This is a genomic window from Ralstonia sp. A12, assembly GCF_000801955.1.
GTDB lineage: Bacteria > Pseudomonadota > Gammaproteobacteria > Burkholderiales > Burkholderiaceae > Ralstonia.
Window position 1 is genome coordinate 1 of record NZ_JSZO01000038.1, and the last position, 98,785, is coordinate 98,785.

Below are 98,785 nucleotides of genomic sequence, written 5' to 3' on the forward strand. Positions count from 1 at the left end.
CCCGGCAGGGGACGAAACGGAAGCAAACCACCAACACACATATAGATCGACAACGACAAGGAGACAAACCCATGCAACAAACCCGCCGCAACGTCCTCCGTCTAACCATGGCCGCCACGCTGGCAGCATCGCTCTTCGGTGGCGCCATCAGCACTGCCCACGCAGAAGCCAGCGAAGTCCGCATCTCCCACGGCTACGGCATCCTGTATCTGCCCATCATGGTGATGGCCAGCGAGCACCTGCTCGAGAAGCAGGCCAAGGCCGCCGGCCTGGGCGACGTCAAGGTCAGCTACCGCATCCTGGACGGCGGCAACGTCATCAACGACGCCATGCTCTCGGGCGCGCTCGACATCGCCTCGCTGGGCGTACCAGGCTTCCTCACGCTGTGGGACAAGACCCGCGGCAGCGCCATGGAAGTGCGCGGCCTGTCGTCGCTCAGCTCGTCGTCGATGTACCTGATGACGCGCAACCCAAACGTGAAGACGCTGGCGGATTTCTCGGAGAAGGACCGCATTGCCGTCCCCGGCATCAAGACCTCCCTCCCCGCCGTGGTGCTGCAAATGGCCGCTGCCAAAACCTTCGGCGACAAGCAATTCAACAAGCTCGACCCGATCACCGTGCCGCTGCCGCACCCCGACGCCACCGCCGTCATGCTGGCCGGCGGCAGCCAGATCAACAGCCACATGGCCTCGCCGCCGTTCTCGTACACTGAGGCCGCGGCGCCCGGCCTGCACCGCGTGTTCAACACGGTGGACGTACTCGGCAACATCACGCTGGACATGACCTACACCAGCAAGAAGTTCTACGACGCCAACCCGAAGCTGTCGGCGGCGTTCGTGGCCGCGCTGGATGAAGCCAACGCGCTCATCGCCAAGGACAAGACCAAGGCCGCGCAGATCTACATTGCGCAATCGAAGGTGAAAAGCTCGCCGGACGAGGTGAAGAAGATCCTCGACGATCCGGATTCGCGCTTCACGACCACCCCGGTGGGCGTGGCACACTACGCCGAGTTCATGCAGCGCGTGGGCACGCTCAAGAACAAGCCGGCATCGTGGAAGGATCTGTTCTTCCCGACGGTGCAAAGCCGGCAAGGTTCGTAAGCCCAACGCGGCATCCGCACGGAGACATCTCATGGCACTACGTATCGTCCGCCTCGGCGAGCCGCGCTCTCCCGATGAAGGCCTGCGCATCGGCACCGTGCGGCGCCCGCCGCGCGGCGTGCCGAAAGAAGAGTTCGCCAGCCGCGATTTCTACGACGTGTGGATGCCGCTGCTCTCCCCCACGCCCGAGCTCGTCAAGCAGGCCCAGGCCGCACAAGCCGCGCACGATGACAAGGGCTGGCAAACCTTCGTGCGTCACTTCCGCGCCGAGATGCGCGATGGCGATGCCGCGCGTCTGCTCGACATGCTGGCCGCGCTATCGCACCAGACCAACCTGTCCGTCGGCTGCTATTGCGAAGACGAAGCGCACTGCCATCGGTCTGTGCTGCGCGAGCTGCTGACGGAACGCGGGGCGAAGGTGGCTCCATAGCGCATGACACATGCCCTGCACTTGCACAAGGACGACCTATGCCCAACCTGCCTCGCACGTTCCGACGCCCCATCGCAGCCGGGTTCTTGCTCGCACTGGCATTGATTGCCGCGCAAACGGCCATTGCGCAGACCGCCCCCGCCGCGCTCCAGCCTGCCGATGCTCACCACACCATCGCCACGCTATCGGCAACGGGTGTCCAGATCTACGTCTGCAAGCGCGACGGCAACAAACCGCTGGCGTGGGTCTTCAAAGCGCCGCAGGCCGATCTCTACGATGCCGCCGGAAAACTCGTCGTCAAGCACGGTGCAGGCCCGACTTGGGAAGCCGCTGACGGCAGCAAGATCACGGGCAAGGCTGTGCAGCAGGTGGCCAACAGCGCTGAGGCCGGTGCCATTCCGATGCTGCTGTTGCAGGCAACCAGTGCGGGCAGCGTGGGGCTGTTGAGCAGCGCACGCTATGTACAGCGGCTGCAGACCCATGGCGGCATCGCACCCGCGCAGCCCTGCACCGAAGAGGGCCAGGAGGGCCGCAGCCCCTACCTGGCGCAATACGTCTTCCTCGACTGATCGATTGGCACTGCGCTACAGAAGGCAGCGGCCCTACCCCATGCGGGGGACGATGTACAACCCTGGGCGAACCTATAACAAAGGTACGCGCGACCGGCATCACACGCCGCGCGCCATCGTCATTTCAGGAGTACCGCCATGGGCCGCCGCTACATCGATTGCCGTGCCTTCCCCAGCGAGAACAACTGCTCGGTCGCCATCAGCGCCGACAGTGACGCTGAGTTGCTGGAGGCGGCGGTGCAGCATGCTGTGTCCGTGCACAAGCACACGGACTCGCCCGAGCTGCGCGCGCAACTGCAAACCCTATTCAAGGACGGCACACCCACCACCGAACGGCCGCCAATGGCAACCGCATGACGGTGGCGTAGGCCGTTCCAGATGCGTGGAAAACGCGCAGCGATCCATTGCGCAGCCGCGCAAACGTCTGCCTAACGGCGCGCCGACGACGCCAGCATCAACCGCACCACATCGCACTGGCTATGCGTATTGGTCTTGCGATAGACGTGCTTGAGGTGCGTGCGCACCGTGTCGAGCGAGATACCCAGCGTGCGCGCAATGCATGCTGGGTCCGCACCGCGCGCGAGCAGATCGGCCACATCGGCCTCACGCGGGGTCAGGCGGAACACGTCAGTGATCCACAGACTGGGGGATTGCGGCGGCGCAATGCCGGCGCGGGCGGCAACGCGCTGCCAGCAAAGCGGCAGGGCTTGCGCAAGATGCGGCAGCAGATCCCGCGGCGCTGACCGCTTGGCCAACAGCGGCACACCACGCACGCGGTAGTCCAGCCACACCGCGCCACGGACTTCCGCATCGGCCATCGGCCAGGCATCCACACCATCGCAGCGCGCCGCGTGCATCAGCAGATCCACCGTATGCGCGCCGTGCGAGGCGGCCCAATGCAAGCGGCCATCCACCCGCCAGCGGACCATTGCCGCAGCATGATCCGCGCTGCAGGCATCGCGCAGCACGTTCATGATGCCCACGGCATCACCCGCGCACGCCGCTTCATAACACCGGCGCAGCGCGGTTGCCGAGGCATGGGAGGGCACGGCGGCAAAACGCGGCATGGATGAAATACGGGCACGACAGGCGCCAGGACTCACAGCCGATGCGCCTTGATACCCCCATCGCGGAAAAGGATTTCATTATAGAAAGCGCGCCTGCCAGCGCGCTGCGTCGTTTGCCCTAGGCCAGAATCTCAGGCCAGCGCGCGACGCGCCATCCAGCGTGCGCGCAGGTGGTCGTACGCAAGGTTGAAGAAGAACGTGTACGGCAGGAAGAACAGCATGATGCCGATGTCGATCACAAAGGCTTCCCACAGGCTCACGTTCAGCCACCACGCGCCCAGCGGCACCAGCATCACGACCAGGCCGCCCTCGAACAGGCAGGCGTGCACCACGCGCACGGCCAAGGTGCGCGAGAGCTTGTAGCGATGCTCCACGCGCTCGAAGAGCGCGTTGAAGATCATGTTCCAGACCATCGCCACGGCGGCAAACATGAGCGTGAGCGCGCCCATGTGCGCGAGCGACACGCCCATGATCCAGCTGAACAGCGGCGCGCAGATGATGGTGGCGAGGAGTTCGAAGGACAGCGCATGGAACACACGCTCGACGGGGGTTTTGGCTGGGACTTGCATGAAAGACTCCGATGAATAGGCGTGATTTTCATCGGCGGAAGCGAGTTTATCCAGTTCGATAACATCGGTTTTTCCGATATATTGAACAGATACCGCCATCTGGAGCCACCCATGCGTCACTCCCCTGAAGCCCTGCTGGCCTTTGCGGAGGCCGCCACGCTCGGTTCGTTCTCGGCGGCGGCGCGCAAGCTGGGCAAGCGGCAATCCACCGTGAGCGAGGCGATCGGCAATCTGGAGATCGACCTGGGCCTGACGCTGTTCGACCGCAGCACGCGCCAGCCGACGCTTACCGAAGCGGGCCGCGCCATGCTCACGCAGGTGCGCCGCGTGCTCGAAGCCAGCGAACAGATGGACCGCCTGGCCGCGCAGATGGCCGGCGGCCTGGAAGCGCGCCTGACGCTGGTGGTGTCGGACACGTACCAGTCCGACCGCTACGAGCAGACACTGGCCGCGCTTGAACAGCGCTTTCCTGACCTGGAACTCGAATGCCTGATTGCCGAGTACGAAGACGTGCTCGACATCATCCAGCAGGGCCGCGCACAACTTGGGCTGGTGGCGACGCAGCCGGCCTATCCGCCCGACATTGGCGCGGCCACCATCGCCGAGCAATCGGAGATCGGCCTGTTCGTCGGGCGGCAGCATCCGTTCGCGCAATATGGCGACAAGGAAGTGCCGCATGCGGTGCTGCGCGAGGCGCGCGAGCTGCGCCTGAATACCTTTGTCGATCCGGTCGGGCCCCGCGCTGAAACCACGCCCGTGCGCAGCCTGCGCCGGTGGTCGGCGCCGAGCTATCTGATGCTGCTGGAAATGGCGATGCTGGGCTTCGGTTGGACAGAGCTGCCGCGCTGGTTGGTCGACCACTTTGCCGCCGACCGCCTGCATGAAGTGCATGCGCGCGGGTGGCCCCGCCATGTGCCGGTCGATGTGGTGTGGTCACGCAAGCGCACGCTCGGCCAGGCCGGCGCGTGGCTGCTGGAGACGATGCTGGCGGAAACGGCGTAGGCGGGGCTTATTCGTCCAGCCGCTCGATGATCAGGCGCGAGAGCTGCGCCGTCTGCTCTTTCGAGAGCGAGAACTCCACGCCAAACGAGGGGAAGCCCGCCGGACCATCCTGCACAGGCGCGGTACCGGCCACGTGGCCGGCGATGGAGAAATCTTCCTGCTGCCCATCGACATAGGCGCTAAAACTCAGCGCGAGCTGCTCGCCAGGCGTGAACGCGGCGCCGGCACTTTGCACGAGGGCACCGTTCAGGCAGATATCGCGCAGCACAGCCACCCGGTCAGCGGGCGAGGCCGCCTGCCCCTCTGCGCGCAGCGTCGCGCCAATACGCACCTGCACGCGCTTGGCGCTGCGCAACGGCATCTTGTGCACCTTGGCCGGCATGGAGAGCACCAGATACGGCGAGGGAAACTGCCCCGCTGCCACCACGCTGCACATCATGCTCACCACCTCGCGGCCTGAGAAGCCGCGCAGCAGCAGCACGTCACGCACCTCGGGGCGCAGCGTGCGTTTGCTATCGGCGGGTTGCGTGATGAAGATGGCCTCGCCCTCGATGTAGCCGATCAGGCGGCATGGCAGCGGACCGCGCAACGGTGCCGCTTTCTCCTGCACTTGCAGAACGGTGCCGATCGACAGACCTGTCGCAGCCAAGCGCGGCTTGCCTTCTGTGGACTCAACCGGCGGCGCCACGGCAGGTGCGTCCACCGCAGGCGCGGCCGCCATCACCGCGCCGTGCAGAAACAGCAACCGCACGGCCTCCGCATCGGGCACAACCACACCTGCAGGCAGCAGCAACCGGCTGGCGCTATCCACGAGAGCAAAGGGCAGTGGCTGGCCGACCGGTACATCTTCTGGCGCAAGCTGCCGCGTGGTTTGGGTCATGGGAGATTGTCCGTCGCGTTCAAGGTTGAGCCGGGCCGCGCGTGCCCAGGCAGGCATGGCTGACATTTTGCAACATTGGATGGCGAACGGACGGAGGTCAACCTCCACACGTGATGTGCATCAACCCGCCAGTGCAGTTGCCTCGATCTCGACGGCCAGGCCGTAGTGCAGCGTCGGCACCGGCACCACGGCACGCGCCGGGCGCAGCTCCCCGATCCACGCGCGATAGAGCGCGTCGAACGCGGGCCAGTGCGTTTCCATGTCGGTCACGTACACGCGCACCTGCACCAGGCGCGAACGGTCTGTGCCCGCAGCGGCAAGCACCGCATCCAGGTTGGACAGGACCTGCAGCACCTGCGTCTCAAACGGTGCATCGACGAGCTTTTCGCCAGTGGGCGTAACGGGAATCTGCCCCGCTACAAACACAAAGCCGTTCGCGCAGACGGCGTGCGAGTAGTGCCCCGCAGGCGGGCGCAAATCCGGCGCGTTCAGATAGCGCGCGTCGCTCATGCGATCTCCAGTACCAGCTTGGCAAAGTGCTGCAAATCCACATTGCCGCCCGACAGAATCACGCCGACGCGCTTGCCGCGCACGTCCACCTTGCCGGTCAGTGCGGCAGCCGCAGCCAGGCAACCGGTCGGCTCAACCACGGCCTTCATGCGGCTGGCGAAGAACTGCATCGTGCTCACCAGTTCCGCATCATTCACGGTGACGATGTCGTCGACCAGCTCGCGGATCACGGCAAACGTGTAGTTACCCAGGTGCTGCGTCTGCGCGCCGTCGGCCAGCGTCTTGGGCGTGTCGATATGGACGATCTCGCCCTTGCGGAAGCTCTGCTGGCCGTCGTTGCCGGCCTCGGGTTCCACGCCGATGATCTTGCACGCGGGGTTCAGCGCGCGCACTGCCGTGGCGGTACCCGAGAGCAGTCCGCCACCACCCAGCGGTGCGAGCACCACGTCGAACGGGCCGGCCTCTTCGATCAGCTCCTTGGCCGCCGTGCCCTGCCCAGCCATCACGTGCGGATGGTCGTACGGCGGGATTAGCGTCAAGCCGTGCTCTTCTGCCAGCTTGCGGCCGATGGCTTCGCGGTCTTCGGTGTAGCGGTCGAAGAACACCACCTCACCGCCGTAGCCGCGGGTGGCCTCCACCTTCACGACCGGTGCGTCCTTGGGCATGACGATGACGGCGCGCATGCCGAGCAACCGCGCCGACAGCGCAATCGCCTGCGCGTGGTTGCCCGACGAAAACGTGATCACACCCGCCTTGCGCTGCTCCGGCGTGAACTGCGACAGCGCGTTGTACGCCCCACGAAACTTGAACGCGCCCATGCGCTGGAAGTTCTCAGCCTTGAAGAACAGCTCGGCGCCGGTCATGGCGTTGGCGGTGCTCGACGTCAGCACCGGCGTCTTGTGGGCGACGCCCTGCAGGCGGGCGTGGGCGGCAACAACGTCGTCGTAAGAGATGGGCAGGCTCATGGCGGGCTCAGGTTGGAGAGTTCTCGGGAAGGTAGGTGTAGACGGTGGAGCGCGCCACGCCCAGCGTTTGCGCGACTTCGGTCAGCGCGCGGCGCAGGTTCAGCAGGCCGCTGGCGGCCAGTTCGCGCATGGCTTCACGGCGCTGGTCGAGCGACATGGCCATGGGTGTGGTGTTGCGCGCGGCGGCAAAGCGTTCGAGTGCGGCGCGCACGTCTTCCACGCGGCGCGAACCCAATGATTCAGGCACCGGCGGCGCGGCCACGTCAACGCGCATCAGTTGCGTGAGGCCGGTCGTCACCGCGCTCAGCATGGACACATCCATGTTCAGGCAGATGGCGGCTACGTATTCGCCACGGCTGTTCTTCAGGCCGATGGATGTGCTCTTGGCGGGGCGTCCATCGGGAAACCGGTTGGCGTAGTTCTCGATGACCTCGGGGAAGTCCGGATCAGCCAGGCGCGCCAGACCCAGCTCGGTAACGGCGTCGCCTACCTGGCGGCCCGAGAGGTTGTTGGCAATGGCGACGACGGAATGATCGGGGTCGGTCAGGTCGTGCAGCACGACCTCCACCAGTGGCGCGAGTGTCTTACCCAGCGCTTCGACGATCTTGCGGCCTTCGCGCAACAGAAGGCCGTTTTCTTCGGCAGATTTCATGGCATTGACGATACGTCAATTACTGACATTTCGTCAATATCGCGATGCCCAGTGGTCACCGCCCAGGCAACATCACGCCATCAGCATGGTCTTGGGTTCCAGATAGGCGTTCATCCCCCATTTGCCCATCTCCCGGCCCAGCCCGGAATATTTGAAGCCGCCAAACGGTGCGCGAGGTTCATGGGCCAAGGTGTTGATAAGCACTCGGCCCGCATCGATCTGGCGCGCCACGCGCTCGCAACGTGCCACATCCTGGCCCAGCACCATGGCGCTCAAACCGTAGCGCGTATCGTTGGCAATGGTGATGGCGTCAGCCTCGTTTTCGTAGGCAATGATGGTGAGCACCGGGCCAAAGATCTCTTCTTGCGCAATGCGCATCTGGTTGGTGGCACGGGTAAAAATCGTGGGCTTGACGAACCACCCGGCACGCAGGCCATCGGGCCGCCCCTCACCGCCTGCAAGCAGGGTCGCGCCCTCTTCCTGACCAATGCGGATGTAGTTCTGTACCCGCTCCCACTGTTTGGCGCTGACCATTGGGCCGATGTCGGTCGCGGCATCGCGCGGATCGCCAGATCGGATATGCGAAACCGCTTCCTTTGCGATGTCCTCAAACTCCGCAAGCCTGTTGCGCGGCACCAGAATGCGGGTGCCTGCAATGCACGCCTGGCCACTGTTCATGAAGCCGGCGTGGAGCACGAGCGGCATGATGTCCCGGAAGTTCGCGTCATCAAGCACCACGGTGGGCGACTTGCCCCCCAGCTCCAACGTCATGCGCTTCATCGTGGCGGCACCAGTGCTCACCAGATGCTGCCCCACCGCGGACGAACCCGTGAACGAAATCTTGGCAATGTCTGGATGGCGCGCGATTTCTTCACCGACCACATCGCCACGGCCATTGACGATGTTGAACACGCCCGGAGGCAAGCCAGCCTCATGCAGAGCCTGTGCGATGACCTGCGTCTGCATTGCGCTCATCTCGCTCGGTTTGATGACGGCGGTACAACCTGCCGCCAATGCGGTCGCGAGCTTGTTGCAGATGAATCCGGCATTGCTGTTCCAGGGGGTAATGAGACCGGCAACGCCGACGGGCGTCAGGATCACCCGAGCCGCTCCGGCCTGTTCCTCGAACGCGAAAGACTCCAGTGCATCAATCGCCTGGGCAATGACATCCGCTGGATAGGTCGCCATCCAACGGCCACGTTCCACAGGGGCGCCGTACTCCACCACGATGGCCTCCAGCAGATCAGCCTCACGCGCGGCCACCGCCTTATGCATGCGCCGCAGAGCAGCGATGCGTTCTTCGCGTGTGGTACGCGCCCAGGCAGGAAGCGCCGTCTTGGCCGCCGCAATCGCGCGTTGCGCGTCTTGCGCATCGCCAAGGCGCACCTGGCCGATCACCTCTTCGGTGCTCGGGTTATGGAGGTCAAACCATTCCTGGCCGTGCGGCAGGACAAACTGGCCGTTGATATAGATGTGTTCAATGCGTTGCATCGTGCGTCCTTTTCACAAATTGAGCTGCGATGCACGCAGTCTAGAAGCGCATTACCATTCCGATAAGATGCCCTATCGATGATGTTTCATCCTGAAATTCAGGACAATGCGCCCATGCATCGCACAGGAATGACTGAACTTGAAGTGGTTCTGGCCGTGGCACGCCGCAACAGCTTTCGCGGCGCTGCGCAAGAGCTGGGCATGTCAACCACGGCTGTAAGCAGCGCGGTCGCTGGGCTGGAAGCGCGGTTGAAAGTGCGCCTGTTCAACCGCTCGACGCGCAGCGTGGCGCTGACCGATGCGGGCAGGCGCTATGTCGAACGCATTGCCCCCGCACTTGCTGAGATTCAGAGCGCCGGCGAGGAAGCCAGCACCGGCCCGAACATACCGAGCGGCACGTTACGCATCAATGCGCCGCATGGCGCAGCGTTTCTATTGCTGGAGCCGCTGTTCTACCAATACGCGCAACGCCATCCGCAGGTGCGCATCGACATCGTGACCGAGTCGCGCATGATCGATATCGTGGCCGACGGCTTCGACGCAGGTATCCGCCTGGCTGAATCCGTGCCGCAGGACATGATTGCCGTGCCGCTGTCCCGCGACATCCGCATGCTCGTTGTGGCGACACCCGATTACCTGAAGCGCAACGGAAGCCCCGAGCATCCGCGTGATCTGCTTGGCCATCAAAGCATTGGCATGCGCATGTCGCACGGTGGCATCTACCAATGGGAACTGGAGCACAACGGTCAGAAACTCCAGATGGATTTACCCGTGCGCATGGTGCTGAATGAACTGGCAGCCATCAAGCAGGCGGTACTGCTTGGGCTCGGTATCGGCTTCATCTCGGAATGGTTCATCGAAGAGGAACTGAAGTCCGGCGCACTGGTTCCCGTGCTTGAGCCATGGTGTCCGCCATTTGGCGGGTTACGGCTCTACTACTCCGGCCATCGGTTCGTACCAGCACGCTTGCGGGCGCTCATCGATCTGATTCACGCGTTGCGTCTGGCCGCCCCGTGAGGCCCATCCAGCCGCTTCACCACCCGCGCGGAAACGTCGATGCACGGATGACGCCGCCTACCAAGGCGGCGTCACCTGTGTCCGCTGAGATTACTGAGCGGGTGTATTGATGAAGCGCACCAGCTCCGTCATCGTCGGCTCGGGCGCCTCTTCCATCAGCCAGTGGCCGGAACCCTTGACGGTGATGCCGTTCACGTTGGTGGCCACCAGCTTGGCCTGCTCGATCAGGAACGCGCCGGAGGCCCTCTCGCCGGCCAGCACGAGCATCGGCATCTTGAGCGGTGTTTTGGCGAAGCCGGCAAAGTCTTCCGCGTCCTGCGGGAAGGTGTGGAAGTACTCGAACCCGGCGGCCATGCGGCCCGGCTGTGCATACGTGCGGGCGTAGAGCTGCCGGCTTGCCTCGGGCACCGAGTGCTTCGGATCGGCGGCAAAGTCGTTCCAGAAGTGCTCGAAGTAGATACGTTCACGGCCCTGCACCAGCTTGAGCGGCGTGTCGCCGTAGAAGTGGAAGTGCCACAGGTCGCGCAGCAGCCAGACCTTCTGCCAGTCGCCTACGCCGGGCAGGAAGGCGTCCATGAGCGTGATGCTTTCCACCTCGTCGGGGTACTGCGCAGCGTAGGCGTACGCCACCATCAGGCCGATGTCGTGGCCGACCAGCTTGACCTTGCGGTGGCCCGTGGCCAGCACCATGGCGTGGATGTCTTGCGCCAGCGTCTTCTTGTCGAAGCCGGAGGCTGGAATCGATGAGGTGCCCGCGCCCGGCAGGTCCGGTGCCAGCACCACGCGGCGATCGGCCAGGCGTGGGATCAGCAGCAGCCACATGTGGCTGGTTTCGGCATAGCCGTGCAGCAGCACGACCGGGGTTTCGGGGCCGCTGCCAGCTTGCAGCGTGTGGATTTGCAGGCCGGCAGCATCCACGATGCGGTCTTGCACGGTGGGCGCGGCATGCGCCTGTAGCGCGGCCAGGCCGATGAGCGCGGCACCCAGGTGGCGCACCAGGTTGGGAAAAATCTTCATGATGATCTCCAGCGCGGACCGCACGCGGTGCACGGCCCGCAGAGCAAAGAGTGGGTTTAGAGCTGGCTCATGCCACCGTCGGCAATGATTTCCGTGCCGACAATGAAGGCCGATTCCGGCGCCGACAGATGCAGCACCGTCGACGCGATCTCTTCCGGCTGGCCGAAGCGGCCCAGCGGCACTTGGCTCTGAATCTGCGCGGCGGTGGCCGACAGGGTGTCGGCATCCAGGCCGAGCTTGCCGTAGATCGGTGTACTCACCGGGCCGGGGCTGACCACATTCACGCGGATACCCGAGCCGAGCAGTTCCGCCGACAGCGTCTTCGCCAGCGAGATCAGCGCCGCCTTGCTCGCCGCATAGACCGACGAATTCGGCATGCCAATGCGCGCGTTGATCGAGCCGTTCAGCACGATCGACGTGCCCTTGTTGAGGATGGGCAGCAGCGCCTGGATCTGGAAGAACGCGCCCTTCACGTTGGCGTTGAAGGTGGCGTCCCACAGGGCTTCGTCCACGTCCGTCAGTGAGGCAAACCTGGCCATGCCGGCGTTGATGAACACGGCATCCAGACGCACACCGGCCTCCTGCAGTTGGCGCGTCAGCTCGCGTGCGGCAGCCACAGTGCCGGTTTCATTGCGGATGGCGATAGCGTTGGCGCCGAGCGTTTCGCGTGCCGTTTCCAGCGCCACCGCATCCCGCCCGGTGATGACCACACGGGCGCCTTCCTGCACAAATGCCTGGGCGGCTGCCAGGCCAATACCGCTGTTGCCGCCAGTGACCAGAACGGTCTTGCCTTCGAAGCGATTCATGATGTCCTCCATGGGATAAGTTGAACTTGAACAATCGCGTGACTGCAGTGTGGACGCGGGCAAGCGGTTTGCCATACGATCCGGACGATGAACACGTTCGAAGGAATTGCACATGTTGACGGACGAAGAATTGGCCCTGCTGGAAGCCATCCGCCAGACGGGCAGCCTGTCGCGCGCGGCGGCGCAACTGGGCAAGGCGCCGTCGACCGTGTCGTATGCGGCGCGGCAACTGGAGCAGCGTTTCGACGCCCTGCTGTTTGATCGGCGCCGCTATCGGCTGCAGCTGACGCGTGCGGGGCTGCTCCTCACTGAAGAGGCCGCGCGGCTGGCGCAAGACGTATCGCGCATCACGCAGCGTGTACGGCAGGTGGCCAACGGCTGGGAAGACCGGCTGTGGATCGTGACCGACGAGTTGCTGGAGTTCGAATCGCTCATGCCTGTGATGCATGCATTCGATGCGCTGCAATCCGGCGTGGCGCTACGTGTCACGCACGAAGTGCTGGCCGGCACGTGGGAAGCGCTGCGCGATGGGCGGGCCGATCTCGTCATCGGGGCGACTAACGAGCCGCCGTCCATCCCCAACCTGGGGTGGTTTGAGTTGGGCGTGGTGGAGTGGGTGTTTGCCGTGTCGCCACGGCATCCGCTGGCGGCTATCCAGGCGCCGCTCACGCGCGAGGAGATCGCCCGGCACCGCGCCGTAGTGGTAGCCGATTCCGCACGAACCACTGCGGGCCGTGCCTACGGCATGCTCAGCGGGCAACCCACGCTGGCCGTGCCGAGCATGCACGCCAAGACGCTGGCCCAACGCGACGGCCTGGGCGTGGGCTGGCTGCCACGGCATCGCGTGGCGTCGCTACTGACGCGCGGCGATCTGGTGGAAAAACGCACCACTGACCCGCGCGAACCCAACCTGCTCTACGTCGGCTGGCGCAGCAACGCGGATGGCGAGGGCCGCGCACTCCAGTGGTGGCTTGAGCAGCTACGCCAGCCAAGGCTGGCCAAGCGCTTGGTGCAGGGCGTGGACGCGTTCACTTGAAACTTCACCGGGCCGTGTGATCTTGCCTATGCTGGGATGGCGCCGACGCCGCATGATCCGCCGGCGCACCATAGGCACCGACTATTGCAGAATGATCAACGTTGGGGCGTTTGTCCTCAGACAAACCCTCGGTTTGGTCAACGCGCACTGTCGGCCAACGTTAATCGGTCACGCACGTATCTCCGTGCCTCGTTGAGGGTCTCGTTATGAAACTGTCTGCGTTGATGTTTTCGATCGGTACGCTGGTGATGGGCTCGGCCTTTGCACAGGGCACGGCCGCGCCAGCTACGGCACCGGCGGCTGCACCTGCCGCTGTCCACGCGGTCTGCAAGGACGGCACGCCATACAGCGGCACAACGCTCAAGGGCGCCTGCCACGGCCATGGTGGCGTCGACAAGAAGGCCAGCGCTGCAGGCGCAACGGCAGCCGCTGCACCGGCTGCGGCACCTGCCACGCCGGCAGCAGCAGCCATGCCTGCTGCACCGGCAGCACCCGCCGCGGCAACGGCACCGGCCTCCAAGCCTGCCGCTGCAGCAACAGGCACTGTCGCCCCTGGCGGCGGCCCGGACAAGGTCTGGGCAAACACCACCACCAAGGTCTACCACTGCCCGGGTGACCGCTACTATGGCAAGACCAAGCAAGGCTCCTACATGACCGAGGCCGACGCCAAGGCTCAAGGCATGCACGCCAGCCACAACAAGGCCTGCACCAAGTAAGCCGCGCCTGAAGCGCAACACGCACGCCGCGGCCCGCCCCGGGTCGCGGCGTATTCCTTTTGCCTCACCGCCTCACCGTTGCACCGCATGCCCCCACGCTACGAACATCCCGCCACAGCCCTCCAGCATCCCGAGCACTACGCACCGCTGGATGCACCGCCCATGCCAGCACAGCAACGCGTGCTGCGTGACGTGATTGCCGGGTTCTCGATTGCGGGCCTGCTGTTGCCCGAAGCCGTTGCGTATGCCGGCATTGCCAGCCTGCCGCCGCAGACCGGGTTGATCGCGCTGCTGTCGGGGCTGGTGGTGTATGCGCTGGTCGGGTCGAGCCGCTTTGCGATTGTCTCGGCCACGTCCTCGTCGGCTGCCGTGCTGTTTGCGACGGTGCTCTCCGAGCCCGGCAACGCGGGCACGGCGCTCACGCTGGCGGCGGCGCTCATCATTGCCACGGGGCTGCTGTTCATCCTGGCGGGCGTGGGGCGGCTGGGTGGCATGTCGGATTTCATCGCGCGGCCGGTGCTGCGCGGCTTCACCTTCGGGCTGGCGCTGACGATTGCGATCAAGCAGTTGCCGAAGATCCTCGACGTGACCGTGCACCACAGCGACACGCCGCGCATTGCGCTCGATCTGCTCAGCAGCGCAGCCAGCGCCAACCCGTACAGCACTGCATTGGGCGCAGCAGCGTTGGCCTTGCTGTTTGGCCTGGGGCGCTGGGGGGGCCGCATTCCGGCCACGCTCGTCGTCATCGTGCTGGCCATCGGGGCCGGCTACTGGCTCGACTGGCATGCGTACGGCATTGCCGTGGTCGGCCATATCGACCTGCAGAACATCACCTTTGGTATGCCCGACCTGGGCCGTGCGGAGTGGATGCAGAGCATCGAACTCGGCTTCGCGCTCATGCTCATCCTCTACGCCGAGTCGTATGGCTCCATCCGCAACTTCGCGCTCAAGCACGGCGATACCATCAACGCCAACCGAGACCTCGTCGCGCTGGGCTGCGCCAATCTACTCTCGGGCCTGCTGCACGGCATGCCTGTGGGCGCGGGTTACTCCGCCACCTCTGCCAACGAGGCAGCCGGCGCGCAGTCACGCCTGGCCGGGCTATGCGCAGCGGTTGTCGTGGCGCTGATCGTGTGGCTGTTCCTGCCGCAACTGGCGCGTATTCCCGAGCCGGTGCTGGCGGCCATCGTGATCTTTGCGGTCAGCCATTCGCTGCATCCGAGCGTGTTCAAGCCGTACTGGTCGTGGCATCGGGATCGGCTCGTGGTGATTGCCGCGCTGCTGGCCGTGCTGGTGCTGGGCGTGCTGCACGGGCTGTTGGCAGCGATTGGCGTGAGCCTGTTGCTGACGCTGCGCAAACTCTCCGAGCCGACCGTCAGCCTGCTCGGCCGTCTGCGCGATAGCCACGATTTTGTCGACGTGTCGTTGCACCCCGATGCCAAGCCGTTGCCCGGCGTGCTGATCGTGCGGCCGGAAGTGCCGCTGTTCTTCGCCAACACCGAGCGTGTGCTGGGCAAGGTGCGCGCGCTGCTGCAAGCGCCGCAGCAACCGCCGCTGCGCTCCATCATGCTGAGTCTGGAAGAGACGCCCGACGTGGACGGCTCCGCCATTGAGGCATTGCGCATCTTTGCTGCGGAATGCGCGGCGCGCGGTTTGCAACTGATGTTCGTACGGCTCAAACCGCGTGCACTGACTGTCCTGCAACGCGCCACGGACAGCACGCTGCGGCCCGAGATGCTGCATGAGTTGAGCGTGGATGAGTGTGTGCAGTCGTTGGCGGACGGCGCGCAGCCCAAAGCCTGACGGCCAGATCAGTCCCCACCGCCACCACAACCGCCGCCGCCATCGCCACCGCTGCCAGCACAACCGCCGCCGCCACAACCACCGTCACGCTTTCTACCAAAGCCCTCAATGGTGCCGTCGATGCGGCGGCTGGCGAAATCGGCACCGCATTGCATGACATCGCCGCCGGGCAGGATGGTGGCGCAGTCCGGCACGTAGTGAAAGCCCTTGGGAATGGCGAGCTGCCGGTCAATGGCGAACAGCAGCGGCAGGCGATCGGGCTTGCGCGGGTTGATCGACTCCGCCTGGCAAGCCCACCACCAAGTGCGGCGCAGCCCCACGTTGGCGCGTTTGCGCACTGGTGAAAGCGCTGCGGATGGCAAGTGATGCAGGAACTTGCCGAACGCGCGGCTGCAGAAATCGCGGTATTCACGCGTGTACAGGATGAACTCGTGCCACAGGTCATCGACCACCCGCGAGGGCATCGAGACATAGTCGCAATCGCTGCGCAGGTGGACGATGAAGAACTGTCGCAACCCGCGCACGACCTGTTCGCGCTGGGCGGGGGTCAGGTCAGGGTGCTTCTCGGCAAAGCGTTCCAGCAAGCCGGGTGGCCACTGGTAGTTCTGGATGAACGTTTCGCGGTGCTCCTCCTTGAAGCGCCCTCGAACGGAAAATGCGGCCAGCGTGGCAATCAAGCCGACAACGATGACTCCGGTTTGGAGTGCTGCCATCCGATCCCCCCGAATCGTGTTTTTGGCTCGGCCATTATGCCGCGCCGCCTAGCAGACCACGTGATGCTCCGGTAATACTCGAATGTGCTATCGGACGGCCTCTGCCACGTCCCATGCCCCGGTCTTCACCACCTCCCGCACATAGTCCGCAAAATCCCGCGGCGCCCGGCGCAACGCACGCTGCACACCATCGGTCAAGTGCACGTTGCGGCCATCGAGCACCTCGGCAAACAGCCCACCAAGAAATTCCGCAAACTCGCGCGGCACGTAGTCAGAGAGCATGTCGACGTACGCGCCTGGTTCCATCGGCTGATAGTGGATGTCGCGGCCGAGCGCGCCGCTCAGGATCTCGGCCACTTCGGCAAAGGTCAGCGCGCGCGGGCCGGTCATCTCGTACAGCTGGCCGATGTGGCGTGCGTCGGTAAAGGCGGCGACGGCAGCATCGGCCAGATCGCCCGCGTCGACAAACGGCTCGGCGACGTTGCCGCCGGGCAGTGCAATCACGCCAGCCAGCACGGACTCCAGCAGATGACCTTCGCTGAAATTCTGGTTGAACCAGCTGGCGCGCAGCACCGTCCACGCAAGGCCGCTGCCCTGCACGATGGCTTCGCAGCGCTGCGCAGTGGGCTCGCCACGGCCAGAGAGCAGCACGAGATGGCGCACGCCCGCTGACTTGGCCGCCGCAACAAATGCGTGGATGGCAACCTCCGCCCCCGGCGCGGCCAGGTCCGGTTGATGGGTAATGTAGACCCCGTCCATGCCGGCCAGTGCTGCGGGCCAAGTTGTCTGGTCTTCCCAGTCAAAGGCCGGGTTGGCCTTGCGCGAGCCTTCGCGCACGGTCACGCCGTGGGCACGCAAACCCTGGGCAACGCGGGCGCCGGTCTTGCCGGTGGCGCCCAGGACGAGGACAGAAGACACGGGGGAAGCCTGGACGATCTGCATGGCGAAACTCCTGAAGGCGTTGTGGTGGAAGACGCCTCCAGTATGGAAAGCTGGCCCGTTCCTGATGTGATCATGCATCCGCGATTGATGCTCGATCGTCCAGATCGGCGCACAATGGCCGTGTTGTCGCTCAGGATGTCTCCATGACGTTGACGAACACCCCTCCTCCCTGGACCCACATCGACCCGCTGGGCGAGGCGCTGCACTTTCTGCGCATGAACGGCGTGTTTTATTGCCGCTCGGAGTTCTCTGCGCCATGGGGCTTGGCGCTGCCGCCCATGCCCGACTGCATGATGCTGCACGTGGTGGCCAGCGGCCGCGCTTGGTTGGAGGTAGACGGCGAACCGGCACGCCCGCTCGCTCCCGGCGATCTGGCCATCGTGCCGCGCGGCACCGGGCACCGGCTGACCAGCCAGCCGGGCGTCGCCTGTGCCGGCCTGTTCGACCTGCCGCGCGAGTTGATGAGCGAGCGCTATGAAGTGCTGCGCCACGGCGGCAGCGGCGAGCCCGCGCAAATGATCTGTGCAGCCGTGCGCTTCGGCCATCCCGCGGCGCAACGGCTGGCGGCACTGCTGCCGGCGGCGCTGTGCATCGACAGCCGGCAGTCGCCGCACGCGCAGTGGATCGACCAGACCCTGCGCTTCATGGCCGCTGAAGCACGCACGCCCCAGCCGGGCGGCGAGACCATGGTGACGCGGCTGGCGGACATTCTCGTGATCCTCGCCATCCGGGACTGGATTGAGCGCGATCCGGCCGCGCGCAGCGGTTGGGTGGGAGCGTTGCAGGATAGGCAGATCGGCCGCGCGATGGCGTTGATCCATCGCGAGCCTGCGCGGGAATGGACACTCGGCGCACTGGCCGAAGCCGCCGCGATGTCTCGCTCGGCATTTGCCGCACGCTTCACACGATTGGTGGGGGAGCCTGCCATGCAATACGTTGCACGCTGGCGCATGCAGATTGCGCTGGGCTGGCTGCAGGAAGAACGCCTGCCGCTGGCCGAAGCCGCCAGCCGGCTGGGTTACCAGTCGGAGGCAGCGTTCAGCCGGGCATTCAAGCGATTCAACGGAGTAACGCCCGGAGCCGCGCGGCGCAGCACGGCCCCGGAAGCAATGGCCTAGCGCGCAGCCGTGCCCGATGCGCGCGCACCTTCCAGGATGATGCGCGCCAGCTTGGCGTAGTCACCGTCAAAGTGATGGCCGCCCGGCAGCTTCACGAGCTGGACCTGTTTCGGGTCCAGGCCCGGGCAGTTGGTGTCCTTCTCTTCCTTGCCGTAGATGCACATGCCCAGGCCCGCCGGCAGCTTCTGCACTTCGGGCAGGATCAGCAAGCCCGAGGCGCTGCTCGACACCCAGTTGGTCATGTGGAATTCAAAGTCGGCACGCTTGCCCAGACCCATCATCACGGCCAGCGCCACATGCTCGCGCGATGCGGCCGGCAGTCGGTTGACGATGAAGGGCAGCACATCCGCGCCCTGCGAATAGCCGATCAGCAGCGCCTTGTTCTTCTTCCAGCGCGACGCGTAGAAGCGCACCAAGCGATCCATGTCGGCCGCGGCGGAGGCCGGCGTGCGCGGGCTCCAGAAGTAGCGCAGCGAGTCGATGCCGACCACCGGCACGCCTGACTTGGACAACGCGGCCGCCACTTCCTTGTCGAGCCCGGCCCAGCCACCGTCCCCCGACAGCAAGATCGCAAACAGCTCTGACGACGTACCCGGCTGCGCAGCCACTTCAATGATGGGCAGGTCCGACACGGCCGCAGGCGGCGGCGGGGGCGGCGGCTTGCGCTGCGCGTTGAGCTTGGCGAAGGCGGCCTTGAACGGCTCGCTTGCCGTCACGGGGGGCACGTTGGCGGCGCCCGGCGCAGTCGGCTGCACCGCTGTTTGCACATTCGGCAGCGCCACCGACTGCGCACCGGAAATCGTGTCGATAAAGGTTTGCGTGGCGCGTGCCTCGCACAGCGGGCCGGAGCGGCGCGCAAACGGCGTGAGCGTGCTCGATTGCAGCGCCACCCACGGCGCCGACAGCTTCGTGGCCGGCAGCAGCACGACACCCGCGTTCTCAGGCGGCTTCGTGCGCTTGGCGGTGGTGCGGCTCTCGCTCTGGCGACGGCTGAAGTGCACGCCCTCGCCCTTGCACAGCGGCTTGCGCAGCTCCAGCACCGGGCAGAATTCCATCGACATGGCCGCGGCAAAGATGTTCGGGCGCGCCTGCGCGATCATCGCGTAGGCCAGCGCACCGCCTTCGTTGTCGCCGACGAGGATGGGCGGGTAGTAGCCCGGCACCTTCTCGTAGGCCTGCAGGAAGCGGCTGAAGTTTTCCAGATCGCCATCGGGGAAGGCGCAGTCGCCCAGGTCCGCTTCAAGGCTGGCAAACAGCGCGGGCGTGGATAAGCCGGCCACCAGCGCGCCCTGCTCCGCCAGACTTTGCGCCATGCGCGAGGTGGCAGGCGTCCAGCCCTGGTCACCCGAGAGCATCAACACGACGGAACGGATCTCGCCTTTGGGTTTGTAGACCGGCACGTCACGAAAACGGCCATGCGTGACGAACTCGACAGCGCCCGGCGCAGCCGCCGGTGTGGCCGGCGCCACCACGGGCAGCGACAGCACGCCGCCGTTGGCCGCCTTGTTGGCAGTCACGGCAGCGGCGCTCATCTGCAGGCGCGGCGGCGCATCACTATTCATGCCGCCTTGCGGTGGCACTGCCGTCACGCCGCTGGCGCCGGTCATGCCCACCGTCGGCACCAGCACTGGCCCCTGCACTGGCATGGGCCTGGGTGCCGAAGCTGCCGCAGGCGCATCTGCTGCCAAGGCCGGCGATGCCGTCAGCCAGCACACCATTGCCATGGCGGCCGCAGCCAGCATGCACTGCCCGGTGTGTTGCACTCCCCTATGCCGCGCCTCTTGCGTGCGCGGTGCTTGCCAACTCATTTGGAGATCACTCCCTTCAACCCGCCGCCAATCAGCGCGGCAACATCTGTCAATGTGAATAGCGGCGCCAACCCGCCGCGTGCGAGCAGGTAGCGGGGTTCCCACACCGGCTCGAATTTGTCCTTGAAACTGCGCAGCCCACGGAAATTGTAGAAGCGCGCGCCGTGGCGGAACATCATCCGTCCGAAGCGGTGCCAGCGCGGCGCAAGCTCATGCTCAACCATGCCCGACATCGGCGCCATCCCTAGGCCAAAACGCTGATAGCCCTCGGCCTGGAAGTGCAGGATCAGCTTGCCGAAGAGGAAATCCATGGTGCCCGGCGGCACGGTGCCGCGCTGGCGCATCAGGTCGACACTCGCTTCAATGCGCAGCACGTCCGGGCACATCAGCGTGGCAAACGCGAGGATGGCGCCCTCGCGCCGCACGATGGCCACCGGTTGGCTGAGCACATAACGATCATCAAAGGCCCCCAGCGAGAAGCCCTTCTCACGCGCGTTCTGGTTGTGCAGCCATTCATCGGAAATGGCACGCAGCTCATCCAGCACAGCCGGCACGCCTTCGGCCGGCACGATCTCGAACGACAGCCCCTCACGCTCGCCGCGCGTCACGCCATGGCGCAGGTTGGCGCGTCGCGAGCCCTTGAGGCTGAACTCGGGCAGCGACACATACGCCTCTTCGCCCAGCTTGTAGGCGCGCAGGCCGGCATCGAGGTATAGCGGCAGCGTTTGCGGGCGCGTCTTGTAGAACGCCGCGCGGCCACCGTGCGCATCGGCCATCTCGATAAAGCGCCAGATCAGCTCGGGCCACTCCTGCTGCGCACCCACCGGGTCGGCCAGTGCCACCCACGAGCGCCCCTGCTTGGCATACATGATGAAAGCGTTGCCAGACGGCGAGAACAGCAGGCTCTTGTCGCCCATCAGCGCAAGCGCAGCATCTGCAGCGGGCTGCTTGCGGATGATGTCGGCGGCGCGGGTCAGCTCTTCAGTGCTCGGGCACGTGGTCTCGCCCGGTTCGCGGCGGAAGAGCTGCCACATGCCGAAGCCCAGGCCCGTTACGGCCACCGCCATCAGCGCGCGGATGGAGCGCGGCGCATCGCCGTCGAAGGTGAACTGCCACCAGAGCTGATTGGCATAAGCCACCTCACGATAGGCGAAGAAGAGAATCCACACGCAGGCGACAAACACGCACGCCATGGCAACCAGCCAGCCCGTCTCCAGCCGCTGCGAGAACAGCGACGACGGCCGATCAAACTGCCGGCGCGAGATGATCAGCAGCACCGCCAGCGTGACCAGCACCACCATCTCCGACACCGCAATGCCTTTGGGCAGCGCCAGCACGCCGGTGAGCAGCGACAGCACCAGCGCCGCCCACCACGCAGCGTCCAGCCGGTGCAGCAGACCGCGTGCGACAAACAGCATGATGAGCCCCGCCACGCTGCCGATCATGTGCGAGGCCTCCACCACGAACAGCGGCACGTGCATGCGCAGGAGGTCTTCGGCTTCATCCGTGGCAGGGGTCACGCCGGAGACGAGCAGCATCACGCCCGCCACCATCGTCAGCGCCGCCAGCAGACCGGGCGACAGCTTGACCGCCGCGCGGCCGAATGGGGCAGCAAAGGGTGCCCCCGCGCCCGAGCGCAGCTCGAACACCCCCAGCATGGCGGCAGCCACCACCAGCGGCAGCAGGAAATAGATGGCACGGTAGAAGAGCAATGCGGCCAGCACCTCGGCTGGCGGCGCCTGACCGCTGCAGCCTAGCAGGATGACCGCCTCGAACACACCCAGGCCGCCCGGGCTCTGGCTCAGCACGCCCAGCGTGACAGCCAGCGCGTAAAAGGCGACGAAGGTGGGCAGGTCAACCGCGCCCGCCGGCATCAGCACCCACAGCGCCGCTGCGGCCGCAGCCAGGTCTGCCGCTGAAATCACAAACTGGCGTGCCGCCAGCGCTGGCGGCGGCGGGCGGATCTCCCACCGGCCAAACAGTGTGACGTGGCGCTGCCGCATGCACAGCGCCAACAGCACGAACACGCCCGCCAGCACCAGCAGCGCGACGGCCTCCAGCAGCGCCGCCGGCAGGTGCGTGATGTCCGCAATGTGGGAAGCGCCCCACAGCAACCCGATCGCGCCGAACGCCGTTGTGGACACACCCAGCGCGCTCGCATCAAAGGCGACCGCCTCGGTCACGCGCGCGGCATCCAGGCCGGCTGCCGTATACAGGCGCGTGCGCACCGACCCGGCCGTCAGTGAACCCAGGCCAACCGTGTTGCCCAGCGCATAGGCGATGAAGGACGTGGTGGCGACCGTACCTGGCGCCATCTGCGCGCCGGCATAGCGCAAGCCGGAGGCATCGTAGCCGGTGAGGGCGACATAGCTCGCTGCGGTGGCCAGGATGGCCAGCCACACATGCGCGCGTGGCGTGGCCTGCATTGCGGCAACCATGTCGGCGTAATGCACGTGGTCGAGCAGCGCATACAGGCTGTCGAACACCAGCGCGCCGAGAATCAGCACGATGCCGATCACGGCCCAGCTGCCCAGGCCAAAGCCGGGGCGCGAGACAGCCGCAGATTCAGCAGGTGCGGCGCCGTTTGCGGGCGCGGGCGCCGCTTGCTTGACCGGCGATCGGTGAGGTTTGGGACTGGCGTCGTGGGACGCGGCGTCAGGCATGGTGGAAAACGAAATCCCGCTGGCGTTGGTTACGCGCCCGATCCGAACCTGGTGAACGGAATACGGGCGCCGGCGGTGTGCCATTGGCGAATCCCACAGCACGCAGACGGGAGACGGCAAGCATAGCTACGGGCAAAGCGCCCGGCTGCCGCATGTTCGGCATCGACATCATGCATTGACCCCGACTTGCCGGTGCTGGCTTGTTGTCGTCCGGGCCGGAACCGTGTCCGACCGGCGCACCGGTTGCTCCGCATTGCGCGTGTGCTGAATTCGCACGATTGTTTCTGATGCCACGTAACACGGACAAAGCCGCCGTTTCGTTGACACGTAAGCCCATATTTTACGGTGCGGGCGCGCTCCCCGGCGCTTTCGGTGTCACATCCGGCTTACCGGTGTCGATGGAAACCGGGTCGCTGGCCGGAAAAGTCTCTTCCAGCCCCTCGTCCAGCAGGGCCTCCTCATGCGAGTCGGGCACGGGCGGATGCGGGTTGGCGGGTACAGGAGCAGATGAGACGCGGTCGTCTGGCATGGCGTTCTCCAAGGATGCCTACCCAGAATAGGCAAAGTGGGCAAAGGCGACCGTGCAGGGTGGCACGGGCAGATGTCGACCTGCCGCGAGCAGTCGGGCGCGACGTGCACGATACTCAGCACATGCTCAGCAACTTGCGGGCCCGAGCAGGATGGTCATGCCTCGCCGCCCGCGGCGATACGACACGCAAACGATTGCCAAAGCAACAAACGCCTTGTGCGTATTGCGCCGCAAGGTGGAGTCCTGTACACAATCAACACTGCGGTTTCAATCTTTTCACAATTACGCGCATGCCCCTTCAGCGCACCATTGGCGCCTTTCTTCGGCACCCTCCCCTGCTGATTGCCGGCGCCTCGGTGCTGTCTCTGCTGCTGGCCGCGCTGACGGCCCTGTCGCTGTGGGAAATGCGCGTCGACGCCCTGGCGCGCGCGCGTGACGCCGCCGATAACCTCTCGCTGATCCTGCAGCGCGACATTGCCCGCAACATCGAGGTGTACGACCTGTCATTGCAGGCCGTGATCGACGGCATGCAGGACCCGACCATCGTGGCGCTGCCGCCGAACATCCGGCAACTCGTACTGTTCGACCGCTCGACCAATGCACAGGATCTGGGCTCGCTGCTGGTCGCCAATCTGGACGGCGAAGTCATCATCGATTCACGTTCGGTGCCGCCCCGGCGCATCCATGTGCGCGACCGCGACTACTTCCAGGTGCATCAGGGCGCGCCGGATGTCGGCCTATACATCAGTGAGCCGTTCAAGCCGCGCATCAATGGCATCGATGCCTCGGTCGGCCTGAGCCGCCGCTTGGCCGGACCGCATGGCGAGTTCAACGGCGTCGTGGTCGGCACGCTGCGCCTGAACTACTTCCGCCGGCTGTTCGACGGCATCAACCTTGGGCCGCACGCTGCGGTCACGCTGGTGCGCGCCGACGGCACGATGCTGATGCGCCGCCCGTACGACGAGAAGCTCATCGGCCGCAGCATCGCCAGCAGCCCCGCCTTCCAGAAACGTTTGCTGGCGCCGGACGGCTCGTATGTGGAGGTCGCCGCGGTTGACGATATCGAGCGCCTGTTCAGCTTCCGCCGCATCGGTGATCACCCGCTGATCGTGTCGGTCGGCCTGGCCACCGAAGATATCTATGCCGAATGGCGCCAGCGGGCGTGGGTGATTGGCGGCATCGTGCTGATGCTCGATGCGGTGTTCATGGCACTGTCGGTTCTGTTTGCCAGGCAGTTGCGCCAGCGGCTGGAGATGGAGCAGCAGTTGGAACGGCTGGCCAATACCGACAGCCTGACCGGCCTGGGCACACGCCGCGCGCTGGATACCGCGCTGGACGTGGAATGGCGCCGCGCCAACCGCAACCACATGCCACTGGCCGCGCTGATGATCGACGTGGACGACTTCAAGCGCTTCAACGACCACTACGGCCATGCCGCCGGCGACACCGCACTGCGCACCGTGGCGCGCTGCGTGAACGAAAGCATCAAACGCCCTGGCGACTTTGCGGGCCGCTACGGCGGCGAAGAGTTCTGCGCCCTGCTGCCCAACACTGACCTGGCCGGCGCAGTGCGCGTGGCCGAGAGCATCCGCGCCGCCGTGCTGGCTGCCGATGAACCCCACGTTGGCAGCGCGCACGGCAAGCTGACGGTGAGTATCGGCGTGGCTGTCCACCCGGGTGTCGCCACGCCCGATGAAACGCCCGACGACCTGGTGCGACTGGCTGACGGGCGCCTCTATGAGGCCAAGGCAGCCGGGCGCAACACGGTCATCCCGCGTCAAGAGCGGCGCAAGCTGGCGGTGGTGTAAGCACAGCAAAACCCACTCCCCCTCTTTGGGGGCATGCCACCGGTGTGCATCGCTTCTGCACAATGGCGGCCTAGAGGAAACCGTCGTGAGCCAACCTCCCCACTCCCACTTCGATACGAGCGCACTGCCACGCGAGCATCAATTCGCGGCGTGGCGAGAAGCCATCAACGTTGTGTTCGACACGCGTGCCGCTGCCCCGGAATCCCACGGTTTCCAGGCCAGCGTGGATGCCTACCTGTGCGGCGAGGCGGGCCTTGGCATGATCCGCGCGCAGGCGCAGCACTATGATCGTTCGCGCTCCAAGCTGGGCCGCGACGGTATGGATGTCTATATCCTCCAGTACTACCTCGAGGGCAGTTGCGGGCAGCGCGACGGTACCAGCGGCACGGCCACCCGACCGGGCGATCTCTTCATCGTCGATGCCGCGCAACCGCTGGCCACCAGCACGACCGACAGCCGCTTCCTAAGCCTGGTCGTGCCACGGCGTCTGCTGGCCCCCCTGCTGCGTTCGCCCGATGAAGTGAGCATGCGCCTGCTGCGTGGCGACGCACCCATGATCGGCCTGCTGCGTGACCACCTGTGCTCGCTCTACCAATCGGCGGGGCAACTCAGCAACGCAGAGGCGCAGGCCATCATTCCAGGCACGATGCAACTGGCTGCCGCCGCCATCAATTCGCAGGTGACGGAAGCCAACGCGCGGGCCGTGAGCGAAAGCCTGTTTGCCTCGATCTGCCGCCATGTCCAGCACAACCTGGCCGATCTCGGCCTCTCGCCCGAAGGGGTGGCCGTGTACTTCGGCATCTCGCGCGCTACGTTGTACCGGTTGTTCGAGCGCGAAGGCGGGTTCTTCAACTACCTGCGCCTGCAGCGCCTGCGGCAGTGCCACGCCATCCTGGCCGACCGCTCGCAAACCCACCGCTCGGTGGCGGAGATTGCCCTGACCTACGGCTTCTCCGATGCGTCCAACTTCACGCGGGCGTATCGCCGGGCCTCGGGCATGTCGCCGCGTGAAACGCGCATGCTGGCGCTTGAGGGTCGCGCGGCTGCCATGCCGTTCGTGCAGGCAAAGGACTGGCGTACCTGGCTCTCGCAGATGCGCTGAGGCTGCGCTCCACATCGGACACCCGCATCTCGTTCTTCTCCCGGTCCACGCATCCGGCGCCTCTTTCGTGAGACGCGCTGACGGGTTTGCGCGACGGCTGCACCGATCAGCGGCCGCAAGCGCGTTCTTCATTGAAACCTCCACAGTGTGCATGCGAGCATCCGGCCCGACCTGATGGCGCCCAAGCGCTTGCGGCGCGCACGACTATCGTGCCCTCTCTTCGTCGCCAGGTCAGAAGGCAGGCGGACACATCGTCCCCTGCACATCACACAACGACAAAACGGGGGTCTCGTGAAAATCATGACGGGAAAAACGCTGGCCTTGACGCTGCTTGCAGCCGCGGCCTTGGCCGCGTGCGGAGGCGGCGATTCTCCAAGCAGCACAGCAAGCAACGGCGGCAGTAACGGCGGCAACGGGGGCAACATACCGGTGTCAGGCTGTGCGGAGACCGGCGTGGACGCCAAGTACGCCTGCCAGACCGGCAGCACCGAACCGCTGTACGCCTACCAATGGGCGCTCAAACAAGCCACCAGCTTCTTTGCGGCATTCGGCCTGGTCGCCAACGGCACGACCGACATCAACGTGGAAGATGCGCACACCGCCGGCATCAAGGGCCAGGGCGTGAACGTGCTGGTGCTCGACGACGGCGTCGACATCCACAACGAAGACCTGTCGGCCAACGTCAATGCGTCAATGACGCACAACTTTGATGATGGTTCGGCCGATCCGACACCGGCGGACATTCCCGCCAACATCAACGACGCGCACGGCACCAATGTGGCCGGCATCATCGCTGCGGCACAAAACGGCAAAGGCGTGATGGGGATTGCCCCGCGCGCCACCCTGGGCGGTGCGCGTTTCCTGGTGGCAAACCAAGATACCCCTGCGGCCTACGGTGGCGCAGATTGGTCCAAGAACGCGCACATCATCAACGCCTCGTATGGCGCAAACCCGCCCACCCCTATGGAATACGACACAGCTGCCTCCACGCAGGCTGCTGTACGCGCCTTCCCGAACCTGCGCAACGGGCTGGGACTGGTCATGCTCAAGGCGTCTGGCAACGAATACATCAACTTTATCGAGAACGGCGTGGTGGCCCGTACTTGCCCGATGATCGGCGGGCAATCCGGCCTGCTCAGTTGCGAGAACCCCGCCAACGATACGGAGGCACTGGAGCCCGGCGTCATCGTGGTGGGCGCAGCCAATTCACTGGGCGTCAAGTCGAGCTATTCGAACGCCGGCCCCGTCAACTGGATCACCGGCCTGGGCGGCGAAGCTGCCGATGGCGGCAAGTATGGTGAAGTCGGCAGCGGCCCAAAGATCTTCTCGACCGACCTGAGCGGCTGCGGCCGTGGCTACAGCCGAGCGAACCCGGAGGACACCTACGATTTCGCCATCGCCGGCACGGCCACCAACCTCAAAGACAACGCCAACTGTAACTACTCCAGCATGAACGGCACGTCGGCGGCCACGCCCACACTGTCGGGCGTGGTGGCACTGATGCTGGCGGCCAACCCCAACCTCACCTGGCGCGACGTGCGTGAAATCCTGCGCGCCACCGCCCGCAAGATCGACGTCGACTACGGCAGCCGCGACGGCCGCAACGCCAAGATCGACCTGACCAGCAACACGGCCACGGCCGACACCAGCACTACCCTGGTCGATGGGGCCACCACTGCGCGCCTGGATTACGGCTGGCAGACCAACGGTGCCGGCTACGCATACTCCACGTGGTACGGCTTCGGGCTGGTGGACGCATCCGCCGCCGTCAAGATGGCCAAGGCCACCACCACCTACAAGCCGGCCGCACTGTCGGTGCCGGACTTTGCCGCGGCCTTTGGCAACGTCAACCAGTTGAACTACGGTTCGGTACAGAAGCTCGGCCAGTTCAATGTGTCAGGCTCCGATAAGGTGGATGCCCTGCAATTGCGCGTCTCAGGCTCGGTCTGCATCGGCAGCGTCGGCTTCTTCGTGAAGTCGCCGTCGGGCACGGTGTCGGCGTTGTCCCTGCCATACAACGGCTACTACAACGACGGGGTCAAAAGCGTCAGCAACTACGGCTTGGGCAGCTACGCCTTCTATGGCGAAAACGCTACCGGCACCTGGGAGGTCTACGCAGTGAGCGCGGTGCCCACCAATGCATGCCCGACGTACCAGCCCCAAGGTGGCACGCATACCGTGACCCTGACGACGCCGCTTACCGTTCAGTACCGCGTCATCGCCGCCAAGTAAGCCCTCCGGAGATTCCTCAACATGACCATTTCATCGACTTTCAAGACTGTTGCGCTGGGGGTGCTCGTTTCGGTTGCCATCACGGGCCAAGCCGTGGCGGCTGACCTGTCGGTCGGCCAACGGCTGTCGACGCAGCAACTGTCGCAGTACGCCAGCGCACCGTCGGTCCAGATCGAAACGCAATCGTTCAAGGTGCTCGCCACCGGCACACGCACCAAGGCTGCCGGCGCGGCATCCAGTGCCGTGACGCAAGTTGCCAACGAACGCGGCGTGGTAGGTGAGAGCCGCAACGAGGTCGTCGTCTCGCAGATCTCGGTCGACAGCGTGCGGCAAACTGCGGCAAGCCTCTCAACCGCGCCCGTATCGGCGGAGTATTACGGCCACATGAACCTCAGCACGCTGCGCTTCGCATCGTTCCAAGAGGCCGTGAACGCGCGCACGCAGCTCAAAAAGGCGCTGCCGCAGGCGCGGGTCGACGTTCCTATCCAGTACGCCAGGCCCGTGGCCCGCTGAACCAGCCCTTGCTGGCCCGAACGCCCCGCCCTTGTGCGGGGCGTTTTACTGTGTGGGCGTATCATCCGGGCCTTTCCCCAGTCTGGACATCACCATGGACAAGGCCACCGGCAGCTTTGAAGCGCTGGCCGCCCGCGAAGGCGGCCTGCAGCACCGCCTCTCTTCCGCGCAACTCACCATGATCGCCATCGGCAGCGCGATCGGCACAGGTCTGTTCCTGGGCAGCGGTGCGGCCATCCAGTTGGCCGGCCCGGGTGTCATCGCCAGCTACGCCATCGGCGCAGCCATTGCGCTGCTGCTGATGGGCTGTCTGGCCGAGATGGTCGTCGCCCACCCCACCACCGGTTCGTTCGGCGCGTATGCCGAGCACTACGTCAGCCCACTCGCCGGCTTCCTGGTGCGCTATGCGTATTGGGCGGCAGTCGTCTTCGTGATCGGCGCGGAAGTGACGGCGGTGGCGGTGTACATGGCGTACTGGTTTCCGGGCGTGCCGGCGTGGGTGTGGATCGTCGGGTTCTCGGCGGTGCTGGTGTGGATCAACGCCAGCAGCGTCGACGTGTTTGGCGTGGCCGAATACTGGTGCTCGATGATCAAGGTGGTGGCCATCGTCGCGTTTCTGGCAGTGGCGAGCTACGCGATCCATCGCGCGCCCGATGGCGGGCCGATCGGCTTTCACAACTACGTGGACGCGGGCGGCTTTCTGCCACACGGCTGGTCGGGCGTCTGGTTTGGCGCGGTGGTCAGCATCTTCAGCTTCTTCGGCATCGAGCTGATTGCCGTGGCCGCCGGTGAGGCGCGCGAGCCCGAGGCCGCCGCCACCCGTGCGTTCCGCTCCACGCTGTTCCGGCTGGTGTTCTTCTACCTCTGCACGCTGGCGCTGATGCTGGCCGTGGTGCCCTGGCAGGAGGCTGGCACCGGCAAGAGCCCGTTCGTGCGGGTGATGGAAATTCTGGGCATTGCCGGTGGCGCGGGGGTGATGAACTTTGTGGTGCTCACGGCGGCGCTGTCGTCGATGAACGCGCAGCTGTATGTGTCCACGCGCATGCTGTTCAGCCTCGCGCGCGGCGGGCAAGCGCCGGGGGCGCTGGGTGTGGTGAGCCAACGCGGCGTACCCCTGCGCGCGCTGGCGGTGTCCAGTTCCGGTGCGGCGCTGGCGGCGGTGCTGAGCGTGGTGCTGCCCGGTCACTCGTTCCTGCTGATGATGTCGCTGGCGATGTTCGGTGCGCTGTTCACGTGGCTCGTCATCTTCGTCACGCACCTGCGCTTCCGGCGTGCGGCGGAACGCGAAGGGCGCGCCCTGCGTTTCCGCATGTGGGGCTTTCCGGTGCTGACCACCCTCGGCGCCATCGCCATGGCCGTCATCATCGTCAGCACGGCATGGATGGCGGATTTCCGGATGACGCTGGTGGTGGGTGTGCCGTTTCTGGTGGTGATGGCGGTGGTGTTTCGCTGGGTGCGCGGCCGGCAGTGAGCCGGACCGCAGCCCAGGTTCAAGCCTGCGCCAACGCCTGATCCAGATCTGCCAGCAGATCGTCGATATGCTCGATGCCGATCGACAGGCGGATGGTTTCCTGCCGCGCGCCGGCCTTGGCCAGCTCGGCCTCTGAGAGCTGGCGGTGCGTGGTCGACGCCGGATGCGTGGCGAGCGACTTCGCATCGCCAATATTCACCAGCCGCGTGAACAGTTGCAGCGCATCCTGAAAACGCGCACCCGCCGCAAACCCGCCCTTCACCCCAAACGTCAGCAGCCCCGGCGCCTTGCCGCCGAGGTATTTGCGCGCCAGCGCGTAGTCGGGGTGGTCATCCAGGCTGGCGTGGTTGACCCACTCCACCTTGACATGCCCCTGCAGATGGCGTGCGATGCGCGCGGCGTTCTGCGTGATACGGTCGATGCGCAGGCCCAGCGTCTCGATGCCCTGCAGGATCAGGAACGCGTTGAACGGTGACAGCGCCGCGCCGGTATTGCGTAGCGGCACCACGCGCGCCCGGCCGATGTAGGCCGCCTCGCCCAGCGCTTCCGTATAGACCACGCCGTGGTAGCTCACGTCCGGCTCGTTCAAGCGCTTGAAACGCGCCTTGTGCTTTGCCCAGGGGAATTTGCCTGAATCGACAATCGCGCCGCCCAGGCTGGTGCCGTGCCCGCCCAGGTACTTGGTCAGTGAATGCACGACGATGTCGGCGCCATGCTCGATTGGCCGTACCAGGTACGGCGTCGGCACCGTGTTGTCGACGATGAGCGGCACGCCATGCCGGTGTGCGATCTCCGCCAGCGCGGCAATGTCGGTGATGTTGCCCAGTGGGTTGCCCACCGTCTCGGCAAAGATGGCCTTGGTGCGATCGTCGATCAGCGCCTCGAACGAGGCCGGATCGCGCGGATCCGCAAAGCGCGTGGTGATGCCCGACAGCGGCAGCGTATGCGCGAAGAGGTTGTAGGTACCGCCGTACAGTGTGCTGGCCGAGACGATGTTGTCGCCCGCTTCGGCAATGGTCTGGATTGCGTACGTCACCGCCGCTTGCCCCGACGCCAACGCCAGCGCGCCGATGCCGCCCTCCAGCGCCGCGACGCGCTTCTCCAGCACATCGTTGGTCGGGTTCATGATGCGTGAGTAGATGTTGCCCTGGACTTTGAGGTCGAACAGGTCGGCGCCGTGCTGCGTGTCGTCAAAGGCAAAGGCAACGGTCTGGTAGATCGGCACGGCCACCGCCCGCGTAGTCGGGTCGGCGCTGTAGCCGCCGTGGACGGCCAGGGTGTCGAGTTTCCAGTTGGGCGTGGTGGGCTGCGTCATCGTGGCGTCTCCGGAGGGTTGATCCGGCGAGCATAGGGGCAGCGCTTCGGCATGCGAACGACTGTTTTTGTCTTTGGTTATTCGGGGCATCCACATTTCCGGTTGATGCCCCCGTCGCATGCTGCAATACAAGCGTCGAGCGGTCGGAAGTGCGACTGCGCGGCGGGATCGAGTGGGTCGTGGCAAGACGGGCGTTTGTCAGCCCATTTCCCCTTGCGGCGAGCGGGAGCGGCTGGCCGGTAAGCTGCCAACCGCTCGCCTGCCAGCCACGGGGCGCAACACAATGTGCTTGCTCCCGCGCGAAGCGGGAGCGCTGCCCTCAGCGCCGTCGACCACAATGTGCGAACGCCCCCGGTCGGCACATCTCTCCAGCGGCGAATACTTCGCCGTCACCCGCTATTGCTTTGGCGCGTCTTTCCCCATGGAGTCCTTGCCCATGGCGTCCTTACCCATGGAATCTTTCCCCATGGCGTCCTTGCTCATGGAATCTTTCCCCATGGCGTCCTTGCTCATGCCCCCCTTCTCATGCATTTTCTTGGCGTGGCTCTTGCTCATTTTGTCCTTCGCCATATCGTCCTTCCCCATCGTGTCTTTCGCCATGCTCCCGCCCTGCCCCATCGCATCCTTTCCCATCTCGTCTTTCTTCATGGTGTCTTGTGCCAGTGCATTGCCGGCCAGCAACATTCCTGCGGAAATCAGCAAAACTAGACGCTTCTTCATGGTGTTCTCCTTGGTCAGATAAGCAGGAAACCGGCGAACTTGCCGGTCAGGTACAGGTGGATGCTCAGGAACCGCCGAACCAGTTGTACCCCTGGTCCTCCCAGTAACCGCCCGGATACGTGTTGGTGACGAAGAGCGCGACGATGTGCTTCGGGTTCTTGTACCCGAGCTTGGTAGGCATGCGCAGCTTCATTGGAAAGCCGTACTTTGGCGGCAAGCGTTCGCCGTCATAGGTGAACGTCAGCAGCGTCTGCGGATGCAAGGCGGTAGGCATGTCGATGCTGGAGTAGTAGTCATCGGCACACCGGAAACCCACATACTTTGCAGACGTATCCGCCCCAATGCGCTGGAGGAAATCAGAGAAGCGCGTACCGCCCCACTTGCCGACGGCACTCCACCCTTCCACGCAGATATGGCGCGTGACCTGGGACGTCTGCGGCAATGCGTACAACGCGTCGAGCGTCCACGGCGCCTTGCGCGAGACCAGGCCGCCGACCTCGAGCTGAAAACCGTTAGCGTCCACCTCCGGCACTTCATCAAGACCATAGAAAGCATTGAACGGGAACGGTCGTGTCAGCTCGGACTCGGCATAGGTTGGCGCCAGCCGGCGCGGGTCGAACAACCAGCCCTGCACGCGGTCATTGAAGCGCGAAACCGCCATCAGGAAGGATTCCACTGAAGGCTCGTCGGTGATGCTGCATCCGGTCAGCAGCAGCAATCCGCCGAGCGTGATGGCTTGCTTACCGAACAGCCGGCGGGACGGCATGCTCAACTCGCGGGTGGCATCGCGCAGGATCAGCTTGCGATCTAACCGGACGATCTCTTTGGGCGTGCTCACGACACTTCCCCTTAATGCAGCCTAGCGGCCGCGCAGCATGATGATGAGTGTGCGTGGTACCAGTACCGTCATCACCACATGGACGACGATGAAGAGGGCGATCGCGCTCATGCCAATGAAATGCACCCATCGCGCTGCGTCATATCCCCCCATCAGCGTGCGAAGCAGCGGAAATTGCACCGACTTCCAGATGGCAAGGCCAGACAAGACCGTGATCACGATGACGGCGACCACCCCGAGATAGAGCAGCTTCTGCGCAGCGTTGTATTCGGCCAGGTTGGCGTGCGAAAGCCTGCCTCGCAGGGCAGCAACCACATCGTGCAGCGCGGAAGGAATGGAGACCGGTATGAAGCGCCTCCAGAACCGGCCGGTCACAACATTCAGTACCAGGTAAGCCAGACCGTTGGCCACCAGCAGCCACATGGCGGCAAAGTGCCATTGCAGCGCGCCGGCAAGCCAGCCGCCGAGCGTGATGTCGTTGGGAAAACGGAAGGCAAACAGCGGTGAAGAATTGTAGATACGCCAGCCGCTGAGCATCATGATGATGACGGCGATCGCATTGAGCCAATGCGTGATGCGCAGCCAAGCTGGCTGAAGCGTGGTGGACGGGCCCGTGCGAGGCGTTGGCCTGATCGCTGCTGATTGCTGTGCAGTCTTCACGCTCCCCTCCGAAGTGGGTTGGTCAGCGGCCGCCGCCGCTTACACCACGTTCGTCGTTCCTCGCGACGCAAACTGACACCGCACCATCGAATTTTTTTTCGAACTCGGATCGTTGTGTCGCCCGTATGCCGCATACGACACACCGTCATTCTGAGAAAGGCGGGTCGACGTGGTGCAACCGTTCCAGCGCAGAAATTTTGGCGGTATGTGCCTTGACGATAGAACCAATCAACTAGAAGGCAAGGAACGGGTTACGTCGCGGTTGCAACGCTCCGGCGACGCCTCGTCTCGTGCCGTGGCAGGGAAGGCGGGCCGGCCAGTTTGCAGCCCATTGTCGCGAGGCGCGTGTAGCGCAATGCGCCTATCGATGCCGGCGCCACACTGGAGCGCAGCCCGACGAAGGGTCGCTACCCGCGCACGCTCTCAACCAGCCTGCGCAACCCCGGATCCCGGATATCCAGCACGGCAAACACGCCCAACTTCTGCAGAGCTGGCACGGCCTCCAGAAGCAACAGCTCTGCCTCGACGCGCTTGGTGGTGTCGATCTCGGGATCAAGCCACGCCTGCGCGTTGGCCAGGAAAGCGGCCACCGTGCCTTTGCGGATCGTCAGTCCGTCAAAGTCGGCGTAGCTGGCGGTGTCGGGCAAAACATCTTCGGGTCGCATGGTGTGCTCCTGGGGTGATTGACCACGCCACTGTAGAGCCAATACATTGGCCTTGCTAAGCCATATATGCCATTCAATACGCTTTTCAGGCCATGCCAACCAAACCCTTGCTTCCCTTGTCGCGCGTGCAATCGACCGAAGGCCGGTGGCTCCATGCAGTCGACCAGACCAGCCCTGCAGCGCGCGCGACGGCGCCACACAGCCATGCGCGCGGGCAACTTTTCGGGACGGATGCGGGTGTGCTTACCGTGCAAACGGGAACGGGCCGTTGCGTGGTGCCTGCCGGGCAGGCGGTGTGGATTCCGCCTGGCGTGGAACATGGCGCCGAAACCCATGGACCATTTGTGGGGTGGGCCGTCTATCTCGCGCCCGATGTGTGTGAGGGCTTACCGGAGGCGCCCTGCACGCTCTCTATGCCGGCGCTGCTGCGCGCGGCAATTTCGCGGGCGGCAACGTGGGCAGACGACGCACTCGACGCCGCTCAGCAGCGCATCGCCGTGGTGATTGCCGACGAAATCCGCGCGCTCGTGCCGGTGCCAACCGCCCTGCCGATGCCAACCGACGCGCGCCTGCGCAAAATCGCCGACGCGCTCATCGCAGACCCATCCGACACCCGGCGCCTGCAGGACTGGGCTGACTGGGCTGCTGTTGCCCCGCGCACGCTTACCCGGAGGTTCGCCAGCGAAACCGGCTACGCATTCGAAACCTGGCGCCACCGGCTGCGCATGATGTGTGCATTGGAGCGACTGGCAGCCGGTGCACCGGTCACAACGATTGCGCTTGACCTGGGCTACGACAACGTCAGCGCGTTCATTGCCCGGTTTCGCGCGACCTTCGGCATCACGCCGGGGCGGTATGCCGCCGGTGGATGCATCGGGCTCACGCTTACTTCTTCACCATCGGACAAGCCGATTCCGCCAGCGTGTTGAACGCCTGCTCACCCGGAATCGTCTGCGCGAGCTTGTAGTAGTCCCACGGGCGAGTCGATTCCGCCGGCTTCTTGACCTCGAACAGATAGATGTCGTGGATCATCATGCCGTCGGCGCGCACGTAGCCGCCCTGGGTGTACATGTCGTCGATCTTCATCGACTTGAGCTTGGCCATCACGCGGTCGGAATCATCCGTGCCGGCGGCCTGCACGGCCTTCAGATAGGTGAGCGTGGCGGAGTAGTCCGCCGCCTGCAGCGCGCTCGGCATCTTCTTGAACTTGGCATAGAAACGCTCACCGAACTTGCGTGCAGCGTCGCTGGAATTCCAGTACCACGGGTCGATCAACTGCATGCCCTGCGCGGTCTGCAGGCCGAGTGCGTGGATCTCGTCGATGGTCATGACCAGGCCGACTACGCGCATCTTCTTGTCCAGGCCAAAGTCCTTGGCGGCCTTGATGGCGTTGATGGTGTCGCCGCCCGCGTTGGCCAGCGCCACGGCCTGCGCGCCCGAGCTTTGCGCCTGCAGCAGGTACGACGAGAAATCCGGTGCGCCCAGCGGGTGCTTCGTGCCGCCCACCACCTTGCCGCCGCCTGCGGCAATCACGCGGCGCGATTCGGCATCCATGTCCTTGCCGAAGGCGTAGTCAACCGACAGCAGGTACCACGCGTTCACGCCCTGCTTGCGCAACGCGCCGATGGTGCCGCGCACGTGGGCATTGGTGTCGTACGCATAGTGCACGGTGTAGGGCGTGCATTCCTCGTTGGTCAGGCGCGGAGTTCCGCCACCGAGGTTGATGTACACACGCTTCTTCTCTGCCGCGATGCGGTTCATCGCCAGACCCGCCGCTGAGTTCGGGCCGGCGAAGAGCACGTCCACGCCATCCCGGTCGATCCACTCACGTGCCTTGGAAGCGGCCACGTCGGCCTTGTTCTGGTGGTCGGCAGAGACGATCTCGATGGGCTTGCCGAGCACCTTGCCGCCAAAGTCGGCCACCGCCATGCGGATGGCTTCCAACCCGCCAGGGCCGTCCAGGTCGGCATAGACGCCGGACATGTCGGTGATGAACCCGATCTTGACCTTGTCGTCGGAAACCTGTGCGTGGGCGAAGGATGAAGCGATGGCAAAAGCCACCGCAGCCGTGGCGCGGCGTGCGTGCATGTGTGTCTCCTGGTGCGTTCTTCTTGTGTGTGCGTGCCGGTGGCCGCACCTCTTTGGAGCACATGGTAACGATGTCATCCGCCGCGAACAGCCCTGGCGGGCGAAACACACTGTCAAGTGAGAGTCGACAGTGGAGAGCCAGTCGCGCGTATGGTGAGCGAGCAGTTCGGAACCCGGTATTGCCGAGTTCCGAACCCGCAGCTTCCTAGCACATGAAGTCGACTTAGGCCGGCTCTGGCTCCGACTCCGCATCCTTTGTGAAGGGGCTCATGACTTGCTCCTCGCCCTCCTCATCAACGGCATCAAACTGACGGCCAGGAAGAATCAAGTTGAGCAGCACGGCCACAATGGCGCCCACCGTGATGCCTGACCCAAAGACCTCTTTCACGAAGGCGGGCAGCTTGTCCAGCAGCTCCGGGCGCATCGTGACCGCAAGCCCGCATCCGATCGAGACCGCGATGATCAGCGTGTTGCGCTTGGTGTGTTCGACCTTGCTGAGCATCTGGATGCCGGCGGACACGATCATCGCGAACATCATCAGCCCCGCACCGCCCAGCACAGGCTGCGGAATCGTCACCACCAACGCCCCCAGCACCGGGAACAGCCCTGCCAGGAGCAGCATGACACCGGTGAGCGTCACCACATGGCGGCTCGCCACGCCCGTCAGAGAAACCACGCCAACATTCTGCGCAAAGGTGGAGACCGGCGGGCTCGACATCAACGCGGCAAAGGCGGAACCAATACCGTCACACAGCACACCGCGCGCGAGCCTGGAGCCTGGCATGCGTGTTTGCGTGGCCGCGCCGAGCGCCATGAAGGTGCCGGTGGTCTCAACGATGGTGACCAGGAACGCCAACGACATGGCGACCATGCCCGACACCGGAAAGCTCAACCCGAAGTGCATGGGCTGCGGAAGCGCAAAGATCGGGGCACTACGCACCTGCGTAAAGTCGATCAGCCCCAGCATCAGGCAAAGCACGTAGCCGACGAGAATGCCGATGACCACGGCGGCGGCCGAGATGATGCCCTTGCCCCATTGCACCAGTGCGATAACCAGCAGCAAGACAAAGCCCGCGATCGCCAGATTGGCGGGTGCGCCGTAGTTGCTGCTGCCGAAACCACCGGCCGCCCAGTCAACGGCCACGGGCGTCAGCGACAAGCCGATCATCGCCACGACCACGCTGGTCACCGCATGCGGAAACAGCTTGCGAATGACCGGCATGAAGTAGCTGCCAACGATCATCACCAGCGACCCCACCAGCGATGACCCCAGGATGCCCGGCACACCGTGCTCCAGCCCCACACTGATGCCGGCGCCCACAAACGCGAAGCTCGTCCCCATCACGCAGGGCAACCGGATACCCACCGCACCAACGCCCCGGCACTGGATGATGGTGACCACCCCCGACCCCAGCAGCGCGGCATTGACCAGCGCAACAACCTGATCCGCCGGCAGCTTCAACGCACCACCGAACACCAACGGCACCGCGATGATGCCGCCCAACGCTGCCAGCAAGTGCTGCAACGCGAGCAGCACGGTTGTCATGAGAGGCGGACGATCTTCCACCGTGTAAAGCAGATGCTGCATGTTCTGTCTCCTCCTGCCACCCTCACCGCGCCTTGTTTTTTGCAGGCGTTTTACCGGTTTCAAGGGGGTGTATTGGGGCGCTGCCCGAGGCGTGCCCCGTTTCAATGGGTGCCCTCTGCACTGCTCGGGGCGTTATCGAATCACGCTCAACTTCCCACCACATCAAGTCATCTGTGATCTGTGGACGGTCACCTCCGTTGGTTGCTGGGCAGAATGGTTCTTAGAACCTGTTCACGATCCGTAGCGAGCGGCCCGAGGTTGGCGCGAGAAGCGCAGCCGTACATGGGTACGGCGAGCATCGCAGGGTCAAGATCGGGCCGCGCAGTAGGATCGTGAGCAGGTTCTACTGACCGCTGGCGCGCAGGACGAGTTGCTTGGCAAGGCTGCGGTGGTCAGACAGCACGCGTGGCAGGTCAGCAGTCTGCAGTTGGCCGTCACGCACAACCACGCGCCCGTTGATGACGCTCGTAGCCACGTTGCCTGGCGTGCAGAACACCAGCGATGCCACCGGGTCATGCCCACCGCCTGCATAGCCGACCGCCGACATATCGAATGCGACAAAATCTGCGGACATGCCCGGCGACAGCGCGCCAATGTCATCCCGATTGAGCACGCGCGCGCCGCCCAGGGTGGCAATCTCCAGCGCCTCGCGCGCGCTCAGGGCCGCCGGCCCGTAGCCGACGCGCTGCAGGAGCATCGCCTGGCGCGCTTCGCCCAGCATGTGAGCACCATCGTTGGAGGCGCTTCCGTCCACGCCCAGGCCAACGTTCACACCGGCATCGCGCATGGTGCGCACCGGTGCAATGCCAGACGCCAGACGCATGTTCGAACAAGGGCAATGGGCCACGCCGGTGCCGGTGCGCGCGAACAGCGCGATACCCTCGTCATCGAGCTTCACGCAGTGGGCATGCCACACGTCGTGGCCGACCCAGCCGAGGTCTTCTGCGTACTGTGCGGGGGTCAGGCCGAACTTCTCGCGGGAGTACGCAATATCGTTGTCGTTCTCTGCCAGGTGGGTGTGCAGAGAGACACCGTAGTGCCGCGCCATCTGCGCGGACTCGCGCATCAGATCGCGCGATACCGAGAACGGCGAACACGGCGCCAGCACGACGCGCAGCATCGCGTGGCGTCCACTGTCGTGATAGGTCTCGACGAGCCGCTGGCTGTCACGCAGGATCGACGCTTCCTCTTCCACCACCACATCGGGCGGCAGCCCGCCCTTGCTGCGGCCGACGCTCATGGAGCCGCGCGCAGCATGAAAGCGCATGCCCATCTCTTGCGCCGCCGCAATGGAATCGTCCAGCCGCGAGCCATTCGGATACAGGTAGAGGTGATCGCTGGTCGTCGTGCAGCCCGACAGCATCAGCTCCGCCATGGCGGTCTTGGTGGACACGCTGATCATCTCCGGCGTCAGATGCGACCAGAGCATGTAGAGGTTGGTGAGCCAGGAGAACAGCTCGGCGTCTTGCGCTGCCGGAACGGCCCGGGTCAGGCTCTGGTACATGTGGTGGTGCGTGTTGACCAGCCCCGGAATGACCACGTGGCCACGCATGTCGAGCACCTGCGCACTGCCGTCGTCCATCGCGCGGCGGTATTGCAGGGGGAGTTCCGAGGTCGGGCCGACCCATTGCACAGCAGGCCCGTCAGCCACCAGTGCACCGTCGGGAATTTCACGGCGCTGCGCATCCATGGTGACCAGGACGTCAGCGTTCAGGGCGATGAGGGTCATATCGGCAATCGTTGGTGTTGGATTGCCGGCAGTCTATGGAAATGCGTTGTGCAGGGGTAAGAGCAGAATTTTGCTCAAGCTGAACACAAAAAGTGGACACCCTAAGCGGACACCTCAGGCGGCTGCGGATGAAGCGCCGCCAGCGCCACACCAATGTTGCGCGCCATCAGGTCTGCTGCCGCGTTCTGCTGCTCCGTGTTGCGGGCCACCAGGGTGAGTGTCTGCGCCTGCAGGTTCCGGTCACGCAGCGGGATAAACACGAGCGCCTGGCGCGCCCGCTCTTCCATCACATCCAGCGGGTTGAGCAAGGCAATGCCACTGCCGAGCATGACCAGCCGTTGAATCAGTGACATGGACGTGGATTCCGCCGCCGGCGCCACTTCAATGGCGTTGCGCACGAAGGCGTCTTCCAGCATGGCGCGAATGGAAAGCGGAGCCGCCGGCAGGATCAGCGGATACCCCACACACTCACTCAGCAGCACCGAAGGCTGCGCCGCCAGAGGATGCCCCGGTGGCACCACCGCGCCGATCTGCCAGTCGCCAGTGGTCAGCACACGCAAGGACGGCGCGTCCGGCAGGTCATAGCCCAGCCCCAGGTCAACATCGCCCTGTTCAACGGCCGCGACGATGTCTGCGATTGGCATGTCCTTCACGCACACCGCGATACCGGGAAACTGCTGCCGGAAGTCGTGCACCAGAGACGGCATCAGCGAGCCCGCCAGGCCCGCCGTCACGGCAATCGACACTTGCCCGCGCCGGGCCCCCTTGAACTCTTCGATGCGCTCGCGCAAAGCCTCATGCTCGCGCAGGGTCTGGCGCACATGTGCCAGCACCATCTCGCCCAGCGGGGTCAGCCGCAAACGCTTGTTGATGCGTTCGAACAGCGGCGCGCCAAGATCGTCCTCCAGATCCAGGATCTGCCGATTGATCGCAGTCGGGGCCACATGCAGATGTTCGGCCGCCTTTCGGATCGATCCGCGGCGGACCACTTCGTCAAGGTAGCGCAGGATTCTGGCGTGCATAGGTGATGGAGGATCGGCGTTGCTCGGGGGCCCTGAACCGCATGGCGTCGGTGCGTCGCATTGTAGCGGCGAGGTTGCGGTGGAATGGATGGGGTGTCATCTGACACTGCAACCGGGCGATGTCGGCATTTCCGGCAATGGCTGCAGGATTTCACGCGATTGATCCCGGCCGTGGTTGGGTGGACGGATGGCTACACATTGCTAGAAACTGTGCCAACCCCATACCGCCTACACACACAATGCTGACGAATCGCGGGTGTTGGCAACGTGAACACAATGAGGAACGAGATGACTTTCCCGCTGCGTATGCAGGTCGTTCTGGCCGTGTTGATTGGACTCTCGCAGAGCGCCTACGCTGACGCCCTGCCTGCATCGACAATGGTCAAAGGAGACCCTGTCGTCGACGTCCGGGGTCAGGACTCCATCGTCGAAAGCATCGACATGTCTCCGCAGGCTACGGCCTTCTGGCGAAGTATCCGCAAGGTCATCAACACCATTGATTTGAATGACTACGAGAAAGTTGCATCTGAGCTCTCGCTGGAAAGCACCTATCGCCGACCCTTGCAGCACCCGATGCAATTTTCCTACCCGAGCTTGTTGCAACTGCGCGAAGCAGTACTCGTGACCACTTATCGTGTGAGGCCGACGGGGTCCGCAACGCGGTGGACGTTCTCGCCCGACCCAAGATTTCTCTGCCTGTCACGCAGAGAGGTCGAACAAAGCTTTGGCCCTGGCGAGAATGATTCTCGCGTTCCCCCGCAGGTCGTCGATGCTGGGTACGGTGGGGCGTTCGAAACGGCAACCAGTCGCTTGGGCTATTTTCACGCGATGCGTTATCAGGTCGGTGGTCTGAAACGGTACGTTGAAGTGTTGTTCTCCCCAGGCGGGTGCGCCGACGCCATTGGCCTGATGCAGATCAACACCGACGAATTCGGGTTACCTGAGCCATCGAACGTGGTGCCGATAGAGTAGTCCGCCCAGAAACGGAAACCTCACAACACCGCCGAGCGCGATTGCGGAACGAAAGAGTGAACGCCCATGAGTACTCACCGCTTCGCAGCCCGGTTCGGAATCGCATCGTTGGTCTTTTTCAGCATCCTGCTTGGCATCGTCGTCAGCAGAATGCTCCCAGGGCTTCATATCAAGCGGTAACCGAAACCAGAAAAATCATGCGGTCCGAATCCAGCAAAGACCAATCCGGCGACGACCCGGTAACACGCGCAGACAAGCGATTGGTGTCCGCCATCAGTTGCTGCCTTGCGACGGTCCTCCTGCTTTGGGGCGCTGAACGCCTGCTCTACGAGATGGTCCGCGACAACCAACTTGCACAGGCCGAGCAGACATGGCCCACCGTAGATGCCACCATCATCCAATCTCGCGTTGTGTGGTCGGAGGGTGACCCTGTGAACTGGTCGCCGGTGTGGCAGTACGACTACACGGTCAACAACGCCCGCTATATCGTGCAAAGTACGGACCTGGCTGGTGGCTTCTCCCAAGCGGTGTTTCTCACTCGGGAGCGGGCCGAGGATGCTGCAAATGACAGACCGATTGGTGAGCACGTTATGGCTTACTACGATCCCAGCGACCCCAGCCAGTCCGTACTGGATCGGCGAGATCCCGCGTGGAACTGGGGGGAGTTTGCCGCAGCTGTTCTTTGCCTGGTGTTGGCTGTGCCGATGGGCTTGGCGGGACTGCGTGAGTTCAAGCAGTATCAACGTCTGGCTGAATAGGCCTGCCACTGCGACAGGCCGCTGCTTGGCAACGTGCCCGCCATCAACAGGACCGAAGTTACGCAATCAACCAGCCATGCGCACACTCCTTTTTCTTGCCGGCTACCTCGTGGCGTCTCCATCAATTGCCTACGTCGGCTATACGTGCACCTATAACGGCGAAGCCTACCTCGTCAGTATGACCTGCGAAGAGGCAATCAAGCGCGGCATCATCCCGCCGCCCAAGGAACCACGCCCTGACGCACCGGAATGCGCAGCTCTCAAGCAACAGAGAGCCGACACACTGGCACAACTGAACACCGCAATCTCTCTACATGGCAACGCCCCGGACGACGAGATAGCAGGTTTGGCGAAAACGTTTGAAGCGCTCGGACTCAAACAGAGCCAGTTTGGCTGCAAGGATGCACCTGCCGTGCCGTAGAGGCATCCGCTCTGAACTCCTCCTTTCCCAGGGTGGGTCCAAGGGAGCGTCCGCCGTATTCGGCAGCGCCTAGTCGTCGTGGCTCTTCAAGACACGAGTTGCCCCAGAGAACAAGCTGCGGTTGATACCGATGCGACCGAAGCAACACCCTCGCCCCAGCGCATGCGGTTCTTGTGTGTAATGGTCGTTTCGCCCCGCCACATAGGTCTCGCATGAAAACCTCCCGCCTCGCCCTTGCGGCATTGCTGCTGTGCGCCGCACCACTGTCCCACGCCGCTGATGCCAATCCCAAGGTGTTATCCGCTGCCGAAGGCTACCGTGGCGACGCACTGCATCTGCTTGAACGCCTCGTCAATATCGACTCCGGCACCGGCAATGAAGCGGGGCTCAGCCAGGTCGGCACCATCGTGGCCGACGAGCTGCGCAAGACGGGCGCGCAGGTGCAAACGGTGTCTGCCGCGCCGGCCGTGGGCAACAACATTCTCGCCACGTGGAAGGGCACGGGCAAGACGCGCATCCTCTTGATGGCGCACATGGATACGGTGTTCAAGGACGGCACCGCCCGTGCCAAGCCTTTCTATATCAAGGACAAGCGCGCGTATGGCCCCGGCGTGATGGACGACAAGGGCGGCGTGGTGGCAGGCCTGTATGCGATGAAGATCCTGCAGCAGTTGGATTTCAAGCGCTACGGCCAGGTCACGCTGCTGCTCAACACGAATGAAGAGACGGGCTCCAAGGGCACGCGCGCATTGATCGAGCGCGAAGCCAAACAGCATGACGTCACGCTCAACCTGGAGCCGGGTCGCCCTGCCGACGGGCTGGTCGTGTGGCGCAAGGGCAGCGGCACCGCCGAGGTGGACGTGAAAGGCAAGGCCGCGCACGCAGGCGTGGCACCGGAGTCAGGTCGCAACGCCGCCACCGAGCTGTCGCACCAGGTGCTTCAGCTCGGCAAGCTGGGCGACAGCGCCAAGCAGACCACCGTCAACTTCACGGTGATGAAGGCAGGCGATGCCACCAACGTCATCCCCGCCCAGGCGACTGCTTACGCCGACGTGCGCGTCGCGGTGCCGGAGGAATTCGACCGCGTTGAACGCGACTTGGCACGTGTGTCGGCCGACAAGCTGATCCCGGATACGGAAGTCAAAACCAGCCTGGTGCGTGGCTTCCCGCCGATGCCGCGCAACGCCGCATCGGATCAACTCGCAGCACAGGCGCAGGCCATCTACGGTGAAATCGGGCGCAAGCTCACGCTGGAAGGCAGCGGCGGCGCGGCGGATTCCAGCCTGTCTGCCGGCGTCGGCACGCCTACGCTTGACGGCTTCGGCATTGTTGGTGGCGGCATCCATACGCCGGAGGAATACGCAGAAGTGGAAAGCGTGGTGCCCCGGCTCTATCTGCTGTCGCGCATGATCATGGAACTCTCGGCGGCCAAGTAAGCCCCGGCTCACCGAAGCGAACCATCAACAAAAAGCCCGCCCAGGCATGACGCCGGGGCGGGCTTTTCTTTGAGTCGTGCGTGAAGCGCTTACTTGCGCAAACCCCTCACACGATCGGCCGTCACATCTGCCGGTTGCCCGCCAAAGCTGGTGCGCAGGTAGTTGGCCAGCGCGGCCAGTTCTGTGTCGTCCATCTGCGCGAAGCCCGGCATCTCCTGCATGGCTTCCGTGCCCGGGAAGCGCTGCTCTTCAATGCCGTCGAGCATGGCGACGAGCAGGTTTTGCACGTCGGCATTGCGCACGGTGGAGTTGCCCAGCATCGGCACCGCAACGTGCGGCTTGCCTTCGCCATCGCGGCCATGACAGCCGGCGCAAACGGCCAGGTAGCTGGCGCGGCCGGCCTTGAGCTGGTCTGCGTTGTCGGCTGTGGCGGCCACCGGCTTGAGCGGTTGCGGCGCGGGCGGCTTGTCGCCGAGCAGGTAGGTCGACACTGCACCGATGTCCGCCTGGCTCAGGTACTGCGAGCTCAGGTGCACCACCGGGTACATCTCACCAAATGCCGAACCTTGCTGCGCAATGCCGGTGCTGAAGAACGCTTGCAGATCGGCCGGCGTCCAGCCGCGCGCGGCCAGGCCTGCGGGCGAGATATCCGGTGCGACCACGCGCCCGAGGTCCGCGCCGCCCAGCGGCTTGCTGGCACTCAACTGGCCTGCAAAACTGCGTGAGGTATGGCATTCCGCACAGTGGCCGAGCGCGTTGGACAGATAGCGCCCGCGCTGCCATGCCGCCGAGTTGCCGGTCGAGGCATCGGGCAGCGTGTCCTTCAGGAAGAACAGGTTCCAGCCCGCCATGGCCAGGCGGATGTTGTACGGGAAGCGCAGTTCGTGCTCGCGGTTGGCAACCGCCACGGGCTTGAGCTGCATCAGGTACGCGTACATCGCATCGGTATCGCCGCGCGACAGGCCGCGATACGACGTGTACGGCATCGCCGGATACAGATGCTTGTCAGGCGATACGCCATCATGGAGCGCCTTATAGAACTCGTCCGCGCTCCACTTGCCGATGCCGTGTTCCTTGTCGGGCGTGATGTTCGTGCCGTAGAACGTGCCGAACGGCGAGGCCAGCGGCACACCGCCCGCGAACGGTGCGCCGTCCTTGGCGGTGTGGCAGGCTGCGCAGTCCGCCGCGCGCACAAGGTAGCGGCCGCGTGAGATCAGATCTGCGCCCGTCAGCTTGGCGGGCGGCGGCTGATCGGCAGCGGCCGGAATGTCGGTGGAGCGGTCGCCGCAGGCTGCCAGCGTGGCAGCAGCCAGCAGCGGCAACACCGCCAGACGCGCCAGTCGAAGCAGGTTGCGATGGTTGGGTTGAGCCATGGTCATCACTTGCCGTCCTTGATGAGTCCGGGTGTGCTGAGCACGACGTCCTTCACGGCCTCGAAGTAGCGTACGTAACCGGTGCAGCGGCAGATGTGGTCGTTCAGCGCTTCAGTGATGGTCTCGTCCAGCTGCTCACGTGCGACCGGCTCGCGCTTGAGGCGCTCCACCAGCACCGTGGCGCCGTTGACGAAGCCCGGCGTGCAGTAGCCGCACTGGAAGCTGAAGTGCTCCAGAAACTTCTGCTGCACGAGCGAGAGCGAGACCACCTCGCCCTTCTCATTGCGCGTGGCGTGGCCTTCCACAGTGCGCACCTTCTTGCCCTGGAAGAAATGCGCGCCCGTGATGCAGGTGCGGACTTCTTCGCTGGTGCCGTCCGGCTTGTCGAGGATGACCGTGCACGCACGGCACACGCCCTGCCCGCAGCCCAGGCGCGAGCCCGTCAGGCCCGCGTATTCATGCAGGAAGTCGATCATCATCAGGCCCTCGGGCACTTGCACGGGGCCCAAGTCCTTGCCATTGAGGTGCAAGGTGATCGGTTGGGTGGTGATGCTCATGCCAGTACCTCCTGAATCTTTTCCGCGGTCACTGGCAGGCTGGTGAAGCGGTGTCCGATGGCATGCGCGATGCCGTTCACGATGGCGCCCACCACCGGAATCATCACCACCTCGGCGATGCCCTTGGGCGGATCCGTTTCCGACAAGGGCGGCAGCACCGTCCCGGTCTGCGTCCACACGGCCACGTCCTTGGCGCGCGGCAGGTGGTAGCGGTTGAAGTTCCAGGTGCCGTTGCCGGGGCCGTCTTCATACAGCGGCAGGGATTCATGCAGCGCGTGGCCGATACCCATCGCCAGGCCGCCCTGCAACTGCCCCGACACGAGCTGCGGCGAGAGTTGCGAGCCGCATTCCATGATCGAGTGGTGCGACAGCAAGTCCACCTTGCCGCTGGCCTCATGCACCGACAACTCGACCAGCGTGCCGACCGCGCTGTAGTACGTGACCGAAGCGTTGTTACGCTGCGTGGGCGCGATGTAGACCTTCTTGCGATCGAGCACGTGGTAGCCACCGGCCGTCGTCATCTTGGCCTTGCGCGCGGCGTCGGCGCCTTCGCCGTAGCGCACGGACAGGCCATCGATGGGCACACGCGTGGCCGTGCCATTGACGTCGAAATCCGCCTCGGTCCACTGCCAGCGGTTAAACACGTGCACCACGGCACCCGTCACCAGGCCCAGCTCGTGCGCTCGCTTGACGATCTGCTCGTAGGGCAGCGCCTCCAGGCCGCCGGCCGTGAGCTTGCCGTCCACCCAGCGCGCGTCTTCCACGCGCACAACCAGAGATGCTGCCTGGCCACCGCCAATGCCCTGGCTCCAGATCGCCATGGCTGCCGGCCACAGGCCGTGCATGAAGACGATGCGCGCCGCCTCACGCGTGCTGTGCGTGAAGTAGTACGCCGAGTTGGTCGCGCTGGCCGGCGATGCATACGCCGGAGACCAACGCGGGTTGGCCGCCGCCTTGTCCTGGTCAGCCTGGCTCATGATGTACGGGTCGCCGCTGGTGGTGACGGGCAGGTCTGCCCAGTCCGTCACCGCCACACGCACTTCCGATGCCGGACGGCCCAGCCAGCGCGCCACGGCAATCGCCTGCGACGTCGACATGCCGGTGCCGATTTCCGCCGCCACGTGGTGCAGCGCAATCTGCCCATCGGGGCGGATCTCCACCTTGGCGAACGATGCCTCAGCGCCCGTGCCGAAATCCTTCTGCACACACGCAAAGCCCACGCCGTAGCGCTTGCCCGGGTGGGCGGCTTCAAACTCGGCTTTCTTCTTCGCGCGGTTCACCCACAGCGGGTGCACCTTGGCAGCCTGCAGCACTTCATCCACGCGGATGGCGCCGGCAGGAATCGCGCCCTGCGTGTTCTTCATGCCGGAGCGCAGCGCGTTCTTCAGGCGGAACTCGATCGGGTCGAGCTTCAGTTGCTCGGCAAACTCGTCGACCATCACTTCGGTGGCGGCCATGCTCTGCAGCGTGCCGTAACCACGCGCGGAGCCTGCGTCAATGGCGCGCGAGGCGATTGCCACAGCGGTCAGGTCGTTCTTCGGGAAGTAGTAGATCGACTGCGCGGCCGTTGCCCCCACCATCGCCACCGAAGGCGAGAAGTTGGCACGCCCACCGCCGTTGGCTTCGAAGTGGCCCTGGAACGATTGGAACAGCCCCGTCTTCTTGTCCACGGCGATGCGGTAGCGCATCTTGAACGCGTGGCGCTTGATGGAGGTCTGGAACTGCTCGTAGCGGTCGTTGGCCAGCCGCACCGGCTTGCCGTCGGCATACAGCGCCGTCACCAGGCCGTAGAACGGGAAGTTGTAGTGGTCTTTCGAACCGTAGCCGACCGTGTAGCACGGGTGCACGATCACCTGCTTCACAGGGAAGGCACCGCGGGCCTTGGCCAGCATCTCGGCCGTGCTCTGGCCCACTTCCACCGGGCTTTGCGTTGGCACGACCATGTGCAGCGTCTGCGTGCTGCTGTCGTACCAGCAGTTGGCGTTGTCGTTTTCCATCGCCGCAGTGTCGATGGATTGCGTGTTGTACTCGCGGTCGAGCACCAGCCAGTCCTCGGGCGGCTTATCCAGCTCCGCGGCGATCTGGTTGGCGTAGAAGATGCCCTGCTCGCCCAGCTTGCCGTGGTCCACACCGTCGGGCCACACGGGCTCGTGCTTGCGCATCATGCTCGGGAAGATCGGCGCGTTCTTCAGGCTGGAGAACACGTCGTCGTCAAACGGCCCCGCGCCGCCCACACGGACGAAGCGGAAGGTGCCCCACGGGTCGCGCTCCAGCGGGCCGGTCACGGCGCCGTAGCGGATGATCTTGTCCTGGAACTTGAGCTTGTCCTTCGCAAAGCGGAAGCGCGCGAAGTCGTGATAGATCAGGATGGCGACAGCGTGGCCGTGATACGCGGGCGTCTTGCCCGTCGGCAGCAGCATGTCGTCGCCATAGAAAGCGGGGAACGCCACGCCGTCGCGCACCAGGTCTTCCGCAGTGACGACGCGATCGGGCTTGAGCTCATCGCCCAACAGGCTCAGGTCAAAGCCTTCGTACGTGCGGTCGGCCAGCGTGGTGCGCAGGATGAACGCGTGCGATTGCTGCTGCGGCCAGTGCGGCATGTCGCGCGAGCGGATGTCGCGTGCGAACACCTTGTCGCCCGTGACCTTGGCAATGCCATCGATGCGGAATTTGGGGGTACCGGTCTTTGGGTCCCACTGGACCGGGGTGAGGATCTTTTCTTCAAACAGGGCCGCAAATGCGCGGCCGCCCAGCGGTGCGATATACACCGAGACGCCGGCCACGACAGTCGCTTTCAGGAAAGCGCGGCGCGACGGATGGGTAAGCGGCATGAACTTCTTCCTCGAAGGAATGCAACGGCGCACCCGAGTTCAGCGGGTGGCGTGGGGAGGGATGGGGAGTCTGGGTGCAGGTGACTGCAAAGCGGCTCCGCCTCTTTCGATTTTGGTATCCGCCTTGATCCAAGACAAGGCGCGATGCCGAATATCGTCTATTCGGCGGACGTTATCTGCCTTGGCACCGTTTTGTGCATGTGCAGCACCAGTGGGCTGCCATGCCGGCTGCGTTTAGCGCCAGTCCGTGGCCTGCAGGCTCACGCGCGAGCGCACAAAATCGATCAGCGCGCGCATGGCGGGCGACGCATAGCGATTGGGCAACGTGAGGATGAACAGGTGTGCCCCAAGCCCGCCCACCTCGTAGTCGGGCAGTACACGCTCGAAGGGCGTAGCTGCCGATGCAGCAACGGCATGCGTCACGTAGTTGGGCAGCAAACCGATGGCCATGCCGCGCGCCACCGCATCGGCCAGGAACGGAAAGTCCTCTGACTGCATGCGCGGCTCCACCGTCACGCTGTGCTGCGTGGTCTTGCCGCGCGCGGTGCGCGAAAGCGCCAGCGTCAAGCGCCGGCCCGGCATGGGCGGGCAGACGATGGCTTGCGCGGCCAACGCCTCGGGCGTTGCCACCGGCCCGTGCGCCTTCAGATAGGCCTTGGTGGCGAAGAGGCTCCAGCCGATCGGGCATACCTCGCGCGCAATGGTGTCCTGCGGCGGCGCCGAGGTGATCTTGAATGCCACGTCAATCTCCGAGGCAATCAGGTCATTGACGCGGTTGTTGAACGTCACGCGCAGCGTCACGTTCGGGTGCTCGCGCGCAAATTCGAGCAGCATGTCGCCCAGGAAGAAGCGGCCCAGGCCCGTCGGCACGCTCACCCGCACGTGGCCGCGCACGGTCTGGCCCAGGCCGTCGATGGAGGCGCGCGCGGTCTCCACCTCCTGCAGCATGCGGCGGCCGTGCTCGAAGAGGGTCTCCCCGGCCTGCGTCAACTCCAGGCTGCGTGTGGAGCGGCGCAGCAGTTGCGCGCCGGTTTCTCGCTCCAGCACCTTCAGGCGGTTGCTGAGGTTGGAGCGCGTCATGCCCAGCTTCTGCGCGGCGGCGGTAAAGCTGCGCGCTTCCACAATCTCGACAAACAGGTGGATGAGGTTGAGGTCCATGGGTGAGCGAACGAGCAGGCAGACGAGCTTTGTTGTTCAATGGCATTCACCAGTGTGCGCAATCCTAAGCGGATTGTTCAGTGCAGTTCAATCCGGCATGCTCCGTAGATCAAACAGCAGTCCAATAGAGACCTCGCCCGCAGGAGACACGCATGACCGCCAACCTCATCTTTGAAGACCGCCCCGTCGATGCCGACACCCTGCTCGCGCGCGGCGCGGCACTTGCCGGCGGCCTGCGCCGCATGGGCGTGCAGGAAGGCGATGTGATCGGTGTGCTGATGCGCAATGCGCCGGCCTACATTGACGTGATGCACGCGTGCCGCATTGCCGGCTGCCATTTCTGCCCGATCAACTGGCACTTCACGCCGGCAGAGGTGGAATTCCTGATGCGCGACTCGGGCGCCAAGGTGCTGATCGGCCATCGGGATCTGGTGGATGCGGTGGAGCCGCTGCTGCCCCACGTGCAACTGCTGCGCGTGGATGCCGAAGGCACCGACCGCGCCGACGGCTATGCCAACTGGCTCGCGCTGCAGACACCGTACGATGGACCGCTGGTCTCACCGCGCGGGCACATGGCCTACACGTCGGGCACCACGGGCCGGCCCAAGGGCGTAGTGCGCCAAGCCGTGCCGCTAGACCAGCTCGACACCCACCTGCAGCAAGCGCGTGCCGTGGTGGCGGCCACCTTCGGCATCGTGCCGGGCTGCCGCGCGCTGCTACCGGCACCGCTGTATCACAGCGCCCCCAGCCTCTTCGCCCAGCAGGCCGCACAAATGGCCGAAGTGCTCGTCCTGCACCCGCGCTTTGATCCGCTGCGCGTGCTGGAGCAGATCGAGCGCTACCGCATCGACACCGTCTACCTCGTGCCGATCATGTATGTGCGCCTGCTCAAACTGACGGAGGAAGAACGCAACCGCTACGACCTCTCTTCACTGCGCTTCGTGGCTTCCACCGGCGCCCCGTGCGCGCCCGAGATCAAGCGCCGCATGATCGACTGGCTCGGCCCCGTCATCTATGAGACGTATGCCTCCAGCGAGACCGGCATGATCACCGTGATGGACCCGCACGACGCGGCCGCGCGCCCCGGCAGCGCCGGCCGCCCGGTGTGCGATGCCGAAGTGCGCATCCTGCATGAAGACGGCACGCCCTGCGCCACCGGCGAGATCGGCCTGATCTACAGCCGCCAGCCCGCTTACCCCGACTTCACCTACCGCGGCAACAACGAGGCCCGCGCCAAGATTGAGCGCGATGGCCTAGTCACGCTCGGCGACATGGGCTACCTGGATGCAGACGGCTACCTCTACGTGTGCGATCGCGCATCGGACATGGTCATCTCGGGCGGCGTGAACATCTACCCGGCCGAGATCGAGCACGCGCTGCTGCGCCACCCTGATGTGGTGGACTGCGCCGTCTTTGGCGTGCCGTGCGATGAATACGGCGAGCGCCTCGTCGCTGTCGTCCAAACCGACCGCGAAGGGCTGCAGGCCGAGCCCGTGATCGACTGGCTGCGCGGCCAGATTGCGGGCTTCAAGATCCCGCGCCAGATTGAATTCACGACAGCGCTGCCGCGCGACGATAACGGCAAGATCGCCAAGCGCCGCCTGCGCGATGCATGGTGGGGCGACCGGCAGCGACGTGTATAACGTCGCCGCCGGTGCGCCGTGTCAGGCGACGGCGGCGGCTTGTGCCACCCCCGACTTGGCAAACAGCGTGCGCTCCGTGAACTTGATGTTCTGCGGATCGTAGTATGGGTCAGCCCACGCGCCGGTCGTCTTCAGCACCAGCGGGTTGGCGGCCGTGGCCTTCGACTCGCTCGCGCGGAAGCGGTAGTGATCGAACAGACGGATGGCTTCGATCGCATATGCCGTGACGATGGCCGGTTCGTAGATGGCGATCAGACTGTCGCCGTTCTGCTCCTCACCGCCCTTCGACAGGTTGGATGAGCCGCAGAACACCACCGGCTCGTCGCCGTTGAAATCGCACACGACAAACTTGTGGTGGATGTGCTGGCCGGTGCCGGCGTCCACCTCTTGCTTGAACGGCGCGGGCGCCTCGTCCTTCAAATACGCGAACGATACGGTCTGCGAGGGTACGTCGCGGCCCGGCGCGAAGGCATCCACACCACCCGCCTTGTCGATCACGCCCAGCGAGAGCAGCCCCGCCTTGTGCGGCACGACGTGCTCGAGCGTGTCGAGCATCTCGCCGCCGCCATCGGTGGCCATCACCGCAAACAGCACCGACGACAGCGCGCCTTTCACGCGGTCGGCCGCCTCGGAGAGCAGCGCATCGGTCTGGTGCGGCGAGAAGCCGAAGCGCGCGCGCGGCGTACTGCCCTGCGGCACAGCCTGCCAGTTGCCAGCCAGTGCATCAGCGCGGAAGGCGGTGGCCACCTTGCGGCTGCCGGCCGCATCTTCACCGTACTGGCCGATCAAGTCCCACGTGTGGTCGAACACCTGTGCATAGAGCTGCGCAACGTCCTGCTCGAACACCAGCACGCTGTTGGCCTGCACGTACAGCCCGCGCAGCGAGAAGTTGGCCGAGCCCGCCAGCACGCGCACCGGCTTGCCCGCCGCATCACGCAGCAGGATCCCCTTGTGGTGCTGGAAGCGTGCGAAATGCGTGCGGCGCACGTCCGCTCCGGCCTGCTTGAAGACCTCGGTGGCCTGCGTTTCGAAGGCGTCGTCGGTGCCATGCCCGGTTGGGTGTGCACCGGTGCCGATGTAGTTGTCCTGGATCACGCGCACCTTGCGGCCGTTCTGCGCGAGCCACGCAACCGCGCGAATGATGTCCGGCTCGTCCAGGTCATAGGCCAGCACGTCGATGCCATAGCCGTCGGACGCCTGGCACTGGTTGAGCAGATCGATGATGAGGCGGCGGCCGGTGGCGCCCAGGTAGGCGTACTTGCTCTGATACGGCTGCGTGTCATACAGCAGCGGCGATTTGGTCTGCGCGCGCTTGTCCGGTGCCAGCGCCGTGTTGCCGCCGTAGTGGTCAATGAACGCCTGCGACGACACATAGCCGCGCACCATGCCCACGGTGGCCCAGTCGCTCATCGGTTGATGCAGGGTCACGTTCACGTTGCGTGTGGCACGTGTTTCAAGCTGCACGGGGTTCGTGGACGCAAAGTAGCGCGCGTGCACAGTGTAGGTGTACTGCCCGGCCGCATGCGGCGGAAAGTGAGCCCAGTGGAACGATTGGAACGGCGCGTCGATGGAGTCGGCGTACTTGCCGGCCTGCAGGGGGGCATCCGCATGGATGGGCGCGTCGAACGTCAGCCGGTTGGGCACCCAGTACGGCGCCTGGCCCTGCGGCGTGCATTGGATGGCAAAGCCGGCCAGATCGGCGCGATCTGCATCGGCCACGTCAAACGCAAACAGCACCGCGCTGTCGCCCTGATACACCTTCACCTGGAATGAATCGACGGATGTCGCCATGGGAGTCTCCTGGGGTGGCAAAGCATCCGTTTTTTATAGCACCGCGATCGTGACAATCCTCTGACGCAAACGGCGTATTTTGCAGGCGCCATGCGGGTTTACGGGCGATGAGTTCAACGCCGCTTCAATCCGATCTGCACACACACCTGCAACTGGATGCGGTTTATGGCCCCCAACGTATGTCGTCCATACGTCGCGCTTAATAGCCTCCCCCAACCGTTATGTAACCATGTATACAACGACAACAACAAGGGAGGTTCCGATGCACCGTTTTTCGCCGTTCCGATTCAAGCTGGCCCATGCGCTGCAACTCGCACTGGTGCCGTTCCTGCTGGCCGCGTGCGGCGGCTCCGACGCTGACACGCCCCAGGTCACCACGCCCGCCACACCGCAAGCCACCCTGACGGTGGCCGGCGATGCGGCCACCGGCGGCACGCTCACCACGACCCAGCTCAAGGCCCTGCCCGCCACCACCAGCACCGATAGCTTCGGCAGCGGCAGCGGCTCGCAAACCCACACCTACACCGGCACCAGCGTATGGGGCGCGCTCAACCAGATCGGCATCAAGACCGATCCGAACATCAAGAATGACCTGCTGAACAAGATCGTCGTCGCCACCGGCACCGACGGCTACCGCGCCGTCTTCGCGCTGGGCGAGCTGAGCCCCGACTTCGGCAACCGCGCAAGCCGCGTGGTCTATGCGGAAACCATCAACGGCATAACCGGCGCGTTGCCCGCTGCGGATGGTCCGCTGCGCGTGACCGCCCCCGGCGACACCAAGGGCGGGCGCTACATCTCGAACCTCGTGCGATTGGACATCCGCAGTTCGGGTTCCACTGCGGCTGGCACGGGCGGCGGTGCGTCAACGCAGTTCAAGGTGAGCGGCGCTGTGCAGCGCCCCGGCACGTTCGACTTGACGGCCTTGCAGAACCTGCCCGTGGTCACGCGCACGGTATCGGGCGTCACCTACACGGGGGTGAGCCTGTGGGATCTGCTCAACACCTCGGTCGGCATCGTCAACAACCCGGCGGTGAAAAACGACTCGCTCGCCAAGTACGTCGTCGCCACCGGCAGCGATGGTTACAAGGCGGTGGTCTCGTTTGGTGAGATGGACCCGAACTTCGGCAACCAGCCCGACTTCATCGCCTATGCGGCCAACGGCGTGCCGCTCACCACCAACGGCTTTGCGCGGCTGGTGCTGCCGAATGACGGCAAGCAGGGGCGATTTGTGTCGAGTCTAATTGGCTTGGAGGTGATTGCGGCACCGGTGGGGCAGTAACAAGGCGTGGGTGGCGCAGTCAATGACTGCGCCACCGCGACGATGCCGAAAAAAGCGATGGGGCTGGCTTCGATCGACTCTGCCTGCATAGACGACCGTGGCTTGCTCTGAGAGTCCGACCGACCATGCACTTCGCGCGGCCGTCTCCAACGCACGTACTTGATGCCGGCATACTCACTGGCACGATTGAGGCTTGGTGACTTGAACCGTGTCACCGCTCATCGTCGACACGCTTGCAACACATGCTCCTTTTTCAAGGACTAAGCGGGCCTCATAGTCAACGTCAGCCTTCGGAACAAACGTCGCAGCGACAGAGCACTGCAGGCGACTTTCCGGCGCCGCCAGCAACACCAGGGTGTACGGCCGCTCTGCGGCAACATACAGCTCGCCCGTCGGCATCTGGCCCAGCTTCTCTGCTCCCGGCATACCGAGCGAGCGCCCGCGATAGCCACTAGCGCCGACGATTCCTCCCAACACTGTCCCTGCACCGGGCGCCCCCCAGTCAATGCAATCCTTGTTTGGCACCGCCTTGACGAGCGCGTTGCCACTCACACGAAGGCGAGCGCGCGGACCGTCCGTGGCCTCATCGGCCGTTCTGAACTACGTACCAAGCGAGCCACAAGCACTGAGCGCACTTACAGCACAGATCGCGACGATGCGTTTCTCTGCTTTCATTTCCGATTTTTCTAGGTCTTAGTTGAACTCGAAGCGCACGTCTTTGATGATCTGCACTTTGCCCCAATGGAAATTGCAGACGCGTGCAACCTCGGCGCCATCCCTGCTTTCCGGAACGCATCCGCCTGTGATTTGCATGGGGTTACCACCCTGCTTCGACAACGGAAACTCAATCGACAGCCCTTCGGGTATTTTGTGCTCCAGCCGAACAGACTCTGCGTAGTCATCCACTAGCGCGGCGATCAGCACCTTGTCGGCCTTCAACGTATAGAGGTCGTGCTGGAACGCACCACTGGGCACCAGGCACATTTCAAATGCGATGTTCTCTGCTGTCTGACGCTGACAACGTGGGGGCTCAGCGGCAATCGCGGTGGCGCAGGCAGCCGATGCCGCGAGAAGAAGGGCAGTCTTATGAATCATGATCTCGAATTCTCGATTGAAGTTGGATGGAGGCAGAGGTCTTACTCGTCTTCAGCGATCAAATCTGGGGCCAGCGGACAACTGCTCATTTCTTCTCTCAATGTGGTCTACCAACAAGCAAGCTAGTCTCGATAGGGCTTGACCGCTTGTTCGACGTAATCCGCCTTGGCATGCTCCCTACCCTTCCGGTCCATATCGAAGTAAATCGCCTCGAGCTTCTTGACCGGTGCCCCGATTTCCTCCAACGCCCCATACTGTTTAAGACAATGCACTTGTATTAGCGCCTCATCCGTATCGAACGCTTTTCTTTTATCGCCCGCCGCGGACGCCATGAAAGTGTCGTACACGACCTTGGACGCCTTGTCGTAAGAGGCGAGCCCTACCATGCGCGCCAGTTGGTCATACGCAAAAGCCTTTGCCAGCATATGGTCCTGCTCGTCCCATGCTTGTTCCGCCTTCTGCTGGCTTAGACCTCTATGTTCGCTGCCCTCCCGCGTGAAGCTGCCCGCCTTTGCAAACAACGCCCAGTTGCAAAAGATCTCCCGAGTCTGCCCATCCACTCGATTGAAGGCATCCAGATACTCGCCGGCACCGGCTTGACCTGGCACCAGACCAGCGAAGACGATGCAGCAGGCCAGCGAAAACAAGCCCGCTGTCCGAAAGCAACCGGTGTTGGTGCGCATCACTGCACAACCTTGGCGGTCTTGAGCAACCAATAGGAGTGCACGAATCAGGGAATGCGTGATTTGGCCCAAAGTAATCCCCAATCAAGTAATAACGTGGCGACCCAGTGATCTCTCACGAGGGTGAATCAGGACAAACTTAGCTGCTGGCATCGCTAGCTGCCTCTGGATTGAGACGCTTCAGGCGTGGGCCCAGAATGCTCAGAATTCTGGATGCCTCGAATACGTGGTAGGCCTTGTCCTTATCTGCAGGCTGCCGTCTGTCTACTACGGTGTTCCGTGTGTTGTAGTCAGTTCCTAATACCCAGCACGGCAATTGCGCGGTACTCGGTTCCCGCAGGTGTTTCCAGAATCAGGGTGCCCATCAGAGCGGACTCATCCATCTCTTCAAAACAATCAGCACTCAATACCAAGTTGGCCTGCAAAGTTTCACCGGGAGCAATCTGCGCGAGCTTCGATGTTCGGTATGACTGCTGCGTGATCGGCAACTCTTTCGATGTCAGGTCGGAGCACAAACCCGCGCGCAACTCCTTGCCTGCTAAGGCAACACCAATCGAGGCCTTCGATGGGTTGTGCAGCGACAGCTTCAAATACTCCCTCCCTTGAACATCTTGCCCGCCCTTCTCAACCGACACATGAATCGGCTCCAACAGGGCTGGCTTCGGCCAGTTCACGACTATCGACTCTTCGGGTGCAGCTAGCGATTGCGTGTAGGTATCGATCAATTTGCGAGCCTCTGCTTGCCATTCGCGCAGGGCATCTGAGTCGCAACCGCCGGCTGTATTGATGATCTGTTGGACATCGGCGTCCGTCCGGGCCTTCTGTTTGGGGTCACGTTCTAAAGCATTCGCGAACTGTTTCGCTGAGCCACCGCTGATCGATCGCCCAGACCAATCTAGCTTGTTCAGTCGTGCCTGTTCATCCGGAAACGCGGGGCATTCCTTGGCAACACCGTGAAGAACCGTCCAGGCAACCGCTGCAGTTCTACTGAGCCTGTCTTGCTGTGCGTTGGCCTTAGTGGAAACCGGCCCGCACCAACAGACCACTGCCACCAGTGCAGCCAATGACCGAGCCAGTACCGAGCGCCGCGCGCGCTCGTGGCGGCTGGGAGCTTCAGTACGGTTCTCTTCTTGTTGTTCAACAACGCACAGTTGCGCCGATACGGCACGTGCGTCCGGCCGGTATGGCTGGCGCATAACAGACTTTCTCCCTGATCCCGATGGACGGAGCGCTTCGCTTTGTTAAACCGGCGCCCTCGTCTGACCCGGGCCGCATGGTAGGGAGCGGCCATCATGCGGAAAACCCCTCTTCAGTGTGAAATTGGCATGATTTTTCTTAAGATCTGATGTTAGCGACGCTGAATTTGCGCCTGACAGCCGCCTTGGCAGTGCATGTTGCGTCATCCGCGCCGAGTGCTGGCAACGGTGCCATTGACGTTTTCACGACGGATTGTCTGCAGTCGTGGGCACAGGGGCTTGATTTCTGCAGCAGCCGCTGCCTATCCGGAAGAACGAGGGCGGCGCTTACCTCACGCCGACAAAAAAAACGCAGCGAAACCCGCTGCGTACGATAGGCCCGTGAGGGGAGCTCCCTCCCCCGCTAAATTCCAAGCCCCGCCAGCGGATGCGCAGTCGCCCGCCACGGCGACGACAGGAAGTGCTGCACCCGCTCCGGCCGCACGGCCGCCAGCGTGGACGGCGCCCACCCCGGGCGGTGGTCCTTGTCGACCAAATACGCACGCACGCCTTCGCAGAAGTCGCCGTCTTCAATCCCACGCGCGACGATGCCCAGCTCCATCTGGAAGCACTCGGCCAGCGACAGTTGCCGGCCGCGCAGCAGTGCCTCACGCGTGACGTACAGCATCGTCGGCGAATGCGTGGTCATCGCGTCGAGCGTGGCCTGCAGCCATTGGCGCGGTTCGCGGGCCGGCTCACGCTCCAGGCTCTCGCGCACCGTGGCGACAATGCGGTCAACCGACGAGCGTCGATCAAAGTAGCGCAGCACCCACGGCATGGCCGTCGCCAGCGCGGCATGCGGGACGATGTTGCACGGCGGCTCGAACACGCGGCGCAGGGCTTGCATCAGATCGCCGTCGTGCGGCATGCGCTGCAAGCGGTCTTCGAACGAGGCCAGCCATTCCGCCGGCACACACAGGTCTGCCAGATGGCAGTGCAGCGCATCGGCACCGGAAAGCGTCACGCCCGTCAGCCCGACATACAGCTCCAGTTCGGCCGACATCACACTCAGGAAGTGCGTCGCCCCTACGTCGGGCAGGAAGCCGATACGCGTCTCGGGCATGGCCATCTTCGTGCGCTCGGTCACCACGCGCAGGCGTGCGGCCTGCCCGAGGCCCATGCCGCCACCCATGGTGATGCCGTCCATCAACGCAACGATGGGCTTGGGGAACTGGTGCAGCGCGTAGTCGAGCCGGTATTCGTCGATGAAGAATTGCAGCCAGCCGTCGTCGCCGTCCTTGCGGTTCTGCTTGGCAAGCTGGTAGAGCGAGCGAACGTCACCGCCCGCGCAGAAGCCCTTCTGGCCTGCGCCACGCAGCACCAGCGCGACGATGCCGTCGTCATGACGGCACTGCTCCAGCAACACCGCCAACTGCTGAACCATGCCGTGCGACAACGCGTTCAACGCAGACGGCCGGTTCAGTGTGATGATGGCCACGCGGTTCACCACGCGCATCAGCACGTCGGGCTCTGCGGCGGCCTCAAACGGCGTCGCCTGCATCTGGACTGCGCTCATTGCAGCGTCTCCGATTCATGTGGGGCGTGCGCCTGCCAACGCGGCGCACGCTTCTCCAGGAAGGCGTTCACGCCTTCGCGCTGGTCGGGGTGATCGAATAGATCGACAAAGCGCTCGCGCTCCACGGCCAGCGCCGCGCCGCGCGGCACGCCGTTGCGGGCCTGGTGAATCAGTTGCTTGCTGAAGGTGACAGCCTGCGGGCTGAGTGTCGTCACCCGCAGTGCCATGGCGATGGCCGCTTCGCGTGCGGCGCCGGTTTCAACCACCTCCTCCACGAGGCCGATGCGTAGGGCAGTCTGCGCGTCGACGCGCTCGCCGGTCAGGATCATGCGCTTGGCCCAGCCTTCGCCCACCAGCCACGGCAGCGTCTGCGTGCCGCAACCGCAGCACAGCAGGCCGACGGCAGTTTCAGGCACAGCCAGCTTGGCGTGCGCCTCGGCAATGCGGATGTCGCATGCCAGCGCGCACTCCAGTCCGCCACCCATCGCAAAGCCGTTGATGGCGGCAATCACCACGGGGCGCGCATTCTGCAATGCTTCAAATGCCGCGCCGAAGCGTGCTGCGGCTTCGCGGGCCACATCGCGATCACCGTCGGCAAAGGTGTTGAGGTCGGCCCCCGCGCTGAAGAACTTCGGGCCATCGCCAGTGATGACGATGGCGCGCACGCGGGCATCGGCGTTCAGTTGTTCGACGGTGGATTGCAACTGCAGCAGGCCTTCCGGTGTGAAGGCGTTGGCCGGCGGACGCTTGAGCGTCAGCAGCGCGATGCTGTTGTCGTGGAGAAAGTCGAGTTCGATCATCACTCGGCTCCTTCCTTGCGATAGAGCTTGATGACGGCCGAGAAGTCGAGCTTGCCATCGCCCTTGCTGCTCACGGTCTGATAGAGCTGTTGCGCGAGTGCACCGAGATAGACCGGCTGGCGGACGGACTTGGCGGCGTCCCCTGCGAGGCCCAGGTCCTTGAGCATCAGGTCCGTGCCAAAGCCGCCGGTGTAGCCGCGCGACGATGGCGCGGTTTCGATCACGCCGGGGAACGGGTTGTACGTGTCCGAACTCCAGCAGCGCCCGGTGGACGTGTTGATGATGCCGCCCAGCACCTTCGGGTCGATGCCCAGCGCCTCACCCAGCGACATGGCCTCCGCCACGCCCGCCATGGTGATGCCGAGCACGAGATTGTTGCAGATCTTCGCACCCTGGCCTGCGCCGGTATCGCCGCAATGCACGAGGTTCTTGCCCATGGCGGACAGCACCGTGCGGACCTGTTCGAATGCCGCTGCGCTGCCGCCCACCATGAAGGTGAGCGTGCCCGCTGCTGCACCGCCCGTACCACCCGAAACCGGTGCATCGATGAAGGTGTTGCCGTGCTCAGCCGCCAGTGCTGCAAACGCCTTGGCGCTGGCCGGATCGATGGTGCTCGAATCGATGATGGGCACGCCCTTGCCGATGCCCGCCAACACACCATCTGCGGCCGTCAGCACATGGCGCACGTGCGCGGCGGCGGGCAGCATGGTGATGACGGTCTCAACGCCGGACACGGCTTCCTTGGGCGAAGCGGCGGCCACGGCACCGGCCTCCACCAGCGCCCCCACTGCCTGCGTGTTCAAGTCGAACACGTTGAGCGCGTGGCCTGCCTTGAGCAGGTTGCGCGCCATCGGGGCGCCCATGTTGCCCAGGCCAATGAATGCGATTTTCATGACAACGCTCCTTGGCCGCTCAGCGCAGGCTGATGGTAGTGTTCACGCCGCCGGCATCCACCGCATCGTCAAACCAGCGCGCGGTGACGGTCTTCGTCTGCGTGTAGAACTGCACGACCTGCTTACCGTACGGACCGAGGTCACCCAGCTTGGAGCCGCGCGAGCCGGTAAAGCTGAAGTACGGCACCGGCACCGGAATCGGGATGTTGATGCCGACCTGACCGACGTCGATCTCGCTCTGGAACTTGCGCGCCGACGCGCCGCTCTGCGTGAACAGGCCCACGCCGTTGCCGAACGGGTTGGCGTTGACCAGCGCAATGGCGTCGTCCAGCGTCGGCACCGTCACCACCAGCAACACCGGGCCGAAGATCTCGTTGGTGTAGATGTCCATGTCGGTCGTTACATCCGTGAAGATGGTCGGGCCGACGAAGTTGCCGTCTTCGTAACCGGGTACCTTCACATCGCGACCGTCCAGTGCCAGCGTGGCGCCCTGCTGTACGCCCGATTCGATCAGGCCGAGAATGCGTTGCTTGGCTGCACGGGAGACTACGGGGCCGACATCTGTGCCCGGCTCCACACCTGCGTTCACCTTGAGCGTTTTCGCCTTGGCGATTAGCTCCGGCACCCATTGCTGGGCGGCGCCCACCAGCACCACCACCGAAGTCGCCATGCAGCGCTGCCCAGCCGCACCGAAGCCGGCTCCGGCCAGTGCGTTGAGCGTCTGCTCGCGGTTGGCATCCGGCAGCACCACGGCGTGGTTCTTGGCGCCCATCATCGATTGCACGCGCTTGCCGTGCTCGCTGCCCAGGCGGTACACATGCGTGCCCACCGCCGTGGAGCCAACAAACGAGATCGCCTTCACGTGTTCATGCGTGCAGAGCGCATCGACAACATCCTTGCCACCGTGCACGACGTTCAGCACACCGGCCGGCACACCGGCTTCCAGCGCCAGTTCCACCAGCAGCATGGTCGACAGTGGGTCCTGCTCCGAGGGCTTCAGCACGAACGTGTTGCCGCACACGATGGCCATCGGGAACATCCACAGCGGGATCATGGCCGGGAAGTTGAACGGCGTGATGCCCGCACACACGCCAATCGGCTGACGCAGCGTGTAGGTGTCCACCGCGCCGGCCACGTTCTCCAGAAACTCGCCCTGCTGCAGCGAGCCGATCGAGCACGCATGCTCCACCACCTCCAGCCCGCGGAAGATGTCGCCTTCGGCATCGGGCAGCGTCTTGCCTTGCTCGGCCGTGAGCGTACGGGCGATGCGCGGCGAGTGCTCACGAATCAGTGCCTGGAACTTGAGCATGATGCGCATGCGGGCACCCACCGGCGTGTTCTTCCAGGTGGTGAACGCAGCGTGCGCAGACTGGATTGCCGCATCCACCTCATCTGCCGTGGCAAACGGCACGCGCGCCAGCACTTCTTGCGTGGCCGGGTTCACGATGTCGCGCCAGCACTTCGACTTGGATTCGACAAACTCGCCGCCAATCAGCAGCTTGACGGTGGGTGGGGTGTCCTCGGTGGCGGCTGGTTTTGCGGCAGGTTTGGCGGAAGCGAGAGAGGCGACGGCGCTCATGTGGGTCTCCTAGGCAAATCGATGGCGGGGTTCAGTGGGGATCGGTGGAATCCGGGATCAGGCGAAGTCTTCTTCCCAGTACTCGCCGGGCAGGCGATCGGGCTGGGGGGTGCGCTCCAGTTCAAGACGGCGCAGCTCGACGCGGCGGATCTTTCCGGAGATGGTTTTGGGCAGCTCGCTGAACTGCAGGCGGCGGATGCGCTTGTAGGGGGCGAGTTTTTCACGCGAGAAGAGGAACACGGCGCGCGCCAGTTCGGGCCCGGCCTCGTAGCCCTGGCGCACCGTCACAAAAGCCTTGGGCACCGACAGGCGCAGCGGGTCGGAACTCGGCACCACGGCGGCTTCAGCAATGGCCTCGTGCTCGATCAGCACGCTCTCCAGCTCGAAGGGGCTCAGGCGATAGTCGGACGACTTGAACACGTCATCCGTACGGCCCACGTAGACGAAGTAGCCGTCATCACGCCGCATGGCCACGTCGGACGTGTGGTAGTAACCGTTGCGCATGGCCTCGGCGGTGGCTTTGGCGTTATTGGCGTAGCCCTGCATCAAGCCCAGCGGGCGATGCGTGAGCGGCAGCACGATCTCGCCTTCGCTGGCGGGTTGGTCGTCATGGTCGACCAGTTCCACACGGTAGCCCGGCAGCGGGCGGCCCACCGAGCCCGGCACCACCGGCTGGCCCGGCGTGTTGCCGATCTGGCAGGTGGTCTCGGTCTGGCCGAAGCCATCGCGGATGGTCACGCCCCACGCAGTGCGTACCCGCTCGATGATCTCGGGGTTCAACGGCTCGCCCGCACCCACGATCTCGCGCAGCTTGACGGCGTACGACGCCAGCGGCTCCTGCACCAGCATGCGCCACACGGTGGGCGGCGCGCACAGCGTGGTGACATTGAAGCGCACCAGCACGTCCAGCGTGTCTTTGGGCACAAAGCGCGCGTAGTTGTAGACGAACACGCAGGCCTGCGCATTCCACGGCGCAAAGAAGCAGCTCCAGGCGTGCTTGGCCCAACCCGGCGAACTGATGTTCCAGTGCATGTCGCCCGGCTGCAGGCCGATCCAGTACATGGTCGACAGGTGGCCGACCGGGTAGCTCTGGTGCGTGTGCTCCACCAGCTTGGGCTTGGACGTGGTGCCCGAGGTGAAGTACAGCAGCAGCGGATCGGTCGCTTTGGTCACGCCATCGGGGATGAACTCGGCAGATGCGCTGCAGGCGCCGGCCAGATCGATCCAACCATCACGCTGCGCGCCCACGGCGATGCGCTTGACACCGGCATCCACCGCATCGAACTTGTGCAGCTCCGCCGCATCAACGACCACGCAGTTCGCGCCGCCCAATTCCACGCGGTCGCGTACGTCATCGGGCGAGAGCTGCGTGGTGGCGGGCAGCACGACCGCGCCCAGCTTCATCGCCGCCAGCATCACGTCCCACAGTTCGACGCGGTTGGGCAGCATCAGCAGCAGGCGGTCGCCACGCACGATGCCCAGGCCGCGCAGGAAATTCGCCATGCGCGACGAGCGCTCGGACATCTGCGCGAACGAGAGCTTCAACCCTTCGCTCTGCGGGTCATCAACGATCCACAGCGCCGGGTTGTCGTTGCCGCGCGCCATCACATCGAAGTAGTCGAGCGCCCAGTTGAACGCATCCAGCTTCGGCCAGGTGAACTCGCGGTACGCGCGGTCGTAGTCGGTGCGATGGCGCAGCAAGAAATCACGCGCCTCCACAAAACCCTGTGCTGCAGATACCACTTCGTTCATCGTCGTCTCCTGGTCGGCGCGTGTGCGCTCTTTCGTGTTCGGTCGATGCTGTGCAGGGCGTACTACACGTGCCGCGCAATCACCATCCGCTGGACTTCGCTGGTGCCTTCGTAGATCTGGGTGATGCGTGCGTCGCGGTAGTGGCGCTCGACGGCGTAGTCGGCCAGGTAGCCGTAGCCGCCGTGGATCTGGATGGCGTTGGAGCAGATCTCCTCGGCCAGTTCCGACGCATAGAGCTTGGCCTGCGACGCTTCAGAGAGGCAAGGCTTGTCTGCACTGCGCAGGCGCGCCGCATGATGGACAAGCAGCCGGGCTGCGTTAAGACGCGTGGCCATGTCGGCCAGCATGTTGGCAATTGTCTGGTGTTCACGCAGCGCCTTGCCGAACTGGATGCGCTCGTTCGCATAGTTGCGCGCCGCGTCGAAGGCAGCACGTGCAATGCCCACCGCCTGCGCCGCAATGCCGATGCGCCCGCCTTCAAGATTGGACAGTGCGATCTTCAAGCCCTCGCCGCGCTCGCCCAGCAGGTTTTCTCCGGGCACGGCGCAGTCTTCCAGCGTGATCGGGCAGGTGTCCGATGCGCGAATGCCGAGCTTGTGTTCCGGCCGCCCGACATGAAAGCCCGGCGTGTCCGTCGGCACGATAAAGGCGGAGATGCCGCGCTTGCCGGCCTCGGGGTCCGTCAAGGCAAACACGATGGCAATGTCCGCCCGCGCACCGTTGGTGACGAATTGCTTGTTGCCGTTGAGCACCCACTTACCGTCGCGCAGCACAGCACGTGTGCGCAGGTTGTTGGCCTCGGAGCCGGCGTGCGGCTCGGTCAGGCAGAACGCGCCAATCGCGCGGCCCGTGGCCAGATCCGGCAGATAACGCGCCTTCTGCGCCTCCGTGCCGAACTTGAGGATGGGGCCGCAGCCCACCGAGTTGTGCACGCTCATCATCGTCGCGCAGGCGGCGCAGCCGGCGGCCACCTCTTCCAGCGCGAGCGCATAGGCCACGTAATCGGTATAGGAGCCGCCCCACTCCGCCGGCACGATCATGCCCAGCAGCCCCAGTTCGCCCATCTGGCGGACCACGTCATCTGGCAGTGCACCATCGCGGTCCCATTGGGCCGCGTTGGGCGCAAGGCGCTCCGTGGCAAAGTCGCGCGCAGCGTCGTGGATCATCCGCTGCTCTTCGGTATAGAAATCGTCCATCGCTTGCTCTCTGCTTGCCGATCGCGTGACGGTGCATGTGCGGGCGCCTTACACTGTGCAACCCATGGTTGGGCCGTTCACGCGCTCATTCGATGGGGAAAAAGTGTAGGCACGCACCGGTACGGCTTCGATGCCCGTCACGCTCAACTTGCGTGAGCGGATTTGCCATGGTGGCCCTGGCGACCTCTTGCAACGACGATGAAGAACAACGAAAAAGGCACCGTCTCCGTCAGCCTCGTCAACGAGGCCGTGACCCGCGCACGCGCGCACGGCGTTGACGTACAGACCATCATGGCGACGGCAGGCATCACGCCGCAGATGCTGGCGCAGCCGCGCAGCCGTGTGTCGTCAGCGCAGTACGGCGCGCTGTGGGCCGGCATTGCGCAGGCGATGGACGACGAGTTCTTCGGGCAGGATGCGCACCCCATGCGCTGGGGCAGCTTCGTGGCGATGACGCAGGCGGCGCTCACGGCGCGCACCGGCCGGCAGGCGCTGCAACGCGCGACCGGCTTCCTGCGGCTGGTGCTGGACGATCTGTCCGTACGGATTGAAGAGGACGCGCAGCACGTGCGCTTGGTGTTCGTGCATCGGAAAGGCACGCGCGTGCCGCCGATGTTCACCTATGCCACATGGTTCATCATGGTCTATGGCCTGGTCTGCTGGCTGGTGGGGCGGCGCATTCCGCTCATCGCGGCACGCTTCCGGTGTGCGGCACCACAAGACGCGCAGGAATACCGCCTGATGTTTTGCGATGACATGGCGTTCAAGCAAGACGCGTCCTACGTCGATCTCTCGCCCGCCTTTCTGGACCTGCCGGTCATCCAGACCGCCGCTTCCATCAAGACCTTCCTGCGCGACGCACCGGGCAGCTTCATCGTCAAATACCGCAACCCCGATTCCTTTGCGGCGCGCGTGCGCAAGACCCTGCGCAACCTGCCGGTGGCAAACTGGCCCGCATCAGACGCGATGGCGCTCAAGCTGAATGTGGCTGAAGCCACCATGCGCCGGCGCCTGAAGCTGGAAGGGCACACGTATCAGTCGATCAAGGATGACCTGCGCCGCGACATCGCCATCAGCCAGTTGCAGGACACACGCCGGACCATTGCTGACATTGCCGTCACCGTCGGCTTTGCGGAACCGAGCGCCTTTCACCGCGCCTTCCGCAAATGGACGGGCATGCGGCCAACCGACTATCGGCTGGCGCAGCCGGACTGAGCTAGCCCGCGGGGAACAGCGCCTGGCGTAACACGCCGCTCGTCTCCGTTTCTTCCTGCGCGGCCAATTTCGCCACGCCTTCGAGCTGATCCAGAATTGCCACCACCTGATGGCCGCGCGCGCTCAGCCGATACACCACGGTGGGCGGAAACGCGGCAAACACCTCGCGCTCGATCAGCGCACGCCCGCCCAGTGCCTTGAGCCGCGCCGACAGCACCTTCGGCGTCACGCCCGGCAACCGGTCCAGCAGTTCGCCGTGCTGCAGCGGTTGCTGCCGCAAGTGCCACAGCACCAGGGCGTTCCAGCGGTGGCCGAGAAAGGCCAGCCAATCCTCCACCGGGCAACGCTCGGGGCGCACCGGAGACGGCACATCAATCTGCGTATGGATTTCCATTTGGATAGCGTCGCGGGGGCCTGTTTCACTCTCTTGCATCGCAACCCTTTCAGAGGACACGCATGCAACCTGTCATGCACCCCGCTGCCATGAACGGCGCCTTTGCCCAGGCACTCAACAGTGGTCAGCTCGAGAACCTGCTCGCCTTGTATGAAGACGATGCCCTGCTGTGTACGGACGATGCGTCGCGCATTATCACCGGCAAGGCTGACATTGCGCGCATGCTGACGCCGCTGTTGGACCTGCGCGGCACGATGACGTCACGCAACGTGTTCTGCCTGGCCAACGGCGACATCGCCCTGCTGCGGGCGGATTGGCATATCGAAGACGATGCCGGCCATCGAATTGCCGCCGGCAGCAGCGCGGAGGTCTGCCGCCGGCAGCCGGATGGCACCTGGCGCTACCTGATCGACCATGCGGTGGGTGCCAGCCTGCCGGGCACGCCAGTCTGATGCGTCAGTCCAGCCGCAGCGCCATGTGTTCTTCGTCGTAGAAGCGATCACCGACACGCATGGCGCGGCGCTCGACGCCGAAGGTTTCGAAACCCGCGTTGCGATACAGCTGTTGCGCACGCGGGTTTTCGGCATTCACACACAGGTGAATCTGCAGCACGCGTGCGGTGCGCGCATGCGCAATCGCGGCATCCAGCAGACGCCCCGCAATCCCGCCCCGCCGATGCGCCGGGTCGACAAACACCCCCCACAACACCGCCTTGTGCGCAACCTGCGCGAGCGGCTCACGACGCAAACCGGCAATGCCAATCAACTCGGGCCCCGCAAACGCACCGAGTACAACCTGGTGATCGGTCGTGCAAATACGGTTGCGCGTTTCCTCCAACGTGCGCCCCGATTCTTCATCGTGCGTCGGCCAGATGGCAGTGGGTGCATCCTGAATGGCCTTCAGACGCAGCGCCTTGAAGGCCTCAGCATCCTCGTCAATCAGCGGGCGGATGGCGATGGTGCACATGGCTGCTTGGCCTCGACGTTGAACGCCTCGCCCGTTGCAAAGAAAGCACCGCCCGCGAGGTAGTGCACGGTCTTGCTGCCGGCATCGGTGAAGTGCCAGCGGCCGTTGCTGAACAGCGTGGGGTCCGCCCAGGCGGCCGTGACTTCGGCGATGAAGAGGTCGTAGCGCTTCTCGTTGTGCGGCTCGGGAATGACGCGGCACTCCAACCAGGCTGCGCAGCCAGCCACCAGTGGTACGTCGATGGTGCGGGCGCGCATGGTGTCAAGGCCGAGGGCATCGAACTTGTCACCATCGCGACCGGAGAGCGTACCGACGGTCAGCGTGGTCTCGGCAATCGCGCGGGTGGGGATGTTGAGTGCGAACACGCCGGAGGCTTCGATCAGCTCGCGCGTGAGTGTGCGGCTGTCGACCACGACCAGCACCTTGGGCGGATCAAAGTCGAGCGGCATCGCCCAGGCGGCGGCCATGACATTACGTACGCCGTTGTGGGCGGTGCTGACCAGCGTGGTCGGGCCGTGGTTCAGGAGGCGGTAGGACTTCGCCAGCTCTACCGGGGCCAGCGTGATGGGGGTGGACATGATGACTGGGGGCCGCTTTAGGGAGGCGTCATCATAGGGCAATGGTGCTGCGTGTGCTGGTGGTGGTGTTCTGGTTTTTTTGTTGTTGGTTTAGCCCCTGTTTCATCCCCTGCCGGGGATGGACCACCAAAAACAGAACCCCGGCGATCACACAACCGGGGTTCTGATTTACTCAGCAACGCGCTTAGCAATATGCTCCAGCGCCTCCTCCACCTGATCAATCAAGATCAGGCAGAGGTCGCCAGGCTGCAGGCGGCCCAGCGCCGTGTCGATGGCCAGGAACTCACCGCGGATCTCGTCGATGCGGCTGGTGCGTTGCGCACCTTGCAGCCCCTCGCGCAGCAGCGCCAGGACCTCGCCATCTTCCCGGCCACGCTGGCACTGATCTTCGTACAGCAGCACATCATCAAACACGCCGCCAAGAATCTGCGTCTGCTTGCGGATGTCTTCGTCACGGCGGTCGCCCGCGCCGCTGATCACCACCGAGCGGCACTTGGCCGGCATCGTTGCCACGGCATTGCACAGGGCCTGGATGGCATCCGGGTTGTGACCGTAATCGGCGATGAGCGTCGCGCCCTTGTAGTCGAACAGGTTGAAGCGGCCCGGCGCCGTGGCGGCGTCATTCACAAACGTGGCCAGCCCGCGGCGGATAACCGCCCAGTCAATGCCAAGCGCCCATGCAGCGGCAATCGACGACATCGCGTTCTCGACCTGGAAGCCGATCGTGCCGTTGCGGGTGAGCGGAATGTCGGCCAGCGCGATGCGCGTTTCATTGGCGCCTTCGGTCGCCACGATCTCAGCACCTTCGACAAACACGACACGCTTGCCCTGGGCGCGATGCAGCGCCATGGTCGGCAGGCCGACGTCCTGCGCAAAGAACGTGATCGAACCCGGGCAGGCATCGGCCATGCGCGCGACCATCGGGTCGGCGGCGTTCAGCACAGCCATGCCGTGCGGCGCCACGTTCTGCACGATCACGCTCTTGAGTACGGCCAGGTCTTCCACCGTGCTGATGTAGTTCAGGCCGAGGTGATCGCCTTCGCCCACGTTGGTCACCACGGCCACGTCACAGCGGTCGAAAGCGAGGCCTTCGCGCAGCAGGCCGCCGCGCGCGGTCTCGAACACGGCAGCGTCCACGTCCGGGTGCAGCAGCACATTGCGCGCGCTGCGCGGGCCGCTGCAATCGCCGGTGTCGATACGCTGGCCCTGGATGTACACGCCGTCGGTGCCGGTCATGCCCATGCGCAGGCCGCTGGAGGCCAGCAGATGCGTGATCAGGCGCACCGTCGTGGTCTTGCCGTTGGTGCCGGAGACCGCCACCACGGGAATACGGCCGTCATCGCCGTCGGCAAACATCGTCGAGACGATGGCCTCGCCCACCGCGCGGCCTTTGCCGTACGACGGCTGCAGGTGCATGCGCAGGCCGGGCGCGGCGTTGACTTCTACGATGCCGCCGGCCTGGTCTTCGAACGGCTTGAGCATCGTTTCGCAAACGGCATCCACACCGCAGATGTCGAGCCCGACCATCTGCGCGGCCGCCACGGCACGCGCCGCAATGGCCGGGTGGACGTCGTCGGTCACGTCGGTGGCGCTGCCACCCGTGGAGAGGTTCGCGTTGTTGCGCAACACCACGCGCGTGCCCTTGGGCGGCACAGCGTCTGCGCTCAGGCCCTGCTTGGCGAGCGTGGCCAGCGCGATGTCGTCAAAGCGGATCTTCGTGAGCGACGTGGCATGTCCTTCACCACGGCGCGGGTCGCGGTTCACCTCGTCGACCAGCTCACGCACGGTGTGCTTGCCGTCGCCGATGACCTGCGGCGGATCACGGCGCGCGGCCGCCACCAGATGCTTGCCCACCACGAGCAGGCGGAAGTCATGACCGGGGATATAGCGCTCGACGATCACGTCCGACGAGATGTCGGCCGCCACTTCGTAGGCCGTCTTCACCTCTTCCTGCGTGCGGATGCGCACCGCCACGCCCTTGCCCTGGTTGCCGTCACGCGGCTTGACCACGACCGGACCGTTGATCTCCTGCGCAGCTTCCCAGGCCTCTTCGGCGCTGCGCACCGAACGGCCCAGCGGCACCGGCACACCGGCTGCGTGCAGTAGGGTCTTGGTCAGGTCCTTGTCCTGCGCAATGGATTCGGCCACTGCGCTGGTCATGTCGGTTTCGGCGGCCTGGATGCGGCGCTGCTTGCTGCCCCAGCCAAACTGCACCATCGAGCCCTGCGTCAGGCGGCGATACGGAATGCCGCGCGCCACCGCAGCGTAGACGATGGAACCAGTGCTCGGGCCCAGGCGCACGTCTTCGTCCAGATCGCGCAGGCGGTGCAGCGCGTCGTCCAGATCGAACGGCTGGTCGTCACGCGCGGCCAGGCAGAGTTGGCCGGCCAGCTCGAATGCCAGCCGCCCCACTTCCTCTTCGGTGTATTCGACCACCACCTGGTACGTGCCGGGCTCGAGCGTCGGCTCGGTATGGCTGAACGTGACCGGGCAGCCAGCGGCGGCTTGCAGGCCCAGCGCGGCGGCCTCCAGCGCGTGCGCGATCGACGGCGCATTGGCCTCGTCATCCGGGCGCATCGGGCCGATGGCCGGGAAGCGCGCACGCAGGCGGTCTTCAAAGCCCGGCAGTTCGGCCAGCAGTTGGGATTGATCCGAGCAGGCCACGATGGCCTCGATGGCCGTGTGACGACACCAGAGATTCGGGCCGCGCAAGGCCCGGATACGAGAGACTTCCATGCAATCAGCTTTCCGTTGTGCTTTGGGCTTTCGTTTTGACCTTAGGCCCGGTGTTCCAAGCGACCCATCCACTGATGGACCTGCTCGACAGTGCCCTCGATCGCGCATTCGTCGCTTTGCAGAACAAGCAGGTCACCGGCCTTGAGCTGCGAGAGTGCCGCTTCCACGGCATCCCAACGCTTGCCCCCGTCGACGACGATCTCGGCCACGCGGCCGCCTTCCTGCAGCCCTTGCTTGAGCAGTGCACGCGCCTGTGATTCGAACTGGGCATCCACACGCTTGACGCTGGCGTCTTCGCACAGCAGCACGCGGTCGAACGTCCGGCCGATGACGGTGCCTTGCGCTACCAGGTCTTCATCACGGCGTTGCAGGCCGGCGCCGAAGACGAGCGTCCGGCGTTCGGCCGGGAAGTTGTCCAGCGCAGCAGCCAACGCCCCGAGTGCCAACGCATTGTGCGCATCGTCCACCACGATCGTGGCGCCGTTGTGCTGGAACAGCGTGAAGCGGCCCGGCACGTCCACCTGGCCCACGTCAAACGTGACAATGCCGGCGCGAATCAGATCATTCGAGATGCCCAGCGCCCATCCGGTGGCCACGGCCGCCAGCACGTTCTCGACCTGGAACGGCACCCGGCCTGCGTAGGCCAGCGGAATGGCCGACACCTCGGCCAATGCCACCTCGGTCTGGCCGGTGGCGAGCACCACCTTGCCGTCGCGCACGAACACGGCCCGCTTACCTGCGGCGCGATGCGCGGCGATGGCAGGCAAGTCACCCGAGAGGGCGAAGAAAATCACGTCGCCATCGCACAGCTCGGCCATTTCGACCAGACGCGCGTCGGCGGCATTGAGCACGCCCACGCCGGTTTTCAGCACAACGTCGATCTGCGTACGCAGGACGCTGTACATGCGGTCGTCGTCTTCAACGTAGAAGTCACCCAGGTGATCGGGCTGGCCGAAGTTGGTGACCACGCCGACCTGGCAACGGTCGTACGGCAGACCCTGCGACAGGATCATGCCGCTGTCGCTTTCGAACACGGCGGCTTCCACCGCGCGGTTCATCAGGATGCGGTGGCACGCGTCCCAGGCAGCACGATCGCCGTGGGTACCGCGGTTGTTGCTCATCTCCACCTGGCGGCGGTCCAGGTACAGGCCGTCGCTGCAACCCAGACCCGTGTGCTTGCCGGAAAGCTGCAGCAACTGCGCCACCAGCTTGGCCACGACGGTCTTGCCGTTGGTCCCCGTGATGCCGACGATGGGGATGCGGCCGTCGTCCTGCACGCCATCCTTGTCGGAGAACAGGTGGTCGACAATCGCGCGGCCCACCGGGCGCGGTTCACCCTCGGCAGGGCGGATATGCATCAGCAGACCCGGCCCGGCGTTGACTTCGACGACGGCGCCGCGCTGTTCATCCAGCGGGCGCGAAATATCTTCAGCCACCAGATCCACGCCGGCAATGTCCAGCCCGACTACCCGCGCGGCCAGCGACACATGGGCTGCCACGCTCGGGTGCACACGGTCAGTCACGTCAAAGGCGACGTTGCCGTTGCGCTGGATCAGCACGGTGCGGCCGGCGGGCGGCACGGCGGTGCCGTCGGCATAGCCTTGGCGCTTGAGCTCCAGGCGCGCGGCAGAATCCAGGCGCACGGGGTTCAGCGGGTGCTCTTCGGTGGGGCCACGGCGCGGGTCGGCGTTGATCTGCGATTCGATCAGCGCGTCGATGGTGGAGGTGCCATCGCCCACGACCGATGCGGTCTCACCCATGGCCGCTGCCGCCACGCGGCCGCCCACCACCAGCAGGCGGTGTTCGTTGCCGGAGACGAAGCGCTCGACGATCACGCCGTTGCCTTCTTCGATGGCCACGGCGTAGGCGGTTTCCACCTCTTCGCGCGTCATCAGATTCGTGAAGACACCGCGGCCGTGGTTGCCGTCGTACGGCTTGACCACGACGGGCACGCCGATGTCTTCGGCGGCGTCCCAGGCGTCTTCGGCGCTGTCGACCATGCGGCCTTCCGGCACGGGCACGCCGCACGACTGCAGTAAGCTTTTCGTCAGGTCCTTGTCGCGCGAGATCGATTCGGCAATGGCGCTGGTGCGGTCCGTCTCGGCCGTCCAGATGCGGCGCTGGCGTGCGCCGTAGCCCAGTTGCACGAGGTTGCCGTCGGACAGGCGAATGGACGGGATCCCACGGTCATCAGCGGCATCCACGATGCAAGCCGTGCTGGGGCCAAGGCAGTGGTCGTCCACCAGATCACGCAACGTTTCGACGGCCGCGTCCACGTCGAATGGGCGGTCTTCAATGGCGGCCATGACCAAGTCACGCGCAGCAAGCAGTGCCGCACGGGTCACGTCTTCGTGCCAGGCACGCACGATCACCTTGTAGACGCCACGGATCGGGGTCTCGCGGGCCTTGCCGAAACCGCCCGGCATGCCGGCCAGGTTCTGCAGCTCAAGCGTGACGTGTTCCAGGATGTGGCCAGGCCAGGTGCCTTCCTTCAGGCGCATCAGGAAGCCGCCGCGCACGCCGGGGCTGCAGCGGTGCTCGATCAGCGTTGGCAGCCACGTCGACAGGCGCTCATAGAACCCCGGAATCGTGTTGGAAGGAAAATCTTCCAATTCACCAATGTCGACCCATGCCTCCAGCACTGGCCGATATGTCCACATATTCGGGCCGCGCAGCGACATGACATCGAGAATCTCAATGTCCTTCTTCTTCATCGAATTAGCTTGGAAAGCAGGGGCGGAATGCCCGTGAAATCGGCCGTGAAATCGAACCGTTACCTTTCAATAACGTTACAACGGCTTCGGCGTTGACCTCTTGAGCCAGAAGTGCGTTGTGCAGCGCACCAAATGCCCGGCTCGCTCGGCTATGTATACTTGCGAGCAAAATTTGCGGGCCGCCGGGTGCTCAACGCACACGATGGCCGCACCATTGCTCCGATTTATGTTCGTCCTTTACCCGTTTTGGGCCGTTTTTTGGGCCATTTGGACGCGCTTTTTGAATTCTTTGCGCCGCTCATGACCCAGTCCTCCCCAACATCCGCCCCCAACGTTGCCCGCGCTCAGGACCCCTGGAGTGTCGAGCTCGGCTCAAGCCTCGCTCCAGAGGAAACCGTCCTGGCTGGGCTTCAGCTCGATTTGGACGCAAGGCTGCATTTTACCCACGGGTGGCTGGTTGTTACGAATCGCCGCCTGATCGGGCGGGCACCGGGCGGAAAGGACTTGCAAAGCTGGGACATCGCGCCCGGCATGAAGCTTTCGCATACCGACCACGCCGGCGTGGGTACGCTGGAGCTGGCCGACGGCCAGCAGCGCCTGGCAGGCTGGCGGTACACGCTGGGCCACAACGCCGACGCCTTGCGCCTGGCCGACGTGTTCGACGCGCGCCGCAACGCATTGATCGCAGGCGCGGAGCCCACCCCGGCTGATGCAGACGTCTGCCCGACCTGCAAGGCGCCGCTGCCGCCCGGTGAAGACACCTGCCCCCAGTGCAGCCGCGAGCTGGAACAACCGCCCTCCACCTGGGCGCTGCTGCGCCTGTGGCGCTTCGCCCGGCCGTATCGGTGGCAGTTGCTGGCAGGCTTCGCCCTGCTGCTGCTCGGCACCGGCGCCACCTTGATCCCGCCGTACCTGACGATGCCGTTGATGGACAAGGTGCTGATCCCGTACCAGAACGGCACCCCGATCGACTACGGCCTCGTCACGCTCTACCTGTCCGGCCTCTTTGGCGCCGCCCTGGTGGCATGGTCATTGGGCTGGGCGCGCACCTATCTGCTGGCGCGCGTGTCCGAGCGCATCAGCGCCGATCTGCGCACCACCACCTACGAGCACCTGCTCAAGTTGTCGCTGGAGTACTTCGGCGGCAAGCGCACCGGCGACCTGATGGCACGTATCGGCTCGGAGAGCGACCGGATCAGCGTGTTCCTGTCGCTGCACCTGCTCGATTTCGCCACCGACGTGCTGATGATCGCGATGACGGCCGTGATCCTGGTCTCGATCGACCCATGGCTGGCGCTCGTGACACTGATGCCGCTGCCGTTCATTGCGTGGATGATCCACCTGGTGCGCGACCGCCTGCGCCACGGCTTCGAGAAGATCGACCGGATCTGGTCGGAAATCACCAACGTGCTGGCCGATACGATTCCGGGCATCCGCGTGGTCAAGGCATTCGCCCAGGAAAAGCGCGAAGTGACGCGCTTTTCCGAAGCCAACAAGCACAACCTGGCCATCAACGACCGGGTGAACGCAGTGTGGTCGCTGTTCACGCCCACCGTAACGTTCCTGACCGAGGTAGGCCTGCTGGTGGTCTGGATCTTTGGGATCTGGCAGATCAGCCACAACGCTATCAGCGTGGGCGTGCTGGTGGCGTTCCTGACGTATATCAGCCGCTTCTACACGCGCCTGGATTCGATGAGCCGCATCGTTTCCGTCACGCAGAAGGCGGCGGCCGGCGCCAAGCGGATCTTCGACATCCTCGACCACGTGTCCAGCGTGCCGGAGCCGCAAAAGCCAGTGCATATCGACAACGTTGAGGGTGCGATCGAACTGCGCGACCTGGGCTTCCGTTACGGCAACCGTGCAGTGATCCGCGGCCTGAACCTGTCGATCCAGCCGGGCGAGATGATCGGCCTGGTGGGGCATAGCGGCTCGGGCAAGAGCACGCTCGTGAACCTGATCTGCCGCTTCTACGATGTGTCGGAAGGTGCGATCCGCGTGGATGGCGTCGACATCCGCTCGCTGCCCATCTCGGAGTTCCGCCGCAACATCGGCCTGGTGCTGCAGGAGCCGTTCCTGTTCTTCGGCACGATTGCCGACAACATCGCCTACGGCAAGCCCGACGCCACGCGCGAGGAAATCGTTGCCGCCGCGCGTGCCGCCCACGCGCACGAGTTCATCCTGCGCCTGCCGCACGGCTATGACTCGCTGGTGGGCGAACGCGGCCAGGCGCTGTCGGGCGGTGAGCGCCAGCGCATTTCGATTGCGCGCGCGCTGCTCATCAACCCGCGCATCCTGATCATGGACGAGGCCACATCGTCGGTGGATACGACCACCGAAAAGGAAATCCAGAAGGCGCTCGACAACCTCGTGCAAGGCCGGACAACCATCGCCATCGCGCACCGCCTGTCGACGCTGCGCAAGGCGGATCGCCTGGTCGTCATGGACCGCGGCCAGATCGTCGAAGTGGGCAACCACGACGAGCTGCTCGCGCACGAAGGGGCGTACTACAGGCTCTATCAGGCGCAGGCCCGCAATGTCGATGCCGACACCGACATGACGAGCGACGGCGAGCGTGTAGACGCTGCCGAACCCGCGTACGCGCAATAAGCGCAGCAATCACGTTTCTGGAATCGCACGGCAATGCAGACGCCCGCTCAATCCCCCGACTTCACCCTGAGCCGCAACAGCCTCGGCAAGCTGGTCATGACCCTGGCCGATGGCACCTCGCACGAAGGCGTGGTGCCCGTGCGCGCGTTTCCGATCTCCGCCGCGGGCGACGGCTTCAGCCTGATGAGCACCGATGGCCGCGAACTGGTTTGGATTACGCGGCTGGATGGGCTGCCCGAACCGACGCGCACGCTGATCGCCGATGAACTGGCCACGCGCGAGTTCATGCCCGAGATCCGCAAGATCCTCGGCGTATCGACCTACGCAACGCCCAGCACGTGGACCGTGCAGACCGATCGCGGCCAGACCGACCTCGTGCTGCGCGGCGAGGAAGACATCCGCCGCCTGACCGGCAGCACGCTGCTGATTTCGGACAGCCACGGCATCCACTACCTGATTCGCGATCACTTCGCGCTGGACAAGCACAGCCGGAAGATTCTGGATCGGTTCCTCTGATCCGCGCAGCCGCTATCTGGCGGCTGACGCGGGTGATGGCACAGGCTGCACCGTCGCCATCACTTGGCCGAGCAACGTCTCGGCCTGCTTCCAGATTGCGCGCTGGTTATAGTCACCTGCGGTGGCAACGACCACCATGTCCAGCCCAGGCACGATCCACAGGCGCTGCCCGCCCCGGCCAATGCCGCCGATCCAGTCCTGCTGCGCGCCACCCGCGTCAACCTTGCCAAGCCACCACTGGTAACCGTATTGCAGGCCAGGTTCGATGCCGGTGTCGATGCGCGGACGCGTTGATTCCACAATCCACTCGGCAGGCACGATCTGACGGCCCTGCCATTGACCGTGCTGCAGCACCAGTTGCCCGATGCGGGCTAGATCGCGCGGGCGTAACCGCAAGCCAGCGTGTGCCATCGGGCGGCCACGAAAATCGTCGACCCATTCCCAATCGGTAATACCCAGCGGTTCAAAGAGTTGCTTACGCGCGTACTCGGGCAGCGACATGCCCACGCGCTCCACCAGCAATTGCGCCAGCACGGCGGTATTGCCGCCGTTGTAGTTGAACTGCGTGCCGGCCGGCGCGGCCATCGTCCGGTCAAACACGTAGTGCGCCTGCGCGCCACGCCAGACCAAGCCAAACTCGTCGTTATCCAGGAGGCCCGTTGCATTCCACTCGCTCCAGGCCAGGCCGCTCGACATGGAGAGCATCTGCGCCAGCGTGATCGCCTCGCGCCCTTGCCCGTTGAGGTCTGCCAGATCCGGAAACAATGACAACGCGGGCGTATCGAGCTGCGGCAGCTTGCCTTGCGCCTGCGCGATGCCCCATAGCAGGCTCGTCACCGATTTGCTGATCGACCGGACATCGTGCACGGTGGTCGGGCCGAAGGTTCGCGTGGTGCGGAACAGGTCCTTGATGCGCTCGTCCTTGCCGGGCCGATAGACCTCGGCAACCAGACGGCCGTTGCGGACGACGAGCAGGCTGTGGAAGTTGACATCGCCCTCGGCAAGGTTGCGCAGGACGGTGCAAAGGCGGTTGGCATCGAAGCCGGCAGCGGCCGGGCTCGCTTCAATCTGCCAGCCGTCGTTCAACGGGGCGGGCACATCGCACGGCGGCGCGGCGAGCGCGATGTGCGTGCATACGATCAAGCCCAACGCGACGCCTGCGCGGGCAAGCCAGCCGGAACTGCGATGTCGTTGCGCTCGATGTTGTTGCGCCATGTCGCCCCCACGTTGGATCGGTCGCAGGCAGTATCGTCAACCGTGTGGCGTCAACCAACCGGCTTGCGACGAACAGTCGATTCAGCGGTGTGAACGTCAGCGCAAATCGTCCAGCAGTTACACGCGGGTTGCAGCGTAGACGTAGGCGAAGACGAACGCCCCGATCACGAGCGAGGCCGAGGCCACCCAGCCAGAGACGCGCACCCGGCGCGAGCGCATTGCTGAAGCTGAGAACAGCATGCGTTCACGGCGCGCTGCTGAGCTGAGCGCAAACAGCAGAAGGCCAACCAGCCCAATCGTGGCAACGATTGCCCCGAGGGTCACGCGCGACCACGCGGCCGCGAGATGTTCACCATCCTGGTATCCGAGATAACAGCTGCCTGCCCCGATCACGATCAGGGCGAGGCCACCGAGGAGAAAACGACCACGCTCGCGGCGGGCACTCCAATCGACCGGCATCTTGTTCTTGTTTTGAAATGCAAAGCGCCAAGTATAAGTGGCGAGCAGCGCGCGACGGCGAAAGCACCCCGTGGGAGCGGCGCCAAATCGCCATCCGGAACCCTCACCCGCGTTAACATGTCGGATTAATCTGATTTCAAAAGTTACGTTACAGGCACCTATGGTCACACGTCGAACCCTTCTTGCCTCTGCCTCCGTCACCGCCACGCTGGCTGCGCTCGGCATCACGCCTGAGGCGCTGGCGGCCAGCCGCGTCAAGCTGGGTGACGCTGCGCCGTTTTCTTTCGATTCGCTGATAGAGCGCGCTCGTACGATGGCCAGCCAGCCGTACACGCCGCCCGCCACCGCGCCGGCCGACATCCTCGCCAAGATCGACTACGAAGCCCACGGCAAGATCAAGTTCGACACCGCACACGCGTTGTTTGCCGATGGCCCCGGCCAGTTTCCGGTGACGTTCTTCCACCTGGGCACGTTCTTCCGCGCGCCGGTGCGCATGCACGTGGTGGACAAGGGCGCCGCGCGCGAGGTCGTCTACGACGAGTCGTACTTCGACATGCCCGCCGACAGCCCCGCACGCAAGCTGCCGCGTGGCAGCGGCTTTGCAGGCTTCCGCTTCCAGGAAAGCCGCCTGGGCGATCAGAAGAAACTCGACTGGAAGAAGAACGACTGGGTCGCCTTCCTGGGTGCGTCGTACTTCCGCGCCATCGGTGAGCTGTATCAATACGGGCTCTCGGCACGCGGCATTGCGCTGGACGTGGCACAGGCCGGCAAGCCCGAAGAATTCCCCAACTTCACGCACGTGTGGTTCGACACGCCGGCAGACAACCGCGCCGATTCCGTGACGATCTACACGCTGCTCGACGGCCCGAGCATCACGGGTGCATACCGCTTCGTCATGCATCGCTCGAAGGGCGTGGTGATGGACATTGACACGGCTATCTTTCTGCGCAAGGACATCGACCGCTTCGGCATCGCGCCGGCCACGTCGATGTACTGGTTCTCGGAAACCGCCAAGGGCACCGCCACCGACTGGCGCCCCGAGGTACACGATTCCGACGGCCTGGCCCTGTGGACGGGCAGCGGCGAGCGCATCTGGCGCCCACTGAACGATCCGCCGCGCACGATGGCCTCGGCGTTTGGTGACAACAACCCGCGCGGCTTTGGCCTGCTGCAGCGTGATCGGGATTTCAACAACTACCAGGACGGCGTGCATTACGAGCGCCGCCCAAGCCTGTGGGTCGAGCCGCTGGAGGGCTGGGGCGAAGGCGCCGTGCAGCTCATCGAGATCCCGACCGACGATGAGATCCACGACAACATCGTCGCCATGTGGGTGCCGAAGGCACCGGCGCGCGCAGGCAACCACTACCGCCTGCGCTACCGCCTGCACTGGCTGGCCGATGAACCATATCCGACGCCACTGGCGCGCTGCGTGGCCACGCGCATGGGCAACGGTGGGCAACCGGGCCAGCCGCGTCCGCACGGTGTGCGCAAGTTCATGGTGGAGTTCAAGGGCGGCCCGCTGGAGAAGCTGCCCTTTGGCGTGAAGCCCGAAGCGGTGCTGAGCACCTCGCGTGGCACGTTCTCGTATGTGTTTACCGAAGCGGTGCCGAACGGCGTGCCGGGCCACTGGCGCGCGCAGTTCGATCTGACGGTCGACGGTAAGGAGCCGGTGGACATGCGCCTGTTCCTGCGCGTGGATGGCAAGCCGCTGTCGGAGACGTGGCTGTATCAATACCATCCGTTCCAATCCCCGGTGGGGCCGGTGGCGTCGTAAGAGACAGCGCGACCAATAAAAAAGGCGGGAAAATTCCCGCCTTATTTGTATGCGACCGTCACAACGGCCAGTGCGGGCTCCGCGCCCGGCGGGTGCGAGAGTGTGAGTTTGCCGCTGTTGCCCGCCAGCACGCCTGCCCTAAAGCCGTCATACCGCGCGCGCACAACTGCGCCATTGCCGGTGTCTTCAACGCGCCGCCATGTGTCCGATGACTTGCCGCGTGCCACGACGGACACCTGAGCAGGCACCGGCTTCACCGCAGGTGTGTTGAAGGCCACGACCACCTGATTGCCAGATGCTGCAGTACGCGCCTGCAGCCCATCCGCCGAACCGGCGGCACGCGGTCCGGCCTGCACGCTGTACCCGGTGGCAACGACAGCCCCCGTGAAGCGGATCGTGCCGCCGCTCTGGCTACCGGCGGCCAGCGCGCCGGTGGCCCCAATCGCCGCCATCAACGCGACGGCCCCTCTCGTATAACGCTTACGCATAACAACCCCCAATACCCGACCCTCGGGCGACGCTCTCTGTCCAGTCGTTTACGGACGACCAGACACGACGAATTCGTAACGGCCATTTTGTAACTGCTTGGCTCAACAATTGTTTACAGACGGAATCGTCCCACAACCCGATTCTTAGCTTTAACTCCGGGTATTCCCGATTGATCCTCAGAACCGGAAATACCGCAACCTTAGAGGTTTATGGCGTTGGCCATACCGCCAGCGCCTGCATCAGCCGTTTGCCCAGCGGAATACGCTTGGCCATATCGGCCTCGTGCGGCATGTCGATGTTCAGGGCGAACGCGTAGACCTTCCCTGCACGCTCGACCCAGCCGACCCACCAGCCGATCTCGGGCTGATACTCGGTAGCGACTCCCGTCTTGGCATACAGCGCGGCATCGCCCTGTTTCTCGATCAGCAGCATGCGGTGGACCAGATCCCACGTGCGCGGCTTCACCGGCAATTGCTTGAGCGCCAGACGGCTGGTGAAACGCGCTTCCTCGAATGCAGAGATCTCCAGCGGACCACGCAACCAGAATTGGTCAATCACGCTCCCAATCTGACGGTTGCCGTAATCAAACGCATCCACGTAAGCCTGCATCCGTGCTGGGCCGATGCGGCGCGCCACCTCTTGGTAGATGGGCACGTTGGACACCTGGATCGCCTCGGGCAGCGCCATATCCTTCTCCCACCGCTTGTAGGGCTGTGGCTTACCGCCGTAGGGGATCACCTCATGGTCATCGCGCACGGCACCGGTGTCGAAGGCGATCAGGCTGTTGGGAATCTTGAAAGTTGACGCCGGGTGGATGCGCCGCGCCGCGCGGGCCGGGTCGACCACGTAGGTGCGATCGCCACTGATATCCATGAGCACGAAGGTGCCGGTGACACCCGCCTCATCGAACACGCGCTTGAGGTCATCGCGCGCGACTAGCTCGGCGTGGGCTTGGGCGGCGCCCATTACAAAGGCACCGGCTGTGATGGCCAGTGCCAAGGTCTTCGACCAGCGAGAGAACATGGGGACTCCTTGAACGTTGTAGTTGGCTGCCGGCAAGCACCGGCGCTGCGCATCGTAGGGAGCGCACCGTGCGCTTTCCAGTACGCAAGGCGTGCTGCACGTCACACGCGTAACGCCTGTAACAAACGGCTTGGCGCACAATAACGGCAACGTTTCTCGCCTTGCCTCGCAGCCTCTGCCGCTGTTTCCGTATGCAGCCACCCAACTTGCCCGCCCTCCACCTGGAACTGACCACGCCGCAAACCGTCGACGGCCGGCGCGCACCGTTCCAGAGCCTGTGGCTACTGGTGCGGCTGGCCTATGCGCATCGCTTGTCGCCCGAGCAGCCCTTTGTGCGACTGGCGGATTTGCGTGGTGCGGTGTCGGATGCCAGCACGCAGCGCATGATGATCAGCCGTGCGTTTCGTGATTGGCAGAACTGGGGCGTGCAAGCCGGCTGGGGCGAACAGCGCGACCGCGAGCCACGCTTCCTCAACGCCGACAAGCGCAGCCAGGGCCCGTTCTGGCTCACGCCCGAAGACGCGGCGCGCGTCGTCTGCCTGGTTGAAGGGCGCATTGCTGATGACACAGACGTACGCGCCTTCCTCGGCATTGCCGCAACGGAAAGCGCCACAGACAACACCGCCGATGCGGCTGCCAGCGCGCTATCCGGCCCCGCCTCCGGCACACCCAACCCCGTGTTCTGGCACGCCTTCCTGACGGCACGCCATGCCATGCGCGAAGGGCGCCTGCTGCATGCGCTGGGCGCCGGCACGCACACCAGCAGCGCGTCTGATGCCGAGCGCGGCGGCGCCCTGCTCGCCCTGCGCCATGCCAGCGACGCCGCCGACAACGACTTCCAGCGCGCCCTCGTCACCCTGGGCGAGGCGATGGCCGCGCGCCGGCTGGGCGACTCTACGCGTGCCAGCGCTCTGCTCTCGCAACTGCGGGCGCACCGCCGCCAGCGACACGTGCTCGGCAACGACTACCTCGCCGCCATGGAGCGCGTCGTCACCGCCTGGTGCGCGTATGACCGGCGCGATCTCGACCTCGCCGCCGGCCTGCTCGCGCGCATGGCCGACGCCGAACCCGGCCGCAGCCTGCTGCGCTATCACCCGCAGATTCGGTTTGAGTGGAACAACCTCAGCGCGCTGATTGAACGTGCACGATTGCTCTACGCCGATGCAGCCGACGTTGTACCGGAAGTGAGGGTGCAAACGGCGCAGCGCATCGTCGCCCAGTTCGAAACCGCGCTGGCTGCGGCGCTGGAAAGCCAGGCATCCGACGCCGTGCAGCAGGTGGCCGCCAACCTCGGCATGACGTGCTGGCTGCTGCGGGATGTGCTGGGCAATTCAGCGCAAGCAGACGGCACGATCGATGCCGTGCGCTGGCTGGCCATGAGCGAATGGCAAGCGCTGCGCAACGGCGGACCGTTGCAATCGGCATGGAACGCCATTGCGCTGATGCGCATTGCGCGCGCCAACACACACCGCGCCCCGCTCACGCTGGCCGACCTGCAGACGCAAGCCGGCCCGTTTGCCGAAGCCTTCGACGCACGCTACTGGCCGCCGCGCTGGGCCGACGTTGCCGCGCTGCGCCTGCGCGAGCACGACAGCGGCCGCCACCGCTACGGTCATGTGCAGGTCAGCGGGCTGTTGCTGGAGTTGGCGTGGTTTGCCCATGCCGATGGCGATTACGCCACCGCCCGCGCTGCCGTGGAGCGCTTGTCCGAAGCGATGCAAGACCTCGCACCGCACGATCGCGCCTACTTCGTGCAGGCGCTGAAGCCGCTTGCGCACGCGACGGAAGCTGCGCCCTAAACAGGTCGACCGACGGAAATACTCGTTGTCCCCGGGATGATCGATGGCCCGGCGTGCCCAGCCATGAGCTGGCCGAGATGCTGAATACCGCCCAGCCTCGCAAATTGACAGTACAGCAACCGGTCAAGAAATACCGGCTTGCGCACGCGCCGGTTGCTCCGGTTCAGTCCAACGTCGGATTATTTCACCCGCTCACCCCGTTTCGCGAACGCTTCTTTGATCCGCCGGGATTTTGGAAAATCTTAATACTGTTTTCAGAGATTATTAAGTCTGTAGTTTATCGCGCGGTGACAATACTGAAATGCGCTCGACTCGGCATAATTCGACATTATCCCGCCTGACTGGCGCAAGCCGGAACACCCTCGCACGGGAGAGACATCCCGTTAACCTGATTTTCATGTCGATGGTGACATGCCATTTTGCGGATGAGGACCGTTTGATATAGCCTTATTTTGCAATTTTCAGGGCAATCATCAGAACAACCAGAATGTTACTGCCTGAGGGGGGGGCGTCTTCATGTCGTTCGACTAATATCGCCCGCCGCGTCGTCTGGCCGATTTCCATCGTTATCCCTTGATTGAATCCGACTCCGTTTCCGGATCGTCGGAAGGGTACGTTTTATCTGGCATTTCCGGCCCGCCTTCTTTGCCGTTCCGTGTCGTCGATCTGTTTCTTGCTTTTCGTGGCAGATAGCGAGGAGAGAAAGTATGAGTAGCGTACGTTCGAGAAGGATCCGGGATCCGCTTCCGCGATTCGTGTTGCCGACGGGCGTGTGTGTGGCGCTCACCAGCGCGGGCATCATTCCCGCATATGCGACCTGCAGCACCGCGGGTACCACCGTGACGTGCTCGGGCATCGCCAACCCGCTCCAGCCGAGCTATGCGAACAGCGCGAACAACATCAACGCCACCGTCAATCCCGGCGCGAGTGTCGGCGTGCTGCTCGGCGTCGGCGGCACGGCGATGTCGCTGACCGGCAACAACACCACACTGACCAACAACGGCACGATCGACCCGTCGGCGCTCGGCGCGGGGCTCGGCGTACTGTCGAGCGGCGCGGTGCTCGGCAACGCGTCGGCGAGCATCAACACCACGGTCGTCAACAACGGCACGATGAACGGCTCGACCGGGGTGGCGATCAGCGGCGTGACGGGCATGGCGCTTTCGGTCCAGAACGGCACGGGCGGCACGTCGCACATTACGAACACCGGTACGATCGGCTCGAACCCGCTGGTCGGCGCGACCCTCGTCGGCGCGGATGCGCCCGTGGTTGCCGCGTACGGCGGCGGCCAGGTCCAGATGTCGAACAGCGGCACGATCAACGGCCGCGTCTCGTTCGGTTCGAACGGGACGCCCGGGCAAGGCAATACGTTCACCAACTCGGGCACGATCAACGGCGGCGTGTCGATGGGCGCGAACAGCAACAACACGTTCACCGCGGTGACGGGCTCGTCGGTCAACACGGCGGGAGGCACCGGCGGCGCGTTCAACATCACGGTCGGTCCGAACACGCTCAACGTGGCGGCGACGGGCATCGTCGATGGCGGCGCGGGCGGCAACAACACGCTCAACCTGCAGCAGGGGACCTTTGCGAACGGCACGATCGCGGCCAACAACTACATCAATTTCAATCACCTGACCGTCGCGAGCGGCAACTGGACGATCAACGGCGCGTCGACTGCGCAGGACGCGACGCTGTCGGGCGGTGTCGCGATCATCAACAACAACGCGTCGCTCGGCACCGGCAATATCACCGGCAACGGCGGCGCGCTGCAGGCGGGCACGGCTGGGCTCAACGTCGCCAACGACGTGACGCTCGGCGCGGGCGGGCTGACGGTGCAGGGCCCAACCGGGCTGACGCTGTCGGGCACGGTGTCGGGCGGCGGTGCGCTGACGAAGAACGACGGTGGCACGCTGACGCTGTCGGGCGCGAACAACTACACGGGCGGCACGAACCTGAATGCCGGCGGCCTCGTGGTCGGCAACAACGGGGCGCTCGGCACCGGCGCGTTGAATGTCAATGCGTCGGCGTCGCTCGACTCGAGCACGAACGCGACACTCAACAACACGGTCAATCTCGCCACCGGCACGACGCTGACGATCGGCGGCAGCAACGGTCTCGGGCTGGCAGGTTCGATCAACGGCAACGGCGGCCTCGTCAAGAACGGCGCAGCGACGACGACGCTAAGCGGCGTCAACACGTACACGGGCGATACGACGATCAACGCCGGCACGCTCGCGCTGAGCGGAGGCGGCAGCCTGGCGACGACCGGCACCGTCAACCTGGCCGGCGCGGGCGCGACGTTCGATGTGAGCGGCGCGTCGGGCGCGCGGACAATCGGCGCGCTGGCGGGCACGGCCGGCACGAACGTGAACCTCGGCAGCAACTCGCTGACGCTCAACGGCAGCAGCAACACGACGTACGCCGGCACGATCGCCGGCGCGGGCAGCATCACGCTCTCGGGCAGCGGCACGCAAACGCTGACTGGGACAAACGTGTACACGGGCGGCACGAACCTGAACGGCGGCAACCTCGTCGTCGCAAGCAACACGTCGCTCGGTACCGGCGCCGTGAACGTCAACAGCGCGTCAACCCTCGACGCGACCACCAACGTGTCGCTCGCGAACAGCGTCAATCTCGCCACGGGCACGACGCTGACGCTCGGCGGCAGCACCAATCTCGGCCTGGGCGGCACGATCTCCGGCGGGGGCGGTCTCGTCAAGAACGGCGCGGCGGCGCTGACGCTTTCCGGCGCAAACAACTACACGGGCGGCACGACAATCAACGCCGGTGGCCTGGTGCTCGGCAACGGCGCGGCGCTCGGCACCGGTGCGCTGAATGTCGGTGGCGCAGCGACGCTCGATACGACCACGAGCCTGACGGTCGGCAACGCCGTCAACCTCGGCACGGGCACGACGCTGACCCTCGGCGGCAGCAATGCTCTTGGCCTGAGCGGCGGGATCACCGGTGCGGGCGCGCTCGTGAAGAACGGCGCCGCGACGACAACGTTGACGGGCGCGAACAATTACACGGGCGGCACGACCATCAACGCCGGCACGCTGGCGATCGGCGCGGGCGGCAGCCTGGCTTCGACGGGCGCGGTCAACCTGGCAAATGCGGGCGCAACATTCGACGTGAGCGGCGCAACGAGCGCACAGACGATCGGCGCCCTGAACGGCGCGGCCGGCACGAACGTCAACCTGGGCGGCAACGCGCTGACGCTGGGCGGAACCGCCAGCGGCACATTCAGCGGCGCAATCGGCGGCAGCGGCAGCCTGACGTTGGCCGGCACCGGCACGCAGACGCTGAACGGCGCAAGCACGTACTCGGGCGGCACGCACCTGAACAGCGGCAGCCTGGTGGTCGGCAACAATGCGGCGCTCGGTACCGGCACGCTGAACGTCGGCGGCGCGGCGACGCTCGATACCAACACGAACCTGACGCTCAACAACGGCGTGAACCTCGGCACCGGCGCGACACTGACGCTCGGTGGCAGCAATGCCCTTGGCCTGAGCGGCGGGATTGCCGGCGCAGGCAATCTCGTGAAGAACGGCGCAGCGACGACGACGCTGACGGCCGCGAACACCTACACGGGCAGCACAACGATCAACGCCGGCACGCTGGCGCTTGGCGCGGGTGGCAGTTTCGCGTCAACGGGCGCGGTGAACCTGGCCAACGCAGGCGCGGCGCTCGACCTGAGCGGCGCATCGGGCGCCCAATCGCTCGGAGCGCTGAACGGCGTCGCCGGCACGAACGTGAACCTCGGCGGCAACGCGTTGACGCTGGGCGGAACCGCCAGCGGCACCTTCAGCGGCGTGATCGGCGGCGCCGGCAGCCTGACGCTGGCCGGCACCGGCACGCAAACGCTGACCGGCGCGAACGTCTACACGGGCGGCACGCACCTGAACAGCGGCGGGCTGGTGCTCGGCAATGGCGCAGCGCTCGGCTCCGGCACACTGAACGTTGGCGGTGCGGCAACGCTCGATACGACCACGAGCCTGACGGTCGGCAACGCCGTCAACCTCGGGACGGGCGCGACGCTGACCCTCGGCGGCAGCAACGCCCTTGGCCTGAACGGCGGAATCACCGGCGCGGGCGCGCTCGTGAAGAACGGCGCAGCGACGACGACGTTGACGGGCGCGAACAATTACACAGGCGGCACGACCATCAACGCCGGCACGCTCGCACTGGGCGCAGGTGGCAGCCTCACCTCGACGGGCGCAATCAATCTGGCCGGCGCGGGCGCGACGCTCGACCTCAGCAGCGCAACGGGCGCGCAGACGCTCGGTGCGCTGTCCGGTGCGGCGGGCACGAACGTCAGTCTGGGTGCCAACACGCTGACGCTGAACGGCAGCGGCACGACGTTCGGCGGCACGATCGGCGGCACGGGTGGCATCACCGTGGCGAGCGGTACGCAGGTGCTCACCGGCGGCAACACCTACACCGGCGGCACCACGATCGCGACCGGCGGCACGCTGCAGCTCGGCAACGGCGGCGCGTCGGGCAACGTCTCGGGCAACATCATCGACAACGGTGCACTCGTCTTCAACCAGTCCGGCAATGTGACGGTGAGCGGTGCGCTGTCCGGCTCCGGTTCACTCACGCAGGCGGGCAGCGGACAACTGACCCTGGCAGGCACAAGCACGCTGTCCGGGCCGACAACGGTCGGGGCCGGTACGCTGGCCGTCAACGGCTCACTGGCCGCCTCGACCGTGACCGTGCAGAACGGCGCGACGGTGACGGGCACCGGCACAATCGGCGGCCTCGTCGTCACGAGCGGCGGGACGGCATCGCTGCAGCAGCCGGGGCAAGCGCTGAACGTCGCGGGCAACGTGACGTTCCAGCCGGGCTCAACGCTGCAGGTCGCTGCAACACCACAGCAAAGCGGCAGTCTTGCCGCGACGGGCAGCGCGACGCTGAATGGCGGCAACGTGCAGGTCGTCGCAGGCGACGCGTCGTACCAGGCGAACACGCGGTACACGATCCTGAGCGCGAGCGCAGGCGTTCAGGGGCAATTCGCAAGTGTGAGCTCGACCTATGCGTTCTTGACGCCGCTGCTCAACTATGACCCGGGCCACGTGTACCTGAGGCTGACGTCGAACGGCGCGTCGTTCGCGTCGGTTGCGACGACGCCGAACGAAGTGGCCGTCGCCAACATGCTTGGCACACTGAGCGCGAGCAATCCGGTGTACAACTCCGTGCTGATTGCGGACGCACCTACCGCGCGCACCGCGTTCAGGCAGCTCGACGGCGAGCTGTACGCAAGCGCGAAGAGCATGCTGCTGACCGACAGCCGCTACGTGCGCGATGCGGTGACGGACCGCACGCGCCAGGGGCTCGCGGCGGGGTCGGGGCCGCTCGCGGCGCTGTCGTCCGGCGGCGCTGCACGGTGTGACGCCACAGGCGGCGGCGCGGCGGGCGAGCGGCAGCTCGGCTCGCGCGCCGACTGCGGCAGCAACATGCCGTACCAACCGGTCCTGTGGGGGCAGGCGTTCGGCAGCCGCAGCCAGTTGACCGGCGACGGCAACGCGTCGACGATCAACCGCAGCCAGACCGGCTTCATCGCCGGCGCGGACATGGCACTCAGCGACAGCGGGCGCGTTGGCCTCGCAGGTAGCATCACGCACAGCTCGCTCGACAATGCGTTGGCCTCGACGGCATCGCTCAACAGCTACTCGGTCGTACTGTACGGCGGTGCGCAGTTCGACGCGCTGGGCGTGCGCGGCGGCGCAGCGTACACGTGGCACCGGATCGACAGCAACCGCCATCCGTCGTACGCAGGCTTCGCCGACAGCGACTCCGCCAGCTACAACGCGAACACCACGCAGGTGTTCGCCGAGACCGGTTATGCGATCCCGGTCGGGCGTGTCGCGCTGGAACCGTTTGCCGGACTGGCATACGTGAGCCTGCACACGGGCGGCTACACGGAAAACGGCGGCGCAGCCGCGCTGCGCACCGACTCGGACACGAGCCACGTCGGCTTCTCGACGCTGGGCGTGCGGGCAGCGACGGAACTCAGCGCGCTCGCGAAAGGCACCTTGACCGCGCGCGGGATGCTCGGCTGGCGGCACGCGTTCGGCGCCACGCAGCCAACGTCGACGTTCGCGTTCGCGGCCGGCGGTGCATCGTTCCAGGTCGCGGGGGTGCCGATCGCGCGCGACAGCGCGGTGTTGGAGGTCGGGCTCGATGCCAGCGTCACGAAGAACCTGACGCTCAGCGTGTCATACAGCGGCCAGTTCGGCAGCGGCATACGCGACAACGCGGTGCTCGGCAACATCCTGTGGCGATTCTGATCCCCCTCTGAGGCAGAAGCGCAGACAAGCGGCCCCGCCCGGCATGAATGCTGGACGGGGCCGCTGTTCTTATACGGGACAGGAGTCACTCCTTGGCCCATCAAGCTGCGGAAATATTCGTTGCATCCCTAACGATCTGCAACTAGACTGCCGCGCATGTTCGATCACTGCCTGTACTTCAACACCACCGCGCTCGCACGCACCGTCGAGCGTGAATGGACCACTGCGTACGCACCGTTCAGCCTGACACCCCCGCAGGGGTTCGTGTTGCGCGTGGTGCTCAAGCGGCCCGGCGTGCTCAACCGCGAGCTGGCCGAGGTGCTGGGCATTGCGCGGCCGACCGGCACCCGGCTTGTCGATGGCCTGGTCGCCAAAGGGTTGGTAGAGCGCCAGCCCTCGGCAGAAGATGGCCGCGAGTGGAACCTGTTCCCCACCGATGCCGCGCGTGCAATGGAAGCCGCGCTGCAAGCGGCCAGCGCCAAGGTGGCGCGGCGATTGCGCGAACACGTGGGCACCAGCATGTTCGACGATACGGTCCAGGCCATCCGTGACGTGCGCAGCGCGCTAAACACGTAGCAAACACCAAGGCGGCATCTGCCGCTTTTTTCATCGAAATATAGTTGCATACCTACTGATTTTTGCAAGGAGCCCATGCATGACCACCGTACTCGTCACCGGCATCGAACCATTTGAATCCGACCCGACCAACCCGTCGTGGGACATCGCGCAAGCGCTCGATGGCACGCAAGTCGACGGTGCAACCATCGTGGCGCGGCAGTTGCCGTGCGTGTTTGGCGTCGCCAATGATCAGTTGGTGGCGGCGATTGAAGAAACGTCGCCCACGCTGGTGTTCGCGCTCGGGTTGGCGAGCGGGCGCGCAGAGATCTCGGTGGAGCGTGTTGCGATCAACGTGATCGACGCGCGCATTCCCGACAACGCAGGCAACCAGCCGGTCGATACGCCGGTGGTGTCAGATGGGCCGACAGCGTATTTCTCCACGCTGCCGATCAAAGCGATCGTGCAGGCGCTGCGCGAAGCGGGGGTGCCGGCGGCGGTGTCGCAAAGCGCCGGCACCTACAACTGCAACCACCTGTTCTACGGCCTGATGCACCACATCGCCACACGTGCGCCGCAGGTGCGCGGCGGCTTCATCCACGTGCCGACCACGCCCGAGCTGGCAGCGCAGCATGCGGGTCGGCCGAGCCTGTCGCTCGATACACAGGTCAAGGGGATACGCACCGCGATTCGCGTTGCACTTGCCACCAGCGCCGATCTGAAGGTCAGTGGTGGTGCGGTGCACTAGGGCAGACGCTGCGCCCGATGCTACGATCCGAGCCAACATCACTTCGCGAGGATCCCCACATGAAGAAGAGTGCATGGATGCTCGGCATCTGCTTGGCAGTCGCAGGCGCGCTTGGTTCGATCACGTTACCTGCACAGGCGCAGGTGTCCGTCCACGTGCGGGTCGGCCCGCCACCGGCGCCGCGCCACGAGCGGATTCCGAGACTGCCGCCGGGCTATGTGTGGGCGCCAGGCTACTGGCAACTGCACGGCAACCGTTACGTCTGGCGCCCTGGCCATCAGATGCGTGGCCGCCCTGGCCAACATTGGCGCGCGCCACATTGGGTGCACGGCCGCCATGGCTGGGAAATGCGCCAAGGTGGCTGGGACCGGAACCGCCCCAAGAACCACATCCACACCTGCTCCCCGGGCCGCAGGTGTTGATGGGGCTACGAAAGGCCGGCAATGCGCCGGCCTTTTTTTTGCCGAAGGCGCCTCAGGCCACCAACGGCATCAGCAACATGCGCTCGGCCAATTCACGGCGGAATCCGTCGAACGCCTGCGCAGCAGACTCTGCGCCGCGCGCCGTGTTCTGCAACCGAATGCCATCCACCTGCTGGATGCCCACGGTGGCAAACACGTAGCGCAGATACGGCATGAGGAAATCCGTCTGCGCGTGGGCGCCGTCAAAGTTGCCGCCCGATGCCGACACCACCAGCACCGAGCGATCTGCCAGCACGCCCACCTTGCCTGTCGGCGTCCGGCGGAACGTGCGCTCCGGGCGCACCACCAAGTCGAGCCACGCCTTCAGTGTCGACGGCACTGTGTAGTTGTGCACCGGCGTGGAGATCAGAACAGCATCCGCCGCCTCCAGCTCACCGATCAACGTTTCGGACAACGCCAGTTCAGCATGATGTGCGCCTGTGCGATCGGCATCGGGCATCAGGCTGGCCTCGACAAAGGCGGCATCGGGATGCGGCAGCGGCGTCGTAGCAAGATCGCGCTCAATGATCCGCAGGCCCGAGGTGGCTTCGGCCAGTTGAGCGAGCACAAGTTGCGCCGCGCGCCGGCTGTGCGATCGGCCTTCTCTTGGGCTCACGGCCACATGCAGCAATGTCGTCATGCGGCACCTCCAGCCGGTATGTTGAATCCGAAACGCAGCGCGCCGGCCAGCAGGCCATTGCGGTAATAGAAGCGGTGGCCGAGCACGTTGGACAACGGCGTGTCCAGAACCAGCCGCACACAGCCCAGGCGCTGCGCCACGTCCTTCAGATAATCCATCAGCACATTGCCCAGGCCGCTGCTGCGCAGGTTGGCATCGGTCACCAGATCGTCCACGTACAGGAACGGACCGTAGACCAGGTTCTCCTGCACCCGGTAACCGGCCAGTGCGACGGGCATGCCATCGCGCCAGACAGCGATGAGGCGATAGCCGTGCTCAATCTGCCGGCGCCAGCGCGCGGCCAGCTCATCGGCATCGGCCAGATGCGGCCGCAGTTGATGCATGACGGGAAAGCACGCGCGCAGCGCGGCTTCGTCTTCAATAGGGCGGATGGTGTCCATGGTCATGCCTCCTGCGGTGCGACGGGAGCGGGCACCTGCGGCGCAAAGCGCAGCGACACGGCAATGCGGTTCCACGCTTGGATGTTGGCGATGGCGGCCGTGAGGAAGGCCACCTCGGTCTTGGAGAAGTGTTCACGCACGGCGTCATACGCGTGGTCTTCCACACCGTGACCGGTGGCCCGTGCCAGCGAGGTCAGCTCTTCCGTCCAGGCCAGCGCGGCACGCTCGCGCGGCGTGAACACCACCGGCGTATCGCGCCAGACGGCCACCAGATCCAACTTGGAAGCCGCCACGCCCAGCTTGCGCGACAGGTTCAGGTGGAACTGCACGCAAAACGCGCAGCCGTTGATTTGCGAAGCGCGCACCTTGATGAGTTCGGTCAGCGGCTTTTCCAGCCCGGAGGCGTCGACCGCCTTGCCGAGCGCCTGCAATGCGGCCGGCACACCAACGGCGGTTTCGACGAATTCCGTGTAATCCATGCGAGGCGAGAGATCGTGCATGTGCGGCTCCTGTTCCGGGCGCTATCGTGGAGTGAAGTTGCAAGAGTGTTAATATCAGTGCTCGAACATCATATTCGAACTCTGACATCATGAGCAAGCGCGCCCCCGCCGCCGACGCGGGCAACGAGTTGGACACGCCCTTCATTCCCGAGCCTGGCCAGGGCAAACGCGGTGAAGAAGGCTATCTGGGCTACCTGCTGCGCCAGGCCAGCGCCGCGCACCGTCTGCGCATGGAGCGCGCCATGGTCGATGTGGGCGTCACGCTGCCGCAGTTCCTGGTGCTGACCATGATCCGCGCCTACCCTGGCGTCTCGAATGCTGACCTTGCCCGCCTGGCGATGCTGACGCCACAAACCGTGAGCGTGATCGTCGCCAACCTGGAGCGCAGCGGCGCCATCACGCGCCGGCCGCATGCCGTGCACGGCCGCATCCAGCACATCGACGTGACGCCCGAAGGGGCAGCCCTGCTGGCCGCCTGCCGGAAGCGATCCGGCGGCATCGAACGAGAGTTGCTCGAAGGCTTTACGCCCGAAGAAGAACAGGTCGTGCGGCGCTGGCTGGTTCACGCGGCCATGGTGGGCGGCGACAAAGCAACGCTCTGAGGCACCGGTTGGAGACGCTGCCTGACCGAAATCTTTGCACCCGTCCTTGACTTCCGGACGGTCGTCACTATCATTCGATGTATCTTAAGATATATCGAATGATGTTCTGCAGGAGCGTGACGATGCACGGATGGTTTGGACGCCACCACAAAATGTGGATGGAAAAGCATTTCATGATGATGGGCCGGCACGGCCACGGCCGCGGTGGTTTTGGCCGCGGGATGGGCGGTATGGGTGGCTTCGGCGGCCCGGGCGGCTACGGTGAGGGTGATGACGACGGCGGCAGCCCCTGGCGCGGCCGCCGGCTGAGTTCGGCCGACCTGCAGCTCGTTCTGCTGGCGCTGCTCAAGGGCACCCCGCGCCACGGCTACGAACTCATCAAGGCGGTGGAAGAGCACTCGCTGGGCTTCTACACACCGAGCCCCGGCATGGTGTACCCGGCGCTGTCGTACTTGGAAGACCACGGCTTCGCCTCTGTCACGGTCGAGGGCAACAAGAAGCGTTACGGCATCACGCCCGAGGGCGAAGCCTGGCTGGCCGAACGCCAGCACAGTGCAGACGCCATCCTTGCGCAACTGCGTGCCATGGGTGAACGCGTCAAGCGCATGAATGAAGCCATGGCTTTCGACCGCGAAACCGATGGCTCGGCTGAATGGACCGACACCAGCGACGACCCGCTGCGCACCGCACGCTGGCGTTTGAAGTTCGCCATCATGGAAAAGCGCTTCGCCTCGCGCGAAGAGCAACAACGCGTGGCAGACATCCTGCTGCGCGCCCTCAAGGAAATCACCGGAGAGCGCTGAACTGTGCGGCGCGATCCGGGTGGCCTGTCGCCGCCTGGGCTGCGCCCGTGCAGCCCACTTTCCTCCTTTCCGCAGCCCAACTATGTTTGCCTTCTACCGCACACAAGGTCTCATGTCGCAGCTGCTTAGCCCCCTCAAACCCGCTACACGCCGCGTGCGTGTGCATGCCATTCACACACTGTCGCCACGCATGCGCCGCGTGGTCTTTACCGGTGTATCGCCAACCGACCTAGCCGATCTAGCCAACATGTCGCCGGGCGCCGCGATCAAGCTGATGTTTCCGCTCGGCGCGAATGCAGCCGCCGATCGCAAGCTGGGCCGCGCATACACCATCCGCCGCTACCACGCCGAGCGCGCCGAACTGGAAGTCGACTTCGTCGTGCACGACGAGACGCCCGCCGCACAACACGGCCCAGCGGCCCGTTGGCTGGAGCACGCCGCACCCGGCGATGAAGTGGAGTTTGCTGGCCCCAAGCGCGGCTTCCAGGCAAACCCCGCTGCACCCTGGACATTGCTGGTGGGCGATGAAACGGCACTGCCGGCCATCTTTGCCATTCTGGAGAGCCTGCCCGAGCGCACGCCGGTGCACGCCTTTATCGCCATCAGCGATGCGCGTGCACGATTGCCGCTCGAAGGTGCATTTGCCGGGCATCCGCGCGGTCATGACATCCACTGGATCGAGGCCGACACTGCACACGCGGGCGCCATGGTCGTGGGCGCGCTGAGTGCGCAGACGTTGCCGACAGGCACACCGCAAGTCTTCCTGGCGGGTGAGGCGTCACTGCTCAAGCAGGTGCGCACGCTGCTCGAAGGCACCTGGGCGGTGCCGCGCGATGCCATCGATGCCAAGGGCTACTGGACAGCCGGACTCACACGCGAGCAGCGTAAGGCGCAAGAGCGCCGTTAGTCCAACCGGCAAGAGCGCCTCTAAACCCACCCGACGTTTCGGCCGGTGCAGTCACGCCGCGCCGCGCACCCAATCACCCAGCACGCGCTGCCCATACAGCAGCGCGGCATCCATCGCCTCACGCGGTGAGCCGAACGTACACCCCGGCAGCACAGGCTGCGAGCCGGTCAGTGACGGCCCCTCCGCGCTGCGGAAGACCACGTCGATCCGGGCCTCCCAGCCGCGCTCGCCCGCCGGGATCACCCGAGGGACGATCTCCACGTCTCCACAGATCTTGACCACCTTGCTCCTCCGTCTCCAACGGTTGCATCCGCGTCGTCCTCAATTTAGCAATGGCTATGCCCGCCAAATCCCTTTCCTGGAGGCGGGAGGCGCCACCCGCCCGTTTGATCTGGATCAATTCGCTTCACATTTCGAGCTTTAGCCCCGCGCCTGGCGTGCCGTTGCAAAGGAGGACTCCCGCCAACTTCTGCTGACATCCGCCTACCTGCGCGCCCACAAGGCGCGGCACACCATGCGCACGAACCTCCCGGTCACCCAAGCCGAAACCGCACTCGCCCCCACCGACTACCTCATCTCCCGCACCGACCTCAAAGGCCGCATCGTCTTCGCCAACCCGGCGTTCGTGCGTGTCAGCGGCTACACGCAGGAAGAGCTGGTGGGCGCACCGCACAACCTCGTGCGCCACCCCGACATGCCCGAGGCCGCCTTTGCCGACCTGTGGACCACGCTGCAAGCCGGCAAGCCGTGGCGTGGCTTAGTGAAGAACCGGCGCAAAGACGGCGGCTTCTACTGGGTGCTTGCCAACGTCACGCCCGTGTTCCAGGGCAGCAACGTCGTCGGCTATACGTCGGTGCGGTCGATGGCAACGCCCTCGCAGATAGCGCGCGCGCAGCGCGCCTACACGGCCATCAACGAAGGCGACACGTCTTACACCGTGCGCGCCGGACGCATCCTGCGCACGGGCTGGCGACGTGCCATCAACCTGTTTCAGCGCGACAGCCTGCGCTTCAAGGTCATCGGGCTGCAAAGCCTGATTGCCGTGGCCATCCTGATCGGCACGCTATGGGCGCACATCGCGCTGGAAGCCGCCGACCTGCACAACGCCACATGGCTGGTACTCAGCCGCGACTGGCTGTGGCTTACCGGCGTGGGCTGCGCAGGGCTGGCGACCATGTCAGGCGTGCTGCTGGCCCGCACGCTCATCCGCCCGCTGGAAGAAGCCGCCACGCTGGCCACGCGCCTGGCCGCCGGTGACTTGACCACCGCCGTGGAAGTGCGCTCCAGCGATGAGTTGGGCGAAGTGATGCGGGCCATGGGCACCATGCGTGCGAGCCTGTCTTCCATCGTGCGCGACATCCAGGATGGCGCCACCAACGTCGCGCACAGTACGCTGCAGATTTCTGCCGGCAACCATGACCTGTCGGCCCGCACCGAGCAGCAGGCCGCCGCGCTGGAAGAAACCGCATCGAGCATGGAAGAACTCACGTCGATGGTCGCGCGCAACGCCGACCACGCCCGCGAGGCCAGCACGCTCGCCGAGCAAGCCTCCACCATTGCCGCCGACGGTGGGCAGGTCGTGCAACGCGTGGTAGACACCATGGACGCCATCCGCGCCGACAGCCAGCGCGTGACCGAGATCATCGCCACCATCGAGAGCATCGCGTTCCAAACCAACATCCTCGCGCTCAACGCCGCCGTGGAAGCCGCCCGCGCAGGAGAAGAAGGCCGCGGCTTTGCCGTCGTTGCCGGCGAGGTGCGCAGCCTCGCGCAACGCAGCGCGCAGGCCGCCGCGCAAAGCAAGGAGATCATCCGCGCGTCTGATCAATCCGTGCGCGATGGCGTGGACCTCGTCCACAAGGCTGGCGCCACCATGACGCAGATCGTGCAATCGGTGCAGACCGTCACGCAGCTAATGTCGGAAATTTCGGCTAGCTCGCGCGAGCAGAGCAGCGGCATTGCGCAGATCAACGCGTCGGTCTCGCAGTTGGATGGGGTGACGCAGCAGAACGCTACGCTGGTGGAAGAAGCGGCAGCAGCCACCTCGGTGCTGGCGCGGCAGTCGGAGGACTTGAAGCACGCGGTGGCGGTGTTTCGGGCTTGACGTGCTTGGGCGCTTGGCAAGTTTTTGATGCTGTTGGTGCATCTGCTGTTTCGTCCCCTGCCGGGGCCGACTCACTTTCTTTGTCTTGCCAAAGAAAGTAAGCAAAGAAAGGCGCGCCCGATGCG

General features: G+C 64.8%; 87 protein-coding genes. 37 read left to right on the forward strand and 50 right to left on the reverse strand.

Translation table 11 applies throughout. The features are described 5' to 3' along the window. Positions 1 to 71: 71 nt before the first annotated feature. The 4 genes from PI87_RS26440 (at position 72) to PI87_RS26455 (ending at position 2,456) form a co-directional block, all read left to right on the forward strand. The gene (locus PI87_RS26440) at positions 72 to 1,100 is read left to right on the forward strand and encodes an ABC transporter substrate-binding protein (protein ID WP_039600726.1); all 1,029 of its coding nucleotides are present in this window, start codon (positions 72 to 74) and stop codon (positions 1,098 to 1,100) included. A gap of 31 nt (positions 1,101 to 1,131) precedes the next feature. Next, positions 1,132 to 1,530, forward strand: coding sequence for a DUF488 domain-containing protein (locus tag PI87_RS26445; RefSeq protein ID WP_039600727.1), 399 nt, complete (start codon positions 1,132 to 1,134; stop codon positions 1,528 to 1,530). Between the two features lie 38 nt (positions 1,531 to 1,568). Further along, complete coding sequence (locus PI87_RS26450) at positions 1,569 to 2,099, forward strand: DUF3455 domain-containing protein (protein WP_039600728.1); 531 nt, start codon at positions 1,569 to 1,571, stop codon at positions 2,097 to 2,099. Positions 2,100 to 2,237: 138 nt separating this feature from the next. Beyond that, a complete protein-coding gene (locus PI87_RS26455; protein ID WP_039600729.1) occupies positions 2,238 to 2,456 on the forward strand; it encodes a DUF1059 domain-containing protein in 219 nt (72 codons plus the stop codon). Between the two features lie 71 nt (positions 2,457 to 2,527). Here PI87_RS26455 and PI87_RS26460 read toward each other — a convergent pair whose 3' ends face one another. Next, the gene (locus PI87_RS26460) at positions 2,528 to 3,166 is read right to left on the reverse strand and encodes a helix-turn-helix transcriptional regulator (protein WP_039600730.1); all 639 of its coding nucleotides are present in this window, start codon (positions 3,164 to 3,166) and stop codon (positions 2,528 to 2,530) included. A 131-nt stretch (positions 3,167 to 3,297) separates the two neighbouring features. After that, complete coding sequence (locus PI87_RS26465; protein ID WP_039600731.1) at positions 3,298 to 3,735, reverse strand: multidrug/biocide efflux PACE transporter; 438 nt, start codon at positions 3,733 to 3,735, stop codon at positions 3,298 to 3,300. A 111-nt stretch (positions 3,736 to 3,846) separates the two neighbouring features. On the opposite strand from PI87_RS26465, the gene PI87_RS26470 reads away from it, so the two are divergent. Further along, positions 3,847 to 4,737, forward strand: a complete 891-nt coding sequence (locus PI87_RS26470; RefSeq protein WP_039600732.1) for a LysR family transcriptional regulator — start codon at positions 3,847 to 3,849, stop codon at positions 4,735 to 4,737. 7 nt (positions 4,738 to 4,744) lie between these two features. Here PI87_RS26470 and PI87_RS26475 read toward each other — a convergent pair whose 3' ends face one another. From PI87_RS26475 to PI87_RS26495, 5 genes are all read right to left on the reverse strand, one after another. Further along, entirely contained in the window at positions 4,745 to 5,617 is an 873-nt protein-coding gene (locus tag PI87_RS26475) for a flagellar brake protein (RefSeq protein ID WP_039600733.1), read from the reverse strand. Between the two features lie 120 nt (positions 5,618 to 5,737). Further along, positions 5,738 to 6,127 carry a RidA family protein gene (locus tag PI87_RS26480; protein WP_039600734.1) on the reverse strand — a complete coding sequence of 130 codons (390 nt, stop codon included), beginning with the start codon at positions 6,125 to 6,127 and terminating at the stop codon, positions 5,738 to 5,740. Beyond that, complete coding sequence (locus tag PI87_RS26485) at positions 6,124 to 7,092, reverse strand: threo-3-hydroxy-L-aspartate ammonia-lyase (protein WP_039600735.1); 969 nt, start codon at positions 7,090 to 7,092, stop codon at positions 6,124 to 6,126. The genes PI87_RS26480 and PI87_RS26485 overlap by 4 nt, the downstream gene beginning before the upstream one ends. 7 nt (positions 7,093 to 7,099) lie before the next feature. Continuing rightward, complete coding sequence (locus tag PI87_RS26490) at positions 7,100 to 7,744, reverse strand: helix-turn-helix transcriptional regulator (RefSeq protein ID WP_039600736.1); 645 nt, start codon at positions 7,742 to 7,744, stop codon at positions 7,100 to 7,102. Between the two features lie 72 nt (positions 7,745 to 7,816). Then, positions 7,817 to 9,235 (reverse strand): aldehyde dehydrogenase family protein, encoded by a 1,419-nt coding sequence (locus PI87_RS26495; RefSeq protein WP_039600737.1) that lies wholly within the window; start codon positions 9,233 to 9,235, stop codon positions 7,817 to 7,819. A gap of 129 nt (positions 9,236 to 9,364) precedes the next feature. On the opposite strand from PI87_RS26495, the gene PI87_RS26500 reads away from it, so the two are divergent. Next, positions 9,365 to 10,252: a LysR family transcriptional regulator gene (locus PI87_RS26500; RefSeq protein WP_084210111.1), complete on the forward strand. Its 888-nt coding sequence runs from the start codon at positions 9,365 to 9,367 to the stop codon at positions 10,250 to 10,252. A gap of 90 nt (positions 10,253 to 10,342) precedes the next feature. Here PI87_RS26500 and PI87_RS26505 read toward each other — a convergent pair whose 3' ends face one another. Beyond that, entirely contained in the window at positions 10,343 to 11,269 is a 927-nt protein-coding gene (locus tag PI87_RS26505; RefSeq protein ID WP_039600804.1) for an alpha/beta fold hydrolase, read from the reverse strand. A gap of 56 nt (positions 11,270 to 11,325) precedes the next feature. Beyond that, entirely contained in the window at positions 11,326 to 12,075 is a 750-nt protein-coding gene (locus PI87_RS26510; protein WP_039600805.1) for an SDR family oxidoreductase, read from the reverse strand. A 112-nt stretch (positions 12,076 to 12,187) separates the two neighbouring features. On the opposite strand from PI87_RS26510, the gene PI87_RS26515 reads away from it, so the two are divergent. The 3 genes from PI87_RS26515 to PI87_RS26525 all read left to right on the forward strand — a co-directional run bounded on the left by PI87_RS26515 (position 12,188) and on the right by PI87_RS26525 (position 15,630). Next, a complete protein-coding gene (locus PI87_RS26515) occupies positions 12,188 to 13,111 on the forward strand; it encodes a LysR family transcriptional regulator (protein WP_039600738.1) in 924 nt (307 codons plus the stop codon). A 206-nt stretch (positions 13,112 to 13,317) separates the two neighbouring features. Continuing rightward, on the forward strand, positions 13,318 to 13,827 hold the full coding sequence (locus PI87_RS26520; protein WP_039600739.1) for an alanine-rich signal peptide protein: 510 nt from the start codon (positions 13,318 to 13,320) through the stop codon (positions 13,825 to 13,827). A gap of 87 nt (positions 13,828 to 13,914) precedes the next feature. Further along, positions 13,915 to 15,630, forward strand: coding sequence for a SulP family inorganic anion transporter (locus PI87_RS26525; protein WP_039600740.1), 1,716 nt, complete (start codon positions 13,915 to 13,917; stop codon positions 15,628 to 15,630). An 8-nt stretch (positions 15,631 to 15,638) separates the two neighbouring features. Here PI87_RS26525 and PI87_RS26530 read toward each other — a convergent pair whose 3' ends face one another. Beyond that, the gene (locus PI87_RS26530) at positions 15,639 to 16,343 is read right to left on the reverse strand and encodes a glycine-rich domain-containing protein (protein WP_039600741.1); all 705 of its coding nucleotides are present in this window, start codon (positions 16,341 to 16,343) and stop codon (positions 15,639 to 15,641) included. An 87-nt stretch (positions 16,344 to 16,430) separates the two neighbouring features. Continuing rightward, positions 16,431 to 17,285 (reverse strand): NmrA family NAD(P)-binding protein, encoded by an 855-nt coding sequence (locus tag PI87_RS26535; protein ID WP_039600742.1) that lies wholly within the window; start codon positions 17,283 to 17,285, stop codon positions 16,431 to 16,433. A 143-nt stretch (positions 17,286 to 17,428) separates the two neighbouring features. Between PI87_RS26535 and PI87_RS26540 the strand changes: the two genes are divergently transcribed. Next, positions 17,429 to 18,403, forward strand: coding sequence for an AraC family transcriptional regulator (locus PI87_RS26540; RefSeq protein ID WP_039600743.1), 975 nt, complete (start codon positions 17,429 to 17,431; stop codon positions 18,401 to 18,403). On the opposite strand, the gene PI87_RS26545 is transcribed toward PI87_RS26540, so the two are convergent. The 3 genes from PI87_RS26545 to PI87_RS26555 form a co-directional block, all read right to left on the reverse strand. Then, on the reverse strand, positions 18,400 to 20,211 hold the full coding sequence (locus tag PI87_RS26545; RefSeq protein ID WP_039600744.1) for a virulence factor: 1,812 nt from the start codon (positions 20,209 to 20,211) through the stop codon (positions 18,400 to 18,402). The two genes, PI87_RS26540 and PI87_RS26545, sit on opposite strands and share 4 nt — an antisense overlap. Then, positions 20,208 to 22,874: a bifunctional lysylphosphatidylglycerol flippase/synthetase MprF gene (gene mprF, locus PI87_RS26550; protein WP_039600745.1), complete on the reverse strand. Its 2,667-nt coding sequence runs from the start codon at positions 22,872 to 22,874 to the stop codon at positions 20,208 to 20,210. Before mprF ends, PI87_RS26545 begins: the two co-directional genes overlap by 4 nt. Positions 22,875 to 23,214: 340 nt before the next feature. Continuing rightward, the gene (locus PI87_RS26555) at positions 23,215 to 23,403 is read right to left on the reverse strand and encodes a hypothetical protein (RefSeq protein WP_021192915.1); all 189 of its coding nucleotides are present in this window, start codon (positions 23,401 to 23,403) and stop codon (positions 23,215 to 23,217) included. Positions 23,404 to 23,693: 290 nt separating this feature from the next. Here PI87_RS26555 and PI87_RS26560 point away from each other — a divergent pair, with 290 nt between their 5' ends. From PI87_RS26560 to PI87_RS26580, 5 genes are all read left to right on the forward strand, one after another. Then, positions 23,694 to 25,211: a sensor domain-containing diguanylate cyclase gene (locus PI87_RS26560; RefSeq protein WP_039600746.1), complete on the forward strand. Its 1,518-nt coding sequence runs from the start codon at positions 23,694 to 23,696 to the stop codon at positions 25,209 to 25,211. A gap of 85 nt (positions 25,212 to 25,296) precedes the next feature. Further along, positions 25,297 to 26,313 carry a helix-turn-helix domain-containing protein gene (locus PI87_RS26565; protein ID WP_039600747.1) on the forward strand — a complete coding sequence of 339 codons (1,017 nt, stop codon included), beginning with the start codon at positions 25,297 to 25,299 and terminating at the stop codon, positions 26,311 to 26,313. 453 nt (positions 26,314 to 26,766) lie between these two features. Next, positions 26,767 to 28,545 (forward strand): S8 family serine peptidase, encoded by a 1,779-nt coding sequence (locus tag PI87_RS26570; protein WP_232314098.1) that lies wholly within the window; start codon positions 26,767 to 26,769, stop codon positions 28,543 to 28,545. Between the two features lie 21 nt (positions 28,546 to 28,566). Further along, complete coding sequence (locus PI87_RS26575; RefSeq protein ID WP_039600749.1) at positions 28,567 to 29,058, forward strand: hypothetical protein; 492 nt, start codon at positions 28,567 to 28,569, stop codon at positions 29,056 to 29,058. A 94-nt stretch (positions 29,059 to 29,152) separates the two neighbouring features. Continuing rightward, positions 29,153 to 30,529: an amino acid permease gene (locus PI87_RS26580; RefSeq protein ID WP_039600750.1), complete on the forward strand. Its 1,377-nt coding sequence runs from the start codon at positions 29,153 to 29,155 to the stop codon at positions 30,527 to 30,529. 19 nt (positions 30,530 to 30,548) lie between these two features. Here PI87_RS26580 and PI87_RS26585 read toward each other — a convergent pair whose 3' ends face one another. The 5 genes from PI87_RS26585 to PI87_RS26605 all read right to left on the reverse strand — a co-directional run bounded on the left by PI87_RS26585 (position 30,549) and on the right by PI87_RS26605 (position 34,727). Continuing rightward, the gene (locus tag PI87_RS26585) at positions 30,549 to 31,844 is read right to left on the reverse strand and encodes an O-acetylhomoserine aminocarboxypropyltransferase/cysteine synthase family protein (protein WP_039600751.1); all 1,296 of its coding nucleotides are present in this window, start codon (positions 31,842 to 31,844) and stop codon (positions 30,549 to 30,551) included. 396 nt (positions 31,845 to 32,240) lie between these two features. Next, positions 32,241 to 32,564 (reverse strand): pentapeptide MXKDX repeat protein, encoded by a 324-nt coding sequence (locus PI87_RS26590; RefSeq protein WP_039600752.1) that lies wholly within the window; start codon positions 32,562 to 32,564, stop codon positions 32,241 to 32,243. A gap of 64 nt (positions 32,565 to 32,628) precedes the next feature. Then, the gene (locus PI87_RS26595) at positions 32,629 to 33,402 is read right to left on the reverse strand and encodes a molybdopterin-dependent oxidoreductase (protein ID WP_039600753.1); all 774 of its coding nucleotides are present in this window, start codon (positions 33,400 to 33,402) and stop codon (positions 32,629 to 32,631) included. A gap of 21 nt (positions 33,403 to 33,423) precedes the next feature. Beyond that, positions 33,424 to 34,062, reverse strand: a complete 639-nt coding sequence (locus PI87_RS26600) for a cytochrome b/b6 domain-containing protein (RefSeq protein WP_039600754.1) — start codon at positions 34,060 to 34,062, stop codon at positions 33,424 to 33,426. Positions 34,063 to 34,469: 407 nt separating this feature from the next. Continuing rightward, positions 34,470 to 34,727: a hypothetical protein gene (locus PI87_RS26605; RefSeq protein ID WP_039600755.1), complete on the reverse strand. Its 258-nt coding sequence runs from the start codon at positions 34,725 to 34,727 to the stop codon at positions 34,470 to 34,472. 92 nt (positions 34,728 to 34,819) lie between these two features. Here PI87_RS26605 and PI87_RS28860 point away from each other — a divergent pair, with 92 nt between their 5' ends. Next, entirely contained in the window at positions 34,820 to 35,656 is an 837-nt protein-coding gene (locus PI87_RS28860; RefSeq protein WP_084210112.1) for an AraC family transcriptional regulator, read from the forward strand. Here PI87_RS28860 and PI87_RS26615 read toward each other — a convergent pair. From PI87_RS26615 to PI87_RS26630, 4 genes are all read right to left on the reverse strand, one after another. Further along, positions 35,613 to 36,815, reverse strand: a complete 1,203-nt coding sequence (locus PI87_RS26615) for an ABC transporter substrate-binding protein (protein ID WP_039600756.1) — start codon at positions 36,813 to 36,815, stop codon at positions 35,613 to 35,615. The two genes, PI87_RS28860 and PI87_RS26615, sit on opposite strands and share 44 nt — an antisense overlap. Before the next feature lie 223 nt (positions 36,816 to 37,038). Then, a complete protein-coding gene (locus PI87_RS26620; protein ID WP_052321782.1) occupies positions 37,039 to 38,403 on the reverse strand; it encodes a nucleobase:cation symporter-2 family protein in 1,365 nt (454 codons plus the stop codon). A gap of 343 nt (positions 38,404 to 38,746) precedes the next feature. Further along, entirely contained in the window at positions 38,747 to 40,132 is a 1,386-nt protein-coding gene (locus PI87_RS26625) for an 8-oxoguanine deaminase (RefSeq protein WP_039600757.1), read from the reverse strand. Positions 40,133 to 40,233: 101 nt separating this feature from the next. Continuing rightward, the gene (locus PI87_RS26630; RefSeq protein WP_039600758.1) at positions 40,234 to 41,154 is read right to left on the reverse strand and encodes a LysR family transcriptional regulator; all 921 of its coding nucleotides are present in this window, start codon (positions 41,152 to 41,154) and stop codon (positions 40,234 to 40,236) included. 288 nt (positions 41,155 to 41,442) lie between these two features. On the opposite strand from PI87_RS26630, the gene PI87_RS26635 reads away from it, so the two are divergent. From PI87_RS26635 to PI87_RS26650, 4 genes are all read left to right on the forward strand, one after another. Next, a complete protein-coding gene (locus PI87_RS26635; protein WP_084210114.1) occupies positions 41,443 to 42,126 on the forward strand; it encodes a hypothetical protein in 684 nt (227 codons plus the stop codon). A 197-nt stretch (positions 42,127 to 42,323) separates the two neighbouring features. Then, the gene (locus tag PI87_RS26640) at positions 42,324 to 42,884 is read left to right on the forward strand and encodes a DUF3592 domain-containing protein (protein WP_039600760.1); all 561 of its coding nucleotides are present in this window, start codon (positions 42,324 to 42,326) and stop codon (positions 42,882 to 42,884) included. Between the two features lie 76 nt (positions 42,885 to 42,960). Beyond that, positions 42,961 to 43,305 (forward strand): hypothetical protein, encoded by a 345-nt coding sequence (locus PI87_RS26645; protein WP_039600761.1) that lies wholly within the window; start codon positions 42,961 to 42,963, stop codon positions 43,303 to 43,305. Positions 43,306 to 43,517: 212 nt separating this feature from the next. Further along, complete coding sequence (locus PI87_RS26650; RefSeq protein WP_039600762.1) at positions 43,518 to 44,741, forward strand: M20/M25/M40 family metallo-hydrolase; 1,224 nt, start codon at positions 43,518 to 43,520, stop codon at positions 44,739 to 44,741. Between the two features lie 89 nt (positions 44,742 to 44,830). On the opposite strand, the gene PI87_RS26655 is transcribed toward PI87_RS26650, so the two are convergent. The 4 genes from PI87_RS26655 to PI87_RS26670 all read right to left on the reverse strand — a co-directional run bounded on the left by PI87_RS26655 (position 44,831) and on the right by PI87_RS26670 (position 50,660). Next, on the reverse strand, positions 44,831 to 46,120 hold the full coding sequence (locus PI87_RS26655) for a cytochrome c (protein ID WP_232314099.1): 1,290 nt from the start codon (positions 46,118 to 46,120) through the stop codon (positions 44,831 to 44,833). Continuing rightward, positions 46,120 to 46,671, reverse strand: coding sequence for a (2Fe-2S)-binding protein (locus tag PI87_RS26660; RefSeq protein WP_039600763.1), 552 nt, complete (start codon positions 46,669 to 46,671; stop codon positions 46,120 to 46,122). Before PI87_RS26660 ends, PI87_RS26655 begins: the two co-directional genes overlap by 1 nt. Beyond that, positions 46,668 to 49,502, reverse strand: a complete 2,835-nt coding sequence (locus PI87_RS26665) for a xanthine dehydrogenase family protein molybdopterin-binding subunit (protein ID WP_039600764.1) — start codon at positions 49,500 to 49,502, stop codon at positions 46,668 to 46,670. Before PI87_RS26665 ends, PI87_RS26660 begins: the two co-directional genes overlap by 4 nt. Before the next feature lie 234 nt (positions 49,503 to 49,736). Next, the gene (locus PI87_RS26670) at positions 49,737 to 50,660 is read right to left on the reverse strand and encodes a LysR family transcriptional regulator (RefSeq protein WP_039600765.1); all 924 of its coding nucleotides are present in this window, start codon (positions 50,658 to 50,660) and stop codon (positions 49,737 to 49,739) included. 152 nt (positions 50,661 to 50,812) lie between these two features. Here PI87_RS26670 and PI87_RS26675 point away from each other — a divergent pair, with 152 nt between their 5' ends. Then, a complete protein-coding gene (locus tag PI87_RS26675) occupies positions 50,813 to 52,303 on the forward strand; it encodes an acyl-CoA synthetase (protein WP_039600766.1) in 1,491 nt (496 codons plus the stop codon). Positions 52,304 to 52,324: 21 nt separating this feature from the next. On the opposite strand, the gene PI87_RS26680 is transcribed toward PI87_RS26675, so the two are convergent. Then, entirely contained in the window at positions 52,325 to 54,094 is a 1,770-nt protein-coding gene (locus PI87_RS26680; RefSeq protein WP_039600767.1) for a phospholipase D-like domain-containing protein, read from the reverse strand. A gap of 262 nt (positions 54,095 to 54,356) precedes the next feature. On the opposite strand from PI87_RS26680, the gene PI87_RS26685 reads away from it, so the two are divergent. Beyond that, positions 54,357 to 55,373: a molybdopterin-binding oxidoreductase gene (locus PI87_RS26685; protein ID WP_039600768.1), complete on the forward strand. Its 1,017-nt coding sequence runs from the start codon at positions 54,357 to 54,359 to the stop codon at positions 55,371 to 55,373. 693 nt (positions 55,374 to 56,066) lie between these two features. On the opposite strand, the gene PI87_RS26695 is transcribed toward PI87_RS26685, so the two are convergent. The 9 genes from PI87_RS26695 to PI87_RS26735 all read right to left on the reverse strand — a co-directional run bounded on the left by PI87_RS26695 (position 56,067) and on the right by PI87_RS26735 (position 66,122). Next, positions 56,067 to 56,468, reverse strand: coding sequence for a hypothetical protein (locus tag PI87_RS26695; RefSeq protein WP_039600769.1), 402 nt, complete (start codon positions 56,466 to 56,468; stop codon positions 56,067 to 56,069). A 122-nt stretch (positions 56,469 to 56,590) separates the two neighbouring features. Next, positions 56,591 to 57,151, reverse strand: a complete 561-nt coding sequence (locus PI87_RS26700) for a hypothetical protein (RefSeq protein ID WP_039600770.1) — start codon at positions 57,149 to 57,151, stop codon at positions 56,591 to 56,593. Positions 57,152 to 57,441: 290 nt separating this feature from the next. Further along, entirely contained in the window at positions 57,442 to 58,347 is a 906-nt protein-coding gene (locus PI87_RS26705; RefSeq protein WP_039600771.1) for a hypothetical protein, read from the reverse strand. A gap of 403 nt (positions 58,348 to 58,750) precedes the next feature. After that, a complete protein-coding gene (locus tag PI87_RS26710; protein ID WP_039600772.1) occupies positions 58,751 to 59,902 on the reverse strand; it encodes an enoyl-CoA hydratase/isomerase family protein in 1,152 nt (383 codons plus the stop codon). Next, positions 59,899 to 60,702 (reverse strand): enoyl-CoA hydratase, encoded by an 804-nt coding sequence (locus PI87_RS26715; RefSeq protein ID WP_039600773.1) that lies wholly within the window; start codon positions 60,700 to 60,702, stop codon positions 59,899 to 59,901. Before PI87_RS26715 ends, PI87_RS26710 begins: the two co-directional genes overlap by 4 nt. Continuing rightward, on the reverse strand, positions 60,702 to 61,595 hold the full coding sequence (mmsB, locus tag PI87_RS26720) for a 3-hydroxyisobutyrate dehydrogenase (RefSeq protein ID WP_039600774.1): 894 nt from the start codon (positions 61,593 to 61,595) through the stop codon (positions 60,702 to 60,704). The genes PI87_RS26715 and mmsB overlap by 1 nt, the downstream gene beginning before the upstream one ends. Before the next feature lie 19 nt (positions 61,596 to 61,614). Next, positions 61,615 to 63,174, reverse strand: a complete 1,560-nt coding sequence (locus tag PI87_RS26725; RefSeq protein ID WP_039600775.1) for a CoA-acylating methylmalonate-semialdehyde dehydrogenase — start codon at positions 63,172 to 63,174, stop codon at positions 61,615 to 61,617. A gap of 57 nt (positions 63,175 to 63,231) precedes the next feature. Beyond that, entirely contained in the window at positions 63,232 to 64,926 is a 1,695-nt protein-coding gene (locus PI87_RS26730) for an AMP-binding protein (RefSeq protein ID WP_039600776.1), read from the reverse strand. A 62-nt stretch (positions 64,927 to 64,988) separates the two neighbouring features. Beyond that, positions 64,989 to 66,122 carry an acyl-CoA dehydrogenase gene (locus PI87_RS26735; protein ID WP_039600777.1) on the reverse strand — a complete coding sequence of 378 codons (1,134 nt, stop codon included), beginning with the start codon at positions 66,120 to 66,122 and terminating at the stop codon, positions 64,989 to 64,991. A gap of 198 nt (positions 66,123 to 66,320) precedes the next feature. On the opposite strand from PI87_RS26735, the gene PI87_RS26740 reads away from it, so the two are divergent. Then, on the forward strand, positions 66,321 to 67,337 hold the full coding sequence (locus tag PI87_RS26740) for an AraC family transcriptional regulator (protein WP_039600778.1): 1,017 nt from the start codon (positions 66,321 to 66,323) through the stop codon (positions 67,335 to 67,337). Between the two features lies 1 nt (position 67,338). Here PI87_RS26740 and PI87_RS26745 read toward each other — a convergent pair whose 3' ends face one another. Further along, positions 67,339 to 67,731, reverse strand: a complete 393-nt coding sequence (locus PI87_RS26745; protein WP_084210113.1) for a winged helix-turn-helix transcriptional regulator — start codon at positions 67,729 to 67,731, stop codon at positions 67,339 to 67,341. Between the two features lie 62 nt (positions 67,732 to 67,793). Between PI87_RS26745 and PI87_RS26750 the strand changes: the two genes are divergently transcribed. Next, positions 67,794 to 68,183 carry a YybH family protein gene (locus PI87_RS26750; RefSeq protein ID WP_039600779.1) on the forward strand — a complete coding sequence of 130 codons (390 nt, stop codon included), beginning with the start codon at positions 67,794 to 67,796 and terminating at the stop codon, positions 68,181 to 68,183. Positions 68,184 to 68,187: 4 nt separating this feature from the next. Here the strand turns inward: PI87_RS26750 and PI87_RS26755 are convergent, their stop codons facing one another. From PI87_RS26755 to PI87_RS26770, 4 genes are all read right to left on the reverse strand, one after another. Then, on the reverse strand, positions 68,188 to 68,697 hold the full coding sequence (locus PI87_RS26755; protein WP_039600780.1) for a GNAT family N-acetyltransferase: 510 nt from the start codon (positions 68,695 to 68,697) through the stop codon (positions 68,188 to 68,190). Next, the gene (locus PI87_RS26760; protein ID WP_039600781.1) at positions 68,670 to 69,275 is read right to left on the reverse strand and encodes a flavin reductase family protein; all 606 of its coding nucleotides are present in this window, start codon (positions 69,273 to 69,275) and stop codon (positions 68,670 to 68,672) included. Before PI87_RS26760 ends, PI87_RS26755 begins: the two co-directional genes overlap by 28 nt. 168 nt (positions 69,276 to 69,443) lie before the next feature. Beyond that, positions 69,444 to 72,011: a cyanophycin synthetase gene (gene cphA / locus PI87_RS26765; protein ID WP_039600782.1), complete on the reverse strand. Its 2,568-nt coding sequence runs from the start codon at positions 72,009 to 72,011 to the stop codon at positions 69,444 to 69,446. 41 nt (positions 72,012 to 72,052) lie between these two features. Then, on the reverse strand, positions 72,053 to 74,725 hold the full coding sequence (locus tag PI87_RS26770) for a cyanophycin synthetase (RefSeq protein WP_039600783.1): 2,673 nt from the start codon (positions 74,723 to 74,725) through the stop codon (positions 72,053 to 72,055). Between the two features lie 300 nt (positions 74,726 to 75,025). Between PI87_RS26770 and PI87_RS26775 the strand changes: the two genes are divergently transcribed. Together PI87_RS26775 and PI87_RS26780 are read left to right on the forward strand one after the other, a co-directional pair. Then, positions 75,026 to 77,332 carry a cyanophycin metabolism-associated ABC transporter gene (locus tag PI87_RS26775; RefSeq protein WP_039600784.1) on the forward strand — a complete coding sequence of 769 codons (2,307 nt, stop codon included), beginning with the start codon at positions 75,026 to 75,028 and terminating at the stop codon, positions 77,330 to 77,332. A 33-nt stretch (positions 77,333 to 77,365) separates the two neighbouring features. Next, a complete protein-coding gene (locus tag PI87_RS26780; RefSeq protein ID WP_039600785.1) occupies positions 77,366 to 77,848 on the forward strand; it encodes a cyanophycin metabolism-associated DUF1854 family protein in 483 nt (160 codons plus the stop codon). Positions 77,849 to 77,860: 12 nt separating this feature from the next. On the opposite strand, the gene PI87_RS26785 is transcribed toward PI87_RS26780, so the two are convergent. Next, entirely contained in the window at positions 77,861 to 79,063 is a 1,203-nt protein-coding gene (locus PI87_RS26785; protein ID WP_052321784.1) for a serine hydrolase domain-containing protein, read from the reverse strand. A 117-nt stretch (positions 79,064 to 79,180) separates the two neighbouring features. Next, positions 79,181 to 79,522 carry a hypothetical protein gene (locus PI87_RS26790; protein ID WP_039600787.1) on the reverse strand — a complete coding sequence of 114 codons (342 nt, stop codon included), beginning with the start codon at positions 79,520 to 79,522 and terminating at the stop codon, positions 79,181 to 79,183. A gap of 160 nt (positions 79,523 to 79,682) precedes the next feature. Between PI87_RS26790 and PI87_RS26795 the strand changes: the two genes are divergently transcribed. Then, a complete protein-coding gene (locus PI87_RS26795) occupies positions 79,683 to 81,296 on the forward strand; it encodes a glucan biosynthesis protein (RefSeq protein WP_039600788.1) in 1,614 nt (537 codons plus the stop codon). Between the two features lie 41 nt (positions 81,297 to 81,337). Here the strand turns inward: PI87_RS26795 and PI87_RS26800 are convergent, their stop codons facing one another. Further along, the gene (locus tag PI87_RS26800; RefSeq protein WP_039600789.1) at positions 81,338 to 81,784 is read right to left on the reverse strand and encodes a hypothetical protein; all 447 of its coding nucleotides are present in this window, start codon (positions 81,782 to 81,784) and stop codon (positions 81,338 to 81,340) included. 208 nt (positions 81,785 to 81,992) lie between these two features. After that, complete coding sequence (blaOXA, locus tag PI87_RS26805; RefSeq protein WP_039600790.1) at positions 81,993 to 82,808, reverse strand: OXA-60 family carbapenem-hydrolyzing class D beta-lactamase; 816 nt, start codon at positions 82,806 to 82,808, stop codon at positions 81,993 to 81,995. A 206-nt stretch (positions 82,809 to 83,014) separates the two neighbouring features. Between blaOXA and PI87_RS26810 the strand changes: the two genes are divergently transcribed. From PI87_RS26810 to PI87_RS26830, 6 genes are all read left to right on the forward strand, one after another. Next, on the forward strand, positions 83,015 to 84,607 hold the full coding sequence (locus PI87_RS26810) for a hypothetical protein (protein WP_232314100.1): 1,593 nt from the start codon (positions 83,015 to 83,017) through the stop codon (positions 84,605 to 84,607). A gap of 77 nt (positions 84,608 to 84,684) precedes the next feature. Then, a complete protein-coding gene (locus tag PI87_RS29310) occupies positions 84,685 to 84,948 on the forward strand; it encodes a hypothetical protein (RefSeq protein ID WP_157003255.1) in 264 nt (87 codons plus the stop codon). Between the two features lie 366 nt (positions 84,949 to 85,314). Beyond that, positions 85,315 to 90,900, forward strand: coding sequence for an autotransporter domain-containing protein (locus PI87_RS26815; RefSeq protein ID WP_039600792.1), 5,586 nt, complete (start codon positions 85,315 to 85,317; stop codon positions 90,898 to 90,900). A 156-nt stretch (positions 90,901 to 91,056) separates the two neighbouring features. Continuing rightward, the gene (locus PI87_RS26820; RefSeq protein WP_039600793.1) at positions 91,057 to 91,476 is read left to right on the forward strand and encodes a MarR family winged helix-turn-helix transcriptional regulator; all 420 of its coding nucleotides are present in this window, start codon (positions 91,057 to 91,059) and stop codon (positions 91,474 to 91,476) included. Positions 91,477 to 91,555: 79 nt separating this feature from the next. Beyond that, complete coding sequence (gene pcp, locus PI87_RS26825; RefSeq protein WP_039600794.1) at positions 91,556 to 92,203, forward strand: pyroglutamyl-peptidase I; 648 nt, start codon at positions 91,556 to 91,558, stop codon at positions 92,201 to 92,203. 59 nt (positions 92,204 to 92,262) lie between these two features. Next, positions 92,263 to 92,625, forward strand: coding sequence for a YXWGXW repeat-containing protein (locus tag PI87_RS26830; RefSeq protein WP_052321785.1), 363 nt, complete (start codon positions 92,263 to 92,265; stop codon positions 92,623 to 92,625). Positions 92,626 to 92,677: 52 nt separating this feature from the next. On the opposite strand, the gene PI87_RS26835 is transcribed toward PI87_RS26830, so the two are convergent. From PI87_RS26835 to PI87_RS26845, 3 genes are read right to left on the reverse strand one after another with little or no spacing between them, the layout of a single operon-like run. Beyond that, positions 92,678 to 93,304 (reverse strand): FMN-dependent NADH-azoreductase, encoded by a 627-nt coding sequence (locus PI87_RS26835; RefSeq protein WP_039600795.1) that lies wholly within the window; start codon positions 93,302 to 93,304, stop codon positions 92,678 to 92,680. Beyond that, positions 93,301 to 93,750: a GNAT family N-acetyltransferase gene (locus tag PI87_RS26840; protein WP_039600796.1), complete on the reverse strand. Its 450-nt coding sequence runs from the start codon at positions 93,748 to 93,750 to the stop codon at positions 93,301 to 93,303. Before PI87_RS26840 ends, PI87_RS26835 begins: the two co-directional genes overlap by 4 nt. Continuing rightward, complete coding sequence (locus PI87_RS26845) at positions 93,747 to 94,244, reverse strand: carboxymuconolactone decarboxylase family protein (RefSeq protein ID WP_039600797.1); 498 nt, start codon at positions 94,242 to 94,244, stop codon at positions 93,747 to 93,749. Before PI87_RS26845 ends, PI87_RS26840 begins: the two co-directional genes overlap by 4 nt. Before the next feature lie 89 nt (positions 94,245 to 94,333). On the opposite strand from PI87_RS26845, the gene PI87_RS26850 reads away from it, so the two are divergent. The 3 genes from PI87_RS26850 (at position 94,334) to PI87_RS26860 (ending at position 96,556) form a co-directional block, all read left to right on the forward strand. Further along, the gene (locus PI87_RS26850) at positions 94,334 to 94,846 is read left to right on the forward strand and encodes a MarR family winged helix-turn-helix transcriptional regulator (protein ID WP_039600798.1); all 513 of its coding nucleotides are present in this window, start codon (positions 94,334 to 94,336) and stop codon (positions 94,844 to 94,846) included. 122 nt (positions 94,847 to 94,968) lie between these two features. Continuing rightward, positions 94,969 to 95,649 (forward strand): PadR family transcriptional regulator, encoded by a 681-nt coding sequence (locus tag PI87_RS26855; protein ID WP_039600799.1) that lies wholly within the window; start codon positions 94,969 to 94,971, stop codon positions 95,647 to 95,649. Positions 95,650 to 95,731: 82 nt separating this feature from the next. Beyond that, positions 95,732 to 96,556, forward strand: a complete 825-nt coding sequence (locus PI87_RS26860) for a siderophore-interacting protein (protein WP_039600800.1) — start codon at positions 95,732 to 95,734, stop codon at positions 96,554 to 96,556. Positions 96,557 to 96,607: 51 nt separating this feature from the next. On the opposite strand, the gene PI87_RS26865 is transcribed toward PI87_RS26860, so the two are convergent. Then, positions 96,608 to 96,838: a hypothetical protein gene (locus PI87_RS26865; RefSeq protein ID WP_039600801.1), complete on the reverse strand. Its 231-nt coding sequence runs from the start codon at positions 96,836 to 96,838 to the stop codon at positions 96,608 to 96,610. Between the two features lie 232 nt (positions 96,839 to 97,070). Here PI87_RS26865 and PI87_RS26870 point away from each other — a divergent pair, with 232 nt between their 5' ends. Beyond that, complete coding sequence (locus PI87_RS26870) at positions 97,071 to 98,660, forward strand: methyl-accepting chemotaxis protein (protein ID WP_039600802.1); 1,590 nt, start codon at positions 97,071 to 97,073, stop codon at positions 98,658 to 98,660. Positions 98,661 to 98,785: the final 125 nt, after the last annotated feature.

Bases quoted from the DNA above. Each gene is read 5' to 3' on its own strand.
- PI87_RS26440 (WP_039600726.1), top strand. From the start codon at position 72: ATGCAACAAACCCGCCGCAACGTCCTCCGTCTAACCATGGCCGCCACG.
- PI87_RS26445 (WP_039600727.1), top strand. From the start codon at position 1,132: ATGGCACTACGTATCGTCCGCCTCGGCGAGCCGCGCTCTCCCGATGAA.
- PI87_RS26450 (WP_039600728.1), top strand. From the start codon at position 1,569: ATGCCCAACCTGCCTCGCACGTTCCGACGCCCCATCGCAGCCGGGTTC.
- PI87_RS26455 (WP_039600729.1), top strand. From the start codon at position 2,238: ATGGGCCGCCGCTACATCGATTGCCGTGCCTTCCCCAGCGAGAACAAC.
- PI87_RS26460 (WP_039600730.1), bottom strand. From the start codon at position 3,166: ATGCCGCGTTTTGCCGCCGTGCCCTCCCATGCCTCGGCAACCGCGCTG.
- PI87_RS26465 (WP_039600731.1), bottom strand. From the start codon at position 3,735: ATGCAAGTCCCAGCCAAAACCCCCGTCGAGCGTGTGTTCCATGCGCTG.
- PI87_RS26470 (WP_039600732.1), top strand. From the start codon at position 3,847: ATGCGTCACTCCCCTGAAGCCCTGCTGGCCTTTGCGGAGGCCGCCACG.
- PI87_RS26475 (WP_039600733.1), bottom strand. From the start codon at position 5,617: ATGACCCAAACCACGCGGCAGCTTGCGCCAGAAGATGTACCGGTCGGC.
- PI87_RS26480 (WP_039600734.1), bottom strand. From the start codon at position 6,127: ATGAGCGACGCGCGCTATCTGAACGCGCCGGATTTGCGCCCGCCTGCG.
- PI87_RS26485 (WP_039600735.1), bottom strand. From the start codon at position 7,092: ATGAGCCTGCCCATCTCTTACGACGACGTTGTTGCCGCCCACGCCCGC.
- PI87_RS26490 (WP_039600736.1), bottom strand. From the start codon at position 7,744: ATGAAATCTGCCGAAGAAAACGGCCTTCTGTTGCGCGAAGGCCGCAAG.
- PI87_RS26495 (WP_039600737.1), bottom strand. From the start codon at position 9,235: ATGCAACGCATTGAACACATCTATATCAACGGCCAGTTTGTCCTGCCG.
- PI87_RS26500 (WP_084210111.1), top strand. From the start codon at position 9,365: ATGACTGAACTTGAAGTGGTTCTGGCCGTGGCACGCCGCAACAGCTTT.
- PI87_RS26505 (WP_039600804.1), bottom strand. From the start codon at position 11,269: ATGAAGATTTTTCCCAACCTGGTGCGCCACCTGGGTGCCGCGCTCATC.
- PI87_RS26510 (WP_039600805.1), bottom strand. From the start codon at position 12,075: ATGAATCGCTTCGAAGGCAAGACCGTTCTGGTCACTGGCGGCAACAGC.
- PI87_RS26515 (WP_039600738.1), top strand. From the start codon at position 12,188: ATGTTGACGGACGAAGAATTGGCCCTGCTGGAAGCCATCCGCCAGACG.
- PI87_RS26520 (WP_039600739.1), top strand. From the start codon at position 13,318: ATGAAACTGTCTGCGTTGATGTTTTCGATCGGTACGCTGGTGATGGGC.
- PI87_RS26525 (WP_039600740.1), top strand. From the start codon at position 13,915: ATGCCCCCACGCTACGAACATCCCGCCACAGCCCTCCAGCATCCCGAG.
- PI87_RS26530 (WP_039600741.1), bottom strand. From the start codon at position 16,343: ATGGCAGCACTCCAAACCGGAGTCATCGTTGTCGGCTTGATTGCCACG.
- PI87_RS26535 (WP_039600742.1), bottom strand. From the start codon at position 17,285: ATGCAGATCGTCCAGGCTTCCCCCGTGTCTTCTGTCCTCGTCCTGGGC.
- PI87_RS26540 (WP_039600743.1), top strand. From the start codon at position 17,429: ATGACGTTGACGAACACCCCTCCTCCCTGGACCCACATCGACCCGCTG.
- PI87_RS26545 (WP_039600744.1), bottom strand. From the start codon at position 20,211: ATGAGTTGGCAAGCACCGCGCACGCAAGAGGCGCGGCATAGGGGAGTG.
- mprF (WP_039600745.1), bottom strand. From the start codon at position 22,874: ATGCCTGACGCCGCGTCCCACGACGCCAGTCCCAAACCTCACCGATCG.
- PI87_RS26555 (WP_021192915.1), bottom strand. From the start codon at position 23,403: ATGCCAGACGACCGCGTCTCATCTGCTCCTGTACCCGCCAACCCGCAT.
- PI87_RS26560 (WP_039600746.1), top strand. From the start codon at position 23,694: ATGCCCCTTCAGCGCACCATTGGCGCCTTTCTTCGGCACCCTCCCCTG.
- PI87_RS26575 (WP_039600749.1), top strand. From the start codon at position 28,567: ATGACCATTTCATCGACTTTCAAGACTGTTGCGCTGGGGGTGCTCGTT.
- PI87_RS26580 (WP_039600750.1), top strand. From the start codon at position 29,153: ATGGACAAGGCCACCGGCAGCTTTGAAGCGCTGGCCGCCCGCGAAGGC.
- PI87_RS26585 (WP_039600751.1), bottom strand. From the start codon at position 31,844: ATGACGCAGCCCACCACGCCCAACTGGAAACTCGACACCCTGGCCGTC.
- PI87_RS26590 (WP_039600752.1), bottom strand. From the start codon at position 32,564: ATGAAGAAGCGTCTAGTTTTGCTGATTTCCGCAGGAATGTTGCTGGCC.
- PI87_RS26605 (WP_039600755.1), bottom strand. From the start codon at position 34,727: ATGCGACCCGAAGATGTTTTGCCCGACACCGCCAGCTACGCCGACTTT.
- PI87_RS28860 (WP_084210112.1), top strand. From the start codon at position 34,820: ATGCCAACCAAACCCTTGCTTCCCTTGTCGCGCGTGCAATCGACCGAA.
- PI87_RS26615 (WP_039600756.1), bottom strand. From the start codon at position 36,815: ATGCACGCACGCCGCGCCACGGCTGCGGTGGCTTTTGCCATCGCTTCA.
- PI87_RS26620 (WP_052321782.1), bottom strand. From the start codon at position 38,403: ATGCAGCATCTGCTTTACACGGTGGAAGATCGTCCGCCTCTCATGACA.
- PI87_RS26625 (WP_039600757.1), bottom strand. From the start codon at position 40,132: ATGACCCTCATCGCCCTGAACGCTGACGTCCTGGTCACCATGGATGCG.
- PI87_RS26630 (WP_039600758.1), bottom strand. From the start codon at position 41,154: ATGCACGCCAGAATCCTGCGCTACCTTGACGAAGTGGTCCGCCGCGGA.
- PI87_RS26635 (WP_084210114.1), top strand. From the start codon at position 41,443: ATGACTTTCCCGCTGCGTATGCAGGTCGTTCTGGCCGTGTTGATTGGA.
- PI87_RS26640 (WP_039600760.1), top strand. From the start codon at position 42,324: ATGCGGTCCGAATCCAGCAAAGACCAATCCGGCGACGACCCGGTAACA.
- PI87_RS26645 (WP_039600761.1), top strand. From the start codon at position 42,961: ATGCGCACACTCCTTTTTCTTGCCGGCTACCTCGTGGCGTCTCCATCA.
- PI87_RS26650 (WP_039600762.1), top strand. From the start codon at position 43,518: ATGAAAACCTCCCGCCTCGCCCTTGCGGCATTGCTGCTGTGCGCCGCA.
- PI87_RS26655 (WP_232314099.1), bottom strand. From the start codon at position 46,120: ATGACCATGGCTCAACCCAACCATCGCAACCTGCTTCGACTGGCGCGT.
- PI87_RS26660 (WP_039600763.1), bottom strand. From the start codon at position 46,671: ATGAGCATCACCACCCAACCGATCACCTTGCACCTCAATGGCAAGGAC.
- PI87_RS26665 (WP_039600764.1), bottom strand. From the start codon at position 49,502: ATGCCGCTTACCCATCCGTCGCGCCGCGCTTTCCTGAAAGCGACTGTC.
- PI87_RS26670 (WP_039600765.1), bottom strand. From the start codon at position 50,660: ATGGACCTCAACCTCATCCACCTGTTTGTCGAGATTGTGGAAGCGCGC.
- PI87_RS26675 (WP_039600766.1), top strand. From the start codon at position 50,813: ATGACCGCCAACCTCATCTTTGAAGACCGCCCCGTCGATGCCGACACC.
- PI87_RS26680 (WP_039600767.1), bottom strand. From the start codon at position 54,094: ATGGCGACATCCGTCGATTCATTCCAGGTGAAGGTGTATCAGGGCGAC.
- PI87_RS26685 (WP_039600768.1), top strand. From the start codon at position 54,357: ATGCACCGTTTTTCGCCGTTCCGATTCAAGCTGGCCCATGCGCTGCAA.
- PI87_RS26695 (WP_039600769.1), bottom strand. From the start codon at position 56,468: ATGATTCATAAGACTGCCCTTCTTCTCGCGGCATCGGCTGCCTGCGCC.
- PI87_RS26700 (WP_039600770.1), bottom strand. From the start codon at position 57,151: ATGCGCACCAACACCGGTTGCTTTCGGACAGCGGGCTTGTTTTCGCTG.
- PI87_RS26705 (WP_039600771.1), bottom strand. From the start codon at position 58,347: ATGCGCCAGCCATACCGGCCGGACGCACGTGCCGTATCGGCGCAACTG.
- PI87_RS26710 (WP_039600772.1), bottom strand. From the start codon at position 59,902: ATGAGCGCAGTCCAGATGCAGGCGACGCCGTTTGAGGCCGCCGCAGAG.
- PI87_RS26715 (WP_039600773.1), bottom strand. From the start codon at position 60,702: ATGATCGAACTCGACTTTCTCCACGACAACAGCATCGCGCTGCTGACG.
- mmsB (WP_039600774.1), bottom strand. From the start codon at position 61,595: ATGAAAATCGCATTCATTGGCCTGGGCAACATGGGCGCCCCGATGGCG.
- PI87_RS26725 (WP_039600775.1), bottom strand. From the start codon at position 63,174: ATGAGCGCCGTCGCCTCTCTCGCTTCCGCCAAACCTGCCGCAAAACCA.
- PI87_RS26730 (WP_039600776.1), bottom strand. From the start codon at position 64,926: ATGAACGAAGTGGTATCTGCAGCACAGGGTTTTGTGGAGGCGCGTGAT.
- PI87_RS26735 (WP_039600777.1), bottom strand. From the start codon at position 66,122: ATGGACGATTTCTATACCGAAGAGCAGCGGATGATCCACGACGCTGCG.
- PI87_RS26740 (WP_039600778.1), top strand. From the start codon at position 66,321: ATGAAGAACAACGAAAAAGGCACCGTCTCCGTCAGCCTCGTCAACGAG.
- PI87_RS26745 (WP_084210113.1), bottom strand. From the start codon at position 67,731: ATGGAAATCCATACGCAGATTGATGTGCCGTCTCCGGTGCGCCCCGAG.
- PI87_RS26750 (WP_039600779.1), top strand. From the start codon at position 67,794: ATGCAACCTGTCATGCACCCCGCTGCCATGAACGGCGCCTTTGCCCAG.
- PI87_RS26755 (WP_039600780.1), bottom strand. From the start codon at position 68,697: ATGTGCACCATCGCCATCCGCCCGCTGATTGACGAGGATGCTGAGGCC.
- PI87_RS26760 (WP_039600781.1), bottom strand. From the start codon at position 69,275: ATGTCCACCCCCATCACGCTGGCCCCGGTAGAGCTGGCGAAGTCCTAC.
- cphA (WP_039600782.1), bottom strand. From the start codon at position 72,011: ATGGAAGTCTCTCGTATCCGGGCCTTGCGCGGCCCGAATCTCTGGTGT.
- PI87_RS26770 (WP_039600783.1), bottom strand. From the start codon at position 74,725: ATGAAGAAGAAGGACATTGAGATTCTCGATGTCATGTCGCTGCGCGGC.
- PI87_RS26775 (WP_039600784.1), top strand. From the start codon at position 75,026: ATGACCCAGTCCTCCCCAACATCCGCCCCCAACGTTGCCCGCGCTCAG.
- PI87_RS26780 (WP_039600785.1), top strand. From the start codon at position 77,366: ATGCAGACGCCCGCTCAATCCCCCGACTTCACCCTGAGCCGCAACAGC.
- PI87_RS26785 (WP_052321784.1), bottom strand. From the start codon at position 79,063: ATGGCGCAACAACATCGAGCGCAACGACATCGCAGTTCCGGCTGGCTT.
- PI87_RS26790 (WP_039600787.1), bottom strand. From the start codon at position 79,522: ATGCCGGTCGATTGGAGTGCCCGCCGCGAGCGTGGTCGTTTTCTCCTC.
- PI87_RS26795 (WP_039600788.1), top strand. From the start codon at position 79,683: ATGGTCACACGTCGAACCCTTCTTGCCTCTGCCTCCGTCACCGCCACG.
- PI87_RS26800 (WP_039600789.1), bottom strand. From the start codon at position 81,784: ATGCGTAAGCGTTATACGAGAGGGGCCGTCGCGTTGATGGCGGCGATT.
- blaOXA (WP_039600790.1), bottom strand. From the start codon at position 82,808: ATGTTCTCTCGCTGGTCGAAGACCTTGGCACTGGCCATCACAGCCGGT.
- PI87_RS29310 (WP_157003255.1), top strand. From the start codon at position 84,685: ATGCTGAATACCGCCCAGCCTCGCAAATTGACAGTACAGCAACCGGTC.
- PI87_RS26815 (WP_039600792.1), top strand. From the start codon at position 85,315: ATGAGTAGCGTACGTTCGAGAAGGATCCGGGATCCGCTTCCGCGATTC.
- PI87_RS26820 (WP_039600793.1), top strand. From the start codon at position 91,057: ATGTTCGATCACTGCCTGTACTTCAACACCACCGCGCTCGCACGCACC.
- pcp (WP_039600794.1), top strand. From the start codon at position 91,556: ATGACCACCGTACTCGTCACCGGCATCGAACCATTTGAATCCGACCCG.
- PI87_RS26830 (WP_052321785.1), top strand. From the start codon at position 92,263: ATGAAGAAGAGTGCATGGATGCTCGGCATCTGCTTGGCAGTCGCAGGC.
- PI87_RS26835 (WP_039600795.1), bottom strand. From the start codon at position 93,304: ATGACGACATTGCTGCATGTGGCCGTGAGCCCAAGAGAAGGCCGATCG.
- PI87_RS26840 (WP_039600796.1), bottom strand. From the start codon at position 93,750: ATGACCATGGACACCATCCGCCCTATTGAAGACGAAGCCGCGCTGCGC.
- PI87_RS26845 (WP_039600797.1), bottom strand. From the start codon at position 94,244: ATGCACGATCTCTCGCCTCGCATGGATTACACGGAATTCGTCGAAACC.
- PI87_RS26850 (WP_039600798.1), top strand. From the start codon at position 94,334: ATGAGCAAGCGCGCCCCCGCCGCCGACGCGGGCAACGAGTTGGACACG.
- PI87_RS26855 (WP_039600799.1), top strand. From the start codon at position 94,969: ATGCACGGATGGTTTGGACGCCACCACAAAATGTGGATGGAAAAGCAT.
- PI87_RS26860 (WP_039600800.1), top strand. From the start codon at position 95,732: ATGTTTGCCTTCTACCGCACACAAGGTCTCATGTCGCAGCTGCTTAGC.
- PI87_RS26870 (WP_039600802.1), top strand. From the start codon at position 97,071: ATGCGCACGAACCTCCCGGTCACCCAAGCCGAAACCGCACTCGCCCCC.